Consider the following 86,796-nt stretch of genomic DNA (forward strand, 5'->3'; position numbering starts at 1 on the left):
CGACAGCCGTGAGGCCGCATGTGCCTGGCGCAGCAGATAGGCGAGATAGCCCTGTTCGCCGCGCTTGCCTTCGCCGGGCGGCGGGATGGCGGAGGCGGGCAGGGCGTCTGCTTCCGCCCCGATCGCCACCTTGCCCGGCGCCGCTTTCCCCGCCGGCCGCCGCTCGGCCGTGCCGGATTTCCCTCGCTTCTGCATTGCCGCCATGTTGCCTTCGCGAATGTCTGTGTCTTGCTCAATATCAGAGTTCTGATAATGTATCAGTACACTGATAACATGAGGCCAAGCCAATGTCACATGCCCGCAAGGAATATACCGACTTCGAGAAGCTCGCCCCCGACGTCTTCGCCGTCGTGCGTGACCTCGGCCAGTTCGCGGCGAAGGCCGGTCTCGACAAGCAACTGCTCGAACTGGTCAAGCTGCGCGCCTCGCAGATCAATGGCTGCGCCTTCTGCGTGCAGTATCATATCCTGCAGGGCGAGAACCTCGGCGTGCCAGTCGACAAGCTCAATCTCGTCGTGGTGTGGCGTGAGGTGCCGCAGTTCTCGGCGCGCGAGCGCGCCGCGCTGGCCTGGACCGAGGCGCTGACGACCCTGCCGAACGGCGTCAGCGACGAGGTCTATGCCGAGCTACCGCCGAATTCTCCGAAAAGGAGCTGACCTATCTGACCTCGGCGATCGCTTCGATCAACGTCTGGAACCGGTTCGGCGCCGCCTATCGCTGGACGCCGCCGCCGCGCCGGCAGCGGGTCGCCGCTGCGGCGTCGTGAGACGATTTCAAGTGCAATCGACAGGGGAGAACAACCGATGACCTCGATGGCGATGACACCATCTCTTGCATTCGTGCGGCCGCCGCGGCCGGTCTTGCTGGCCGCAATTGCGGGTCTGGCTTCGGCCTTCGTGATCGGCAAGGCGCTGCCGACCCCGATGGACGCGATTTCCGCGGTGATCGCGCCGCTATGCGCCAGTGCGAATGCCGCGTCCCCGCTCGACAAGGTCGAGGTCATCGCCTCGCATGCGCTGCCCAACGTGGCGGGCAAGCGCGTTACGGTGGTGCGCGTGTTCTACGGTCCCGGCGGCTTCACGCCGCCGCATCGTCATTCCGGCTCGGTGACGGCCTACATCACCAAGGGCGAGATCCGCTCCCAGCTCGGCGGCGGGCCGGTCGAGACCTTCAAGGTCGGCCAGTCCTTCTTCGAGCCGCCGGGTTCGACCCACATGGTCTCGGCCAATGCGAGCACCACGGAGCCGGCGGAGCTGATCGCAGTGTTCGTGGCGGATGAGGGCGCGCAGCTGACCACGATGCTCGAATAACCGCAGCCCACACAATTCCGCGGATCGCGGGATCCGTCGAGCACTGGACCAGTTTGCGGTGAAGTCCGCAGCAAACTGGACCTTGCAAGCGGCATTGCGCGCGGCGATTGATGGCGCTGCGGCAACGGCCGGAATGCGATTTCGCCGTTGGCGCGGCGGTCACTGAACAGGAGCAATCGATGGTCAACCTCAAGGGGCTTTCCGCCTTTCCGATCACGCCCTCGTCTCGTGATGGGCAGGTCGATGCGGGCGCTCTCCGCGCATTGCTGGAGCCCTTGATCGCCGCCAAGGTGGATTCGATCGGGCTGCTCGGAAGCACCGGTTCATATCCGTATTTCAGCCGCGATGAGCGGCGCCGCGCCGTGCAGGCGGCTGCCGCTCTCGCGGACGGCAAGACGCCGATCCTGGTCGGCATCGGCGCGCTGCGGACCGACGATACGGTGAGGCTCGCGCAGGATGCGCGCGATGCCGGCGCGGCGGCCGGCCTGCTGGCGGCGGTTTCCTATACGCCCCTCACGGATGACGAGGTCTTCGAGCATTTCCAAACGGTGGCGCGCGAAAGCAAATTGCCGATCTGCATCTACGACAATCCGGGCACCACGCATTTCCGGTTCACACCGGCCTTGATCAGCCGTTTGAGTCATGTGGAGGGGATTATTGCGGTGAAGAGTCCTGCGCTGGATGCGTCTGCCTTGGCGGGCCATGTCGCTGAATTGCGGGCTGTGGTGCCGGGCGGCTTCTCGCTCGGCTACAGCGCCGACTGGAATTGCACCGAGGCGCTGCTGGCGGGCGGCGAGACCTGGTACAGCGTTCTCGCAGGGGTCTTCCCCAAGGTCTGCCTCGACATCGTCCGCGCCGTGGCAAGTGGAGATGCGGCCAGGGCGCGGCAGCTTGATGCGCGTCTGCAGCCGGTCTGGCAGCTGCTCAAGACCTTCTCGAGCCTGCGCGTCGTCTACGCGATCGCCAATCTCAGGGGGATCTGCGCGGCCGAGCCACCGCGTCCGATCTTGCCGCTGCCTCCGGACGCCCAGAAGAAGGTGGGTGAGGTGCTGGCCGCAATGGACATCGGCTGATCGCTCCAAGGCAGCGCGAGATGGATCCGGCCATCGTGGTTTCCATCGGCGCACAAAATCGGCATAACAATTGCCGGTGTGCGCGCCGACTGGGAGGCGTTCGATGCGATTGCCGGTGGTTCTGTTGACGATTCTGATTCCCGTCGTGGTGTGGGCCGAGGAGCCCGCAACCAATACGCCGGCACTGTGGGGCAGTCCTACCGTCGACAACGGCGCCTGCTGCAAGACGCTTGGCGAGGTGCGCAGCAACATCGACCGGCTCGACCGCGAGATCGTGCGCCTGATGGCCGAGCGCGGCCGCTACGTCCATGAGGCCGCCCGCTTCAAGGCCAACCCTGCGCAGGTCGAGGCGCCTGAGCGCGCCGAGGCCGTCGTGAAGAAGGCGATGGCACTTGCGGAAGCGGACGGGCTGTCGCCCAAGGTTGCGGAAGCCACCTACCGCGCGATGATACGCGCCTTCATCGATTACGAGCAGGGCGTCTTCGCAGCGGCTGCGGCACGCGGCGATGCCCCCTGGAAGAAATAGGCGGACGCGCGGGCCATCGGCTTGCTCACTTCGGCGCATCGACGAGACGTGATCTGGGATTCAGATCGCAACCATCTCGGATAATCATTATCCATCGGCCCAGCTGCGTGCTTTAGTGCAGCGAGTCGGAAGAGAGCGGTCCGGTTCGCCTGATGGGCTGAGCCGAGAGCCGCGATCGCACGTGACATTTCGAAACACTGAAACTGACGCGGATTGGATCAGCTCCACTCCGGTCGGTTCGCTATGCGGGGGCAACTGATCGCCGGCAGTTGCACCGGCGCTTCAGATTCTCGGCAGATCGAGCAAGGAGCCATCAACATGCCGTTTCTGCGGTTTGATTTGATCGAGGGACGAAGCGATGCAGAGATCCTGCGGCTGCTCGATGTCACCCACGAAGTGCTGGTCGAAACCCTCCACGTGCCGCAGCGCGACCGCTATCAGGTCGTGCATGTTCATCCGCGATCCCGCGTCGTCGCTCTCGATACCGGATTGGGCATCGGCCGGACCGATAGGCTGGTGATGCTGCAGTTGACCAGCCGACCGCGCGACAGGGCGTTGAAGCTGGATTTCTATCGCGTGCTCGCCGAGCGGCTGTCGTCGGCCTGCGGGATCGCACCGAGCGACCTCGTCATCAACTTCGTGATCAATGACGATGAGGACTGGTCGTTCGGCATGGGGCGCGCACAGTTCATCACCGGCGAACTGAAGTAAGCCGCGTATCCGGTCTCCTACGGCCGCCGGCAACAATAGCCGTCGCCGCTCTCGCGCTAATTGCCGCCACCTTCCTGGGTGTCGATGCGACGCACGACGTCGTCGGGCAGGGCGTGCGCCACGGCGGCCGCAGGTCCGGGCTCCGGTCCGATCTCGCGGCCGCGGCCGCGGATCAGCCGCTCATAGGCCGACACCAGCGTGGTGTGGGGATTGACCCAGAGCCAGCCGTCGCGCGTGAACACCTGCACGTCGAAGTGCAGATGCCGTGACGTGCCGTTGGGATGGTCGAGATAGTTCGACACCACGCCGATCTTCTCGCCCTCGCTGAGGCGGCGTCCGTTGAGCAGGCCGTCGGCATCCATCACCGACGGGTTCATGTGCATGTAGCGGAAGCGGACGTGCTCGGTGCGGGTGTTGACCTGCAATGTCACGGCCTGCTGCTGCGCCGAGCGGATCACGATGCTGTCGCGCACCGCGACGACCGCCTGCTGCCTGGGGTCGCAACTGTCCTTGCCGTCGGTGGGACACGCGCCCGGCCTGATGTCCTGGCCCTGATGGCCGAAGCCGCTGGCGCATTGGCCGACCTCGAAACTGCGGGCCTCGCAGAAATTGTCCTGCCAGGGATACTCGTCGACCCGCCCGCGCTTCGGGAAGGACTGCGAATGTGCGAAGGCCGGCGCCTTCGCGAGCGGAAAGCGGATTTGCGAATAGACGGTGACGTCGGCGTGGCCGCCTTGCTGCCTGCGGCCGCCGCTGCCCGCGATGATGTCGCCGCTCGGGCGGTAGGTGAAATCGGCCGACTGCGTGATCGGCCGCTCGGAGATGTCGGAGGCGGTGTCGCTGCGCGGCCGGGACGGCTGGCCACCGGCGATGCGCAACGCCTTCAGGAAGCGTTCGGCGACCGGGGAGGCCTCGCGGCACGCCAGCCGCTTCGGCCGCGGTGCACTATCGAGGCACTGGATCGAGACGACATAGGGTATCCCGAAGCGCGTGAAAGCGTAGCGGACATAGCCTTCGCGGATGAAGCGGCGCAGGTCCGGAAACTGTGTGGCCAGCGTCTTGACCGGTTCGCCCTTGCCGCCGAGCCGGTCGGCGAGGTCGTAGACTAGGATCGAGCCCGAGATCTGCACCTCGACCGGTTTTGCAAACGTCCGCGGCGGTATGCCGTCGCCGGCGCCCGGATCGAGCGAGAACACCGCGTCATAGCCGGACGCGCCGGCATGGAAGAGATCGGCCGCGCGGAAGTCGGCCTGGTAGCGTGCGACCGGCAGGCCGTCCGGTGTGCCGACTTGCCGTGCATCGAGATAGCTTGCGGGGTCGAGCGGCAGCAGCACCGGGATCGGGCTTTGCGCAATGCCGGGGAAGAGCGGCGATGTCACCGCGTTCAGCTGCACCAGCGCGGGCATCGCGCGCGGATCGGTGGCCGGGACGCGGCGCTGTCCGGCGAATGTGAAGTTGGTGGTGATGGCCGGGCGGGTGGCGATCTCTTGCCGAAGCTGGTCGAGCACGGCGCGCCATTCGACCCGCATGGCCGAGATCGAAGGCGTTCGGAATTCGTCGGCATGAGCGCCGGGGAGAGGCAAGAGCAGGACTGCCAGCCAGCAAGTGATGAAGCTGACAATCTTCCTGTTCACCGCACCCCCCGGGTCATGCCTGATCGCGAGAGATTAGAGCAAGTTCCGGAAAAGTGTGTAGCAGTTTTCCGGAAAGTTTGAGCTTAAACAACAACCTGATGCGCAGTGATGGTGCATGACGAAGGTCACCGCGCGTTGCCGCTCAGTCCTTCCGCTCAATCCTTGGCGCGTTCGACGTAGGAACCGTCCTCGGTCATGACCACGATGCGGGTGCCGGTGGAAACATGCGGCGGCACGCCGGTGCGGATGCCGTTCGACAGCACGGCCGGCTTGTACGACGACGATGCGGTCTGGCCCTTGGTCACGGGCTCGGTCTCGACGACTTCCAGCGTCACGCGCTGCGGCAGCTGGATCGCGACCGGATTGCCATCGTGCATCGACAGCTTCACGGTCATGTTCTCCTGCAAATACGGCGCGGACGAACCGACGATCTCCTTGGAGACCTGGACCTGGTCGTAGTTGTCGTTGTTCATGAAGTGGAAGCCGTCGCCGTCTTCATAGAGGTAGTTGTAGTTGTGGTCCTCAACGGTGGCCTTCTCGACCTGGTCGGTGGTCTTGTATCGCTCCGAGACCTTCACGCCGTCGCCGATGCGGCGCATTTCGATCTGGCTGACCGGGGTGCCCTTGCCGGGATGAATGTTTTCGGCGGACAGGACCACATAGAGCTTGCCGTCCTGCTCGATGATATTGCCCTTACGGATGGAACTGGCGATGACTTTCAAAGGTGTTTTCCTGAATTTGAGAAGCGGGGGCGCAAACCGGACCGGCAGCCCCTCGGCCGTGGCGGCGATTTCGGGCTGCAACATACTGATTTGTCCCTGAGATGCCAGTCTTTTGCGGCCCAATTCGGCCGTTTGCCAACCGTTCGGCCAGTGCCATCAGGCGCTATTTTCGGGCCGGATCGGGCATTTTCAGTGCGTTCTGGTTGTGCTCGGCGAAGCTCTCGGGGACCGAGAATGTGCCGGTCGTCAGGTCGTAGAGGCAACGCCAGTCCTCGACCCAGGGAAACGGCGTTTCTTCCCCCTGAATGTCGAACGACAGGCCGATCACGAGGTAACGGTTGTCAGGCCAATGCTGGCCGAGCCAGGCATAGTTGTCCTCGAGCCCCTTGATCAGGCCGACCCGCATATGGTCGAGCGAATAGGGATCGTTGGGATCGTGCCGAACGCCGGTGGCGGCCGGCTGGGTGAAGAAATAGTCCCAGGCGGCATCGCCGAGCGGCTTTGCGGTTGCCGGTGCGAACTGGTCGCCGTTCCGTTTGTACAGGTAGAGGGTGTGAGTGCCGGAGCCGATCTTCTGCATTCGCACCAGCCACTGGCTGTCCGGGCTGAAGCGGAAGCCGGCCTGATATCCGGCCTGATCGGTGGTTTCGCCCTTGTTGAGGAGAGCGGCGTGCTTGTGCGAGGGGTCAAAGGTCCAGAACTGAAACAGCAGGCCATCGTCGCCCATATCGCGCGCATATTGCTCGAGCCGAACCTTGCCGTCCGGTGAGGTGAACGTGGGTGCATCGGTGACGCGGTTGAACTGCTTTCCCGGGCCGTCGGCGTTGGCCGGCGCGAGCAGGGCCAGCCCAAGCAGCAATGTGCATCCAGCGGTCCGCAATCGGCGGAACATGGCTTGATCCGTTCCAGTTGAACTGGGTGTGGGACGCCGGACCAGCCGTTCAGGTTCAGCCGAGGCTGCGCATGGACAATGCCGGCATCTTTCGACAAGAAGGGATCAGCTCCGCCGCGTGGCGCGGAGGCCAAGGCCGTGTGGATCATGTATCTGTTTGGAATCAGGCATTTGCAGTCGAATCTTAAGTGGAGGCGGCGGCTTGTTGATGTTGAATCCGCAGCCGCCGGAGCGGCCGGCCGATGACCGCACATGATCAGCCGTCGCCGTGGTGGACGCCGCGGCGCTACGCCGATCGCAGGCCGTTCCTGCAGGCGCGGACCGCGATCACGCGGGCGCTCCGGGCCTGGTTCGAGGAGCAGGGATTTACCGAGGTCGAGACCGCCGTCCTCCAGATCTCCCCCGGCAACGAGACGCATCTGCACGCCCCGCGGACCGAGCTCAGGCAGGCCGATGGTGCGCAGGCGACGCGCTATCTGCGCACCTCGCCGGAGTTCGCCTGCAAGAAGCTGCTCGCCGCCGGCGAGCCGAAGATCTACGAGTTCGCGCGGGTGTTCCGCGATCGCGAGCGCGGCGACCTGCATCTGCCCGAATTCACCATGCTGGAATGGTACCGCGCCAATGCCGGCTATGACGCCATCATGGCCGACACCATCGTCGTGATCGCCCATGCGGCGCAGGCGACCGGGATCGGGCGGTTTTCATTCCGCGGTAAGACTGCCGATCCGTTTGCCGAGCCGGAGCTGCTGACGGTTGCGAGCGGCTTCGAGCGCTTCGCCGGCATCGACCTGCTGGCGACGATCTCGGGCGGCGAGGGCAATCGCGAGGCGCTGGCATCAGCCGCGCGCGAGCGGGTGCGGATCGCCGATGACGACACCTGGTCGGACATTTTCAGCAAGGTGCTGGTCGAGCATGTCGAGCCGAATCTCGGACAAGGCCGCCTGACGGTGCTGTTCGAATACCCGTCGCCGGAGGCCGCGCTGGCGCGCACCAAGGCGGGCGAGCCGCGCATCGCCGAGCGCTTCGAGGTCTATGCATGCGGGGTCGAGCTTGCCAACGGCTTTGGCGAGTTGACCGATGCGGCCGAGCAGCGCCATCGTTTTACCGCAGCGATGGACGAGAAGGCCCGCCGTTACGGCGAGCGTTATCCGCTCGACGACGATTTCATTGCCGCGGTCGGCCAGATGCCGGAAGCCAGCGGCGTCGCGCTCGGCTTCGACCGGCTGGTGATGCTGGCGAGCGGCGCGCCACGAATTGATCAGGTGGTCTGGATGCCGCCTGCAGGAGAGGCATGAACAGGATCGATCCGAAACTGGCGGCGACGCTGCGCCAGCCGCGCGAGCTGATCGATGCCGGCCTCGCGCCGGTCGACGCTCTTGCCGAGCTCGAACAGGTGGCGGCGCGCTACGCGGTCGCGGTGACGCCGGAACTCGCTGCGCTGATCGACCCGGCCGATCCCGCCGACCCGATCGCGCGGCAGTTCGTCCCGAGCGCTGACGAACTCGTCGAGCAGCCCGGCGAGAACGCCGACCCGATCGGCGACGATGCGCATTCGCCGGTCTCAGGCATCGTGCATCGCTATCCCGACCGGGTGTTGTTCAAGCTGGTGCATGTCTGCGCGGTCTATTGCCGGTTCTGCTTCCGGCGCGAAATGGTCGGCCCGGGAAAGGCCTCGGCGTTGTCGGACGACGCCTACCGCGCGGGGCTCGATTACATCAGGAGCCATCCGGAGATCTGGGAGGTCATCCTGACCGGCGGCGATCCGTTGATGCTGTCGCCGCGCAGGCTGACCGAGATCATGGCCGATCTCGCCGCGATCGATCATGTGAAGATCATCCGCCTCCACACCCGTGTTCCGATCGCCGATCCCGGACGCATCAATGCCGAGATGATCGCGGCGCTGCGGGTCGAGGGGGCCGCAACCTGGATTGCCATCCATGGCAACCATCCGCGCGAATTGGGCGCCAATGCCCGCGCGGCGTGCGCTTGCCTTGCCGACGCCGGCATTCCATTGGTGAGCCAGTCGGTCTTGCTGCGCGGCATCAACGACGATGTCGCGACGCTCACGGCGCTGATGCGCGCCTTCGTCGAGTGCCGGATCAAGCCCTACTACCTGCACCACGGCGACCTGGCACCCGGTACCGCGCATTTGCGTACCACAATTGAAGCCGGGCAGGAGTTGATGCGGGCGTTGCGCGGGCATGTCTCCGGGCTGTGCCAGCCGGATTATGTGCTCGACATCCCCGGCGGCTACGGCAAGGCGCCGATCGGCCCGACCTATTTGTCGCAGCCGGTTTCCCGCGATCGTGAAGATTCCGTGGAACGGCGGTACCGTGTCGTCGATTATTGCGGGGATGTTCATACTTATCCGCCGCAATCGTGAGCCGGCGATGGGCGGGGCCGGGGACGGACGGCAGCAGCCGCCCGAGGACGAGGGCAACCGCAGCATCGAAAATGCTGTGATGTTCGGCTTCTTTGTGGTGCTGGTCGCCGCCGGAATCTGGCTCCTTGGCGCCATGGCCGATATACGGAAAGTCCAGGATTGCGCAGCGCAGGGACGACGCAATTGTGCTAGCGTCGAGGTGCCGGAACGGGCGCAATAGGGTTGAGAAGCGGAGAGGCGAGATGCGGAAGACTGTTTTGTTGATGGCTCTGATGATTGTTGCGGTCGGAGCGCCCCAGCTTGGAACGTCCCTGGCCTTGGCGCAGCAACAGGGCGGATCGTCCTCGATGCAGAAGAATACCGGGGTGCCGGAAGCGCCGGTCGGACATCGTCAGCCGCGCCGCGGCGACGTTGGCAACGAAAAGAGCATCAGCGATCCGAACAGCCAGGCCAACAAGGAAGACGCTGCGCTCGACAAGAAGATCAAGAGCATCTGCCGCGGCTGCTAGGCCAGCGGCAGCGCCGGCGCGGTGCCGGACTTACGCATAAGCGGCACGGGGGTCACGCGACAAGGTGGGCGCGCAAAGCTTTGCGTCCACACCTGCGCCGTTCGTAAGCGCTAAATCCTCACTCTAGGTGATCGCTAGCCGTACTTGAGGGTGGTGCTCTGTCCCACTTCGATAAGATAGCCATCGGGATCACGGATGTAGCAGCGCCACTCGCCGTACTTCTCCAACGGCTCCGTGATGAACTCGGCTCCTCGACTTTTCCATAGTTGATAGCAGGCTTGAATGTCCGCAACGCGGATATTCAAGAAACTGTTGATGTGGTTGGGGTCTGGAACGCTGAGCGATACCGTCGGCTTGTCCGGTGTCGGTCCGCCTCCGACGTTCAAAATCATCCAGATATTTGCGAGCTGAAGGTACCCTGGCGCGTTGCCGTCTCCGAGGCTCAGAATGCGTGCGCCGAAAACCCTTTCATAGTAGCGAGCCGATCGCTCGATATCGGCAACGGTGAGAAATTGCGCTATGCTGATCCCCTCCTGCGGGGGCATCTCGTAGCTCTTCTGCTCGATGTTTACGCTCATTGGGAAATCCTTTTCCTACAGAGCCCAGCGGCCATTAAACACCCTAAACCCGTCACATGCACCCATATTGGGGGCCTCGCGCTCGAACGGGTACCAACTCGCCAATGCCTCGGAAAGCTAGCGGAGCGCGATCTGGTGCGCACCGCTAGCAAGCTCAATCCGTTCGGCCGCGTCAGGCCGAACGCTCCTGCAGGCCGTCACGCCGCACGCTGCGCCTTGCGTCGACGGCATCGGCCAGCTGCTTCAAGACGTCAGCCGTCGTCGCGAGATCGATGCAGCCATCCGTAATGCTCTGGCCGTAGGTCAACGGCTTGCCCGGCACGACGTCCTGCCGTCCGGCGACAAGGTTGCTCTCGATCATCACGCCGATGATGCGCTGTTCGCCTCCCGCGACCTGCTTTGCGATGTCAGCGGCAACCGCCGGCTGGTTCTCCGGCTTCTTGCTGCTGTTGGCGTGGCTGGTGTCGATCATCAGCCGCGCTGCGACACCGGCGCGGCCGAGCTCGGCGGCCGCGGCATCGACGCTCGCTGCATCATAGTTCGGCACCCGCCCGCCGCGCAGGATGACGTGGCAGTCCTCGTTGCCGCTGGTCGCAGCGATCGCCGAGCGGCCGCCCTTGGTGACCGCCATGAAATGATGCGGGTGCGACGCCGACTTCACCGCATCCGCCGCGATCCGCACGCCACCATCGGTGCTGTTCTTGAAGCCGACCGGGCAGGACAGGCCGGACGCCAGCTCGCGATGGATCTGGCTCTCGGTGGTGCGGGCGCCGATCGCAGCCCACGAGACCAGATCGGCGATGTATTGCGGCGTCGTCATGTCGAGGAATTCGGTGCCGGCCGGCAGGCCGAGATTGTTCACGGCCGACAGCACGTTGCGGGCAAGCCGCAGGCCCTTGTTGATGTCGAAGCTGTTATCGAGATCGGGATCGTTGATCAGCCCCTTCCAGCCGACGGTGGTGCGCGGCTTCTCGAAATACACCCGCATCACGATCTCGAGGCGGTCGGCGAGCTGTTCGCGCAGACCGGCGAGACGTTCGGCATAATCGACGGCCGCCGCGGGATCGTGGATGGAGCAGGGGCCGACGACGACCAGCAGGCGGTCATCGGTGCCGTTGAGGATCGCGTGGATGGCGTTGCGGGCGCCCATCACGACGCGGGTTGCCGTCAGGGTGCGCGGGACCTCCCGCATCACCTCTTCGGGCGTACTCAGCTCTTTCAGTTCCTTGATGCGAAGATCGTCTGTCGTACTCAACACGGCTGGCTCCTTTGGATTTCGGGACCTGCCGGCAACAAAAAAGCCGCCAGGTCTGGCGGCTTGTTTTGGACGTTTGCTGCAATTCTTCAGATTGAGCGCGATCCTCCTGCCGCCAGCGAGCTGTCGTAGCTAAAGTACCAAAAATAGCTGGTGGCGGATGTGATCATGGGGCAGCTCTATAGCCCAGGGATTTGGGGCTGTCACCCCCCAAATACAAGCCCTCCGCGGTTCGCCGTCAGGTGTTGCGCGCCGCCAACGCCATCCCGATCAGGGTCGCCCCGCCGAACATCAGGTTGAGACCGACAAGGAGGCCGATCGCCCATCCCGCCGATTCCGGCAGGCCCGCGATGATGAAGAAGGCGACGACGATATCCATCAGGCCGGCGATCAGCAGCCAGGACCAGCGTCCCGACAATTCGCGGCGGTGCTCCAGCGCGTACATGATGGTGGCGACGCCCTCGGCGACGAAATAGGCGCCGATGACGATGGTCAGCGTCAGCACGCCCTGCATCGGGCGCGCCAGCAGCACCATGCCGGCGAGCACGGCGAGCGCCGCCGAGATCAGCGACCACCAGAAGCCCGGCATGTTGCGCGCCCAGAACGTCACGATCAGCCCGCCGATGCCCGAGATCAGGAACATCCAGCCGAGGAAGATGGTGACGGCGAGGCTGGCGAATGTCGGCACGATCATCGCCGCAATGCCGAGGATCGCGAGCAGGATGCCTTCGAACAGGAACGCCTTCCAGTGCGCCTTGACGGCAGCCTGCATCTCCGATCGCAGCTTGTCGAGGTCGTGGGGCAGGGTCATCGCGGCTCTCCCGATCTGCGCGCAGTCTATCCTAATCGGTTACAGATGGTCAGCTGGTCCGTTGCGCCAGCAATAGCTGTGCGCTCATCTTTCTGCTTGGCGGTTCCCGATAGCCAGAATCTTCGGCACAAGCTTGGCCGCAAGATATCGCGAGGCGCGCGGCGACAGATGTAGGAAGTCGGCCGATACCAGATCGCTCGCGCCGGTCCCGACCCTCGTCAGACATCCGTCTGTGTTGCAGAGCTCCTCAAACGGCGACAGATATTCGATCCCGAGATCGGCGGCGATCTGCCCAAGCCTGTCTTCAGACTGCTTGCTCGATCGCACATCGCGGCTTCGCTCCGGGATCAACGTATGATGGCGCAGGAAATATTGCACCGTCAGATGGGGTACCGTGTCGGTCCAGACCGGGACAGGGCCGACCAGAATGACGCGGACAGCGCCGGCCCGTCTGAGTGCCGCAATCGTCGGGCGAACATCGTCGGCGGCGGGCTCTTTGCTCCACACCAGGTGCAGGAGCACGACATCGGGATGCGAGCGGGCAACCGCAGCAATGATGTGGCGGTTGGTCTCAACACAAAACGGAATGGCCTCGGCCTGCGCGGTGAAGAGCGGGGGGCAGGAATTGACGGTGAACTGGGCTAACCCGAATTGATCTCCTTGGACTTGCCGCAGTCCGGCAGCAAGCATGCCGGCGGTCGAGTCGCCCCACACGAAAACAAGCGGACGCTTCCCGGCGTCGACGCAACTCGGATCGAACGTGGGGTCGGCGGAAGCTGAGATGTGGCATTCGCCGTACCTCATGAAGTCCCTGGATACGGTCATGGCACCGGCTTCGCGAACGATCACCGGAAGTCGAAAGGCAAAGCCGTCGACGATGGCCAACGCTCCCACCGATGCGACGGCCACCATCGATGCCGCAAGGACCGGTGCGACCCGCCATTGGCGGAATCTGATCGGGCGCTCGACGTAGCGATAGGTTGCCCAGGCCAGAATGAAGCTGGCCCCGACGGCCAGCCCGTTCTCGGCCAAAGTCAGGGGACGACCTTTGAAGCTCGCCGCAAGAACCAGGATCGGCCAATGCCAGAGGTAGAGAGGATAGCTGATCAGCCCGATCGCGACCGCGGTGCGGGTCGAGAGAAATCGATTGCGGCCTGCCACGATAAGGGCAGCGGCGGCGGCGACCGGCGCCACCGCTGCGATCCCGGGATAGGTCATGGAGGGCGAATAGAACGCGGTTACCGCTGCGATCACTGCGAGCGCGGACCATCCGAGAAAGTCGCGCGCCGCGGAGAATCCGTTGGGCAGGCAGACGGCCACCAATGCTCCGGCCGCGAGCTCCCACGCCCGCGTGAACGGCAGGTAGAATGCGGCTTCAGGGTTGGTCAGAACGACCAGGATATTTGCGACAAGCGAGGCGATGAAGATCAGGGCAAGGGGAGCCGCGACAGCGATCCGCCATCGCATCAGCGCCCACAGCAGCAAAGGCCAGACGAGATAGAACTGTTCTTCGATACCGAGCGACCAGAGATGGAGCAGCGGCTTCGTTTGCGCGGCCGCATCAAAATAGCCACCCTCCGAATAGAACAGCAGGTTTGCCGAAAAACCCGCGCCGGCCGCAATTTCCTTTCCAAGCGCCACCAGCTCGCTCGGCATCAGGAGTTGCCATCCGGCGATGAAGGCGACGATCAGGACGACGATCAGGGCGGGAAAAATTCTGCGAATGCGACGCGCATAGAACGTCGCAAGGCTGAAGCTCCCGTCCTGAATATCGCCATATATGATCCCGGTGATCAGGTAGCCGGAAATGACGAAGAAAATGTCGACCCCGACGAAACCCCCGGGAACATATTGCGGGAAAGCGTGGCCGAGCACGACCAACGAGACGGCGACGGCCCGCAGGCCGTCGATATCGGGCCGATAAGTCTTGAAGTTGTGCCCCATCATCGTCTCGCGCCCGATCCGTGTATCTCCCTGAACCTGCCGAGTTTGTTTTGCAAGGGGAGCGGTGCCGGCCAGGGGCGCTAGCTCTGGCCCGGCGCGGACGGAAAGCCCTCCGAGGCGGTCCGCATCCGGTTGCGGCCGAGGAGGTAGACGGCGGTGGTCGCGATCAGGAGCGCCAGTCCGATCAGGATCGAGGTGAAGCCGATCGGGATCAGGATGAAGGAGGCGTTGCGCTCGGGATTGACATACCAATGGTGCAGCGAGGTGAGCAGGAAGGCGACGCCGGCAAAGCCAGTGCCGCCGCCGATCAGCAGCAGCGCCCACATCCGTCGCAGCTGGCTCAGCCGCTCGCGCGCGACGTCGGTGCGCGGGGCATGATGCTTGCCGAGGCGGTGCACCAGGCGGACTGCGAACCCGATCGAGGAGAAGCCGATCAGCACGCTGGCCGAACCCAGCAGCAGGTGCGCGGTCGAGCTGAGATCAGGGATGCGCTGGAGTGCGAGCAGCGGAAAATCAAACGCCGCATGCAGCAGGACCGGTGCGACCAGCACCAGCGCCCAGTTGGAAATCCGTGCCCAGTCGCGATGACCCCGGTAGGCGCCGAGCGCGCCGCCCGAGCGCGCGATCGCAAGATAAGCGCCGGCGATGATGCCGAGCGCGCCATGGAACGGCACGGTGAGCACGCTGCGCAACGCCGCGAGCGCGCGCCACATGTCCTTGTGCTGGACCAGATAGGCGAGGTTCTCATAGGCGGCGAAGCCGAGGCCGGCAGCCGCGCCATACACCACGGTATCCATCGGATCGGCGAATGCACGGCGCCGCGTCGAGATGGCGACGATGACGAGGACCTTGACGATCTCCTCCGGCGCCGCGACGCCAAATAACGCCCGCACCGCCTGCGTCGCCCAGGGATTGTCGGGAATGGCCAGCAGCGCGTTGAAGGGAATGCGGGCCAGGCCCAGCAGCGAGATGCTGGCCGCGCCGAGCACGAAGGCGAGCCATACCTGCACCGGCGGTCCGGGGCGCTCGTCGGCGGCAATCACCAGCCACAGCACCAGCAGTGCAGGTGCGATGGCAGCGGCGCCAATCACAGTCGGAAGCGACTCGAGCAACAACATGAGCCGAACGGGCCCCTTCAATGGCACCACAGCGATGCGTTTTGAAGAAATGGCAGCAAGTTCAGCGGATTGCAAATGGACGATTGGCGGAATCGGTTCGGCTGCCGCCGTTCTCGTGTCCAATATGCCACGGCGCCTGCGAAAGCGCGGCCGAAACCTACCGGTACGGGCCTCAATCAGATCAGGGGAGTATGGGCTGCCGGACGGTTCCTGCGGAAGGGCGCCCCGGCACCGCCGCCTGCGCCATGACGGCATCACCGATCCACAAATTGCGGTGAACTTGCGCGGGCGTGGCTTCTGCCTCTTCGCCGGGCGAATGGAGTGTGCGCTGTCGCGGCGTGCGCAGGGTGCCTCGCAAGGCCCGTCGCAAGTTTCGAGCACCGCGTCCGCTTCGTTGGGTTATAGTACTGTGGGCAGTGACTGATCCGGTAAAAGCCAGAGATGCCTTCGATTGATTCTGCTGTGATCGTTCTTGCCGCGAGCGCTCTGTTTGCGGCCTTTGTAAACGGTGCGTTGGGGTACGGGTTCTCGTCGCTCACCGTGCCGGTCGCACTCGTGTTTTACACCAATCGCGTTCTCAATCCGGCGATTGTCATCGTCGAAGTCTTCGTCAACCTTTACGTTCTCTGCATCAACCTGAGCGGCGTCCCAGCGGTGTGGCGACGCATATTGCCGATCCTCATCGGCATGCTGCCCGGCATCGCGGTCGGAGCCTTTGCCCTGACGTCGCTTCAGCCCGGATGGACCAAATTCGCCACCTACTCGATTATCCTGCCGCTGATCCTGCTGCAGGCGGCCGGTTGGCGGAAGCCGATCCAGTCGAAATGGCTGGTCGGTTTGCCCTTCGGCACGACGCTCGGGATCCTGTACTCGGTCACGACCATTTCGGGACCGCCGCTGGCGATCCTCTTCAACAACCAGGGCCTCGTCAAAGATGAGTTTCGGGCCGGTCTCGCGCTGGTCCGGGTGACGGAGTCCAGTCTGACTGCGATCGCATACTACAAGCTCGGTCTGTTCATCGAGGAGAGCCGCAGCCTCTTGTTCGTGCTCGTTCCTTGCGTCGTCGTCGGCATACCGCTTGGTGCCTGGCTGATCCGGCGGCTGGATGCCGAGACGTTTCGCCGGATCTGCATGAGCTTTGATGCGTGGGTCGTGGGATTTGGCTTGTCACGCGTGTTGATCGAAGTGAAGCTGATGGAAAGCCCGTGGGCCTATGGCGTCATGGCCGCCACGATCCTGATCGACGTCTGCCTGCTGTACGTCTTCTTCACCGCGAGGAGAGGGACGGTACAGAGTTCGCACGCGCTGGCTTCGCTGAGATCGGGCAACCGGGGCGGTCCGACCTGATCGCAGCGTCGCGACGAGGTGACTAGCCGGCCAGCAGCCGCCGGCAGGTTTCGACGAACACCTCAGCGCCCGTGACGATGTCGGCGTCGTCGGTGTTCTCGCTCCAGTGATGGCTGATGCCGCCGATCGACGGCACGAACAGCATCGCAGCCGGCATGAGGTTGGCAAGGACCTGGGCGTCATGGCCGGCGCCGCTCGGCATGCGGATCGATTTGCCTCCGGCACAGGCGGCGCTCGCGGCCTCGATCGCGTCCTGGAACGCGGGCGTCATCATAGCGGGCACGCCGGTGCGGATGCGCTCAACCTTGACGCCGCAGCGGCCGTGTGCGGTGGCCTCGTCGGCCATCCGATGCAACTGCGCCTCGAGCCGTGCGATCACCTCGGGATTGTCGTCGCGGATCTGGAACAGCATCTCGGCGCCGCCTGGGATGATGCTCGGCGCGCCAGGGTCGAGCGTGATGCGGCCGGTGGTCCAGACCGTGCGCGGTCCGCAGAGGGCAGGGAAGCTGTCGTCGACCGCAACGCAGAACCGCGCCAGCGCCAGGCCCGCATCGCGGCGCACCGCCATCCGCGTGGTGCCGGCATGGTTCTGCTCGCCGGTGAAAGTGATGCGATATTGCCAGATGCCGACGATCGAGGTGACGACGCCGATCTTGAGCCCGCTGCTCTCCAGCGTGTCGCCTTGCTCGATATGCGCTTCGAGATAGCCGATATGGCGGCCGGCTTCGGCGTTGAGGCGCGGGCGGCCGGCAAAGCCCGCATCGCGCAATGCCTGTCGCATGGTGCGATCGCTGGAGCGGTCGCGCGCCGCATCGATATCGGCTTCGGTGACGGCGCCGGCAAAGGAGCGGCTGCCGAGGAAACTGCCGAAATGACCTTCCTCGTCGCACCATGCGGCGACTTCGACCGCGCCGTTGACGCCGGGATCGCCGTTGATGACGCGCGCGGCTTCCAGCGCATAGACCACGCCGAGCGGCCCATCGAGCCAGCCTGCATGGTTCTGGCTTTCGAGATGCGAGCCCGCGAGCAGCTTCGGTCCTGCCTTCGCGCTGGTGCCGAACACGTTGCCGATGCCGTCGATCGTCGCGACAAGATCGGCGTCGGGCAGGCGCGCCGCGAGCCAGTCGAGCGAGCGCAGATGCGGTTCCGAGAATGTCGGCTTGTGCACGCCGGTCTTGTAGGCGCCGATCGCGCGCAGCGCATTGAGATCGGCGAGCACGCGCTTGCCGTCGAAGCGACCGTTGATGCCTGACATGATTGGACTCCGGATTAGCGTCTCTGATTTGCGTCTCGATTTGCGGTTTGGCGCCGCAATCCCGTCTTGATGCCGTCGCGGTTGAATGCGACGGAACAATCAGGGCAAACGATTTCTTAGCGGTTCTGCTCTTAGGTCGCGGTACGAATAGCGTGTGAGTGTGATCATGTCTGCATTCCGGAACTGGGCCCGCAAGGCCGCTGTGCTGTTTCTTCCGATCGCGCTCGCGCCTGCGCGCAATATTCTCAGCAATACAGCATGACCACACCGCCGTCCGGAACCGGGCCGCTGGCCTGGGACGGTGCCGGACAGGATCCCAATGCCCCGCAGCCGCGGCGCCATGCGCGGAATGCGTCACCGGCGGTGGCCGAGACGCAATTGTCGGACGAGGAGGCGGACGACCGGCTGGCGCGCAAGCTCGTGATCTGCAGCACCTGCCTCAAGCGGACGCCGGCAGTGGCGGCTGCACAGCCGACCAATCGTCAGGATGTCGCCAGCAATCACTAGCGGCTGACGCGGCGCGCGTCGCTGCCGATCGGCCTGCAGGCCTTAGTTAGGCCACGATGTCGTTCGATGCGCAGACCCATGTCGTTCCGAAGAATGTCGTTCCGAAGACTCCTTGTTCCCGCCGTCGTCGTCGCGCTTGCGACCGCCATCCTGATTCATGCGGGCGGTTCGCGGGCGCATGCGCATGTGCCATCGCATTGCGGCTTCTGGACCTCGATCGAGGCCGGATTGTCCTGCAGGTAACCTCCTGCAGGCGACGGCAATCCGGGAAAAGCGGTTCTGGACGCTTGCCCGTCCGGCCAATCGCCACTATACGTTCGCCCGTCGCGGCCGTTGACGGTTGTGGCCAATCCGGCGCATCTCACGTCTAACGCATTGATTTGCCGGAAGTTTTGCTCCCTTCGTCTATCGGTTAGGACGCCACCCTTTCACGGTGGAGAGAGCGGTTCGATTCCGCTAGGGAGCGCCATTTCAGCGCGCCAAAAACCCCCACAAAATCAGCCAGTTAAGTGCATCCATTGACATCTTTGGAGTCTCGACTCAGTCTAAACGCCGATACACTGCGTAGATACATTGATCGGGGTTTAGTCATGAAGGCAGCACCCGACTACCTGGTGAGGCGGAACGGCTACTGGCAGTATTTCCGGCGTGTTCCGAAGGCCTATGCCGGCCTCGGCGACAAGACCAGCAAGTTCGTCATCCTCTCGACCAGGATCAAGATCGCTGACGACCGCACGGGCGCCAAGGCGGCCAGAGTGGCGGCCCGACTCAACGAGCAGCAAGAGGCGCACTGGCGGGGGCTTGCCGCCGGCACACCGGCCAAGCAGCGATACCAAGATGCCGTCACTCTGGCCCGATCGCACGGGCTCGACTACCTGACCCCCGACGAGGCCGTGAGGCGCGAGATCAGTGAGCTGCTGGCCCGGATCGAGGTCTTGAAGGCTGGCGAGCGCAGGACCGACGTTGTCACCGTGGATGCCGTGCTCGGCGGCGTCGAGAAGCCCCGCGTCAAACTATCCGACCTGTTCGGCGAATACGAGCAGACCCAGAAAACGCCGATGTCAAAGATGTCAGCGGACCAGCTGCGGAAATGGACCAGCGCCAAGAAACGCGCGGTGGAGATCCTGATCGAGCAGCGCGGCGACAAGGTCCTACAGGACCTCACCCGCGCCGACGCCGTCGCCTATGCCGACTACTGGGAGGGCCGCACCATCGCCGAGGGCATCAGCGCCAGCTCGGCAAACAAGAACATCAGCCACATCGGCGGCATGATCCGCGCCGTCGACAAGCGGCTGAAGCTCGGCCTAGACAACGTGTTCGCCGGCACCCGGCTTGATGGCGGCCGTGATGGCAAGCGATCCCCGTTCACGGTCGACCATATCCGCAAGACCATCCTTGCGCCCGGCGCGCTCGACGATCTCAACGAGGAGGCGAGGGACGTGGTGTATGTCGTGATGGAAACCGGATGCAGGCCCAGCGAGGTCGTGAACCTCAGCAAGGCGCGGATCATGTTGGACGGTGAAGTGCCGTACATCAGGATCAAGGGTGAGGGCAGGTTGCTCAAAACCGAACACAGTGAGCGGGATATCCCGCTGGTCGGCATGGCGCTGGAGGCGATGAAGAGGCACCGGGCGGGCTTCCCGCGGTACCACGACAAGGGCTCGACACTAAGCGCGACTCTGATGAAGCATTTCAAGGCGCGCGGCTTGTTGCCGACCGAGAAACACTCGATCTACTCGCTACGGCACAGCTTCAAGGACAGACTCAAGGGCGCAGAGTGCCCGGAGGAGATGATTGACGAGCTGATGGGCCACGCCAATGGCAAGCCAAAGTATGGGGATGGGTACGGCTTGAAGCTTAAGCAGCGCTACCTGACGGCCATAGCCTTCTGATGGCGTTCGGCGAGCCGACGCCGAGCCCGCGCCATGACGTCATCGGTCGAGCGTAGGGCCGCGATCTCGCGCTCCAGCCGCTCGATATAGGGCGCAAACTGCGGCCGGTCGTGCATCACCATCACCTCGGCAACGAGGTCGAGCGCAGCTTCCAGCCGCTCGATGGTGATGATGTCAGGCACACGCGATGTTCCCTGTAGGCGGCGCATCAGGCTCGCCGCAGACAGAGCTTGGCATGGTGCATCAGGGTTCCCGATCACAGCAACGCGAGAATGGTATTTGGCGCGCTTTGCCCCAGTTCCAAACAGAAAGGCCGCCTCAAAGGCGGCCTGTCTCGATCTCTCGATGTGCCCTCTCAGCGCCAGAGCGCGCACAGAAACTTCACCTGATTGTCGAAAACGAATCTGTCCCTGTTGTCGATGCTTTCCCTGAAATGCCGAGCCGTCATCATGGCGTGGTGCGTGTGGCCGTTTCTCAGATAGTGATGTGCAATACGCACTCGGCCGTCGTCGCAAAATCTGATCTGCTCCTCAACATCGCGGAATTTCGGCATCCTCTCATCGTCAGGGCCGGCGCCATCGCGAGCCCGGATCGCTTCTAGATGTGCTGCCATGAGCGGTTTTAAGCGTCTCGCGATGCTGGCCCAGAAATCGAGGGCAGGGACTGAGTACCGGAAAAGCGCCTGCCGCTCAGTCTTGAGCGTCACGCAGACCGTGTCGCCGTCCACAAATGCGTAGCTCTCGCCGATCACTGCGCCGACAATGATGTCAGTGGCGCCGGCCCTGTCGTCCATGGTGGTGATGGTGGTTCGTTTCGCAGGTTTCATGAGACATCCTCAATGTAGACCTGCGCTGTGCGGCCCAGCGCAATGGTCGGAATGCCGGTGGTCTCCACGGGCCTGCGAAACCCGAACGCCTAGACGGCGTCGGAAGAGTTTCACCAAAGCGGAAAACGGTCAACAGAAATGAAAATGCAATTGCTTGCACCACGTTGGTGAAATGCTCGGCTTCGGAAGCGATCGACCACGATAACGCTTGGGCGACAGCTGCGATGAGCGCTGCTGGCCGTCTGTTCGTTATTTCCCGGTGCATGCGGCAAGGTGCTGTCGGCGAGATCGCGCACCAGTGGCCGTCCTAGGCGCCTAGCCGGTGCCCATTTTCGGAGGAACGTCGACCGAACGTATGACCGAGCCGCGCTTGCCACAGACGGTGCAGGTAAACCGCGGCTCGAGATCGGACAGACGCATCTCATCCGGCCATCGCGCCGCGTCCATCTGGACGTTGTGAGAGCACAGATAGTCCTTGCAGAAAACAATGATGCGCGTCGCGCCCGTCTCGCGCATTTCGCCGAACGTGATCTTTGTGGGGTAGTCATCCATTGGTCCGATTACAGCCGCTCGGCCGGCCGGCGGCAATCCACGAAGCCTAGCGAGCAGCCAGGTCCCGACCACCATCAGTCGGTCAAGGCGACCGCTGACACCGAGACGCACCACAAGCCGCGACAGCTCAATTGGAAGCGCACTTGCGCTCGCTCCGGTTGAGTGTCAACCTGAAGGTCTCCCCGGAAGGCAGAAGAGATGACTGATCTGTTTGAACTGATGAAAATCATCGGCTCTGTCTCAGGAATATGCTCGGCAATCTTCTTGGTTGCGGACCGATATTTTAAGCACTACCCGACGGCAATCATGGTGGCCGGGCCGCTCATCGAGGGCAGCAGCAACATCACGCATTTCCTCTGGCTGAAGAACTACAGCGAGCGCCCCATAATTGTCTCGTGGCAGCACGAATCGAACCATCTTCATCTTGCGAAAGACGACTCGGCCAGAAGCATCATGCATAGTGTTTTGCCTGGAGAGTCTGCCGTCTCCTTAGGCCCAAATGCAGAAACCCAATTGCGCGTAATCAAGCCCAGCAATCACGACAGTATTGATCCGGATAATTCGTTAGAATTGCGCCTCCGGTGGCGATTCGCCCAACCAATCATATGGAAGGCTGACCGAACGATCCGAATCTGGATGCGCAAGCGCGACTTCGACGACATGACTGAGAATTACGTCAAGGCACAGGCGGTTTGATCGCAGCACTGAAATCGGCTAGATCATGAACGGTTCCGAATGGGTAACCTGAAGGTTCTTCCGTGCCGCGGGATGAATTTGCTCGATCCACTGTTGAGCGCCTAGCGAAGCGCGTAGGAATGCGTTGCTCCAATCCTGATTGCAGGGCGCCAACATCTGGACCTAGCTCAGAGGACTCGTCCGCCGTCACCAATACAGGCGTCGCAGCCCACATCTGTGCGGCTTCTCCAGGCGGCCCACGCTTCGATGCGGACATGAGTTCAGAGGAACGTTCAGGTATCCTGAACGGAATTTGGCTTTGCCAGAAACACGCCAAACTGATCGATGACGACGAGGTTGAGTATCCTGCAAGCCTGCTGCGTGAATGGAAGGAAACGGCAGAAGGAATTGCTTTTCTCGAAGCGAGTGGCTTTGCCGTCAGAAAGGCACTCCCCTTTGCCGACCTTGAAAAGAAAGCGCCGGATTTGATCAAACTGATGCGCGCGAACCTTCTGGAGCACCCGCTAGTTCGCGAGTTCGTTGTTCTTCCCAACAACAGAGTGATGTATCGCGCAGGTAGCCCGCAGTTTGCATACTTTGTGGAATCTCACCCGCTCCTGCAATCCATCATCATCATTATGATCAACGTCGGGGCTGTCCGCACCATAAGCGAGGGCCGAGCGCCTCGCTATAGCTTCACCGAAGAGTTCGTTAACTTTCTGATTGGAGATCCATAACGCAGCGTTTCCACGCCCTCGGCCGTCTTTGCTGCCTTCATCGGCGGCGCATTGTCTTGATCCTGTCGACCGTCGCTGTCAGGTCCACGAGCCGGGCCGCGACCATTTTTAGTACTCGGTCTGCAGATTCCTTTGTTGGGATGAATCCAACCTTGTCGCACGCCATCCCGAAGCAGTGTGCAAGCTCCTCCGGCGACGCCTTGCGAGTCCTGTCAAGCGTCGCGGTCATCTCGGTAATCATCGCACGGGCTACGGCGCGTTCCTGTTCGCTCATTTGGCCAACCCTCTTTGTCAGGTATCCGAATATTGGTGATCGCCGGAGAAGTGACGACTGCTGCCATCCGATGTCGCCGCCTGCGTCGGGAAAGTCGTCATCTCGCAGATCTTGTCGATCATCGCCTGCGCCAGGGTTTGTCCGTCGACGTTGAGCGAGAAGGCGAACTGCTCGTTCTTCTGCCTGGTGTTCGGATTGAAGGTGGCCGGAATGAACGAGCCGCGCTGACGGTCAGGCGTCTCGAACATCATCGGATGCTTCATCGGATCATGCTTGGACGAATGATCGTCGATCCCCGGCATCTTGTTGTTGCCGAAGCCGAACATCCAGCCGATCTTGCCAAGGATATTGGAGATGCCATCGATGAACGAGGTGATCGCGTTCTTGATGCCATCGAACATCGCGGTGATCTTCTCCCATGCTGTCGCGGCCAGTCCGTTGATCGCCTGACGGAAGTTCTCGAGCCCGGTGTTGACCATGTCGAATCCACTCCGGATTGCCTCCCAATTCATAACCACAAGCGCCGACAGGGCGCCGACGACGGCGCCGACGAGTAGCGGGATCGCGCCAATGGTGCCAATGGCGATACCTGCAGCAACGATCAGCAGGCCACCAACCGCGCCAGCAATGGCGCCTAAGACCTGAGTCACCATCTTCAAGCGCTCAGGGTCCTGCAGAGAGCCATTGATCGCATTGACTGCGTCAGTGATGCCCTTCAGCACGGCGACGGCTGGCGTGACGCCGGGGCCGCCTAGGGTGGTCATCAGGTTGCTGAAAGCCACATTCAGATTGCTGAGGTTCGCCGAGAGGCTGGAGTCCATGTTCGCCAACACGCCGTTGACGCCAGCACCGAGCGGCATCCGCGCAACCTCGGCGTTGATCTGGTTGCGATTAGCCAGGAAGTCCATCACATATCTTTTTTCGGTGTTTGTGCCGAGGATGCGATGCAGTTCGCGCATCTGGTCCTCTAGCTTTTTGATGCCGGCGGCTTCCATCTTGGAAACCAGCATATCCATGAAGGTCCTGGGATCACGCTGGAGCATCTCGCCGAGTCGCTTGGTCGCCGAGGCGTTGACCACCACCTGGCCGTGGTCAGTGAAGTATTCGCCGGGCTGAAGAATGCCGTTATCGGCGAGCGCGGCCGCAGTCTGGGCCGTCATTTTCCCGCCGGCGAACTGGCGGTTCAACGCCATCAGGCTGGTACCGACGCGTTGACCGCCGAGAACCTGGGCCATGGCGGCAATGCCGTAGATGCCCTCATCGTTGAGATGTTTGAGCACGCCGGCACCGGCCTGCTGCGAGATGCCGAACAGCGTCGAGCCCGTCACCGTGCCATGCGTGGCGGTGGTGATGCGCATGAGCATGTCATTCCAACGCTCAATCGCCGCGGCGCTGGCCTTGCCATCCCGCCCGGTGAGATGTCCGAACTCATCACCGGCCCTGATCGCGGTGTTCACGTCGTGCTCAACTTCGTCAACGCTCTTGCCGGTCTGGAACGCCAAGCGCGGGCCAGCTTCGCATTCGGCTCCAGCACGAGCTGGGCCTCTTCTGCACCGAGCATGCTGCTCGGCAAGCCATAGAGTCGCGCAACCGTCGCCGCCGGCAGGCCGTATGTCTGGCCGATGCGCATCGTCTCGGCCTTGAAGCCTGGAGTGTCGACCACACGGGCGACGGCGTCGCCCATGTTCCGCAACCGGATTAGCTCATCATTGAACTTGCCGGCCTTGTTGATCGCGGAGTCGAGGGCCGTTGCCAGACCGACGCCGATTGCCGCCGTTGCGAGCGTGATCGCGCCGGGCCATCTGCGAAAGGCTCCTTCGACTTCCCCAATCCGCCCATGGAGTCCGAGCAAGTCGCGGCTGATCACGCCAAGGACGGATGAGACGCCGTTGGCGAGGACGATGCTGATTCCTATGCGATATGCATCCATCTCGGACTCCTACTATTTGCCCGCGCAATGCCGCCGTACATCCGGGCTGACATCGCGGGGCTGGCCGGTCTGCCGGCGACCGGCCGAAGGAAAAAGATGGGCGACGGTGCAGCGTCGTGGGGGACGACACGAGCGCACACGCCGCCCAAGTCTGCGCGCGGAAGCGAAGAGCATCCTCCGCCGCGTCGCGCTGTGGAAAGCAGCGCGAGGCTCGATCACTTGGCGAACAGCTTGGCGGCCTCGGCAGGCATACCCAAAGACAGGGCTTCTGCCTCGCTCTCTGGCACATCCCGGCGAATCGCGATTGTCCACCCGTTATTGAGAAAGTATTTGTCTGCGTCGGCTCGATCGAGCAGCAGCTCAATGCTTTCCGGATGGTCCGTACTGATGTCGTGAATGTTGATACCAGAGCAGCTGAGGGTAAGTCCGCCCCGCGTGCCGTCTGGACGATTGGGTATTGAAGCGAGCGCGGACTCGGTAAGCCGCAGTGAGACTATTTCCTTCATCTGATGTTCCTTTCGCTGTTCAGTGATTCCAACTTTCGGCGTCGCCATTCTGGTTGCCGACCGAGAGCGATTGCGCATAGTTATTGAGGGCCGACTGCACGGCGCTGCGCCACGTTGGGGTGAGATCCATAATCGTGCCGATCGCAGCCGACACGTTGTCGCCGCCGAATGCGGCGTGTTGCCCGCCTGCGGTCATGGTGCTGGCGGCGCCACTGATGGCGTTTTGCCATGCGGTCTGCAGCGCTGGCGACAGTGTCGAGATTGTGAGCGACTGGCCCAACACTGACAGTGTGCCGGCTACGGAGTCATAGGTCGCGCCGGTGTTGCGGCCACCGAGTAGCCTGCAGGTAAAAACAGTCACAGTCATATTGCTCTCCTATTTTTCGCGCGCCTTGATTTCGCGGACCTTGTCGGAGAGTCGCGCATCCCGGCGCATCGCCTCGGTCACCAGCAACCCGACAATCCGGCTTTGATTGACCTGTTCTTGCTGCGTCTCGGCGCGATTGAAGGCCGCCGCGGTCGAGTAGATCGCATCGCGCAAATCCCGACCGAGCTCGGACATGCGGACCTGATGCCCGTGAATATCGAGTGATCCGCCATCGGCATCATGCTGGTGCTGCACGAACAGAATGCCGTGGGTGATGCTGCCAACTGCGCCGAACACCGTCTTGAGCCGATCGGCGCCACTAAGTGAATCCTGTTTCTCGAGCCCGCGCATCTGATCGCGAACCGTGTGACTGACAGCGCCGTCCATACTGCCGATCGCACCAGCGCGGGCGGCCGCTGCATGAGCCGCCGCCTTCACCAACGCGGGATCGTGCTGTTGGAATTGACGGAGCTCCCTCGAGCCGTCGCGCTTGATCATCGTAAAGGTGGCGGACGGCACGCAAGGCGAGTCAACGAGAGAGATTTCGGAGGGTTGAGCGGTGTAGCGCTTCAGATTGCTGTCATCGGTCCATGTGCGCACATATGCGCCGCCGATGGAAAAACCGGTATAGACGCCGGACTCGACCTTCTGCCACTCGGCGTCATCGACAATCTTGGCGGTGACCTCGATAGCGCGGTCGCGGTCGTTGAAGTCGATACTAGTCAGCTTGCCGGCGGCAACGTGCTTATGCATGCCGCGAACGTTGCCTAGTGATTTCCCTCCGCTGGCCTTATGCGCCTCGTTGCTCCAGGTCTGGAACAGCGGTTTCGATGTCGCGTAGTCGAAGATCTCGCCCGAGCGGTCGGCGACCTCGGACACGGCGATGCCGCTGACGGTGCGTTGCTTTGCATCAGCCTTCTGCAACGGCAAAAACAAAACACTGTTCATGAGTCCATCTCCTCCAATCGTTCCAACTCGACCTGCAGCTCGCTGCGCTTAGCCTCGTAGAAGGCGACGGCCCTCAGATTGCTGTCTTCCTCTCGAATCCAGCGATTGAGGCGATGGAATGGAAAACCTGACGGTCACGGTATGTGAGAAGCGCCATCGGCATCACCACGACAAAGCGGGCGCCGTCGGCGTCTCAGCAATCGGCGGCTGCTCTCTTTTCGGCAAGCGGTCGACGAGGTGCGGATTTGCCGCAAGCCAGGCCGCGCCGGTGGCGCCGGCGGTCTTTCCTCGAGTCGAGAACGCGAGCTTATGGAAGGTTTCCCAAGGGAGCATGATCACCATGCGGCCGTGCCGTTCCTCTGGGTAGAAATACTTGCGACGATCCAAACTCCAGATACAGGTCGCGCCGACATCCGGCGGGATGTTGACCTCAAACAATGCTGGCGACGGTGGCGGTGCCTCGCGCGACTGTTTGGCGTCGATCGCGAGAAGTTCAAGTCGGCGGCGCATCATGGCGGCGCGAGCCAGTAAATCGCGATCTGTCTCGGGTGATGCCGGCAGACGCTGTAGTTCGGCGTCGACCTCGTTCAGCGTCATGCGGGAGGCCTCGCGCTCGAGGTCGCGCTCAAAGTCGCCGATGTCCTGCAAGTAATCGCGTTCGATACGATCGAGTGTTGAGCTAATGCTGGTCATTGCGCGTCGTCTCCTCTGACATCTTGCGCTGGCGATCTCTGTCTCTCCTGATTTTGGCGCGGCGCCCGTGCATTTCTGCGAGCCGCGCCTGATAGAAGGCGCAAGCCCGCTCGTCTCCGGCGGAATCGCGAAGGTGCTGATCGAGCCGCGCGATCTCGAGTCCTAGTCGATGAAACAGGTTTTTCATCACCTGCCTCCGGTGGTTGGGAATGACCAGCCGAAGTCCGGCTCGCCGGGGTGTAGGGGAACGCGAACGTTGTCGTAGTCAGTGTCGAGCCTACGCGGCGTGACACCCATGCGGGCAAGCTCGCGGGTCACGAAGCCGTCCCAGCCATGACATCCGCCCTCGGGGGCCGACAGCTTCCACAGCAAGCCGCAGATGGCCGCCGCGAGATCGTCATGGGAGTTGGCCGGATGCGTCACCGCCTCGCGGCCCGCCTGACCGACTTTGCGACGCAGTTTGCAGAGCTGATCAATGCTGCGCTGGTGATCGAGCAACCGAACACGCTTCGACGTGAAGAGCGGGATTACGTTGGCGTAGATGTCCGAGGTCGAGATCGGATTGTGTGTCACCTCGATTCCGTAGCGCCTAAAGGCGCCGGGCACCCAGTCGGCCGCGTAGTGATCCGAGGTGATCGAGTACACGCCCCAATGCATCAGGATTTGAGAGCAGCGGGCGACGCTCTCGTCCGTATCGAACGGAGGGAAGATCTCCAGCAAGGCGTCAACGATGGCGATCGTGCGGCCGCTGGGATCGATCAGTTTGTGACCGATGCACAGTCCTAGACTGTCCCGACCGATGCCACCGGCAGGGTCTACGTGCGCCTCGTACCTGGTCCCAGATGAGACACAGCGGCCACCGATACCCTTGTCGACCGCGGCTTCCACAACTGCTCTCGGCAGGAAGGCCGTGCTCAGCTTGCGGAACTGGCCGCCGAACTCGGCCTCGGCGGCGATCGGGTCATCGGCGAAGGCGCGATTGATGGTCTCGTCGCTGATTTTCGCGTTCAGGGCCTTGGTCGACGCCTGCACCACTAGGATGCGATGGTCACCCTGCGGTCCCGCATGCCGCTTGTGAATCTCGTAAGTGACGCCTTCCATGGTGCTGGGTGACGACGTGATCAGCAGGGGGCCGCCGGTGGTCGCGAGCGAGGGCTTCAACGCGATCAGCAATTCCCGGTCTGAATTGGCGCTGTCATCGGCAGAGTGAAGGAACGCCGCCTCGTCGACACAGATTGCAACGCATGTAGAACCGCGGGCACGGCGCCAATTCGCGCTCTGCACCTCAATGTCGACGCGGCGGCCGAGCGTCAGACACTCTTGCGTCTCGTTCTCCAGCAAGCCGGCCAGCAAGGGCGAGGTTTCAATAAGCGCGAGGGCATAGCGCAGAATGTTGGCCGATTGCCTTTCCGATGGGCTGACGATCAAGGCGAGGCCGCGTTCGCCGACGCCCAACTCATCACTCCAATCGACTAACGTCGAGAGAAACACGCAAAGCGTCGCCATGGCCTTCGACTTGCCGGAACGCCTGCCTGCTACAGTCAACCATGTGTCGACCATGACTCCGGGCTCGGCGTCACGGCCGGTCAGCTCGCGCCACACGGTGCGCTCAGCCTCCGTCAGGGGCTCGCCTATGGCGCCGATCAGAAGCGTGCGCCAGTTGAACCAGGAGTCGCCCGGAAGCGCGTGGCCGAGGAAACCGGGATCAGAGAGCGCCTGACGAATGGTGACGATCTTGCGCATCACACCCTCTCGGCGGCTGCACGCTGACGAGCAGCGTGTTCCTCGATTGCTTTGAGCGGGTCAGGCTTCTGCGGTCCGGCCGGTGCAGGCCGCAGGCCGAGGCCGCGCTGCAGCTGCACGATTAGGCGCCGCTCTTCGATATCGCTGCGGCCGGTCGACCGCAGGCGATCGGCGCGCACGACTGTTGCGGCCAGCGTCGAGATCGAAACGCGATCGAGCGCGGTCGGCGTCCGGCCTAGATCGGCCAGGAGCTCGGCCGCTAACGCCTCGCGCTTGGCCTTATCCTCGGCGGCGATCTCGCGCATCCGCACCAAGCCATGCGCGCGGCCGGCGGCCTTGCGCTGCTCGGACGTCAAGGCGGTGTGATCGTCGGCCATAAGCAAAGCCTCCGTTAAAATGATCAGGTATTGCGTGAGCCGCTAAGCGGCGTTCTGGAACATCTGCTCGGCGAGTGGTGCGACCGCCTGCCTGATCTCGGCCAGCACGTCGGGATGCAGCCCGAGACGATCGGCGGTGTGGTTCAAGTCGATCCTGGTCAGCGCGTAGTCGATCCGGATCGTGAGGTATGGATCAACACGGCCGGCTCGGTGCAGGGCGCGGCTGATCACCTGCCACACAACATGAACCTCGCCCATCGTCGGATCACCCTTGCCGGCCAGCCAACGGCGCAGCTGCAGTATCTCGGTCTTAGCGGTGCCGCCGGTGGCGATCGTCAAGGCCACGCGCAACGCGCGGTCGCGACCCTTGCCGGCCCGCTCATGCGCACGAGCGGTTTCTGATCTCGGGTGACGTGAGGACATAGCGAAGACTCACTGAGCGATCACTGAGCGGCGGCTATAGCTTCGCCCGCCGTCCGGACGCCCATTCAGGCCGGATTGATCAAGGGCGCATCAAGCTCGTTCAAAGGCTAATTTATGCGAGCCAGCACCAAACCCAAATTACATTTTCGTATTAACCGAATTGGTGAAGACGTGATGGCCGCGAGCCGCGGCAGATCGAGTGGCGGGAACCAGAACGGGCCTGCGCGGGTTATGTCGCCACCACGCGAGTGAGGGAGGAGGAACGGCGATGTCGATGATGGATCACAACCGGATTGACGGCGTCGAGATCGCCTTCGTCAGCGCTACGGCGGTTTCGTTCATTGCGCTTCTCGCCAGCTTCGCATGGCTTTTGTTCGGCTGATCGATCGAATTGGCCGCCGCGAATGGCGGCCCTGATCAACGTCGAGGAGTAGGCCGAGCGGCGGGCCTGCGCACCGGCGAGGCCAGGGAGCGGCAGGGCGAGGCAGGGTACGCAGATTGCACAGGCCCGTGCGGACTAAGCGCGGCCCGTGGGGATGTCTCCGTGGTGATCAGCGGGAGTGGTTTAGAATAGAACGGAAAGGCCTCGATCTCTACGCCATTCACGATATTCATCGATATCTTTCGCGTGTTTCTCTTGATTGCACGGCATACAGGCGAGGGCAAAGTTCTTCATGCTATGACTGCCGCCCCGGGCGACGGGCAGCTTGTGATCAATATGATAGCCGGAGTCGAGTTCGGCCTTGCAGTAGAAGCAGATCCAACCGCCATCGCGAACCGCCAACGCGATACCGTAGTCCCGTTTCTCCGCCATAGTGAAGATGGTCCCCCTGCGCAGCTCGGTTCGCTCGATAGCTCTTGGGTTACCGCGGTAGTTGTGGTTGCTGACGTATCTCCTCACGCATTCTCGACACTTCCACCGAAACCCTCCTTGCGGGTTATGGCCAAAGTAGGTCTTGTTGAGCGGATAGGTCTTATCGCAATGCCTGCAGGTGCGAGTGGCGCGCGGCAATGATTTGCCCTTCTCTGGCACGGTGTGTGTAAATAGCGTGGTCTCTGCTAATCGCGTCCGACCGTAATCAACTCTTCCGCAACGACGTCCCACGGCTCGCCTCTGTGCACGCCCCCGGCACTGTCCTCGGCGAATGGAATGATACGCGTCTTCGTGACTCTTCCCGACTTTATGAGGGCCGTTCCAATCTCCAGGTAGGTAAAGTGCAGTGCGGCTGTTTGACCATCAGTAAGCGTGACTGGCAACTTCGTGTCTTCTATTCCAAAAGCCCTACGCTCGGCCATCGAGGCGAACCGTGCGCCGCCTTCTAGCATCAATCCCATTTCGTTGAGTGTGACCGACCTTTGACCAAGGTTGGTCGCTTCAATGTGAGCCCAAACGTCGCCGAACTGATCGCCGACAACTGGGATCTTGCTGCCGCATGTCACGCGAACCGAGCGCTTGTCCTTCTGGATCGCCTTTAGGAGGTTGAAGGTCGAAAGGCCCGCGCCATAAAGCGCCAGCGCGAACAGCGCAGCATCCTTTCCGTCAGCCCACGTCATCTAGTCCTCCTCATGAATCGCCGAAGCGGCATGAGAGAGGATACCGTGTCCACTCGTAGAGTTGTGCAATTGCCGCGCCTCATCCACAGCGCGTCCCCAGTTTACTTTCCCGGCCGTCAGCGGGCCGAGCGTCGTTTACAGATTGCCAAGCGACTGGATCAAAGGTCGGACGCGGCGACAGCACTGGCTGATGTGGATCAGGATTTCGGGCGTCGACCGGCGGCCTTGTCGTCGGCCGGCCCTTCCTTCGCCGCCATCGCCTCAACGATCTCGACGACGCGGCGGCGTATGGCAGGATCGAGCGATCGAAAGAGCCGCAGCAGCCTGAAGGCGTCGGCGGCATCTTTGGAGTGGCGCGCCTTGGTCATCAGACGGCCTTGGGCGCGCGCTTGGCGATCTTCGCGATGGTTGCGCGACTGCAGCCGGTAGCCTCTTGTATCGCGCTGTAGGATGTGCCGGCGGCCAGCATAGTGGCAATGCGCGTGTTGCGGCGCTTGTTCTCAGGACGGCCAACATACTTGCCCTCTGCCTTCGCCTTGGCTTGGCCCTGCATCTGGCGACGGCGGCGATCTTCGTAATCCTTCCTCGCGATGGCGGCGAGCATGTCCAGCAGCATGCCGTTGATGGCATCGAACATCCGCTGGGTGAAGTCGTCGACCTTGCCGGTCGCCATGGTCCAGCTTGTCGGGAGATCCAACGCGACGACTCGGACCTTGCGGGTCGCCAATTCGGCTTTGAGGCGTTCCCAGTCCGCAGCGCCGAGGCGCGACAAGCGGTCGACCTGTTCGATCAGAAGCACGTCACCCGGATGTGCATCAGCCAGTAGCCGAAACAGCTCCGGCCTTGCCAGCTTGGCGCCGGACTCGTTCTCGACGTACCAAGCCGCGATCTGCATGCCGCGCTCGGCGGCGAATGCCTCGACCTGGGCGCGGGCACGGCTGGCGTCCTGCTCGTCAGTGGAAGCGCGGAGGTAGGCTCGAATGAAGCACATTGGAAACCTCGTTGGTTCACTAAGCTGGTTTCCATATTATCAGTTCACTTAAGACCGTCAATGGAATTTATGAACTAGCGTTGGGGATAGTTTCGATAGGGCATGCCCTATTTGAACCAGTCAGCCGCCGGGCGCGGCCAGCACGTAGACCAGCACAACAGCCTCGATCGCCAGCCAGACCAGCGAGATTCGGAAGTACAGCAGGTCTCTATCCATGCCTGTAGAACTGAAGGGGGACGCCCGACCTCTACGGCGGTTTTTGCAGGGGGCGGGTCGGGGCCGACGGTTGGGAAACACCGCGCCAATATCGGAACCCGCGGCCCCAATCTCGGCAAGGTTCGAAAAGGACATGGTGGGGTGAGTTTCGGACGGACGGTGACGCGCCGGCACACTTCGATAGCCATCGAAAAATAAATGCAGGGACGGATGCGTGTGGTGGGGCGATCACGATGCATCTCATTGTGTTGACGTGGTCCCATGCCATACCGGGACTTTTCGGCCGGCGGCCCCGGGAGACTGAAACCATTGCGTCCTGAGAAAGCGACCAAACCGGAAGTCAAGGTCAACGGGGCGGTAACCACCACACCATACGTTTGGCAGAGGAGGACTCTCCGATGTCAGATCGAGCCTATTACGCCATCTTTGCGTCCGGGATCGTTACTGCAGTGGTGCTCGGCCTAATTCCACGAGCCCGCAAATTCGACGTTGGGCTTACGATATTCGGCGTGCTGTGGATGATGTCGATGGTATTTCAGCGTTGGTGAGATTTCACGCCCTCAGAACGGCACATCCCCGTCATCGTCCGGTATGTCACCATCGGTAGCCTCGATGATCTGTCCGAGGCGCCTGTGAGCCTGCCCGTAGGCGAAGATCCGGTCACGCACATCATCCAGCTTTTCGCGGAACCTCACGCACTGCTCAAGCACGGTGTGGATGGGCGGCGGCCTGCCATACGTCTCCCCGTAGTTGCGCCATAGCCAGTCAATGGCGGCGGCGATGGCGGGTGCAGGGATGTATTCGACGGCGCGCTCCTCCCCTTGGCCGGGAGCAACGTTCTCCAACGTCCAGGCCAGCGCCTCGGCATATGCAGCTGTGCCTTCTTCGGGTTTGATGCCGAGGCCGTCGAGCATCAGGCCCGCGAGCAGCTTGCGCTCGCGGTATGTCGGCAACGTCTCGATTGCGCGGTCAACGGCTTTGTGAGCGGCGACGATCTCGGCCATCGGCGGCATCGCCTCCTGCAGGTTGTAGGCTTCGCAGTTCATCTCCCAGCGCTTGGCCTTGTCGGTGGTGCGCAGCGCGATCAGCTCGCCGTCATCATCAATTCGGGTCAGCCGCCTCTCAACTGTTTCGTTGAGCAAGTCGATGCGGCGCCAGTTCTGCATCAGCTTGAACGGCGCCAAGGCGGTGGTCATGACCTTGGCGACACTCAGCTGGTGTTCCGGCTCGGTGGTGCGGGTGACGATCTCAGTCATCGTCGCCTCCCATCATTGCACGCTGCATGTTCGAGGGACGGCGCCATGTAGGCGGCGGCCGATTGGGTGGTGCTGTTACGGGATTGCCGGCCTGGTCAATGACGGCGCCGTTGTGCTGGGTGCGCTCGCGGTCGAACTCGGCGCCTTTGAGGCACCATGTCCGCCATGCCGCCGTCCAGTCTCGGTACCTGCGGCCCTTGGCGCGATGGTTGGCCTCAAACTTCTGGAACTCATGGGCGGCGCGTGCGGGGTGCCAGTTCGCATTCCTAGCAGCGATCTCGATCATGGAGTCATCGAGCGTGAGATCGTCGGGGAAGGGAGTCTCTGACTGCAAACGAGACGCCGCCTTCTTCCGATTCCTTCCAGCTGCAGGGGGGCATTCCCCCTCAGATGGTTCTATCAGATGGTTCTCTTCAGATGGTTTGTGCGAACTGGGGTTCGCCTCTTGCGTGCTTCCCAGTTCGCCCCTTGATGCTTCCCAGTTCGCCCCTTGATGGTCGGAAGAGGCGAACGTAGGTTCGCCCCTCAGTGGCATATGAGGCGAACTGGTGTTCGCCTCTTTGATCACCATGCGGTAGGCATTGGTCGCGGTCTTGGCGTTCTGTAACCGCTCGCCGCCACCGATCTCAACTGCAAGGTGACCGCGCTCGACCAGCTTGTCGATGATCTTCTGCAGGCCGCGCCGGGTGACGCGTGCCAGCTTGTACAGCGTCTCCTGACTAGGCCACGCCTTGCCGGACTCGCGGTTGATGTGCTGACTGATGATGTAGACGGTGACGAACCCTGCGGCGCTGATCGCGTGATCGGCCTGCACTTGGTTCAACCAGGAGAAGAGATCGCGGGTGAATTTGTCGCCTGTGGCCTTGCGGGCGGCTTGCTTGGCGGCGGCCGGCTGACTATCTGTAACCATGTTCACAGCCTCACCTGTGAGCGGTGCCGAGTGACGGGGTGGTAGCCGTCTCTCAATTGATCAGTGAAAGCCTCGTCGCCTCATCCAAAGCGACGAGGCTTTTGCATTTCCTGATCTGCGGATTGGCCGACCTTCTCCGTTGTCCCGTCCCCGGGTGCCGCTACGGTCGCCTGAATCCTTAGATAGTCACAGGGTGTCACCTGTTCAACGCCGATACACGGCGCAGATACACGGCTCAGAGCCGGAAAACTAAATGATTGGAATCTAATCGATAATGGAGATGGAATGTTTGGTTTCATTCCGCTAGGGAGCGCCAGCGCGCAAATATCATCGGATTAACTTCAGTCTTATCAATCGGTTAGATCGCTGGCGGATTTCTTGTCGGACGTTTTGTTGCACGGAGCGCTTGGCTAGTTCCTAGTAGATTCACGCCGCGCGGCCCGAGAGCGACCGGTAGTGGTTCGTTCACCAATCGGTTCGCAGTTGATACCGATGCTTTAACCTAAACTCCGTGGCTCCCGTAGCGTGCTGGATTCGGTCGAGATCGGCGCCGTCCCTGACCGTTGCATGAAGTTTCCAATCCGGGTTCGCCTGAACGACTTCCACATGGCAAACATACTCGCCGCCGGGAAAGCTGCGAATCTCGCGTAAAGCGACCAACTCCAGGTCCCTTGCCGATATTGGCGTTCTCATGGCCTGAGCCTCGCCATCTATGTTTCCGTCGGACTTATAACCGATCAGGCCGCTTGCGCTGGCCGAGCGAGATCGGAAAGCAGCCGTTCCACGTTGCGCTTCTCCTCGTCGATCCTTTTCGTGAACTCCTTCCGCTCCTGCTCTGTTTTTGCCGTGTCGAGCAAAAACCGATAGTGACCGATTATCTTCTGGCTTCCCTGTATCAGAAATTGCGTCGTGCTCATGGTGAAGCACCTGCTGGTCCGATGTCGGCATCGAGCAGCAGCTGTTCCCGAGCGAGAAGGGGAATGTCGGCAACCAGAGTTTCCATCGCCGAGGTTTCCTCGGAAAGACGTCGTTCGATGAAGTTGCGCTCAAGGTCGCTCAGCTTTGTGTTGAGTAGCCATCGATATCGCCTGATGTTGTTGCGACGTGCCCGAGCCTGTTCGAGTTGGCGATCGACGATCTCGCGCTTTTCTTTTGTCGAGAGTCGCCGAGCACACCAGCGGGACTCGATTCGGTCCACGATGTGTTTAGGAAGGTTGATGTCGTCCATATCACCCTCCTAGGCCGCCAGCGGACGCAATGTCGATCGAAGACGATAAGGCTTGCCCCCCGGCGGATGGTGAGGACCGTCGTCAACACGGCAAAGGGCGTCTAGAATGACGTCGATCTTTACGGGTGACCTTAAATCCGCGGGCGCCCGTAAGCCCGGACAGGATGGGACCGCAGCAGCGTCGGATGCCCAGGACGCCAAGAGCGCGCGTTTTTCTTCTTTGGTCAGCGACAAGTCCGCCAAGACGTCCAAGGGATGATTGAATCGCGCCTCCTTGCGGTGAGATACATTCAAGGAAATGACATTCGCGGTCGTCGGCCGCATGTTTGCCTCCGTTCCAAGACGAGATGCTATGGTTGAAGCCGCGAGCGGCAAATCCGGACGCGGCTTCGCGCGTATCAGGCCGCAGCGGATTCGAGTTGGTGTGGCCGGCTCGGCTGCGTTGAGTTGATTGCGATCCGACGCGGCTTCATCGCTTCCGGAATTTCGCGCGCCAGCTCAATCTTGAGCAGGCCGTTGTCGAACGCGGCGTTCTTCACCAGAACATGGTCAGCCAAGCTGAACTGCCGCCGGAATCGACGGGTCGAGATCCCTTGATAGAGGTAGTCACGGTCAGCTTTTTCGACCTTGTTGCCTTCGACCGTCAGGACGTTCTGCTCGGCCGTCACCGAGATCTCGTCAGGCGAGAAGCCCGCGACCGCGAGCGCAATCTGGTAACGGTCTTCGGAAAGTCGTTCGATATTGTAGGGCGGGTAGTTGTCTTCGGTGGCCCGCTGGGCCGTTTCGGCCAGGTCGAACAGGCGATCGAAGCCGATCGTCGACCGGAACAGTGGGGAGAAGTCGTATGTGCGCATAGCCAAATCCTCCAGAGAGCAAGATGGGTATGAGTAGCACCGGACACGACCGGTGCCCGTTACACCTGGACCCGATTGGCATCCAGGCATCGGACCCGCAGGGGACCGACGACCAACGAATTAGATTAGGATTCGAGAGCGTCAAGAGGGATCGCCAAAAAATCGAATCGATTGTCTGGCCTGAGCGCACCAGTCAGTCTCATATCGCGAAGCGCTCGCGCGGTCGACGTGACAGCATCGGGCATACCGATCCCTCCGGCGGAGCCAAGGCAAGTCCACCCCAGCGTTGTGACGAGATGCTCGATTTCCCCGGCCCGGTTGGCGCCTTTCTCGGCTCCGTCAATTTGCCCTGGATGTCGTGTTCGTAATTTGTTCTCATGGACACTCAGGTGCTGGCCTGTTTGCGATCTCTTAGCCCAGTTCGAAATTAGCAGTGCCCTGAATTGGTAGGGCGACGTTTTCACCGTCCCTGGGCGAAGTGCCTCGCGGTGCCTGCCAGCAGGTGTGTGAACAACCCCACAATCGCTGCAATCAGAGGCGGTTTCGCAACCCTTTGGTAAACCAGCGGCGATAGGCGTGATCGCGGGGATGATGTGATGGCTCTAGGGTCCAAGAAACGCGAAACGCGCAAATCGCTGCGTCAGTCCGGCTGGATCACGCTCGATGGCGGATTCGCCGCGCGGCCTTGCGTGGTCGAGGACATGTCCTCGACGGGCGCAAAAATCACGGTCCAGGACAACAACACGCTGCCTGCCAAGCTGCGGCTGGCGTTTTCGCGCGACGCCCGCACCGGGCGCGCCTGCGAGGTGGTCTGGCGCGAGGGCAGGACGTTCGGCGTCAAATTCGTGCGCTGAAGCGTGATCCGGAAAAGTGGACGCCGGTTTTCCGGAAAGATCACGCAATAAAAGGAGAAGCTAGGTCATGATGCGATCCCTTCGCATCATGACCTAGCCTCGTCCGGCCGCGCGCGATAAAAGGCCGGATGCGCAAGACCTGTTTCGCCGTCATCGCCGTCCTGCTTCCTGCCGCAGCGTTCGCGCAAGCCGGCGATCGCCGCAATTTCCAGACGCCACCCGATGCCGGCAGGACGTTGCCGTCAAAATCCTCGACGCGCAGCAATCCCTGCGCGTCGTACGGACCGGGCTTCGTCAAGGTCGAAGGAACCGACACCTGCGTGAAACTCGGTGGCGCCGTCAGTGTCGGTGCGGGGATGTCCAGCGGACGTTGAAGCATGATCCGGAAAAGTGCGAAGCGGCTTTCCGAAAGGATTATGCTCTAACCGCCTTGCCGCTCACGACATCGGCGGTGCGACGAAGCGCACAAAGGCGGGACGCTGTGCGATCTCGCCGAACCAGCGTTCGAGATTGGGCAGCTTCGGCTTGGTGAGGCCCTCGACGCCGAACCAGCGCCGCGCAAAGGCGCCAAGCGCGATGTCGGCAATGGTGAACTGATCGCCCTCGATGAAGCGGTGCGTTGAAAGCTGCGCTTCGGCGACGCGCCAGACCACGGCCTCGGCATCGGCGTCCTTCTGGATCTTGACCATGTCGCGCTGCTCTGGCGGCGTGCGGACGATCCCCCAGAACACGGGGCGGTCGACCGGCTGCAGCGTCGACAGCGTCCAGTCGAGCCAGCGGTCGACGCCGGCGCGCGCCTTCGGCGCCTGCGGATAGATCGGCGAGCTCTGGCCGTACGCCATGCAGAGATAGCGCATCACCGAATTGGATTCCCACAGCACATAGTCGCCGTCGACCAGCGTCGGGACGCGGCCATTCGGATTCATTCCGAGATAGTCGGGCTGATCGTTCTTGCCGAACTGCATGCCGGCATCGATGCGCTGATAGGGGAGGTCGAGCTCGGCGAGACACCAGAGCACCTTCTGCACGTTGACCGAATTGGCCCGGCCCCAGATCGTCAGTTGCGGCTTGCTGTCCATCACGCGATTCTTCCCGGTGTTGTACTTTGCGCGCGTTCTTAGCCGAAACGCCGGGGAAATGCGCGCGGTGAATTGTATCGAGAGCAAAAAAAGAGGCTCCACCGCATCGCGGCAGAGCCTCGCTCATGCGCAGCATCAAAACGCAGTCAGTGGCCGAACAACAACCACAGCACGATGATCACCGGGATCGGCACACCCAACAGCCAAAGCAAAATTCCTTTTCCCATCTCGTTGCCTCCTCGCATTCGATGTATGAGGAGGCAACTTCAACGGTTGCGACACGTTCCTGGAGATTGTCCCGCCTGGCGATAGTCCCGCCCGTCAGCGATGGAGACGTGCAGACAGGAACGTGCGCTCCGGTGCGGCGTTTACTTTCGCGTTTTACCAATGACCGGTGTTGGGCATCGAGGCCCACGGTTCGGCCGGCGCCTTCGGATCGCCCTTCTGCAGGATCTCGATCGAGTGCAGGTCGGGCGAACGCACGAACGCCATGTTGCCGTCGCGCGGCGGACGATTGATGGTGACGCCCATCTTCATCAGCTTCTCGCAGGTCGCGTAGATATCGTCGACCTCGTAGGCGAGATGGCCGAAATGGCGGTCTTCGCCGTACTTCTCCTCGTCCCAATTGTAGGTCAATTCGACCAGCGGCGCGCCGCGGGTCTGCGGCAGCGACTTGAGCAGATGGAGGTCTTCCTCCGCGCAGAGAAATACCAGCGTGAAGCGGCCCTTGTCATTGTCGATGCGGCGCACTTCCTTCAGCCCCAGTGCGTCCTGATAGAATTTCATCGCGACGTCGAGATTGCGGACGCGCAGCATGGTGTGCAGATAGCGCATTGTTGTCCTCCTGGCAGATTCAGATTCTTGCAAAGATGCTTGTTTGGGCGGGATGGTCGGGGATGAAAACTAGCAGCAAATCGCATCAAGGGGCAGCGCTAACGTACGGGTCTGCCCCGCAGCCGTTCGCGCTTTGCCGCCGTTCATGATCGCGTTCGCGTGAAGGCTCGATCCCTTAAAGGAATCTCGTCAGGCCGGTGGGCCGTGCCGCGCCTCCCTGCGCTGAGCGATGTTCCGGATCGCGCAGGCCATGAACCAGACGACGAGAGCGAACAGCAGTCCGGCGTAGAGGCCGAAAAAGGGGCGCCAGGTGTTGCCGCTCAGGTATCGCTCGATCTCGGCGAACTGGAAAAATCCGATGCTGCCGAACCAGATCAGCCGCACCAACCATTTCCACATGATCGGCGCGAGATCGGCTGACGATTGGTCTTCTGACATGTGCTGACCCTGATGCCACACCTTGCTAACACTCAGGGGATTGCCGCCCAATTGGCGCAGTATTTAAAGCTTTACGCGCCGCTGCATCGCCGCAAGCATGCGCCGCACGCGATACGAGAAAGCCCCGACCAGGAAAATTCCGGGACAGGGCTTTCGTGGTCGAGCCTTGGAGGCAGATGCCTCTATCCCATCGAATGCCCATCACTGCCAATCAAGGACGCGCGAGGTTGGACATCCTCTAAAAAGCAAAACCCCGCGAGCGGGCTCGCGAGGTCTGATGCCGACCGGCCTTGGGGAGATCGCGCCGGCAACCAGACACCTAACGGTGCTCGCTGCGGAAGGTTCCGCCACCGCAAAAACAGAAAGCCCCGCAGGCTGGATGCGGGGCTTTCCCAGCTGACGGACTGGGGATCTCTCAGGGCGTGAGCCGTCAACTGTTGGGGTCAAACTTAAGGTTGAATTTATAAAATGCAACAGCGCCGCGTAGACGGAATATGCTCGCCCCACAGCGCTGCGCCAGACGCTGGGCCCTGAAATCCACAGCGCATTTATGTCTTCGTGCGGCGCGAAAGGTTCAACGGCAAGACCCGGCGCACGGCATTTGTGCGGGCGTCGAAGGCCGCGAGGGGGGCGCTTCGCGGATCACGCGCGAATGCGCAGGTACGCGCCGCGATGTCTGCACGCGTCTTCTTGCCGATTGCGATCTCACACCTTGATGTCGAGCATGGTCTCGACGGCATCACGGTCGGCCTTGTTCTTGGCGGCGAAGACGTCAAGAACATCGGCGCTGATGATGCGCGGCTGCTCCTTCGCCGTCTGATCGACGACGAGTTGCACCCTGGCTTGCGTCACTTCGACAGGTACGGGGTAAATGAGCATGGCTCTCTCCCTCCGGCGGACCGAACCTTGTCAGGGCTTTCTTAACGATTTGTTAGCGCCCGGATCCGCGCGTTCGGCCCGGATCAGCGGCCGGACGGTATCGGCGTGCTCGCGCGCCGCCCGGCTTGGCGTCATACTGCGGCCCTTCAGGACCGGACGGCGCGATCGATGCGGAACGGGCTCTATTCGATCCATATCCATATGACCGACGGCGTGCGCGGCCGCGACAGCGGCGTCCTGATCCTGCGGGACGGTCTCCTGATCGGCGGCGGGCCATATTTCTGGTCGATCGGCGCATACACGGCCGGCGAGGGCACCTGGAAGGGGCACCTCAGGACCAACCAGCATTCGCCGTTTTCCGATCCGTTCGCCCGGCCGCTGTTCGCCGGGCAGGAGGTGACGAGCGGCTTCTCCGGCACCTTCAACGGCGACCAGGCCGAGGTGTTCGGGACCGTGCTGGTCGGAACCCGCAGCCTGAGCTTCCAGGCGACCCTGAAACGCCTGGCGGACGCCTGATCGGGCGTGGCTGTGGACGAGTGCGCAGCAAGCGCCGAAGTCTGTTGAGGAAATGGGCTTGCGGCCCCTGTGAATTTGCTGCGGACAAGCGCGGGATATGTTGTGGATTCCACAGCAGCCGGCGATCAGGACATCCCCGCCCGCGCCATACCAGGCCACCGCTAACCCTACTGAGTTAGGTTAAGAGTGGCATTGCGTTGCCACCACCTGCGATTGCGTTAGGGATGGTTGCAGGTGACAGCCATGATGCCGTCGTTCCATAGCGCTGACAGACCGACCCACCGGCGTGTGATGGTTGTGGGCTTGCTGTTCTGTTCCGCCTTTGTGGTGATCAGCTTCTGGCTTCGGCCGCAGCCAGAGAGCGGCAAGGTGCTTGTGAAGGCGGACCGGCTGGTCCGCACGGCGGGAGAGGCGCGCAAGGCAAACTGAGGCACGGTAAATCCCGGGGGACGCCGGCGCTCAGTCCGGCAGCTTCCCGTTCGGATGCTTGTGATACATCGCGATGCCAATAAAGCCAGCAAAGCCCATCACGTTCAGCAGCAGTTCCATCCACGCCGGCATCGATGCAACCTCGCTCACATCACAGCTAATCACTGAGGTTGTGTTTTTGTTCCGGCGCTAACCGATGGTAGCTTTGCGCTATCGCATGGCTGGGGAACCGGAACAGGCGCTTTGCTGCAACCATCCCAATCCGCTCGCGTTGGTGCACATAACAACGTGAGGAGGTTGCGCATGAAAAGGACATTGGCAGTTTTGGCGACGGTTGCGACGGTTGGCGCAACGATGGTCAGCGCGCCGGCGCAGGCGCGTCATATCGGACCTGGCCTGGCGTTCGGTCTGGCTGCCGGCGCGCTCGCTGCGGGCGCGGCCGGCGCGTATTACGGCCCACGCTATTACGGGCCCGACTACGGTTATTACGGCCCGCGCTACGGCTATTATGACGACGGTTACGCCTACTATCGCGGTCCGTACTATCGGCACCACTACTATCGCCACTATTGGTAACGGCGACGAGCCCGGAGCACACCGCTCCGGGCTTTCTCATTTGTGCGTCATGATGCGATAGCGCGGCAATGCGCATGTGGACGACATCAGGCGCTCTTGCGCTGAAATCCACTCCAGACATTGCCGAGCGTGTTGTCGTAATACTCCTGACGATCGCGCTCGAATTTCCGCTGCGTCGCCCTGAAGCTGGCGATGCGCGCGACGATCTCCTCGCGCTCGCGCGCAACGCGCTCTTCCAGATCCGTCATTGCCCATCCTCGTCATGGTGGTCCTATCCCGGCGCGCATTGGCATCAGTGAATTGGGCGTCAATGCGGAGCAGGCCGTGCAGGAATGTGATGATGCTGAGGCGGCAGGCGGCCTGATCGCTCGCGTCACGGTCGAGCTCGCAATCGGTCCGGCCGTGCTATAGTCGCGGCGGCCAACCGGATCTTCTTCTGTGATCGCAAAAGACCTGCGCAGCGGCGTCGAGCGGCTCGGCAACATGATCGCCGAGGCATCGTCGATCGTGCCCTTCACAGGGGCGGGCATCTCGACCGAGTGCGGCATTCCCGACTTCCGCTCGCCCGGCGGGCTGTGGACCCGCAACCGGCCGATCCCGTTCGACGAGTTCGTCGCCAGCCAGGAGGCGCGCGACGAGTCATGGCGGCGCCGCTTCGCGATGGAACCGACGTTTGCCGCCGCTAAGCCTGGTCGCGGGCATCGTGCGCTCGCGTCGCTGTACCGGGCAGGCAAGATTCCCGGCGTCATCACCCAGAACATCGACAATCTGCATCAGGCGTCGGGCTTCAAGGCCGATGACGTCATCGAGCTGCACGGCAACACCACCTACGCCCGCTGCATCGGTTGCGGCAAGGCCTACGACCTGTCGTGGGTGAAGCTGCAGTTCGACAAGACCGGTAGTGCGCCCGACTGCGCCGAGTGCGGTGATCCGGTGAAGACCGCGACGATCTCGTTCGGGCAATCGATGCCCGAGGATGCGATGCGCCGCGCGACGGAACTCGCAAGGCATTGCGACCTGTTGCTGGCGATCGGCTCTTCGCTGGTGGTGTGGCCCGCCGCAGGCTTTCCGATGATGGCCAAGGAGAACGGCGCGCGGCTCGTGATCATCAACAACGAGCCGACCGATCAGGACGACATCGCCGATCTGGTGATCCGTCACGACATCGGCGACACGCTTGGTCCTTTCGTAGGCAATTGACGCCTGATTGATTCGCGGCTGTGCAAGCCTGTTCATAGTTCCCGCAAGAATCGTTTTTTAGCTATGCCCGGGAAGTGGGAGTGTTATCTTTTGGTTGAGAGATTCGCGCAGCGTCCAAATGAGTTGGTCATGGAAAGCAGCGTGTACAGGGTGCGCCGCAACGTCGGCGCTCTGCATTTGATGTGTGGGGTCCGGGGTCATGGGGTCGGACGGATTTGAGTCCAAGAAGCTCGGCGGACCGCCGATAGGCGGAGTTGGGCAAAGCAGGATTGGACAGGGCGAGTACGGCAGCGTGCCGCGCGATCCGGCGATGGATGCCTTCTCAGGTCTCGGCGACGCCGCGGCCAACCTCGTCGAAGTCTCCGGCGTCATCAAATGGTTCGACGCCTCCAAGGGATACGGCTTCATCGTCCCCGACAATGGCTGGCCCGACATCCTGCTGCATGTGACGGTGCTGCGGCGCGACGGCTATCAAACTGCCTATGAAGGTGCACGCCTCGTCGTCGAGTGCGTGCAGCGCGCGAAGGGTTACCAGGCCTTCCGCATCGTCTCGATGGACGAGTCGACCGCGATCCATCCGGCGCAGATGCTGCCGCCGCGAACCCATGTCACGGTGACCGCGACCAGCGGGCTCGAGCGTGCACAGGTCAAGTGGTTCAACCGGCTGCGCGGTTTCGGCTTCGTGACCTGCGGCGAGGGTACGCCCGACATCTTCGTGCACATGGAAACGCTGCGCCGCTTCGGCATGACCGAGCTGCGCCCCGGCCAGTATGTGCTGGTGCGGTTCGGGCCCGGCTCCAAAGGCATGATGGCCGCCGAGATCCACCCGGAGACCGGTCCGTCGGCGCTGTCGTCGCACTAAGCATGATCCGGAAAAGTGCCGAGCGGTTTTCCGAAAAGATCATGCCCAATGCAACGGTCATCCGCCCTGACGGAAACGTGAGCCGCCGGCGAGCCTCCAGGGCTCTGGCATTTGCCGCAATCATCGGGTTAGGGTCCGCCGGAAAATCTTCCCCGGTGTGAGTATTTGTCGATGAATTTCGATCGCATGGTTGGGCGGCTTCGCCCGTGGCTGGTGGCCTCCCTCGTCATGATGTTCGGCGCGCTGCTGGCCCCGGCCGCGCAGGCCGCCAGCGTCCAGCCGCTCGAGATCGTCACCAAATCCGGCGTGCACGTCTTCTCGGTCGAAATGGCGACCACCGAGCAGGAGAAGGAGACCGGCCTGATGTACCGGAAGGAGCTCGCGGACGGCAAAGGCATGCTGTTCGACTTCACGCCGGAACAGGAAGTGTCGATGTGGATGAAGAATACCTACATCTCGCTCGACATGATCTTCATCCGCGCCGACGGGCGCATCCTGCGGATCGCCGAGAATACCGAGCCGCTGTCAACCAAGATCATTCCGTCGCGGGGGCTCGCCAAGGGCGTCCTCGAGGTGATTGCCGGGACCGCACAGAAATACGGCATCCAGCCCGGCGATCGGGTCGGCCATCCGCTGTTCGGCGGCCACTAGGATTTTTTACGCGATTTCTGGAGAGAAACCGCCGCCGATTTTGCGGCCCGAAGCCCCGCACCGGTGCCTTGCTGGCGCTGGCTGAAGCGTGTATCCACGGGGCTTCTCGGAAATGACGGGGTATAGCGCAGCCTGGTAGCGCGGCAGTTTTGGGTACTGCAGGTCGTTGGTTCGAATCCAGCTGCCCCGACCATCCTATCTTGAATCTGCTGGACTTTTCGTCAGCATTCCGTCGCTGCCGCGACTAGGCGCCAGCGACCTTCTGAAGCGATCAATTGACGCTCTATCGGGTAATTCAGTTGGATAAGCGCTCCAAGCCATGTGCAACCGCTACGCCCGATATACTGCGACGGCGAGGCTGGACTAGACAAAGTCGCCGGATACTTTGGATGTTGGATCAGCAAGCTCGTTCAGGAAGGCTTGCCGGATTCGCTCGATCGTGATGGACGCATCTGCTTCGTATTCTTTGGCGAGTGCGTTGGCGATGTGCCGGGTTGCGTCCGCTAGAATTGTTCCCCAAGCCTTTTCTTCGGAAACGTTCATCGTTTCTCGGTACATCCCGACCTTGATCGAGCACCAAAGACTCTTCTCGGCGATCCAGACCCGAAGCACCTCGACCGACTCTGGGTCTCGTAGCGCTGCTGCCGGAACTGTCATTTCGTGCATTGTGGTCCCCCAAGGACATTGACACCCAATCGCGGGCAAACCCGAGGCCAGCCGGATCAAGGAAACCCTATACCGTTTTGCTTCGGCAGCGATCGGGATCAAAGGGTCGACGGTGCCGGCGTCACGAAGCCAGAGATCGTCTTGCCTGATGCAACAACGCCGCCCGGACGGAATATCTTCGTCCAGACGGCGCCGTCGAATACTGGGCCCTGAAATCCCCAGTGCCCATGGGTCGCCCCGGCGGGAAATAGGTTCAACGTTGCGCTGCCTTGCCGCAGTCCAGCCTCGAGATCATGTGCTGCGATCCCGAGCGGATGTGACTTGCCGATGCCGCGTACGCGCTGGCAGGGTAACGCACCTCACACAAGAACAATCCGCGAGGAGGCACCATGGCGCGCAGACTGATCGATATCTCCGTTCCCCTGCAAAACGACGTTCCGGCCGATCCGCCCGGCAACCACCCGACCATCCAGTACATCGACCATCAGCAGGGGCTGCCGCGCATGCTGCAATTCTTCGATGGGTTGAAGGCTGCGGATCTGCCTGACGGGCAGGGCTGGGCCGTCGAGCAGGTCTCGCTCTCGACCCACAACGGCACGCATCTCGACGCGCCCTGGCATTTCCATCCGACCATGAACCGCGGCGAACGATCATGGACCATCGACGAGGTACCGCTGGAATGGTGCTTCCAGCCGGGCGTGAAGCTCGATTTCCGGCATCTGCCCGACGGCTACGTTGCGACTGCCGGCGATGTCGAAGCCGAATTGAAGCGTATCGGGCATACGCTGTCGCCGCTCGAGATCGTCGTCGTCAACACCAGTGCCGGCGCGAAATACGGCCAGCTCGACTACGTCAATTCGGGCTGCGGCATGGGCTATGAGGCGACGATGTATCTGCTCGAGCGCGGCGTGCGGCTGACCGGCATCGACGGCTGGAGCTGGGATGCGCCGTTCGTCTTCACCGCGAAGAAATATGCCGAGACCAGGGACGCCAGCCTGATCTGGGAAGGCCACAAGGCCGGGCGGCACATCGGTTATTGCCACATCGAGAAGCTGCACAATCTCGAGCTGCTGCCGTCGACCGGATTCATGGTGTCGTGCTTTCCAGTGAAGATCGAGCGTGCGTCGGCGGGGTGGACGAGGGCGGTTGCCATCCTCGACGGTTAGAGCATCGTTCAGGCGGTTTTCGGCGGGCGAGGGAACCGGTGGACAGGCTGTTCATTACTGCAGGTTGTTGCGGCACGGCTACAGCCTGAGGGGGCCGAATCTGCTCTCATGCACGTAGTAGATGCATTGGGTGATCGGGCTGCCGGCTCCTCCTCGCGTCCCGATTTCCGAAGCGTTCTCTCCCGTGACTAGAGCCCCGGCGTCTCCCGGGGCTCTTTCTTGCGCGCCACAGATTTGTTGCGCGCGTCCGGCGAGCCAAGCCCCAAAAATAAATCCCAAAAGATAAGTCCCAAAGATACCGCCCCAAAAGAAAATCAGGTGCGCCGAAATCGACGCACCTGATTTATGTCTTCAATATCGCTTGTGTCGGCCGGGTGGTTGTTACCACCGGCAAACGCGAACACCACGCGGGGTCCACCAGCAACGGGGACCGGCATAACCGCCGTAGTAGCCATAGCCGCGGCCATAGCCCCAACCGCGGCCGCGACCCCAGCCGCCGCGATAGCCATAGCCGCGTCCGCGCCATTGCGCTTGCGCGGAAGACGTGGTGGCGCCGACCAGGATGGCAGAGGTACTTGCGACATAGACGAACAACAAAGCGACTGCTGCTAAGCAACGAGTCAGGATATTGTAGCGTTTAGTCATTCTGAAGATCTCCAGTCACTTCCAAACATCTGAACTGATGCTGGCTGCCTCGCTTAGACGCGCGAGACCGGCGTCCGGTTCGAGCATGCTAAGACAATATTTTACTAAGGTTCTTGCGAGCTTTAACGACTCTATTGAGACCAACAGGTAAGGTCAAGTTACGTTCCTATTTGCAAAGGACGATGTGTTTGCTGCGCTCATCTTGTCGTTCATCCGCCGTTCATTCTGTTCATCTTGCATTGCATCGACTTGCGCCGATCTGATTTGTGCATCGCAGAAGCAGAGATTCGCGATGCGCGGAAAGTGCCGTCGCGAACTTGAAGTCGACACGATCATGTTCTCTGAGCGTTGAGAATCCTCCCTGAAGAGTGCCCATGCCGAAACAACACACCTACGTCCTTGGTCTCAACGTCTACGACCATGACGTGAGCGCCTGCCTGCTGCGTGACGGTGCGATCGCCTACGCGATCTCCAAGGAGCGCATCACCCGCGAGAAACACGCCTCCGGCTTCTACAAGGAAGTCATCGACTACTGCCTGTCGGCCGAGGGCATCACGCTCGACGACGTCGATCTCGTGGTGCGCAACAGCTACATCCTGCCGGTGCCCGAGATGGAGGAGCGGATGCTCCACCAGGACATGCCGGGCTTCCTGCCGATCGCCGAACGCAACGAGGCAATCAAGCATCCGCTGTTTCGTTCCAAATCCGACAAGGTGGTGTCGATCTCGCATCACCTCGCGCATGCCTACAGCGCGTTCGCGGTGTCGCCGTTCAAGGATGGCGTCGTGATGATCGTCGACGGCGTCGGCAACTACCAGGCCGACGCGATGGAGTCCTATCCGCAGGATGGGGCCTCGCCGCTCGCCCGCGAGTCGGAGAGCTACTACAGGTTCGACGACACCAGGCTCGAATGCCTGAAGAAGGTCTTCATGGAGCCGGCGCGCGGTCTGTTGTCGGACGAATTCTACAACATGCCCGGTCTCGGCGCGCTGTACAGCCGGGTCTCGACCTATGTGTTCGGCGACTGGAACAAGTGCGGCGAGCTGATGGGGCTTGCGCCCTATGGCCGCCGCGAGCAGGTCGGCCACCTGCTCGAGATGAAGGACGGCAGGCTGCACGTGCCGTTCTGGGGCGCCGAGAACCAGCAGCCCTTCGTGCTCGACAGCGGCAGCTGGGACAAGAGCCCGACGATGCGGCACTGGGAGGACATCGCCTGGCGGGTGCAGGACGACACCGAGAACGTGCTGTTGGCGCGGGCGCGCTGGCTGCGCGAGAGCACCGGCGCGAAGAACCTCTGCATCGCCGGCGGCGTCGCGCTGAACTGCGTGGCCAACGGGCGGATCGCGCGCGAGGCCGGCTTCGAGAACGTCTGGATCCAGCCCGCCGCCGGCGACGACGGCATCGCGATCGGCTGCGCCTATTACGGCTGGCTGGAAATTTTGCAACAGCGCCGCTCGTTCGTGATGGACCACGCCTATGTCGGCCGGCGCTACAGCGACGCCGAGGTGGCGGCCGCGCTGCAAAGCTTCCTGGTGCGCATCCAGGTCGATGCGAAGCGCAGCGACAACATCTGCCGCGACACCGCCAGGCTGCTCGCCGACCAGCGCGTGATCGGCTGGTTTCAGGGACCGTCCGAATTCGGGCCGCGCGCGCTCGGTAACCGCAGCCTGATCGCCGATCCGCGCAAGGCCGAGATGAAGGACATCCTCAACAGCCGCGTCAAGCACCGCCAGGCATTCCGCCCGTTCGCGCCGATCGTGCTGGCCGAGCGCATGAAGGAGATCTTCGAGGGCGAGGAGGACTCGCCCTACATGCTGATCGCGAAGCCGGTACGGCCGGAATGGCGCGACAGGATCCCGGCGATCGTGCATGTCGACGGCTCGGCGCGGGTGCAGAGCGTGCACGAGGAAACCAACCCGATGCTCTATCGCCTGCTGAAGGAGTTCGAGGCGCTGACCGGCGTGCCGGTGTTGATCAACACCTCGTTCAACGTCAAGGGCGAGCCGATCATCGAGACGCCGCAGGATGCCGTGAGCTGCTTCCTCACCACGGGCATCGACAACCTCGTGCTGCACGACACGCTGGTGTCGAAGACCGCCATGCACAAGGTCGTGACGCCCGTGATGACGACGTTCGGCGACGTCGCCACCATTGTCTCCTCGACCACGCAGGACCCCAGCCGCGGCGGAAGCTAGAGCATGGCCCGGAAAGTGTGAAGCGGTTTTCCGAACAGGCCATGCTCAAATAATAAGGGTCACGCCGCTTTCGCCGGTGCCGCGGGTTTCTGCGCCGGCGGCTTGACCGGCTTGTCCTGCCGCTTCGACCACGAGATGTAATAGGCCACGATCGTCATGATCGCGATGCCGGAGATGCTGACGAAGATCTGCGCGAACAGCGAGCCCGAGCTCATCGAGAGCTCGAAATGTCCGACAAAGGACAGGAAAACGCCGACGCAGAACACCGCGAGCGACTGCTGGCCGCAGACGATCAGGGGGTCGAACACCTTCCACTCCAGTGCCGACCAGTCCTTCGGGACAAATCGGATCACCAGCACCGTGAGCACCACGAAGTGCAGGAAGCGGTAGGGCGCGAGGTTGGTCTTGTCGTTCGGGTTGAAGGTCGAATACAGCCAGTCCGGGAACATCGCGCCGAGGTCCGGGAAGCGGCCGGCCATCGTCATGATCAGCGCGAAGATCATGTAGGCGACGCAGAACCACAACGTGTAGCGCGAGTTGATGATGTGCATGTTGGCGCGCGCGCCGCCCATCGCGCACCACGAGCCGAACACGAACAGGACCTGCCAGGCGAACGGATTGAAGTACCAGGTCCCGGCCGGGTAGGCCGGCAGGTTCCAGCCGAAATGGCGCGAGACCAGCCACAGCGCGATCGAGGCCAGCATGGTCCAGTTCGGCTGCCGCAGCATGAACCACAGCACCGGCGGGAACAGGCCCATCAGCACGATGTAGAGCGGCAGCACGTCGAGATTGACCGGCTTGAACTTCAGGAACAGGCCCTGGCGCAGCGTCTCGGTGGCGTTGTCGACGAGGCCGGCGACGTTGAACTCGTTGATGATCTCGGAATCACCGAAGCGCAGCGCCAGATAGCTGATCGAGGCGATGTAGATCACGAACAGGATGATATGGGCGACGTAGAGCTGCCAGACCCGCTTGGTCAGCCTCGTAGCGCCAACGATGAAGCCGCGCTCAAGCATCATGCGGGCATAGACGAAGGACGCAGTGTAGCCGGAGATGAAGACGAACAGGTCCGCGGCGTCGCTGAAGCCGTAATTGCGCGTCGTGATCCAGTTCACGATATTGTCGGGGATGTGATCGAGGTAGATCGCCCAGTTCGCGATCCCGCGGAACAGGTCGAGCCGGAGGTCACGTCCTTTTTCGGGCAAATGAGCGTGGATTTCCATGGGCGCCGCTTCCTCGAGGTGATGCTGTCGAGAAGACCGCGCTATGACAATCTGGCCCAACGGGCCCGAAAGAGAGCCTCTGGAGCGCCCCCAAGGCCAGATTGTCACAGCGCGGTAGAATGACTATACCGGTCCGGCGAAGGCGACCTCCGAGATCGAGGAATCACCGATCAGTTCGTTGAACGGTGTCTCTATACTATCCCGACGGTTTCCTTCAAATCGCTTCCATGTTGCACATCCCACGGGGCCGACCATCCATGACCGCACGCATTTTTAAGCCCGCCAAAAACGCGATGCAATCGGGACGTGCCAAGACCAAAGCGTGGCAGCTGGATTACGAGCCGGAGCAGCCGCGCACCGTGGAGCCCTTGATGGGCTGGACCTCGTCGACCGACATGAAGCAGCAGCTCACGCTGCACTTCGATACCAAGGAGGAGGCGGTGGCCTATTGCGAGCGCAAGGGCATCGCCTACCAGGTGATCGAGCCGAAGGATTCGGTGCACCGCCAGATCGCCTATGCGGACAATTTTGCGTTCCGCCGCTGGGAGCCGTGGACCCACTAGTCGGGCCCCACTGATCGAACCCTCTGGTTCGACCAACCCGGGCCGGCGATCAGATCAGCCCGCCCGGTTTGGCGCGGCAAGGGTGCCCGGGATCGGCAGCGGCGCATCCTTGGAAACGCCGAGCACCGGAAAGCTTCTAATTTTACGCACGTTGGGCAGGCCGGCGAACTGCAGCAGCTGCTGACGCATGTCGTCGACGCTGGGCGCGACGCATCTCAGCATGAAATCGGCATTGCCCGAGATCCGCCAGCATTGCAGGAAGCGCGGCACCGCCGCCACCGCGGCCTCGAACGCCTCGATCGCAACCAGGTTCTGGCTGTCGAGCTGGATCAGCACGAAGGTCGTCACCTCATAGCCGAGCAGCCGTTCGTCGAGCGTGGCGCGGATCGCCTGCACCACGCCGCGGCTGCGCAGGGCGCGGATCCTCCGCAGGCAGGGCGGGGCCGTGATGCCGACCCGCTCGGCGAGCTCATTGATCCTGATCCGGCCGTCGCGTTGCAACTCGGACAGGATCCGCAGATCGATGTCATCGAGCTGTGGGCGCTCTGTCACAGTCACGAAGCTGCCACCGCGGTCCGCGGACCCTTGCTGCCGTGGCTTGCCTGGCCGGCCGCGGCCTGCGGCGCAACGCCCGACAGCACCAGCTTCTCGTGCGCTGCGATGATGGCGTCGCGGGTCAGCCGGCCGCCGGGGCGGTACCAGGTGCACAGCCCGGTCAGCAGCGCCAGGATCGCGAAGGTCGCGACCTGGATGTCGACGACCTCGAACACGCCCTCCGACACGCCGTCGGTGAGGATCTGCGCCAGCCGCGCCTCATAGGCGCCGCGCAACGCCACCACGGCGTCATAGTTCTTGGCATCGAGGCTGCGCAGCTCGGAATTGGCGATGAAGACCTCGCGCTTGCGGGTCATGTGATAGGTGACGTGGAAGGCCACGAAGGCGCGCAGCCTCTCGACCGGATCGGCCTTGCCTTCAAGCGCCTGATCAAGCTCGCGCAGCAAATCGTTGATATGGTCCTGCACCAGATCGAACAGCAGGTCCTGCTTGGTTGAGATATGATTGTAGAGTGAGCCGGCCTGGATGCCGACCTCGGCGGCAAGCTGGCGCAGGCTCATCGCCTCGTAGCCGTGCTCGAAGATCAGGCGCACGCCGGCCTTGCGGATCGCCTCCAGCGTCGTGGGGCCATGTGAGCCGATCGTGCGTGCCATCGGGGCCTCGGAGGGATGTTGGCTTGTCAGGGAGTGCCGGAAACAAGCGAACGACCGTATGTTTATCGCATGAAACCCCAGTGAATTCAATGAACTGCGGATTTCATGCAGCAACCTTAGCAACAGTCGCTTGCGAGGCCAAGAAAAAAACGTATGATCGTTTAATTGCAGAATGAATCTCATGGGAGGGATCATGGCCTCGAACCAGGCGGCAATCTTCAATTTCGACCTTGGCGAGACCGCGGACGCGATCCGCGAGACGGTGCACGACTTCTCGACCAACGAGATCGCGCCACGCGCCGCCGAGATCGATCGCTCCAACAGCTTTCCGCGCGACCTCTGGCCGAAGATCGGCGCGCTTGGCCTGCACGGCATCACGGTCGAGGAGGAGTATGGCGGCTCGGGCCTCGGCTATCTCGAGCACTGCGTCGCGGTCGAAGAGATCTCGCGGGCGTCCGCTTCGGTCGGACTGGCTTACGGCGCGCATTCCAATCTCTGCGTCAACCAGATCCGCCGCAACGGCAATGAGGCGCAGAAGCGCAAATATCTGCCGAAGCTGATCTCCGGCGAACATGTCGGGTCGCTGGCGATGTCGGAGCCCGGTGCCGGCTCGGATGTGGTCTCGATGAAGACCCGGGCTGACAAGAAGGGCGACCGCTACGTCCTCAACGGCAACAAGATGTGGATCACAAACGGTCCGCACGCCGAGACGCTGGTGGTCTACGCCAAGACCGACGCGAACGCCGGCCCGCGCGGCATGACCGCCTTCATCATCGAAAAGGGTATGAAGGGATTTTCCACCGCGCAGAAGCTCGACAAGCTCGGCATGCGCGGCTCCGACACCTGCGAACTGGTGTTCGAGGATTGCGAGGTGCCGGAGGAGAACGTGCTTTCCGAGGTCGGCCGCGGCGTCAACGTGCTGATGAGTGGCCTCGACTATGAGCGCGCGGTGCTGGCAGCGGGGCCGATCGGCATCATGCAGGCCTGCATGGACGTCGTGCTGCCCTACGTTCACGAGCGCAAGCAGTTTGGTGAGCCAATCGGCTCGTTCCAGCTGGTGCAGGGCAAGATCGCCGACATGTACACCACGATGAACGCCTCGCGTGCCTATGTCTACGCGGTGGCGAAAGCCTGCGACCGTGGCGAGACCACGCGCGAGGATGCCGCCGGCGCCATCCTCTATGCCGCGGAGAAGGCCACCCAGTGCGCGCTGGATGCGATCCAGCTGCTCGGCGGCAACGGCTATATCAACGACTACCCGACCGGCCGGCTGCTGCGCGACGCAAAGCTCTACGAGATCGGCGCCGGCACCAGCGAGATCCGCCGCATGCTGATCGGCCGCGAGCTGTTTGCCAAGACGGCCTGAGCCTCGCACCGGCCGTTGCGCCCCCCGGCGCGGCGGCCCGCTTCCCCAAATCCTGTCGGCTCCTCCAACGAAACGTGCAACACCGATGCCGCTTCATTCGACGATCGATCCCACATCTTCTGAATTCGCCCGCAACGCCGAGGTGATGCGAGGCCTGGTTGCGGAGCTCCGCGACAAGCTCAAGCATGTCGCCGGCGGCGGCGGCGAGACCTCGCGCAAGCGCCACACCTCGCGCGGCAAGATGCTGGCGCGCGACCGCGTCGATCTGCTGGTCGATCCCGGCACCGCGTTCCTCGAGCTGTCGCCGCTCGCCGCCAATGGCCTGTACGGCGGCGACGTGCATTCGGCGAGCGTCATCACCGGCGTCGGGCGCATCGCGGGCCGTGAATGCATCATCGTCGCCAACGACGCCACCATCAAGGGCGGCACCTATTACCCGATGACGGTCAAGAAGCATCTGCGCGCCCAGGACATCGCGCGGCAGAACAATCTGCCCTGCGTCTACATGGTGGACTCCGGCGGCGCCTTCCTGCCGTTGCAGGACGAGATCTTTCCCGACGAGCGGCATTTCGGCCGCATCTTCTACAACCAGGCGCAGATGTCCTCGCAGGGCATCCCGCAGATCGCGATCGTGATGGGCTCGTGCACCGCGGGCGGCGCCTACGTGCCGGCGATGTCGGACGAGAGCATCATCGTGCGCAACCAGGGCACGATCTTCCTCGGTGGCCCGCCGCTAGTGAAGGCGGCGACTGGTGAGGTCGTCACCGCCGAAGAGCTCGGCGGCGCCGATGTCCATTCCCGGCAGTCGGGGGTGACCGATCACTACGCGCAGAACGACGCCCATGCGATCGGCATCGCGCGCCGCATCGTCGGCACGCTGAAGCAGCCGGCGAAGGCACAGCTCAACATGCGCCCGCCGCAGGAGCCGTTGTTCCCCGCCGAGGAGATCTACGGCGTGGTCTCCGCCGACGGCCGCAAGCCGTTCGACGTGCACGACATCATCGCGCGGATCGTCGATGGCTCCGAGTTCGACGAGTTCAAGAAACTCTACGGCACCACACTGATCTGCGGCTTCGCCCATATCTGGGGCTATCCGGTCGGCATCATCGCCAACAACGGCATCCTGTTCAGCGAGAGCTCGCTGAAGGGCGCGCATTTCATCGAGCTGTGCTGTCAGCGCGGCATTCCCCTGGTGTTCCTGCAGAACATCACCGGCTTCATGGTCGGCAAGAAATACGAGGCCGGCGGCATCGCGCGCGACGGCGCCAAGCTGGTGACGGCGGTTGCGACCGCCGGCGTGCCGAAATTCACTGTCGTGATCGGCGGCTCCTATGGCGCCGGCAATTACGGCATGTGCGGCCGGGCCTACAGCCCGCGCTTCCTCTGGCTGTGGCCGAACGCCCGCATCTCGGTGATGGGCGGCGAGCAGGCCTCGATGGTGCTGAGCCAGGTGCGGCGCGACGGCATCGAGGCCAAGGGCGAGAGCTGGTCGGCTGAGGAGGAAGACAAATTCCGCGAGCCGATCCGTGCCCAGTACGAGAAGCAGGGCAATCCGTATTACGCAACCGCGCGGCTCTGGGATGACGGCGTGATCGATCCCGCCGACACGCGTCTGGTGCTCGGGCTCGGCCTGTCGGCCGCGGCCAACGCGCCGATCGAGCCCACCAAGTTTGGCCTGTTCAGGATGTGATCATGGACCGCTCAAAACTCTACCGGCGTTTCCGTACGCTTCTGATCGCCAACCGCGGCGAGATCGCCTGCCGCGTCATCCGTTCCGCGCGCGCCATGGGGCTGCGCACGGTCGCGGTCTATTCCGAAGCCGACCGCGACGCGATGCATGTCGCGCTCGCCGATGAGGCCGTGTTGCTCGGGCCTGCCCGGGCCCGCGACAGCTATCTCAACATCGAGCGCGTGATCGCGGCGGCCAAGGAGACTGGCGCGGAGGCGGTGCATCCCGGCTACGGCTTCCTGTCCGAGAATGCCGAGTTCGCGCAGGCCTGCCTCGACGCTGATCTCGTGTTCGTCGGCCCGACCGCCGAGATGATGACCGCGATGGGCTCGAAGTCCGGCTCCAAGGCGTTGATGGAGAAGGCCGGCGTGCCGCTGGTGCCCGGCTATCACGGCGAGGCCCAGGACGAGGCGATTTTGGCGGAGGCCGCCAACCGGATCGGCTTCCCGGTGCTCGTGAAAGCGTCGGCCGGCGGCGGCGGCCGCGGCATGCGCGTGGTCAACTCGGCGGCTGAACTCGCGGCCGCGATCACCAGCGCCAAGCGCGAGGCCAAGGCGGCGTTCGGCGACGACCGCATGCTGATCGAGAAATACGTCCAGAACCCGCGCCACATCGAGGTGCAGATCATCGGCGACAGCCATGGCAATCTGCTCTCGCTGTGGGAGCGCGAATGCACGCTGCAACGGCGACACCAGAAGGTGATCGAGGAGGCGCCGTCGCCGACCCTCAATGCCGCGCAGCGCGAGACGGTGTGCGAGGCTGCCCGCAAGGCGGCCGGTGCTGTGAACTATGTCGGCGCCGGCACCATCGAGTTCGTCTCCGACGGCAAGGATGTGTTCTTCATCGAGATGAACACCCGTTTGCAGGTCGAGCATCCCGTCACCGAGCTCATCACCGGCGTCGATCTCGTGGAATGGCAGCTGCGCGTCGCGTTCGGCGAGGCGCTGCCGCTGAAGCAGAATGAGATCAAGCTGAACGGCCATGCCATCGAGGCGCGCGTCTACGCGGAAAATCCGCAGAAGAACTTCATGCCTTCAGTGGGCCGCATCAAGACCTGGCGGACGCCGCCGGACGGCGACGGACTGCGCATCGATGCCGGCTATCGGAGCGGCGATAACGTCTCGCCATACTACGACGCGATGCTCGCCAAGGTGATCGCCTGGGCGCCGACGCGCGAAGGCGCGATCGAGAAGCTCAATCGCGGGCTGGAGCAGACCGACGTCCGCGGCATCGTCACCAACCTCCCATTCCTGTCGGCCCTGGTGACGCATCCGGCGACCCGCACCAATGCGATCGATACTGGCTTCATCGAGCGCGAGCTGAAGAACCTGACGGCCGGCGCCGGCGCGGCCGGCGAGTTCGAGCTCTGCGCGGCGGTGGCTGCGATCGTCAATGACGAGCAGAAGGCGGCGAGGGGCGAGGCGAATTCGCCATGGCAGGCGTTCGGCTGGATGCCGGTCGGCCGCCGCCAGCGGGTGTTCTCGTTGCGGCAGGGCCATGAGCCGCCGCAAACCATCACGCTGCACTATGGCAACGGCCCGTCGACGCTATCGGTCGGCGGGCGCGAGCTCGCCTTTGCGATCTCGTCGGCCGGCGATGATGGCTTCGACCTGACGCTCAACGGCCTCAAGTCGCGCGTTGCATCGGTCATCGAGGGCCACGAGCTTTACCTGCGCACCCGCAACGGTCGCTTCGACCTGCACTGGGTCGATCCGTTCGGCGGCGAGAGCGAGGAGCAGGTCGGCGAGGACAAGATCGTCGCGCCCTTGCCGGGCACCGTGGTCGCACTGCTGGCCGAGGAGGGCGCGACCTTGGAGAAGGGCGCGCCGATCCTGACGCTCGAGGTGATGAAGATGGAGCAGACCCTGCGCGCGCCCTACGCTGGTGTGCTGAAGAAGCTCAAATGCAAGGTCGGCGACATCGTCGGCGAGGGCGTCGAGCTTGCCGAGGTCGAACCGCAGGCCGCGTCATGAGCGATCAGATCCGCATCGTCGAGATGGGGCCGCGCGACGGCCTGCAAAACGAGAAGACACCGGTCAGCGTCGAGGCGCGCATCGCGTTCGTCGAGGCGCTGGTGGCCGCAGGGCTTAGCACCGTCGAGGTCGGCGCCTTCGTGTCGCCGAAGGCGATTCCGCAGATGGCAAGCTCCGATGAGGTGCTGCGCGGCGTCGGCCATATCAAGGACGCCGAATTCCACGTGCTGGTGCCGAACGAGAAGGGCTATGACGCCGCGTGTGCGGCCGGCGCCAAAGTGGTCTCGGTATTCGCAGCGGCTTCCGAAGGCTTCTCGCGCGCCAACATCAATTGCTCGATCGCGGAGTCGATCGAGCGCTTCAAGCCGGTGCTGGCGCGCGCCAAGGCCGATGGCGTCAAGGTGCGCGGCTATATCTCCTGTGTGCTCGGCTGTCCGTTCGACGGCGAGATCAAGCCGAAGGCGGTCGCCGATCTCGCGGTGACGCTGTGGGATCTCGGCTGCTACGAAATCTCGCTCGGCGACACCATCGGCGTCGGCACGCCGCTCAAGGCCAGGGAGATGGTGCGTGCGGTCGGCGCCGAGCTTCCGGTGGCTAACCTTGCGATGCACTTCCACGACACCTACGGCCAGGCGCTGGCCAACCTCTATGCCGGCATGGAAGAGGGCGTCCGCGTCATCGATGCCGCCGCCGGCGGCCTCGGCGGCTGCCCCTATGCGCCCGGCGCCACCGGCAATGTCGCGACCGAGGATGTCGTCTACATGCTCGAGGGCATGGGCGTGAAAACCGGCGTGGACATGGACAGGCTGTTGGCGACGACGAACGAGGTCGCCACCTTGCTCGGCCGGCCGCCGGTGAGCCGCGTCGCCTCGGCGCTGAACGCAAAGCGGAAGCGGTTTTCGTAGATTGTAGGGTGGGTCTCGCTGCGTGCTACCCGCGAAGTGCTCGTTGTCTCCAGCGGTCGCATTCAGAGCTATGCGCTGGGAAGCCTAGATTCAAGGCGCACAAGTCGCGCCCCTGGCTTGCGTAGTCCGGGCTCCCGAAGCCGAACTCTCACCCCATATGGGTAGGGTGCGGTAGCGCCTCGCGCTATCGCCGCCCTCCTTGAGGGCGTTTCCTCCCTAGACTTGGGCCGCTTGTTGTTTCGAGCGGCCCTTTTTCTTACGCCGCCGCTGCGTCGATGGTCGCGATCATGGTCCTCATGTCCGTCGCCAGCTCGCGATAATGCCCGCCCAGCCGCTGGTATAGTTCGCGGTTGCTCCCATCCAGCGTCCTGCGCGCGATCAGCTCGCATTCGTTGGCGAGGGTCTCAAAACGTTCCAGCTTCGCTTGGAGAGCAGACATGGCGGGCGTTTCCCTGACTGTTACTGAGGGAGTTGCGACGCTACTACTCCGACTGCGTCTAGCGCCACCATAATTATAGGGTCGAACCAAATTCTTCCCGACAGCGACCTTGACCGATATCGCTGCGTGGGGCCGCCGAATGGAATTCGTTTTGCAGTGCAGCGCACGCAGTCCTCTTCGGCGGTTCCCGATTCAAAATCCCCCGAAAGCGTTCATGGCTTGGTGACTCAAACGTGCTGTGGTGACGGGGCTCGCAATTGCTCCAGGCGGTCTTGCCATGTCCGGACAGGTGTCAGCTTCTCGCGGCCGAACATTCCTGGCCGGGAAGATCGTCTTCAATTTCGGGCGGTCCGCATTCGACTGCACGGTCCGGCAGCTCACCGATGCGGGCGCGACGGTGGAACTCGAAGCCACGATCGGCATTCCCGACCAGGTCCAGCTGCTGCTCGTCGGCACCAACCAGGTGAGGCCGTGCAAACGGCTGTGGCAATCGGACCGGCAGCTCGGCCTTGCCTTTGAGGAGCAGCGGACAAGTGCTGCGGCGTCCGCGCCTGCGGTTCCTGCCGCTCCCGCGCCGGCCGCAACTCCCGAGCGGCGCAGCGGCGATATCCTGCGCGGGCACATGCTGGCGCTGCGGGCGGCACTCGACCAGATCCCGGTCGGCATCCTGCTGCTGGACGCGGAGCTGAAAGCCCAGTTCATCAACCGCGCGTTTCGGGCCATGTGGGCGCTTCCGGATACGGTTGCCGACCGCAACCCCAGCTTCACCGATCTGATGCATCACGGATGCAAGATCATGGCCTACGAGCTGCCGGCCGAGCAGCTCCAAGCCTATGTTGCCGAGCGCGTTCGCCTCGTCAGCGTCGGGGACGCAAACCCGATCGATCTCAGGCGCAGCAACGGCGATGTGGTTCGGTGTCAGTGCACGCCGCTGCCCGACGGCGGACGGATGGTGAGCTACACGCCCGTGACCGACATCGTGCGCGCGTCTGACAAGCTGAAGGTGCTGACCGGTGCGCTCGAGAATGTCGAGGACGGCGTCGTGCTGCTCGATCGAGATCTCAATGCGGTCTTCCTCAACCGGAGAATGCGGGAATTCTGGGAGGTGAGCGAGGAGGAAGTCGCGCGGCATCCGGCCTATGTCACGCTCATCACGCGCAACCGCCGCGCAGTCCCGACCGGCGCGACGGCGGAGCAGATCAAGGCCTTTCCGGCGAAGCGGATCGCGGAGATCAAGGCCGGCGATCACAAGCGCGACGTGCAGACGCCGGACGGCCGCAGCATCAGGGTTCATTGCTCGACGATGGCAAACGGCGGTCGGATGCTGACCTTTGTCGACGTCACCGATCTCGTGCGCAACGCGCAACAGCTTGAGGTGCTCGCGACCACCGACCCGCTCACCGGCCTGTTCAACCGCAGGCACTTCCTGACGACGCTGGATGCAGAGTGGAGCCGGTTTCAGCGCTACTATCGTTCCGTATCCGTCCTGATGGTCGATATCGATCATTTCAAGAGCATCAATGACCGGTTCGGCCATGCGGTCGGCGACGAGGCGATCAAGGCCGTTGCCGAGATTTGCATTCGCGGCAAGCGCAAGTCTGACGTTGTCGGCCGCGTCGGAGGCGAGGAGTTCGCCGTCCTGTTGCCGGAAACGACGTTGTCGCGCGCCCGCGCCGTCGCCGAGCGTATTCGCAAGCGGGCGGAAGCGTTGACCTTGGGCGCGGATGATCGTCCGGTGTCGCTCACGGTGAGCATCGGCGTTGCCGAGGCCTTCACCAGCATGCCCGGGATAGACGCCTGATGAAGGCCGCCGATGCGGCGCTGTACCAGGCCAAGGAGCGCGGCCGAAATCGTGTCGAGTGCTGGGCGCCCCCGGCGCCGCCGAAGCTGGCAGCGGAGTAGACGAAGCGCCCCGCGCCCCGTTCTCATCGATCGGCTCACAACTAGAGCGAAATTAGTTCAGACGCCGCAACTTTAGGCCTGCTTCGTCAGGCGCGTGTCAGGTTCCCATAAGGACTGGTAATACATGGTTGCGCGGCGGCCACGATTGTTGCGTTGTTGCAACGATACCTGAACATTTAACCCTAAAAGCACCCCATCCGTAGTCGCGCCGCTTTTTAGCCACACCCTCACATGAAAGGATATTCACCTAGCTGAATAGCCAGCGCTCCGACGACGGGACATTTTTTCGGGTTCCGGCGTTGATGGAGGAAAGAGCGCAGGAAAAGAGCGTCGGAACAGGGTCGCGATGGACGTCAAGACGAACATCAAGAGCAGGCTGCCGAGCCGTCACGTGACGGAGGGCCCCCAGCGCGCGCCGCATCGTTCCTATCTCTACGCGATGGGGCTGACGACAGCCCAGATTCATCAACCCTTTGTCGGCGTTGCTTCATGTTGGAACGAAGCGGCGCCTTGCAACATTTCGCTGATGCGCCAGGCGCAGGCAGTAAAGAAGGGCGTGGCTTCCGCCGGCGGCACGCCGCGCGAATTCTGCACCATCACCGTGACCGACGGCATCGCGATGGGCCATGACGGCATGCGCTCGTCGCTGCCGTCGCGTGAATGCATCGCCGATTCGGTCGAGCTCACGGTCCGCGGCCACGCCTACGACGCGCTGGTCGGGCTCGCCGGCTGCGACAAGTCGCTGCCGGGCATGATGATGGCGATGGTCCGCCTCAACGTGCCCTCGATCTTCATCTATGGCGGCTCGATCCTGCCCGGCAACTTCCGCGGGCAGCCGGTTACCGTGCAGGACATGTTCGAGGCGGTCGGCAAGCACTCGGTCGGCGCCATGTCGGACGAGGACCTCGACGAGATCGAGCGGGTGGCGTGCCCGTCGGCCGGCGCCTGCGGCGCCCAGTTCACCGCCAACACCATGGCGACCGTGTCCGAGGCCATTGGCCTCGCGCTGCCGTATTCGGCCGGGGCCCCGGCGCCCTACGAGATCCGCGACTCCTTCTGCGCCGCCGCCGGCGAGAAGGTGATGGAGCTAATCGAGAAAAACATCCGGCCCCGCGACATCGTTACCCGCGAAGCCCTTGAGAATGCTGCGGCTGTGGTTGCAGCCTCGGGCGGCTCGACCAATGCTGCGCTGCACCTGCCGGCGATCGCCCATGAGTGCGGCATTAAATTCAATTTGTTCGACGTTGCCGAAATCTTCAAAAAGACTCCTTACGTCGCGGATTTGAAGCCGGGCGGCCGTTATGTTGCCAAAGACATGTTTGAAGTAGGTGGCATTCCGCTGCTGATGAAGACGCTGCTCGACAATGGCCACCTGCACGGGAATTGCCTGACCGTCACTGGCCGAACGATCGCCGAAAACCTCAAAAGCGTGAAATGGAATCCGCACCAGGACGTGGTGCGGTCCGCTGACAATCCGATCACCGTGACAGGTGGCGTTGTCGGGTTGAAGGGTAATCTCGCTCCGGAGGGTGCGATCGTGAAGGTCGCGGGCATGTCGAACCTGAAGTTCACCGGTCCGGCCCGGTGCTTCGACCGCGAGGAAGACGCCTTCGAGGCGGTGCAGAAGCGCACCTACAAGGAAGGCGAAGTGATTGTAATCCGCTACGAGGGGCCGAAGGGCGGTCCCGGGATGCGGGAGATGCTGGCGACCACGGCGGCGCTGACCGGGCAGGGGATGGGCGGCAAGGTTGCCCTGATCACCGATGGCCGGTTCTCCGGCGCCACCCGTGGCTTCTGCATCGGACATATTGGACCCGAAGCGGCCGTCGGCGGGCCGATCGGGTTATTGCAGGACGGCGACATCATCGAGATCGATGCGGTCGCCGGCACACTTGACGTAAAATTGAGCGACGCCGAGCTCGCAAATCGTAAGACCAAATGGGCCCCTCGCGCGACTAACCACACATCTGGTGCGCTGTGGAAGTACGCCGAGCAAGTGGGGCCGGCGGTGGATGGCGCAGTCACCCATCCGGGTGGCGCGCACGAGAAACAGTGTTATGCGGACGTTTAAGCGTACGATTTTTGCGTTTGCGTTAGGGGCCATTCCGGTGGCGGGCCCCGGATTCGGATTCGACGGCGCCCCGGTCAGCCCCCAGGATACCGTTCTTCCGGTGGTTTCCCCGCAGCCGGGGACGGCCGCCGCGCTGAAGCGGGCCGCGAGCCCGGTCGCACCGACCGCGACCGCGCCGACCTCCTCGTTCAGCACGCTGCAATATCAGGCCGAGGGCGGCCATCCCGTGGCGCAGTGGAAGCTCGGCAAGATGTACGCCGAGGGCGACGGCGTCATCCAGGACGACATGCGCGCCTTCGAGTATTTCAGCCGGATCGCCAACGCGCATGCCGAGGATTCGCCGTCGGCGCCGCAGGCCTCGATCGTGGCCAACGCCTTCGTGGCGCTCGGCCGCTACTACCTGAGCGGCATTCCCAATTCCAAGGTGAAGGCGGACACCGAGCGGGCGCGGGAGATGTTCTCCTATGCGGCGTCCTATTTCGGCAACGCCGACGCCCAGTACGACCTTGCCCGGCTGTACCTGAAGACGCCGGACGCCTCGCGGGACGATTTCCGCTATGGCGCGCGCTGGCTGGGCCTTGCCGCCCAGAAGGGCCAGCATCAGGCGCAGGCGCTGCTTGGCCAGATGCTGTTCAACGGCGACCGGCTGCCGCCGCAGCGAGCCCGCGGCCTGATGTGGCTGACCCTGGCGCGTGACAGCGCGACGCCCGACGAGGCCTGGATCAAGGAAAGCTACAACCGGGCGATCGCCAAGCGTCGGAAGACGACCGCGCGATGGCGCTGCAGATGCTCGAGCACTGGGTGCAAGGTCGTCGCGATTAGAGACCGCCGCGACTGATATCGCCGGCGGCCTTCGCAGCCTGCTTGAGGCTCAGGCCGTCTCGAAATCGAGATCCGCCCACACCGGCACATGGTCGGACGGTTTTTCCCAAGCGCGCACATAGCTGTCGATGCCGACATCGATCAGCCGGTCACTGGCTTGCGGCGACATCAGGAGATGGTCGATCCGCAGGCCCCAGTTCTTCTGCCAGGCGCCGGCCTGATAGTCCCAGAAAGTGTACTGACCGGGCTCGTCATTGACCGCCCGCAGCGCATCGGTCAGGCCGAGGCCGAGCAGCGACTGGAAGGCTTCACGGGTCTGGGGCCGGAACAGGGCGTCGTCGGCCCAGGCGGCCGGATTATAGACGTCGCGAGCCGCCGGGATGACATTGTAGTCGCCGGCCAGGATCAGCGGCTCCTCGGCCTTAAGCCGTTCCTTCGCGTACTCAAGAAGCCGCGACATCCATTTGAGCTTGTAGGGATATTTGTCGGTGTTCGCGGGGTTGCCGTTGGGCAGATAGAGGCACGCGACCCGCACCACGCCCTGCTTCAGCGTGACGACGCCTTCGAGGAAGCGGGCATGGGCGTCCTCGTCGTCGCCGGCAAGGCCCGACTTGGTCTCGTCGAACGGCAGCTTGGAGAGCAGCGCGACGCCGTTGAAGGTCTTCTGCCCGTGGGTGACGACATTATACCCGAGCGCCTCGACCTCGAGCCGGGGAAACGCGTCGTCGACGCATTTGATCTCCTGCAGGCAGACGATGTCGGGGGAGCACTCCTTCAGCCAGCTGACCAGCAGTTCGATCCGTTGCCGGACCGAGTTGACGTTCCAGGTGGCGATGCGAACAGTCATCGGAAGTCCTCTATTTGACGCGGCGCGTTGGCAAGCGCTCCGCCTGGTCCAAGCGTTTCCGCATCTCGATGTGTGGGATGCCGGCTTCCTCGAACTCGTCGCCGCACCGTTCGAACCCGGCGCGCGCATAGAACGGCTCCGCGTGCGTCTGCGCGTTGAGGATCAGTTCGGGATAGCCGAGTTCGGCCGCCTTGGCCATCAGCGCCTCCAGCACCCGGGCGCCAACGCCCATGCCGCGTGCCATTTTGAGCACGGCCATGCGGCCGATATGGCCGTCGGGGAGCAGCCGGCCCGTCGCCACGGCGGTGCCGTCCTCGACAAATGCCAGCGCATGGCAGCTCGACGCGTCCATGTCGTCCCACTCCAGTTCGACCGGCACGCCCTGTTCTTCGACAAAGACATTGTAGCGGATGGCGCCGGCGCGTTCGCGGGCGTCTTCCCAGGTGCAGATCAGGACGGAGGTGGACATAAGGCAGCGATTCGCAGCGCTCGACGCGGCGCACTATTTCACTTTGGTGGCATACCATGCGCAGCCCTGCTGTGGTAACCCTCTCCAGAAACAAGGCGTAACAATTGCCGACGGGGGAGTTGCGAAGCGTCCCGGCCCTCAAGGGAAGCGGGCGGCGCACGTGCAAAGCTTATGAAAAAACGCAATTTGGTTCTGACTGTCGCTGTTCTCGGCATTGCGGCCGGGGCGGCTTACATGACCCGCGCTTCATGGATGAGTGGCGGAGCCGCAACCGCGCAGGGGACCCCGCGGCCGCGCGTCGTCTCGGTGGACCTCGCCAAGGCGGAACGCAAATCGGTTCCGGTCGACGTCGATGCGATCGGACAGGTCACGCCGATCTCCAGCGTGGCGCTGAAGTCGCGGCTGGAGACCACCATCGTCTCGGTCCATTTCGAGGACGGCGCCAGGGTCAATGAAGGCGACCTGCTGTTCATGCTCGATGCGCGGCAGATCGACGCCCAGATCGAGCAGGCAGAGGGCGTGCTGGCCCGCGACCAGGCCCAGCTCGAGGGCGCACAGCGCGACCTCCGCCGCTACACCGAACTGGTCGGCAAGGGCGCGACCACCCAGGTCAATCTCGACAATGCCAAGACCCAGTCCGACGTCCTGATCGGGACCATCAAGGCCGACCAGTTCGCGCTGGAAAATCTCCGTGTCCAGAAAAGCTACACCGTGATCCGCGCCCCGTTCGCGGGCCGGATCAGCGCGGCCAACGTCAAGGTCGGGAACTTCGTCCGTCCCGCCGACACCCAGCCGCTCGCGGTCATCAACCAGATGGCGCCGGTCTATGTCACCTTCGCTATCCCGCAGCGTGCGCTGGTCGACCTGCGCGACGCCATGGCGAAGGGCGATTCAAAGGTGATCGCGACCATTCCAGGCCATCAGCGCTCCGAGAGCGGAAAGGTCGCGATGGTCGAGAACGCCGTCGATGCGACCACCGGCATGGTGACTGTGCGCGGCATCATGAACAATGCCAGCGAGACGCTGTGGCCCGGCACGATCGTGCAGACCAAGCTGATCATCCGCAGCGAGGACGCCGTGGTGGTGCCGACGGTTGCAGTCCAGCGCAGCCAGAACGGCAATTTCGTCTTCGTCGTCAGGGACGGCGTCGCCAAGGTCCAGCCGGTCAAGGTCGATCGCACCTTCCAGGGCTCATCGGTGATCTCGGACGGTCTGGCGGGCGATGAAAGCGTCGTCGTCGACGGACAGCTGCTGCTGTCGGAGGGATCGCGGGTTGAGTTGCGGGCGCGCAAGGCCGGAGCCTGACCGATGACGCTCTCCGAGCTCTGCATCCGCCGTCCGGTCATGACGACGCTGATCACGGCGTCGATCATCGCATTCGGCGTGTTCGGCTTCCGCCTGCTACCGGTCTCGGCGCTGCCCAAGGTCGACTTCCCGACCATCGCGGTCACCGCGACCCTGCCGGGCGCCAGCGCCGACACCATGGCGGCCTCGGTCGCAGGGATCATCGAGCGCCAGCTCTCGACCATTGCCGGCATCTCGTCGATGAACTCGAACTCCTCGCAAGGGACGAGCGTCATCACCATCCAGTTCGACCTCAACCGCAGCATCGATGCCGCCGCGCTCGACGTGCAGACGGCATTGACCATCGCGCAGCGCCGGCTGCCGATCGAGATGACGATCCCGCCGAGCTTCCGGAAGGTGAATCCGGCGGATTTCCCGGTGCTGTTCGTCTCGCTGGGGTCGGCGACGCTGCCGCTGTCGGCGGTCAACGAATACGGCGACATCACGATCGGGCAGGCGCTGTCGCAGTTGCCGGGCGTGGCGCAGGTCCTGATCTACGGCGCGCAGAAATTCGCGATCCGCGTCCAGGCCGATCCGGAAGCCGCGGCCGCCCGCGGCGTCTCGATGGAGGATATCCGCGCCGCGGTATCGCGCGCCAATTCCTCGACGCCGGTCGGCACGCTGAATGGTCCGAAGCAGGACGTCGCGCTGCAGGCCTCCGGCCAGATGGACAAGGCGGCCGACTACCGCCAGATCTACGTCGCCTGGCGCAACGGCTCGCCGGTCCGCCTCGACGAGATCGCCAAGGTCTATGACAGTGTCGAGAACGACAAGATCGCAACCTGGATGAACGACGAGCGCGCGATCGTGCTCGCGATCCAGAAGCAGCCCGACGCCAACACCGTGGCCGTCGTCGACGCCGTGCTGGCCAAGCTGCCGTCGCTGCGTGCGGCGATTCCGCCGTCGGTGACCATGCAGGTGATGATGGACCGTTCGGTCTCGATCCGGCAGGCGGTCAGCGACGTCGAGGAGACGCTGCTGATCGCGATCGCGCTGGTGATCCTCGTGATCTTCCTGTTCCTGCGCTCGGCATCTGCCACCTTCATCCCGGCGCTGGCGGTGCCGATCTCGCTGTTCGGCACCTGCGCTGTGATGTACGCGCTGGATTATTCGATCAATAACATGACGCTGCTGGCCCTGACGCTCTCGGTCGGCTTCGTGGTCGACGACGCCATCGTCATGCTGGAGAACATCGTCCGCCACATCGAGCACGGCATGAAGCCGTTCGAGGCGGCGCTGAAGGGCGCCCGCGAGATCGGCTTCACCATCATCTCGATCACCTTCTCGCTGATCGCCGTGTTCATCCCGGTGCTCTTGATGGGCGGCATCGTCGGCCGCGTGTTTCGCGAATTCGCGGTCACGATCTCGGTCGCGATCATCGTCTCCGGCTTCGTGTCGCTGACCCTGACGCCGATGCTGTGCGCCCGCGTGCTGCGCGCGCATGATGCGACCAAGCGGCCGAATATCGTGCTGCGGGCGTTCGAGGCGATGTTCGAGGCCTGGCTGCGCGCCTATGAATGGGCGCTGGACTGGGTGCTGGCCAAGAAGGCGCTGATGCTGGTGGTGACGCTGGCAACGCTCGGCGGCACCATCTATCTCTACATGATCGTGCCGAAGGGCTTCTTTCCGCAGGAGGACACCGGCTTCCTGATCGGTGTGACGGAGGCCGCGACCGACACCTCGTTCGAGGCGATGAAGGTGCGGCAGCAGGCGCTGGTCGAGGTGCTGCGGACCGATCCGGCGATCGAGTACATCAACTCCACGGTCGGCTCCGGCGGTCCGAATCCGACCGCGAATTACGGCCGCCTGTTCATCGCCCTGAAGCCGCAGAAGATGCGCGACAACGCCGCTGTCGTGGTTGGCCGTCTCCGGCAGAAGGCCCGCGAGATCCCGGGCATGCAGGCGTTCTTCCAGAGCGTCCAGAACCTCAACATCGGCGGCCGCATCTCCAAAAGCCAGTACCAGTATGTGATGCAGAGCGGCGATACCGAGGCGCTGTACCGGCTGGCGCCTGAGATGCGCGACAAGATCGAGAAGATCGCAGGGCTGCTCGACGTCACCACCGACCTCTACATCAAGAACCCGCAGATGACGGTCGACATCGACCGCGAGAAGGCGGCGGTCTACGGCGTCACCGTCGATCAGGTCCGCAACCAGCTCTACAACGCCTATGGCGCACGGCAGGTCGGCACCATCTACATGCCCTCCAACGACTACCAGATCATCCTGGAGGTGCAGCCGCAGTTCCGGGTCGATCCGTCCGATCTGTCAAAACTCTACATGAAGACCGCGAACGGCCAGACCATTCCGCTGGATGCGGTGGCGAAGCTGGTGCCGACGGTCGGGCCGCTGCAGATCAACCATCAGGGCCAGCAGCCGGCGGTGACGATCTCGTTCAATCTCGCGCCTGGCAATTCGCTCGGTTACGCGGTCGACAAGATCACCGAGCTCGAGCAGAGCGCGAATTTGCCGCCGACGATCGCGACCGGATTCTCCGGCACCGCGCAGGTGTTCCAGGATTCGCTGCGCGGGCAGGGCGTCCTGATCCTCGCCGCGGTGTTCGCAGCCTTCGTGATCCTCGGCATTCTCTACGAGAGCTTCATCCACCCGATCACGATCATCTCGGGCCTGCCGTCGGCCGGCGTCGGCGCGATCCTGACGCTGATGTTGTTCGGGATGGAGCTGTCCGTCATCGCGATGATCGGCATCGTGATGCTGGTCGGCATCGTCAAGAAGAACGCGATCATGATGGTCGACTTCGCGCTGGAGCGGCGCCGCGTCGGCCTCAGCGCCGAGCACGCGATCCGCGAGGCGGCGCTGCTGCGCTTCCGTCCGATCATGATGACGACGTTCGCCGCAATCTTCGGCACGCTGCCGATCGCGCTCGGCGCGGGCGCCGGCGCCGAGCTGCGTCAGCCGCTCGGCGTCGCGGTGGTCGGCGGCCTCTGCGTGTCGCAGCTGCTGACGCTGTTCATCACGCCTGTCATCTACATCTATCTCGACCGCATCGACCGCAGGCTGCGGCGCAAGCTCGATCCGCAGGCCGAGCCGGATGGCGACGTGGAGCGGCCGCAGGTGGTCGCGGCGGAATAGTCAGCCGCGCTGCGCAAGCCGCAAAACGGCTCGCGGAAGAAACCACTCTGGCTACGGAAGCGTTAGATCGAGAAGCTAGTGCCGCAGCCGCAGGAGGCGGTGGCGTTCGGATTGACGACGCGGAACGAGGCGCCGATCAGGTCGTCGACGAAGTCTACTTCCGAGCCCGCGAGGAACGGGACCGAGGCGGGATCAATCAGCACCACGGCGCTGTCGCGCTCGATCACGAGGTCGTCATCGGCCTGGGTGCGCTCGACGTCGAACTTGTACTGGAAACCGGAGCAGCCGCCGCCCTCGACGGAAATGCGCAGCTTGGCGCCGTCGCCTTCCTTGCTGAGGATCTGCCCGATCCGGCGGGCGGCCCGTTCGCTGACGGTGATGGCTGCAGTCATGGTCGATCTCCGGTAGGCCGCGTCATACCCAATTCACTTGGTATTGCGCACACCGCATAGTTAAGTGCGTCGGACCATGGAATCAAATGGATAAGGACTAAAATACTGTGTCGGTCGGAATGGCTGCCCCCCGCGCGCCTTATGCCTGCGACCCCGATCGCAGCCGCGGCCGGCTTGTCACGGAGCCGCCGAGCCGGACCCGAAGCCCGTTCCGGCGCGACTGTGACCGGGTGATCCATTCCACGGCGTTCCGCCGCCTCAAGCACAAGACCCAGGTGTTCGTCTTCCATGAGGGCGATCACTACCGCACCCGGCTGACCCATTCGCTGGAGGTGGCGCAGATCGCCCGCGCGCTGGCGCGCCAGCTCGGTGTCGACGAGGATCTGACCGAGACGCTGGCGCTGGCGCACGACCTCGGCCATCCACCGTTCGGGCATGCCGGGGAGCGGGCGCTCGACGACTGCCTCAGGGATGACGGCGGCTTCGACCATAATGCGCAGGCTCTACGGGTCGTCACCTCGCTGGAGCATCGCTACCCTGAATTTGGCGGCCTGAACCTGACCTGGGAATCGCTCGAGGGGATCGTCAAGCACAACGGCCCGCTGACCGAACGCAACGGCGCGTCGGCCGGCCGCTATCTGCAAGGCGGCCTTCCGGTCGGGATCGCCGACTACAACAAGACCTACGACCTCGAACTCTGGAGCTACGCCTCGCTCGAGGCGCAGATCGCGGCCTTCGCGGACGACATCGCCTATGACGCGCACGATATCGACGACGGCCTGCGCGCCGGCCTGTTCGCGGTCGACGACCTCAAGGAAATGCCGCTGACATCAGAGATCATCGCCGAGATCGACCGCCATTATCCTGGACTCGACGAGGTCCGGCGCGGCGCCGAGCTGGTGCGTGAGCTGATCTCACATTTCATCAGCGCGGTGTTCAACGAAGCGACCCGGCGCCTCGCGGTAGCCCAGCCGCAATCGGCCCAGGACGTGCGCCGCCACAATGCGCCGCTGATCGCGTTTCCGCCTGAGGTCGCCGAGCAGGAGGCGGCAATCAAGGCGTTCCTGTTCCGGCGGATGTACCGCCACCGGCGGGTGATGATCGTCATGCGGGAGGCCGAGCAGGTGGTGCGCAACCTGTTTGAGCGCTACCGGCAATCGCCAGGCGACCTGCCGGCGGAATGGATCGAGGGCAGCGTGCAGGAGACCACGAGCGCGCGGAACAGGCGGATCGGCAATTTCATTGCCGGGATGACCGACCGCTTCGCCCTGATCGAACACCAAAGGCTTTTTGACTCGACCCCGGATTTGCGTTAGCGCCCTGCCATGGCCGACACCACTGCTTCACCACACCTTTTTGCCGACATGCTGACGCGCGTGCACGCGATCTGTGCCGCGGTCGGAGCCGAGGACAACTGGCCCGCGGGCATCGATCTCACACGCGTCGTGGTCGAGCCGCCGCGTGATGCCAGCCATGGCGATATGGCGACCAATGCCGCGATGGTGCTCGCCAAGGACGCCAAGGCCAAGCCGCGCGAGCTCGCCGACAAGATCGCCGAGCGGCTGCGCGCCGATGCGCTGGTCGCCTCGGTCGATGTCGCGGGGCCCGGCTTCATCAACCTGACCTTGAAGCCGCAGGTCTGGGCGGACGCGCTGCGCGCCGTGCTGGCCGCCGGCTCAGCCTATGGGCGCAGCGACATCGGCAAGGCCGAGAAGGTCAATGTCGAGTACGTCTCGGCCAACCCGACCGGGCCGATGCATGTCGGCCATTGCCGCGGCGCGGTGTTCGGTGACGCGCTGTGCAGCCTGCTGCAGTTCGCGGGCTTCGACGTCTGCCGTGAATACTACATCAACGATGCCGGCGCCCAGGTCGACGTGCTCGCGCGCTCGGCGTTCCTGCGGTACCGCGAGGCGCTGGGGCAGGACATCGGCGCGATCCCGGAAGGGCTCTATCCCGGCGACTATCTCGTGCCGGTCGGCGAAGCGCTCGCCAAGGAATATGGCGAGAAGCTGCTCGACATGACGGAAGGCGCGTGGCTGCCGATCGTGCGCGACAAGGCGATCGCCATGATGATGGAGATGATCAAGTCCGATCTCGCCGCGCTCAACATCCATCACGACGTGTTCTTCTCCGAGCGCTCGCTGATCACCTCAGGCAATAACAAGGTCGCCGAGACCATCGACTTCCTGCGCGCCAAGGGCGACATCTACGAGGGCCGCCTGCCGCCGCCGAAGGGCAAGCCGGTCGAGGATTACGAGGATCGCGAGCAGTCGCTGTTCCGCGCCACCGCCTACGGCGATGACGTCGATCGGCCGCTGATCAAGTCGGATGGCTCGTACACGTATTTCGCGTCCGACATCGCCAACCACCGCAACAAGTTCGAGCGCGGCTTCACCAATCTGATCGACGTGTTCGGCGCCGATCACGGCGGCTACATCAAGCGCATGCAGGCGGCGGTGAAGGCGGTGACCGCGGGCAAGGCCGTGCTCGACGTCAAGATCGTGCAGCTTGTTAAGCTGCTGCGCGATGGCGAGCCGGTGAAGATGTCGAAACGCTCGGGCGAGTTTGTCACGCTGCGCGAAGTCGTCGACGAGGTCGGCTCCGACGCCGTGCGGTTCATGATGCTGTTCCGCAAGAACGACGCGGTGCTCGATTTCGACCTCGCCAAGGTGATCGAGCAGTCAAAGGACAACGCCGTCTTCTACGTCCAGTACGGCCACGCCCGTGGCCATTCGATCTTCCGCAACGCGCGGGAGGAGGCGGTTCCGGATCTGCCCGAGTCGGATGAAGCCCGGCTGGCCTATCTCCGTAGTGCTACGGTGGAGCGGCTGACCGACCCGGCCGAGCTCGACCTGCTCAAGCGCCTCGCGCTTTATCCCCGGATGATTGAGGCCGCGGCGGTGGCACATGAGCCGCACCGAATCGCTTTTTATCTCTATGATTTGGCCAGTGAATTTCACGCGCTCTGGACCAAGGGGCGCGATTTGCCCTATTTACGCTTCATTATCAATAATGATGCAGAGATCACGAGGGCGCGACTGGCAATGGTTCAGGGCGTCGTCTCGGTTCTGGCATCGGGCTTAGCTGTTCTAGGCGTCCACGCTCCAACCGAGATGCGGTAGGCAGGGGCATTAGGCCCTCACGAGTGGGGATTTGTGAGGGCATCTGGCAGGGGCCAAGTCGTTCGGACCGGCTGTGCCGGCGATCTTGGCGCTGTCCCGAAGGGGATGCATCATCACAATGGCTGATCGATATCAGGACCGAAATTTTTCCGCCGACACGGCCTCCAAGGCCGAGAGCGATCCGCTTGCTGAACTGGCCCGGCTGATCGGCCAGACGGATCCATTCGGCACCGCCAACAAGCCGCCGCCGCGTCCGCTGCAGTCGCGCGCCAATGTACGGCCGCAACAGTATGAGCCGCAGGCGGAAGAGGATGAGGCGCCGCCCGCGGGCCCGCCGCCCTGGATGCAGCGCGCGCGGCAGGAAGCGGCCCCGCCGCCACCCGTGCAGCACACCGAATACGAAGAGCCGGAGCAGGACTATCAGCCGAAGCCGGTGCATCCGTTGCACCGCTATGCGGCCCAGCAGGCGCAGCCGCCTGCGCCCGCGCCGGTCGCAGCCTATCGGCCGGTCGAGCCCCCCCGGCAGCCTGAGGCGTTCGATGAGGAGCCGCACTATCAGGGCGGTGATCAAGAGCCGGATCCATCGCGCTATGACGACGCGCTCTACGGCCAGCTGGAAGCCGGCGAGCAGGACCTGCAGCGCGATCCGTCCTATCCGGACGATCCCTACGCCTATGAGGCCTACGAGGAAGAACCCGAACCGCGCAAGCGCAGCAGTGGCCTGATGACGGTTGCCGCGGTCGTGGCGCTTGCGGTGGTCGGCACCGGTGGTGCGCTCGCCTATCGCAACTATGTCGGGTCGCCGCGAACCGGTGAGCCCCCGATCATCAAGGCGGACAACACGCCGACCAAGGTGATTCCAGCCCAGGCCGATGCACCGGCCAAGACACCGGACCGCATGGCGACGGGTGACGGCGCCGAAAAGATCGTGTCGCGTGAAGAGACCCCGGTCGACGTCAATTCGAAGACCGCCGGACCGCGCGTCGTCTTTCCGCCGCTGAACGCCAATGCGAACCCGCCGCCGGCTGCCAGCGTGCAGATCGCGCAGCCCGCGCCGGCGCCGCTCACCGCCAACGGGACCCTGCCGAACAACGAGCCGCGCAAGATCCGTACCCTCTCGGTCAAGGGCGGCGACACACCTGATGGCGCCCAGGCCACCGCGGCCGTGCCGCCCAAGCCCGCCGCGGCGAAGCTCCGGTATCGCGCGGCAATCCGTCGGCAGCCAATGCCAGCGTGAATTCGCCAATGTCGCTGGTTCCCGGGCAGGCTGACGGGGCGGCAGCTCCGGCTGCGCCCCCGACCCGGGTGGCGTCGACGTCGACCGCTTCGGTTGGCGGCGGTGGATACCTGGTCCAGGTGTCGTCGCAGAAGAACGAGGCGGACGCGCAGGCGTCGTATCGGACGCTGCAGGGCAAGTATCGCAACGTGCTCGGTTCGCAGCCCTTGGTGGTGAAACGCGTCGATCTCGGCGAGAAGGGCGTCTACTACCGCGCCTTTGCCGGCCCGTTCGCGTCGTCGGAAGAGGCGAACCAGCTGTGCCGGAGCCTGATGTCGGCCGGTGGGCCGCAGTGCCTCATCCAAAGAAATTAAAGGCCGTTTCCTTGACCCGTGAGCTGCATACGGCCTAATCGGCCGAATGACGAACCGCGCATTCATCACGGGCATATCCGGGCTGACCCTCAACGACGCTGAACGCGAATTCATTCGCGCCGAGCGGCCATGGGGCTTCATCCTGTTCAAGCGCAACATCGAGAGTCCGGCCCAAGTCGCGGCTCTTGTTGGGGAACTCAAGTTGGTGGCCGGCATGGCCGACGCTCCGGTCCTGATCGACCAGGAGGGCGGCCGGGTGCAGCGGCTCGGCCCGCCGCATTGGCCGGTCTATCCGCCCGGCGCGAGCTTTGGCGCGCTCTACGACATCGACCTGAAGCTCGGCCTTGCCGCGGCTAGGCTGAGCTCACGGCTGATTGCGGCCGACCTGACCGACCTTGGAATATCAGTCGATTGCCTGCCCTTGGCCGACGTTCCCGTGGCCGGAGCGGATGCCGTGATCGGCAACCGGGCCTATGGAACCGGGCCGGACAAGGTCGCGGCGATCGCCCGTGCGGTCACAGAGGGCTTGGAACAGGGCGGCGTGCTGCCGGTTCTCAAGCACATTCCCGGCCATGGCCGGGCGACGGCGGACAGTCATTTCCGCCTGCCGACGGTCGATACCGCGAAAGCCGAGCTGGAACGGACCGATTTTGCCGCGTTCCAGCCGCTGGCGGACCTGCCGATGGCGATGACTGCACATGTTGTGTTTAGCGCGCTGGACCCCGTCCATCCGGCAACGACTTCTGCGACAATCATCGAACAGGTGATTCGCGGCCTGATCGGGTTTCAGGGTTTGTTGATGAGTGATGACGTGTCGATGAATGCGCTGGCCGGATCAATTGCCGAGCGGACCCGCGCCATCGTCAGCGCCGGTTGCGACATGATTCTGCACTGCAACGGCAATATCGACGAAATGCGCGAGGTCGCGCGGGAGACGCCGGAACTGACCGGCAAGGCGCTTGAGCGCGCCAAGGCTGCGCTCGCCGCACGGAAGCAGCCTGAGCCGCTCGACCGGCAGGCGGCACGGGCTGAACTGGATGCGTTGTTGGATCGGGTAGGGACGGCATGACCGCTGAAATTCTATCGTTTGATACCGGGCGGCCGGCCGACCTCGCCGAGGGCGAACCGGCGCTGGTGGTCGACGTCGAGGGCTATGAAGGCCCGCTCGACCTGCTGTTGACGCTGGCGCGGCAGCAGAAGGTCGACCTGTCGAAGATTTCGATCCTTGCGCTCGCCGACCAATATCTCTCGTTCATCGAGGCGGCACGCAAGATCCGTCTCGAACTCGCCGCCGACTATCTGGTGATGGCAGCCTGGCTCGCCTTCCTGAAGTCGCGGCTGTTGCTGCCCGAACCGCCGAGCGCAGAGGGGCCGAGCGCCGAGGAAATGGCGACCGCGCTTGCCAACCGGCTGCGCCGTCTGGAGGCGATCCGCGAGGCGGCCAACCGGCTGATGAACCGGCCCCAGTTCCAGCGCGATATCTTTCCGCGCGGCAATCCGGAATCGATCGCCGAGATCAAGCATCCGAAATTCACCGCGACTTTGTACGACCTGCTGTCGGCCTATGCCACGCAGCGCCAGTCGCGCGTGCTGACCACGGTTCATCTGCAGAAGCGTACCGTGTGGTCGCTCGCCGAAGCACGCGCCTCGCTGGAGCGGCTGGTCGGCATCGCCGAGGACTGGAGCTGCCTCGACGAGTACCTGATGAACTACGTCGCCGATCCCACCCAGAAGGCGACGGTGTTCGCATCGAGCTTCGCGGCGGCCCTTGAGCTGGTTCGCGAAGGCGAGATGGAAATCAACCAGAAGCAGGCGTTCGCGCCGATCTATTTCCGAAAGCGTCAGGCACAGGCCGCAATGGCCGCGCCGGACCTGTCGGTTGAGTAAGTGGAAGAAGGAGAGCAAGCCCATGGCAAGCTTGGCGGAAGTGCGCAGAGACGAGCCCGAGGAGGAGGTTTCTCCTATGGATCATCCGGTAGCGCGTCCTGAGGAATTGCGGCTCCTGGAAGCCCTGTTGTTTGCATCGGCCGAGCCGATCGATCAGGCGACGCTGGCCAAGCGGATGCCCGACGGCGTCGATATCAAGCAGGCGCTCGCCCAGTTGCAGGCGGAATATGCGCCGCGTGGCGTCAACCTGGTGAAGGTCGCGAACAAGTGGACGTTCCGCACCGCGGGCGACCTGTCGTGGCTGATGACGCGCGAGAGCACCGAGACCCGGAAGCTGTCGCGTGCGGCAATCGAGGTGCTGGCGATCGTCGCCTATCACCAGCCGGTGACCCGCGCCGAGATCGAAGAGATTCGCGGCGTGGTGACGTCCAAGGGAACGATCGACGTGCTGCTGGAGACCGGCTGGATCCGCCCGCGCGGCCGCCGCAAGACGCCGGGCCGTCCGTTGACCTTCGGAACCACCGACGGTTTCCTCTCGCAGTTCAGCCTGGAAGCGCTCGGCGACCTGCCGGGGCTCGAGGAGCTGAAGGGCACGGGTCTGCTCGACTCGCGTCTGCCCACCGGCTTCTCCGTTCCGTCGCCGTCTGACGATGCGACGCTGCGCGAGGACGAGGAGCCGCTCGAGCCCGGCGATACGCTGGAACTGTTGCTCGCGCCGGCCGTCGAGCCGGAGGCCGAGGAACCGAAGGCTGAGACCGAGACCGAGGCCGCTGCCGAGGTGGTCGGTGAGGTGGAGGCAGGCGAGCCTGACGCGGCCGAGCCCGACGCCCACGAACCCGACGCTGGTGAGCCGGACGAGCGCGCCGACGACGCGGGCGATCACGACGGCGCCGAGAAGGGCGAATAGGGCGGAATATTCCCGGTTAAGCCTAGCAATATTACGTAGCCGCGACAGCGATTTGCCGCGGCAGAGGTCCTTGTTTTTGACACCCCGCGGGCCTAACTTCCGGCCATGTTCAGGCCGGTCCGCCGGCCATTTCTGGAGGGTTGCAGGATGGGTTCGCTTAGCATTTGGCACTGGATCGTCGTGATCGCAGTGGTCCTCCTGCTGTTCGGTCGCGGCAAGATTTCGGACCTGATGGGTGACGTCGCTCAGGGCATCAAGGCCTTCAAGAAGGGCATGCAGGACGACGATAAGGTCGCGGACAAGACCGAGCCCACCAAGTCGATCGATCACAATTCGACGCCATCGTCCGCGCGCCAGGACGTTGGCAGCAAGGCCGTCTAACGCGCTTGTACTGACGTATATTTCGACGTTTTTCTTCGCGCGAAACGGTGACGCCGTCGCACAGACGCGCTATGGACGCCGATTGAGAAAAGGCGCCGGCAGCCCCACATCCTGTTGGGAGCGATGGGGCCGCTGGCGGCGCGCTTAGGCGGAACAATTCATGTTCGATATCGGGTGGAGTGAACTGGTCGTCATCGCGGTCGTCGCGCTGATCGCCATCGGCCCGAAAGAACTTCCGGGCGTGCTGCGCATGGTCGGGCAATGGATGGGCAAGGCCCGCAAGATGGCCGCTGAATTCCAGGGCCAGTTCCAGGAAGCCATGCGCGAGGCCGAGATGGCCGACCTCAAGAAGAGTTTTGACGAGGTCAGGGAAGCCGCAACCGGCATCACCAGCGGCAATATCATGACCTCGCTGCAGAAGGACGTCAGCGACGCCCTGCAGATCGACAAGCCGGTCGATGCGCAGGTTGCCTCCGCGATCGATGCGCCGGTGACGTCAAGCGACGCACCGGTGACGCCGACGACACCGGCCGAGCCGACGCCGGAAACCTTCGTCGAGGCCGAGACGCACGTGGCCGCCGGCGAGCCGCTCGCGATCACCAATGAGGTGAAGCCCGAGCCTGCGCCGCAGGACGTCACGCCGGCACAGCCCGACGTGCTCAAGGACGCGAGGGCGTCATGAGCGCCGAAGACATCGAGGCCTCCAAGGCCCCCTTGATGGATCACCTGATCGAGCTGCGCTCGCGGCTGATCAAGGCGCTGCTCGGCTTCGCCGTGGCCTTCATCATCTGCTTCTTCTTCGCCAAGCAGATTTTCAATGTCCTGGTCTGGCCGTTCATCTGGGTGGCGGGACCGGAGAATTCGAAATTCATCTACACGGCGCTGCTCGAGTATTTTCTCACCCAGCTCAAGCTCGCAATGTTCGGGGCCGCCTTCATCTCGTTCCCGATCGTCGCCGGACAGGTCTACATGTTCGTGGCGCCTGGGCTCTACAAGCACGAGCGCAATGCCTTCCTGCCGTATCTGATCGCCACGCCGATTTTCTTCGTGATGGGCGCGATGCTGGTCTACTTCGTGGTTTTCCCGATGTTGACCCGTTTTTCGCTCGGCATGCAGCAGACCGCCGGCGCGGAGACCGCGCAGATCCAGCTGCTGCCCAAGGTCGGCGAGTATCTCTCGCTGATGATGTCGCTGATCTTCGCGTTCGGGATCGCCTTCCAGCTGCCGGTGATCCTGACCTTGCTCGGCCGCATCGGCATCGTCACCTCGAAGATGCTGAAGGAGAAGCGGCGCTACTTCATCGTGATCGCCTTCATCATCGCCGCGGTGCTGACGCCGCCCGACGTGCTGAGCCAGGCCTCGCTCGCGATCCCGCTGCTCGCGCTCTATGAGGGCGCCATCATCGCGGTCCGGATCGTGGAGAAGAAGGCCGCGACCGCCTCGTCCACGGCGCCGTCGGCGACCAATCCGGCCGAGTAGGGTGATTTGGTCACATACCCCGCCGTCATACCCCGCGAAAGCGGGGTATCCAGTACGCCGCGGCCCCTCCGTCACACGCTGACGCCTCTGGAATACTGGATCAGCCGCTTTCGCTGACGATGACGGCCGTGGTAGTGGAAACATGCAACGCAAGCGTTGACGTAAGACGTTATCTGCAAGCCCGCCATCAGGACTGCCATGCACGACATCAAAGCGATCCGCGACAATCCGACCGCCTTCGACGCCGGCCTGAAGCGCCGCGGACTTGAGGCGCTGTCGCCGTCGCTGCTGGCGATCGACGAGAAGCGGCGCGCGGCGATCCTGGCTTCAGAGCAGGCCCAGGCGCGGCGCAATGCAGCCTCCAAGGAGATCGGTGACGCCAAGAAGGCCAAGGACGAGGCGCGCGCGGCCAGGCTGATGGCCGAGGTCGCCGAGCTCAAGACCACGATGCCCGAGCTCGAGCTTGCTGCGAAGTCGGCCGATGAAGAGCTGACGAAGCAGCTGTCGTCGATTCCCAATCTGCCGCTCGACGAAGTGCCCGACGGTGTCGACGAGCACGGCAATGTCCAGCACCATGTGTTCGGCAAGGCGCGCGACTACGGCTTTGCTCCCAAGCTGCACGACGACCTCGGCACTGCGCTCGGCTATATGGATTTCGAGGCGGCGGCGAAACTGTCCGGCGCGCGCTTCGTCGTGCTGAAGAAGGGGCTGGCGCGGCTCGAGCGTGCGATCGGGCAGTTCATGCTCGACCTGCACACCGGCGAGCACGGCTACACCGAGATCAACCCGCCGCTGCTGGTGCGCGACGCCGTGATGTTCGGCACCGGCCAGTTGCCGAAATTCGAGGACGACCAGTTCTGGGCGATCAAGGGCGAATTGCTCTCTGCCCCGAATGCCGATCTGCGCAGCGAACGCCTTGGCCTCATTCCGACTGCGGAAGTCTCGCTGACCAACCTCGCGCGCGAATCCATCCTCGACGAGAAGGAGCTGCCGATGCGGCTCACCGCGCTGACGCCGTGCTTCCGCGCCGAGGCGGGCGCCGCGGGACGCGACACGCGCGGCATGATCCGCCAGCACCAATTTACAAAAGTCGAGCTGGTGTCGATCACGACGCCCGAAGCCAGCAAGGATGAGCTCGAGCGCATGCTGTCCTGCGCCGAGCAGGTGCTGCAGAAGCTCGATCTGCATTATCGGGTCATGACGCTGTGCGCCGGCGACATGGGCTTCTCCGCGCAGAAGACCTACGACATCGAGGTGTGGATGCCGGGGCAGGGCGATGGCGGCGCCTATCGCGAGATCTCGAGCTGCTCGGTGTGCGGCGACTTCCAGGCCCGCCGCATGGATGCACGCTACCGCGGCCCCGACGGCAAGCCGCGCTTCGTGCATACGCTGAACGGCTCCGGCACGGCGGTCGGCCGCGCCTTGATCGCTGTGATGGAGACTTATCAGCAGCAGGATGGCTCGATCGCGGTGCCCGATGTCCTGCAGCCCTATATGGGCGGGCTCAAGGTCATCGAGCACGGCATGTAAGGCGAGGGTCAGTGCGATGCCGCTCCACCGTGACATCCACTGGCTTGGCAAGCAATGGGCCGTCACCGGCCACGGGCTGCAGCTGATCAACCAGAAGCAGATGGGCTATTACGACATCGAGGCCGCGCGCCTGTGGGAAGCCCGCGTGAGCGAGGTGCAGTCGAAGGCGTGGATCGACCGGCCCGACTTCGACAAGGCGCTGGAGATCGCGCGCGGCAAGTTCGCCCAATTGGCGCCGGACGATCTGCCGCCGCCGGCGGGGGTCGTGGCACCGCCACCTCCGGTCCGAGTGACGCCACCGGCCGCGCCGCGCGCGCCGCTTGACGCAGCATCGGTGCCCTCGATCGAGGAACTGCTGGCGAGGCTGAAATCGAAATCGATTGCGCCGCCGGCGGCGGAGGTGCCCGCAGCGCGGCCGCCCGGACCCGAATTGCCCAAGCCTGAGACGCCGAAGCCTGAGCCGCGCAATGTCGAACCTATCAGGCCAGAGCTGCCTAAGTCGAAGCCTCCGAAGGCCGCACAGCCCGAGCTTCGCGAAACAGCGCCGGTCGCTCCCGAGCTGCCGCGGCCCGAATCCCGGAAGGTCGAACTCCCGAAGGCAGAGCCCGCCAGGCCTGTATCGCTCAAGCCCGAGCCTCTCGCATCTGCACCCGGCAAAAGCGAAGCTGCTGCGGCCGAGTTGCACAAATCGGAGCTTCCGAAGCCGCCGAGGCCCGAGCTTCGCCAATCCGCAGCGGTCACGCCCGAGCCGCCCAGGCCTGAGGCGCGCAGGGTTGAATCTCCCAAAGCTGAACGTGCCAAGGTTGAACCTGCCAAGGCTGAGCCTGCACAACGGGAGGCTTCCAAGCCTGAATCCCGGAAGCCTGAGCCCGTCAGATCAGAAGCTCTCAAGTCCCAAGCTCTCGACGATGGACGTCAGGCGGCGCCTGCAAAACGGCTCGAAGTGCCGCCGCTGGTGCCCGTCGTCAAAGTTGTGCGGAGGCCGGCCTGGCCGGTCTTCGTCCGCAAGATCGCCGGCAGCGGCAAATTCCTGCAGCCGTGGCGCGTGACGTCGGCGCGTTGGCGCGGGCCTTCGCCGGGTTTGCCTCCGCGGCCCTAGCCGGTTAAGACGGCAATCAACTGAAGAAATCGCGGCTCAAGAAAACCCGCGTCGAATCGGAACAAAGGCGCTTTGACGGATGCGAATTCTCTGCACCAATGATGACGGCGTCCACGCTCCCGGCCTGCAGGTCGTCGAGCAGATCGCACGCGCCCTGTCCGACGACGTCTGGATCGTTGCTCCCGAGCTCGACCAGTCCGGTGTCTCGCATTCGCTGTCGCTCAACGATCCGCTGCGTCTGCGCGAAGTCAGCCCGCGCCATTTCGCGGTGCGCGGCACGCCGACCGATTGCGTCATCATGGGCGCGCGCCACATTCTCGGCGACAAGCTGCCGGATCTCGTGCTGAGTGGCGTCAATAAGGGCCGCAACGTCGCCGAGGACGTGGTTTATTCCGGCACCATCGCCGGCGCGCTGGAAGGCACCATCCTGGGCTTTCCGTCATTTGCGTTGTCGCAGGAATTCTCGATCGAGACGCGCAACGCACCGCTGTGGGACACCGCGCTGAAGTTCGGCCCCGACATCATCCGCAAGGTGATCGACGCGGGCGTGCCGAGAAATACCGTTATCAACGTCAACTTCCCGTCATGCATGCCCGATGACGTCAAGGGCATCCGCATCACGCGGCAGGGCAAGCGCAATCAGGGCTTTCTGAAGATCGATCGCCGTCACGACGGGCGCGGCAATCCGTATTTCTGGATCGGCTTCGAGCGCGCGGCGATGATGGATACCCCGGCCGAGGGCACCGATCTTGCCGCGCTTGCCGCGCGCTACGTTTCGGTCACGCCGCTGCGGCTCGATCGCACCGATGAAGTGTTTTCGGAGACGCTGGTCGAAACGCTGAAGTGATCTCTTGTAGCCCGGATGGAGCGAAGCGAAATCCGGGACGGCGTTTGCACGGTCGTGAGCCCCGGATTACGCTGCGCTCCATCCGGGCTACGGACACCCGATATCTAAACCGGCGCGCTCCGCATCGCGCTGGCGATCACCTGGGCGAGGGTTTCCAGCTGGAAGGGCTTTTGCAGGGCCGGACGGTCGCGATATTCCGGCGGCAGGCCGGACGAGCCATAGCCGGTCGCGAAGATGAAGGGGCGATTGCGGGCGTTGATCAGCTCGGCGACCGGGGTGATCACCTTGCCATTGACGTTAACGTCGAGGATCGCGAGGTCGAATTCGGTCGATTGCGCGAGCTTGACCGCTTCGCCGATTTCGCCGGCCTCGGCCGCGACACTATGGCCGAGCTCTTCCAGCATGTCGGCGACCATCATCCGGATCATGACCTCGTCCTCCACGAGGAAAACTGAACAGCCCGCCGGCCGTATCGCTGTCATGATGGAATCCTTGCCCGTCCCTGAAATAGGCTCGCAAATAACACTACAAGGCGCAATGCAAACGTTTGGGAATTAGTCGGTTTCCGGCGCGCGCCGCTGCGTCGCCGCATCGTCCTGACTGACTCGTTGCGCGAGATTCGTCCAGGCTCTGACCGGGTGCAACGGCCCAACCGCCGCCCGCGCATCTCCGGCGTTATCAGCGCATCGCTGTCGATTATATGGGAAGCTTGCGGATTGGTGCCAAGACGAAATCGGCGTGTCGGTTCCTGAGCGGGAACAAAAGGTGACGGGAAATTTTTCCTTAACGCGGTATTTCGGATTTCAATGGCATCTAGCAGGAGCAAGATTCCGCGCTGCTGCCCAGAGACGCTGATGAACATGGCCCTGAAGCCCGATCCAACCGAGAAGATGATGTTTCAGCTCACCCTGCGGCGGCGAGGGGTCAGCGATCAGGCGGTGCTGCGCACGATGGAGGAGGTGCCGCGCGAGATGTTCGTCGATCCGCGCGATCGCAACGAGGCCTATCGCGACAGCGCGCTTGCGATCGCCTGCGGGCAGACCATCAGCCAGCCCTTCGTCGTGGCCTACATGACCGAGCAGCTGCACCTTCAGAAGGACCACCGCGTGCTCGAGATCGGCACCGGATCGGGCTATCAGGCGGCCGTGCTGTCCCGGCTGTGCAAGCACGTTCTGACCATCGAGCGCTACCGGACACTGGCCGACGGCGCGCGCAAACGGCTTGAAAAGCTCGGCTATTACAACATCGAGGTGCTGCTCGGCGACGGCTTCGACGTTCCCGCGGGGGCGGGCGATTTCGACCGCATCATCGTCACCGCGGCGATGGAGCAGATTCCGGAGAAGCTGCTGGAGCGGCTCGATCCGGGTGGCATCCTGATCGCCCCGGTCGGGCCGCACCAGGGCACCCAGACCCTGGTCCGCGTGGTGCGGACCGCGAACGGCTTCGACCGCAAGGAACTGGTCGACGTCCGCTTTGTGCCGGCGTTGCCCGGAATCGCGCGCGAATTGTAAATTTGGCGATTTGCTGCTTGGCACCAACGCCTTATTCCCAGGGTTAAGCGGTTATTTACTCGCGACGTGTTTACTCAAAACAGTCTTTTGTTGCGTACGAGTGAGTAACCATGTCTGGGGTTGTTGAGTTGCTTCGCTCGCGTCGCGTGCCGCAGGTTGCGGTGCTGACGCTGATGTCCATGGCTTTTGCCGGTTGCAGCGCCGACATGTCGTCGCGCTTCTCGCAAAATTCCTATTCGCAAAATCCGTTTGCGTTCGATCCGCAGCCGACCGGCACCGTGCAGGCGCCGCCGCCGCGTGAGCTGCCGCAATACGCGCGGCCGCGAACCCAACCGCAGTATTCGCAGTATCAGTCGCAGCCATTGCCGCCGCCGGTTGCCGCGCCGCAGTCCTATCCGGTCGCCAATGCCGGCGTCTCCGGAGGCGGGCGCGGGATGTCGTCCTACACCCCGCCGCCGGCGCGCCCGCAGATCGAAGCCACCGGCAGCGTGCCGCATTCGGTCGCCGCCGCGCATGCTTCGCATAGCGGCACCACCATCATCGTCGGCACCAGCGACACGCTGGAAGTGCTGGCGCGCCGCTACAACGTCTCGACGGCCGAGATCCTGCACGCCAATGGCTACAAGGGACCGCGCGCTCTGTCGCCCGGCCAGCAGCTGATCATTCCGCGTCCGGGGGCAGGAGCAGTGGCCGCGGCACCTGCAATGGCCGCACCGGCCACGCGGCCCGTTGCCGTGGCAGCCGCGCCTTCCGGCGTCCACTATGTCAATCGCGGCGACACGCTGCACAGCATCGCGCGCCAGCACCACATCCCGGTGGCCGATCTCGCGCGTGCCAACAATCTCGACCAGTCGGCCCGGCTGAGCCTCGGCATGAAGCTCGTGGTGCCTGGCGCCAAGACGGCGATGGCAGCTCCCGCGCCGGTTGCGCAGCCTGTTGCCGCCGCACCGGTCGCTGTCGCTCCGGCACCGGCGATGGCGGCCCCGAAGGTCGTTGCCACGGCGCTGCCGCAGCAGAGCGCGCGGCTGGTTCAGCCGACCGCAACTGTCGAACAGCCGGCCGCCGCCGCAGAAACGCCCGTCGTCACCAAATCGAGCGAAGCCACCGGCGCATTGCCGACGTTCCGCTGGCCGGTGCGCGGCAAGGTCATCACCGCCTACGGCTCGAAGACCAACGGCAAGGTCAATGACGGCATCAACGTCGCGGTGCCCGAAGGCACGCCGGTGAAGGCCGCCGAAGACGGCGTCGTCGCCTATTCGGGCAATGAGCTGAAGGGGTACGGCAATCTCGTGCTGGTGCGCCATTCCAACGGCTACGTCACGGCCTATGCCCATGCGAGCGAAATCCTGGTGAAGCGCGGTGATACCATCAAGCGCGGCCAGGTGATCGCCAAGTCGGGCCAGACCGGCGAGGCAGGCTCGCCGCAGCTCCACTTCGAAATTCGCAAGGGATCGTCTCCGGTCGATCCGCTCCAGTTCCTCAACGGCGCATAAGTTAGGCGCCGGGACTTCAAGGGACTTCCAAGTCTCACAACAAAGACAACGGGGAGGCGCAAGCCCCCCGTTTTGTTTGATCTAAAG

Annotated in this window: 94 protein-coding genes, 2 tRNA genes and 3 pseudogenes (1 of these 99 cut by a window edge); 51 read left to right on the top strand and 48 right to left on the bottom strand. The window is 63.3% G+C overall.

What is annotated here, in order from left to right; all coding sequences use genetic code 11:
- On the bottom strand, nucleotides 1-195 hold the 5' portion of the coding sequence (locus AKN84_RS08420) for a MarR family winged helix-turn-helix transcriptional regulator (protein ID WP_050420368.1). 363 nt of this gene lie to the left of the window's left edge; the window shows 195 of its 558 coding nt (coding positions 1-195); its start codon is at nucleotides 193-195; its stop codon lies beyond the left edge, outside the window.
- Nucleotides 196-287: 92 nt separating this feature from the next.
- Here AKN84_RS08420 and AKN84_RS08425 point away from each other — a divergent pair.
- The 5 genes and pseudogenes from AKN84_RS08425 (at nucleotide 288) to AKN84_RS08445 (ending at nucleotide 3,620) form a co-directional block, all read left to right on the top strand.
- Nucleotides 288-766 (top strand): annotated as a pseudogene (locus tag AKN84_RS08425) (carboxymuconolactone decarboxylase family protein).
- Between the two features lie 37 nt (nucleotides 767-803).
- A complete protein-coding gene (locus AKN84_RS08430; protein ID WP_050420281.1) occupies nucleotides 804-1,310 on the top strand; it encodes a cupin domain-containing protein in 507 nt (168 codons plus the stop codon).
- A gap of 179 nt (nucleotides 1,311-1,489) precedes the next feature.
- Complete coding sequence (locus AKN84_RS08435) at nucleotides 1,490-2,383, top strand: dihydrodipicolinate synthase family protein (protein WP_050420369.1); 894 nt, start codon at nucleotides 1,490-1,492, stop codon at nucleotides 2,381-2,383.
- A 103-nt stretch (nucleotides 2,384-2,486) separates the two neighbouring features.
- A complete protein-coding gene (locus AKN84_RS08440; RefSeq protein ID WP_128970546.1) occupies nucleotides 2,487-2,909 on the top strand; it encodes a chorismate mutase in 423 nt (140 codons plus the stop codon).
- A 318-nt stretch (nucleotides 2,910-3,227) separates the two neighbouring features.
- Nucleotides 3,228-3,620, top strand: coding sequence for a tautomerase family protein (locus AKN84_RS08445; protein WP_050420371.1), 393 nt, complete (start codon nucleotides 3,228-3,230; stop codon nucleotides 3,618-3,620).
- Between the two features lie 56 nt (nucleotides 3,621-3,676).
- Here AKN84_RS08445 and AKN84_RS08450 read toward each other — a convergent pair whose 3' ends face one another.
- The 3 genes from AKN84_RS08450 to AKN84_RS08460 all read right to left on the bottom strand — a co-directional run bounded on the left by AKN84_RS08450 (nucleotide 3,677) and on the right by AKN84_RS08460 (nucleotide 6,835).
- On the bottom strand, nucleotides 3,677-5,254 hold the full coding sequence (locus AKN84_RS08450; RefSeq protein WP_128970547.1) for a M23 family peptidase: 1,578 nt from the start codon (nucleotides 5,252-5,254) through the stop codon (nucleotides 3,677-3,679).
- A 155-nt stretch (nucleotides 5,255-5,409) separates the two neighbouring features.
- Nucleotides 5,410-5,976 (bottom strand): elongation factor P, encoded by a 567-nt coding sequence (gene efp, locus AKN84_RS08455; RefSeq protein WP_050420372.1) that lies wholly within the window; start codon nucleotides 5,974-5,976, stop codon nucleotides 5,410-5,412.
- A gap of 163 nt (nucleotides 5,977-6,139) precedes the next feature.
- Nucleotides 6,140-6,835 carry a TolB-like translocation protein gene (locus tag AKN84_RS08460; RefSeq protein ID WP_050420283.1) on the bottom strand — a complete coding sequence of 232 codons (696 nt, stop codon included), beginning with the start codon at nucleotides 6,833-6,835 and terminating at the stop codon, nucleotides 6,140-6,142.
- A gap of 275 nt (nucleotides 6,836-7,110) precedes the next feature.
- Between AKN84_RS08460 and epmA the strand changes: the two genes are divergently transcribed.
- Genes epmA through AKN84_RS08480 form a run of 4 tightly spaced genes read left to right on the top strand, consistent with a single transcriptional unit; the run spans nucleotide 7,111 to nucleotide 9,760 of the window.
- Nucleotides 7,111-8,163 carry an EF-P lysine aminoacylase EpmA gene (gene epmA, locus AKN84_RS08465; protein WP_050420284.1) on the top strand — a complete coding sequence of 351 codons (1,053 nt, stop codon included), beginning with the start codon at nucleotides 7,111-7,113 and terminating at the stop codon, nucleotides 8,161-8,163.
- Entirely contained in the window at nucleotides 8,160-9,251 is a 1,092-nt protein-coding gene (locus tag AKN84_RS08470) for a lysine-2,3-aminomutase-like protein (protein WP_050420285.1), read from the top strand. Before epmA ends, AKN84_RS08470 begins: the two co-directional genes overlap by 4 nt.
- A gap of 7 nt (nucleotides 9,252-9,258) precedes the next feature.
- Nucleotides 9,259-9,471, top strand: coding sequence for a hypothetical protein (locus AKN84_RS08475; RefSeq protein WP_050420286.1), 213 nt, complete (start codon nucleotides 9,259-9,261; stop codon nucleotides 9,469-9,471).
- Nucleotides 9,472-9,493: 22 nt separating this feature from the next.
- Nucleotides 9,494-9,760, top strand: a complete 267-nt coding sequence (locus AKN84_RS08480; protein ID WP_050420287.1) for a hypothetical protein — start codon at nucleotides 9,494-9,496, stop codon at nucleotides 9,758-9,760.
- 134 nt (nucleotides 9,761-9,894) lie between these two features.
- Here the strand turns inward: AKN84_RS08480 and AKN84_RS08485 are convergent, their stop codons facing one another.
- The 5 genes from AKN84_RS08485 to AKN84_RS08505 all read right to left on the bottom strand — a co-directional run bounded on the left by AKN84_RS08485 (nucleotide 9,895) and on the right by AKN84_RS08505 (nucleotide 15,466).
- Nucleotides 9,895-10,338, bottom strand: coding sequence for a VOC family protein (locus AKN84_RS08485; protein ID WP_050420288.1), 444 nt, complete (start codon nucleotides 10,336-10,338; stop codon nucleotides 9,895-9,897).
- Between the two features lie 172 nt (nucleotides 10,339-10,510).
- On the bottom strand, nucleotides 10,511-11,596 hold the full coding sequence (locus AKN84_RS08490) for a 3-deoxy-7-phosphoheptulonate synthase (RefSeq protein ID WP_050420289.1): 1,086 nt from the start codon (nucleotides 11,594-11,596) through the stop codon (nucleotides 10,511-10,513).
- Nucleotides 11,597-11,831: 235 nt separating this feature from the next.
- Complete coding sequence (locus AKN84_RS08495; RefSeq protein WP_050420290.1) at nucleotides 11,832-12,404, bottom strand: HdeD family acid-resistance protein; 573 nt, start codon at nucleotides 12,402-12,404, stop codon at nucleotides 11,832-11,834.
- An 84-nt stretch (nucleotides 12,405-12,488) separates the two neighbouring features.
- Nucleotides 12,489-14,351 carry an acyltransferase family protein gene (locus tag AKN84_RS08500; RefSeq protein WP_347337312.1) on the bottom strand — a complete coding sequence of 621 codons (1,863 nt, stop codon included), beginning with the start codon at nucleotides 14,349-14,351 and terminating at the stop codon, nucleotides 12,489-12,491.
- 77 nt (nucleotides 14,352-14,428) lie between these two features.
- Nucleotides 14,429-15,466 (bottom strand): PrsW family glutamic-type intramembrane protease, encoded by a 1,038-nt coding sequence (locus AKN84_RS08505; protein WP_050420293.1) that lies wholly within the window; start codon nucleotides 15,464-15,466, stop codon nucleotides 14,429-14,431.
- Between the two features lie 441 nt (nucleotides 15,467-15,907).
- Here AKN84_RS08505 and AKN84_RS08510 point away from each other — a divergent pair, with 441 nt between their 5' ends.
- Nucleotides 15,908-16,813, top strand: coding sequence for a sulfite exporter TauE/SafE family protein (locus tag AKN84_RS08510; protein WP_050420294.1), 906 nt, complete (start codon nucleotides 15,908-15,910; stop codon nucleotides 16,811-16,813).
- A gap of 22 nt (nucleotides 16,814-16,835) precedes the next feature.
- Here AKN84_RS08510 and AKN84_RS08515 read toward each other — a convergent pair whose 3' ends face one another.
- Entirely contained in the window at nucleotides 16,836-18,068 is a 1,233-nt protein-coding gene (locus tag AKN84_RS08515; RefSeq protein WP_050420295.1) for a Zn-dependent hydrolase, read from the bottom strand.
- A 258-nt stretch (nucleotides 18,069-18,326) separates the two neighbouring features.
- Between AKN84_RS08515 and AKN84_RS08520 the strand changes: the two genes are divergently transcribed.
- The 3 genes from AKN84_RS08520 (at nucleotide 18,327) to AKN84_RS08530 (ending at nucleotide 20,467) form a co-directional block, all read left to right on the top strand.
- A complete protein-coding gene (locus tag AKN84_RS08520; protein WP_050420296.1) occupies nucleotides 18,327-18,575 on the top strand; it encodes a hypothetical protein in 249 nt (82 codons plus the stop codon).
- 394 nt (nucleotides 18,576-18,969) lie between these two features.
- Nucleotides 18,970-19,044, top strand: a tRNA-Glu gene (locus tag AKN84_RS08525).
- Nucleotides 19,045-19,165: 121 nt separating this feature from the next.
- Nucleotides 19,166-20,467: a tyrosine-type recombinase/integrase gene (locus AKN84_RS08530; protein WP_050420297.1), complete on the top strand. Its 1,302-nt coding sequence runs from the start codon at nucleotides 19,166-19,168 to the stop codon at nucleotides 20,465-20,467.
- Here the strand turns inward: AKN84_RS08530 and AKN84_RS08535 are convergent.
- The 3 genes from AKN84_RS08535 to AKN84_RS08545 form a co-directional block, all read right to left on the bottom strand.
- Nucleotides 20,443-20,649 carry a hypothetical protein gene (locus AKN84_RS08535; protein ID WP_050420298.1) on the bottom strand — a complete coding sequence of 69 codons (207 nt, stop codon included), beginning with the start codon at nucleotides 20,647-20,649 and terminating at the stop codon, nucleotides 20,443-20,445. The two genes, AKN84_RS08530 and AKN84_RS08535, sit on opposite strands and share 25 nt — an antisense overlap.
- Before the next feature lie 173 nt (nucleotides 20,650-20,822).
- On the bottom strand, nucleotides 20,823-21,293 hold the full coding sequence (locus AKN84_RS08540; protein WP_050420299.1) for a hypothetical protein: 471 nt from the start codon (nucleotides 21,291-21,293) through the stop codon (nucleotides 20,823-20,825).
- Between the two features lie 315 nt (nucleotides 21,294-21,608).
- The gene (locus AKN84_RS08545) at nucleotides 21,609-21,920 is read right to left on the bottom strand and encodes a hypothetical protein (RefSeq protein WP_244484988.1); all 312 of its coding nucleotides are present in this window, start codon (nucleotides 21,918-21,920) and stop codon (nucleotides 21,609-21,611) included.
- Nucleotides 21,921-22,043: 123 nt separating this feature from the next.
- Here AKN84_RS08545 and AKN84_RS08550 point away from each other — a divergent pair, with 123 nt between their 5' ends.
- Together AKN84_RS08550 and AKN84_RS08555 are read left to right on the top strand one after the other, a co-directional pair.
- A complete protein-coding gene (locus AKN84_RS08550; protein WP_050420301.1) occupies nucleotides 22,044-22,541 on the top strand; it encodes a hypothetical protein in 498 nt (165 codons plus the stop codon).
- A 254-nt stretch (nucleotides 22,542-22,795) separates the two neighbouring features.
- Entirely contained in the window at nucleotides 22,796-23,257 is a 462-nt protein-coding gene (locus tag AKN84_RS08555) for a hypothetical protein (RefSeq protein WP_050420302.1), read from the top strand.
- A 37-nt stretch (nucleotides 23,258-23,294) separates the two neighbouring features.
- Here AKN84_RS08555 and AKN84_RS08560 read toward each other — a convergent pair whose 3' ends face one another.
- The 20 genes from AKN84_RS08560 to AKN84_RS08650 form a co-directional block, all read right to left on the bottom strand.
- On the bottom strand, nucleotides 23,295-23,531 hold the full coding sequence (locus tag AKN84_RS08560) for a hypothetical protein (protein ID WP_050420303.1): 237 nt from the start codon (nucleotides 23,529-23,531) through the stop codon (nucleotides 23,295-23,297).
- A gap of 17 nt (nucleotides 23,532-23,548) precedes the next feature.
- Entirely contained in the window at nucleotides 23,549-25,033 is a 1,485-nt protein-coding gene (locus AKN84_RS08565) for a phage tail tape measure protein (protein WP_050420304.1), read from the bottom strand.
- Nucleotides 24,985-25,398 carry a hypothetical protein gene (locus AKN84_RS08570; protein WP_128970550.1) on the bottom strand — a complete coding sequence of 138 codons (414 nt, stop codon included), beginning with the start codon at nucleotides 25,396-25,398 and terminating at the stop codon, nucleotides 24,985-24,987. Before AKN84_RS08570 ends, AKN84_RS08565 begins: the two co-directional genes overlap by 49 nt.
- A 278-nt stretch (nucleotides 25,399-25,676) precedes the next feature.
- The gene (locus AKN84_RS08575; RefSeq protein WP_050420306.1) at nucleotides 25,677-25,967 is read right to left on the bottom strand and encodes a hypothetical protein; all 291 of its coding nucleotides are present in this window, start codon (nucleotides 25,965-25,967) and stop codon (nucleotides 25,677-25,679) included.
- Nucleotides 25,968-25,986: 19 nt separating this feature from the next.
- Complete coding sequence (locus AKN84_RS08580; RefSeq protein WP_128970551.1) at nucleotides 25,987-26,334, bottom strand: hypothetical protein; 348 nt, start codon at nucleotides 26,332-26,334, stop codon at nucleotides 25,987-25,989.
- Between the two features lie 9 nt (nucleotides 26,335-26,343).
- Nucleotides 26,344-27,282 (bottom strand): hypothetical protein, encoded by a 939-nt coding sequence (locus AKN84_RS08585; protein ID WP_050420308.1) that lies wholly within the window; start codon nucleotides 27,280-27,282, stop codon nucleotides 26,344-26,346.
- A gap of 162 nt (nucleotides 27,283-27,444) precedes the next feature.
- Nucleotides 27,445-27,975, bottom strand: a complete 531-nt coding sequence (locus tag AKN84_RS08590; protein ID WP_050420310.1) for a hypothetical protein — start codon at nucleotides 27,973-27,975, stop codon at nucleotides 27,445-27,447.
- Nucleotides 27,962-28,162, bottom strand: a complete 201-nt coding sequence (locus tag AKN84_RS44740) for a hypothetical protein (RefSeq protein WP_128970552.1) — start codon at nucleotides 28,160-28,162, stop codon at nucleotides 27,962-27,964. The genes AKN84_RS08590 and AKN84_RS44740 overlap by 14 nt, the downstream gene beginning before the upstream one ends.
- Nucleotides 28,162-29,718, bottom strand: a complete 1,557-nt coding sequence (locus AKN84_RS08595) for a hypothetical protein (RefSeq protein ID WP_128970553.1) — start codon at nucleotides 29,716-29,718, stop codon at nucleotides 28,162-28,164. Before AKN84_RS08595 ends, AKN84_RS44740 begins: the two co-directional genes overlap by 1 nt.
- The gene (locus AKN84_RS08600; protein WP_050420312.1) at nucleotides 29,718-30,095 is read right to left on the bottom strand and encodes a hypothetical protein; all 378 of its coding nucleotides are present in this window, start codon (nucleotides 30,093-30,095) and stop codon (nucleotides 29,718-29,720) included. The genes AKN84_RS08595 and AKN84_RS08600 overlap by 1 nt, the downstream gene beginning before the upstream one ends.
- Nucleotides 30,096-30,137: 42 nt before the next feature.
- Complete coding sequence (locus AKN84_RS08605; protein ID WP_050420313.1) at nucleotides 30,138-30,440, bottom strand: hypothetical protein; 303 nt, start codon at nucleotides 30,438-30,440, stop codon at nucleotides 30,138-30,140.
- Between the two features lie 643 nt (nucleotides 30,441-31,083).
- Entirely contained in the window at nucleotides 31,084-31,419 is a 336-nt protein-coding gene (locus tag AKN84_RS08610) for an HNH endonuclease (RefSeq protein WP_050420314.1), read from the bottom strand.
- Between the two features lie 158 nt (nucleotides 31,420-31,577).
- The gene (locus AKN84_RS08615) at nucleotides 31,578-32,072 is read right to left on the bottom strand and encodes a hypothetical protein (protein ID WP_050420315.1); all 495 of its coding nucleotides are present in this window, start codon (nucleotides 32,070-32,072) and stop codon (nucleotides 31,578-31,580) included.
- Nucleotides 32,073-32,269: 197 nt separating this feature from the next.
- On the bottom strand, nucleotides 32,270-32,440 hold the full coding sequence (locus AKN84_RS47220) for a hypothetical protein (protein WP_157863263.1): 171 nt from the start codon (nucleotides 32,438-32,440) through the stop codon (nucleotides 32,270-32,272).
- The gene (locus tag AKN84_RS08620) at nucleotides 32,440-33,063 is read right to left on the bottom strand and encodes a recombinase family protein (RefSeq protein ID WP_050420316.1); all 624 of its coding nucleotides are present in this window, start codon (nucleotides 33,061-33,063) and stop codon (nucleotides 32,440-32,442) included. The genes AKN84_RS47220 and AKN84_RS08620 overlap by 1 nt, the downstream gene beginning before the upstream one ends.
- A 776-nt stretch (nucleotides 33,064-33,839) precedes the next feature.
- Nucleotides 33,840-34,535 carry a hypothetical protein gene (locus tag AKN84_RS08625; RefSeq protein WP_050420317.1) on the bottom strand — a complete coding sequence of 232 codons (696 nt, stop codon included), beginning with the start codon at nucleotides 34,533-34,535 and terminating at the stop codon, nucleotides 33,840-33,842.
- Nucleotides 34,528-35,445, bottom strand: a complete 918-nt coding sequence (locus tag AKN84_RS08630; protein WP_128970554.1) for a helix-turn-helix domain-containing protein — start codon at nucleotides 35,443-35,445, stop codon at nucleotides 34,528-34,530. The genes AKN84_RS08625 and AKN84_RS08630 overlap by 8 nt, the downstream gene beginning before the upstream one ends.
- A gap of 737 nt (nucleotides 35,446-36,182) precedes the next feature.
- On the bottom strand, nucleotides 36,183-36,362 hold the full coding sequence (locus tag AKN84_RS08640; RefSeq protein ID WP_050420320.1) for a hypothetical protein: 180 nt from the start codon (nucleotides 36,360-36,362) through the stop codon (nucleotides 36,183-36,185).
- Complete coding sequence (locus AKN84_RS08645; RefSeq protein ID WP_244484989.1) at nucleotides 36,359-36,673, bottom strand: hypothetical protein; 315 nt, start codon at nucleotides 36,671-36,673, stop codon at nucleotides 36,359-36,361. Before AKN84_RS08645 ends, AKN84_RS08640 begins: the two co-directional genes overlap by 4 nt.
- Before the next feature lie 398 nt (nucleotides 36,674-37,071).
- On the bottom strand, nucleotides 37,072-37,527 hold the full coding sequence (locus tag AKN84_RS08650; protein WP_050420321.1) for an Hsp20 family protein: 456 nt from the start codon (nucleotides 37,525-37,527) through the stop codon (nucleotides 37,072-37,074).
- A 596-nt stretch (nucleotides 37,528-38,123) separates the two neighbouring features.
- On the opposite strand from AKN84_RS08650, the gene AKN84_RS08655 reads away from it, so the two are divergent.
- Both AKN84_RS08655 and AKN84_RS08660 read left to right on the top strand, forming a co-directional pair.
- The gene (locus AKN84_RS08655; RefSeq protein WP_050420322.1) at nucleotides 38,124-38,381 is read left to right on the top strand and encodes a PilZ domain-containing protein; all 258 of its coding nucleotides are present in this window, start codon (nucleotides 38,124-38,126) and stop codon (nucleotides 38,379-38,381) included.
- A 128-nt stretch (nucleotides 38,382-38,509) separates the two neighbouring features.
- Nucleotides 38,510-38,755 (top strand): hypothetical protein, encoded by a 246-nt coding sequence (locus tag AKN84_RS08660; protein ID WP_050420324.1) that lies wholly within the window; start codon nucleotides 38,510-38,512, stop codon nucleotides 38,753-38,755.
- Between the two features lie 63 nt (nucleotides 38,756-38,818).
- Here the strand turns inward: AKN84_RS08660 and AKN84_RS08665 are convergent, their stop codons facing one another.
- The 4 genes from AKN84_RS08665 to AKN84_RS47225 form a co-directional block, all read right to left on the bottom strand.
- Nucleotides 38,819-39,460: a glutathione S-transferase family protein gene (locus AKN84_RS08665; RefSeq protein ID WP_050420325.1), complete on the bottom strand. Its 642-nt coding sequence runs from the start codon at nucleotides 39,458-39,460 to the stop codon at nucleotides 38,819-38,821.
- A 381-nt stretch (nucleotides 39,461-39,841) separates the two neighbouring features.
- Nucleotides 39,842-40,294 carry a VOC family protein gene (locus AKN84_RS08670; protein WP_050420326.1) on the bottom strand — a complete coding sequence of 151 codons (453 nt, stop codon included), beginning with the start codon at nucleotides 40,292-40,294 and terminating at the stop codon, nucleotides 39,842-39,844.
- Between the two features lie 189 nt (nucleotides 40,295-40,483).
- Nucleotides 40,484-40,732, bottom strand: a complete 249-nt coding sequence (locus tag AKN84_RS08675) for a hypothetical protein (protein ID WP_050420327.1) — start codon at nucleotides 40,730-40,732, stop codon at nucleotides 40,484-40,486.
- Between the two features lie 705 nt (nucleotides 40,733-41,437).
- Complete coding sequence (locus AKN84_RS47225) at nucleotides 41,438-41,611, bottom strand: hypothetical protein (RefSeq protein WP_157863264.1); 174 nt, start codon at nucleotides 41,609-41,611, stop codon at nucleotides 41,438-41,440.
- A gap of 168 nt (nucleotides 41,612-41,779) precedes the next feature.
- Between AKN84_RS47225 and AKN84_RS08680 the strand changes: the two genes are divergently transcribed.
- From AKN84_RS08680 to AKN84_RS08690, 3 genes are all read left to right on the top strand, one after another.
- The gene (locus AKN84_RS08680; protein ID WP_050420328.1) at nucleotides 41,780-42,127 is read left to right on the top strand and encodes a GrlR family regulatory protein; all 348 of its coding nucleotides are present in this window, start codon (nucleotides 41,780-41,782) and stop codon (nucleotides 42,125-42,127) included.
- 243 nt (nucleotides 42,128-42,370) lie between these two features.
- Nucleotides 42,371-42,556 (top strand): hypothetical protein, encoded by a 186-nt coding sequence (locus AKN84_RS08685; protein WP_050420329.1) that lies wholly within the window; start codon nucleotides 42,371-42,373, stop codon nucleotides 42,554-42,556.
- Between the two features lie 303 nt (nucleotides 42,557-42,859).
- On the top strand, nucleotides 42,860-43,132 hold the full coding sequence (locus tag AKN84_RS08690) for a hypothetical protein (protein WP_050420330.1): 273 nt from the start codon (nucleotides 42,860-42,862) through the stop codon (nucleotides 43,130-43,132).
- A gap of 86 nt (nucleotides 43,133-43,218) precedes the next feature.
- Here the strand turns inward: AKN84_RS08690 and AKN84_RS47990 are convergent, their stop codons facing one another.
- Nucleotides 43,219-43,380, bottom strand: coding sequence for a hypothetical protein (locus AKN84_RS47990; RefSeq protein ID WP_167351841.1), 162 nt, complete (start codon nucleotides 43,378-43,380; stop codon nucleotides 43,219-43,221).
- Between the two features lie 190 nt (nucleotides 43,381-43,570).
- Here AKN84_RS47990 and AKN84_RS08695 point away from each other — a divergent pair, with 190 nt between their 5' ends.
- The 4 genes from AKN84_RS08695 to AKN84_RS08710 all read left to right on the top strand — a co-directional run bounded on the left by AKN84_RS08695 (nucleotide 43,571) and on the right by AKN84_RS08710 (nucleotide 46,038).
- Complete coding sequence (locus tag AKN84_RS08695) at nucleotides 43,571-44,332, top strand: SIR2 family NAD-dependent protein deacylase (RefSeq protein WP_050420331.1); 762 nt, start codon at nucleotides 43,571-43,573, stop codon at nucleotides 44,330-44,332.
- A 199-nt stretch (nucleotides 44,333-44,531) separates the two neighbouring features.
- The gene (locus AKN84_RS08700) at nucleotides 44,532-45,194 is read left to right on the top strand and encodes a cold-shock protein (protein WP_050420332.1); all 663 of its coding nucleotides are present in this window, start codon (nucleotides 44,532-44,534) and stop codon (nucleotides 45,192-45,194) included.
- Between the two features lie 171 nt (nucleotides 45,195-45,365).
- Nucleotides 45,366-45,845, top strand: a complete 480-nt coding sequence (locus AKN84_RS08705) for a DUF192 domain-containing protein (RefSeq protein ID WP_050420333.1) — start codon at nucleotides 45,366-45,368, stop codon at nucleotides 45,843-45,845.
- A gap of 116 nt (nucleotides 45,846-45,961) precedes the next feature.
- Nucleotides 45,962-46,038 (top strand) — tRNA-Pro (locus tag AKN84_RS08710).
- Between the two features lie 170 nt (nucleotides 46,039-46,208).
- On the opposite strand, the gene AKN84_RS08715 is transcribed toward AKN84_RS08710, so the two are convergent.
- Nucleotides 46,209-46,511, bottom strand: a complete 303-nt coding sequence (locus AKN84_RS08715) for a DUF5076 domain-containing protein (protein ID WP_050420334.1) — start codon at nucleotides 46,509-46,511, stop codon at nucleotides 46,209-46,211.
- Nucleotides 46,512-46,900: 389 nt separating this feature from the next.
- Between AKN84_RS08715 and AKN84_RS08720 the strand changes: the two genes are divergently transcribed.
- A complete protein-coding gene (locus tag AKN84_RS08720) occupies nucleotides 46,901-47,677 on the top strand; it encodes a cyclase family protein (RefSeq protein WP_050420335.1) in 777 nt (258 codons plus the stop codon).
- 381 nt (nucleotides 47,678-48,058) lie between these two features.
- Here the strand turns inward: AKN84_RS08720 and AKN84_RS44750 are convergent, their stop codons facing one another.
- Nucleotides 48,059-48,322, bottom strand: a complete 264-nt coding sequence (locus AKN84_RS44750; protein ID WP_128970556.1) for a hypothetical protein — start codon at nucleotides 48,320-48,322, stop codon at nucleotides 48,059-48,061.
- A gap of 374 nt (nucleotides 48,323-48,696) precedes the next feature.
- On the opposite strand from AKN84_RS44750, the gene AKN84_RS08725 reads away from it, so the two are divergent.
- On the top strand, nucleotides 48,697-50,517 hold the full coding sequence (locus AKN84_RS08725) for a carbamoyltransferase family protein (RefSeq protein WP_050420336.1): 1,821 nt from the start codon (nucleotides 48,697-48,699) through the stop codon (nucleotides 50,515-50,517).
- Nucleotides 50,518-50,576: 59 nt separating this feature from the next.
- Here AKN84_RS08725 and AKN84_RS08730 read toward each other — a convergent pair whose 3' ends face one another.
- On the bottom strand, nucleotides 50,577-51,740 hold the full coding sequence (locus tag AKN84_RS08730) for an OpgC domain-containing protein (protein WP_050420337.1): 1,164 nt from the start codon (nucleotides 51,738-51,740) through the stop codon (nucleotides 50,577-50,579).
- 257 nt (nucleotides 51,741-51,997) lie between these two features.
- Between AKN84_RS08730 and AKN84_RS08735 the strand changes: the two genes are divergently transcribed.
- Nucleotides 51,998-52,303 carry an ETC complex I subunit gene (locus AKN84_RS08735; RefSeq protein WP_050420338.1) on the top strand — a complete coding sequence of 102 codons (306 nt, stop codon included), beginning with the start codon at nucleotides 51,998-52,000 and terminating at the stop codon, nucleotides 52,301-52,303.
- 54 nt (nucleotides 52,304-52,357) lie between these two features.
- Here the strand turns inward: AKN84_RS08735 and AKN84_RS08740 are convergent, their stop codons facing one another.
- Together AKN84_RS08740 and AKN84_RS08745 are read right to left on the bottom strand one after the other, a co-directional pair.
- Nucleotides 52,358-52,855, bottom strand: a complete 498-nt coding sequence (locus AKN84_RS08740; protein WP_050420339.1) for an Lrp/AsnC family transcriptional regulator — start codon at nucleotides 52,853-52,855, stop codon at nucleotides 52,358-52,360.
- Nucleotides 52,856-52,857: 2 nt separating this feature from the next.
- On the bottom strand, nucleotides 52,858-53,511 hold the full coding sequence (locus AKN84_RS08745) for a TetR/AcrR family transcriptional regulator (RefSeq protein ID WP_050420340.1): 654 nt from the start codon (nucleotides 53,509-53,511) through the stop codon (nucleotides 52,858-52,860).
- A gap of 193 nt (nucleotides 53,512-53,704) precedes the next feature.
- Between AKN84_RS08745 and AKN84_RS08750 the strand changes: the two genes are divergently transcribed.
- From AKN84_RS08750 to AKN84_RS08765, 4 genes are all read left to right on the top strand, one after another.
- The gene (locus AKN84_RS08750; RefSeq protein WP_050420342.1) at nucleotides 53,705-54,877 is read left to right on the top strand and encodes an isovaleryl-CoA dehydrogenase; all 1,173 of its coding nucleotides are present in this window, start codon (nucleotides 53,705-53,707) and stop codon (nucleotides 54,875-54,877) included.
- A gap of 85 nt (nucleotides 54,878-54,962) precedes the next feature.
- Nucleotides 54,963-56,567 (top strand): carboxyl transferase domain-containing protein, encoded by a 1,605-nt coding sequence (locus AKN84_RS08755; protein ID WP_050420343.1) that lies wholly within the window; start codon nucleotides 54,963-54,965, stop codon nucleotides 56,565-56,567.
- Nucleotides 56,568-56,569: 2 nt separating this feature from the next.
- The gene (locus AKN84_RS08760; RefSeq protein ID WP_050420344.1) at nucleotides 56,570-58,579 is read left to right on the top strand and encodes an acetyl/propionyl/methylcrotonyl-CoA carboxylase subunit alpha; all 2,010 of its coding nucleotides are present in this window, start codon (nucleotides 56,570-56,572) and stop codon (nucleotides 58,577-58,579) included.
- On the top strand, nucleotides 58,576-59,484 hold the full coding sequence (locus AKN84_RS08765; protein ID WP_050420345.1) for a hydroxymethylglutaryl-CoA lyase: 909 nt from the start codon (nucleotides 58,576-58,578) through the stop codon (nucleotides 59,482-59,484). The genes AKN84_RS08760 and AKN84_RS08765 overlap by 4 nt, the downstream gene beginning before the upstream one ends.
- A gap of 256 nt (nucleotides 59,485-59,740) precedes the next feature.
- Here AKN84_RS08765 and AKN84_RS08770 read toward each other — a convergent pair whose 3' ends face one another.
- On the bottom strand, nucleotides 59,741-59,923 hold the full coding sequence (locus AKN84_RS08770) for a hypothetical protein (RefSeq protein ID WP_050420346.1): 183 nt from the start codon (nucleotides 59,921-59,923) through the stop codon (nucleotides 59,741-59,743).
- A gap of 277 nt (nucleotides 59,924-60,200) precedes the next feature.
- On the opposite strand from AKN84_RS08770, the gene AKN84_RS08775 reads away from it, so the two are divergent.
- From AKN84_RS08775 to AKN84_RS08785, 3 genes and pseudogenes are all read left to right on the top strand, one after another.
- Nucleotides 60,201-61,724, top strand: a complete 1,524-nt coding sequence (locus AKN84_RS08775; RefSeq protein WP_244484990.1) for a sensor domain-containing diguanylate cyclase — start codon at nucleotides 60,201-60,203, stop codon at nucleotides 61,722-61,724.
- 447 nt (nucleotides 61,725-62,171) lie between these two features.
- Entirely contained in the window at nucleotides 62,172-63,896 is a 1,725-nt protein-coding gene (ilvD, locus tag AKN84_RS08780) for a dihydroxy-acid dehydratase (protein WP_050420347.1), read from the top strand.
- A pseudogene (locus AKN84_RS08785) lies at nucleotides 63,883-64,718 on the top strand (tetratricopeptide repeat protein). The gene ilvD and the pseudogene AKN84_RS08785 overlap by 14 nt, the downstream one beginning before the upstream one ends.
- A gap of 49 nt (nucleotides 64,719-64,767) precedes the next feature.
- Here the strand turns inward: AKN84_RS08785 and xth are convergent.
- Together xth and AKN84_RS08795 are read right to left on the bottom strand one after the other, a co-directional pair.
- Nucleotides 64,768-65,565 (bottom strand): exodeoxyribonuclease III, encoded by a 798-nt coding sequence (xth, locus tag AKN84_RS08790; RefSeq protein WP_050420348.1) that lies wholly within the window; start codon nucleotides 65,563-65,565, stop codon nucleotides 64,768-64,770.
- Between the two features lie 10 nt (nucleotides 65,566-65,575).
- Nucleotides 65,576-66,034: a GNAT family N-acetyltransferase gene (locus tag AKN84_RS08795; RefSeq protein WP_050420349.1), complete on the bottom strand. Its 459-nt coding sequence runs from the start codon at nucleotides 66,032-66,034 to the stop codon at nucleotides 65,576-65,578.
- Between the two features lie 171 nt (nucleotides 66,035-66,205).
- Between AKN84_RS08795 and AKN84_RS08800 the strand changes: the two genes are divergently transcribed.
- Nucleotides 66,206-67,339 (top strand): efflux RND transporter periplasmic adaptor subunit, encoded by a 1,134-nt coding sequence (locus AKN84_RS08800; protein WP_050420350.1) that lies wholly within the window; start codon nucleotides 66,206-66,208, stop codon nucleotides 67,337-67,339.
- A 3-nt stretch (nucleotides 67,340-67,342) separates the two neighbouring features.
- Nucleotides 67,343-70,471 (top strand): efflux RND transporter permease subunit, encoded by a 3,129-nt coding sequence (locus tag AKN84_RS08805; RefSeq protein ID WP_050420351.1) that lies wholly within the window; start codon nucleotides 67,343-67,345, stop codon nucleotides 70,469-70,471.
- 62 nt (nucleotides 70,472-70,533) lie between these two features.
- On the opposite strand, the gene erpA is transcribed toward AKN84_RS08805, so the two are convergent.
- Nucleotides 70,534-70,863 (bottom strand): iron-sulfur cluster insertion protein ErpA, encoded by a 330-nt coding sequence (gene erpA, locus AKN84_RS08810; protein ID WP_021081206.1) that lies wholly within the window; start codon nucleotides 70,861-70,863, stop codon nucleotides 70,534-70,536.
- Between the two features lie 107 nt (nucleotides 70,864-70,970).
- Here erpA and AKN84_RS08815 point away from each other — a divergent pair, with 107 nt between their 5' ends.
- The 13 genes and pseudogenes from AKN84_RS08815 (at nucleotide 70,971) to surE (ending at nucleotide 83,705) form a co-directional block, all read left to right on the top strand.
- Complete coding sequence (locus AKN84_RS08815; RefSeq protein WP_128970557.1) at nucleotides 70,971-72,179, top strand: deoxyguanosinetriphosphate triphosphohydrolase; 1,209 nt, start codon at nucleotides 70,971-70,973, stop codon at nucleotides 72,177-72,179.
- Between the two features lie 9 nt (nucleotides 72,180-72,188).
- Nucleotides 72,189-73,985 carry an arginine--tRNA ligase gene (gene argS, locus AKN84_RS08820; protein ID WP_050420353.1) on the top strand — a complete coding sequence of 599 codons (1,797 nt, stop codon included), beginning with the start codon at nucleotides 72,189-72,191 and terminating at the stop codon, nucleotides 73,983-73,985.
- Between the two features lie 118 nt (nucleotides 73,986-74,103).
- A complete protein-coding gene (locus AKN84_RS08825; protein WP_347337309.1) occupies nucleotides 74,104-75,222 on the top strand; it encodes an SPOR domain-containing protein in 1,119 nt (372 codons plus the stop codon).
- An 8-nt stretch (nucleotides 75,223-75,230) separates the two neighbouring features.
- Nucleotides 75,231-75,575, top strand: coding sequence for an SPOR domain-containing protein (locus tag AKN84_RS50310; protein ID WP_347337310.1), 345 nt, complete (start codon nucleotides 75,231-75,233; stop codon nucleotides 75,573-75,575).
- Nucleotides 75,576-75,621: 46 nt separating this feature from the next.
- The gene (gene nagZ / locus AKN84_RS08830) at nucleotides 75,622-76,644 is read left to right on the top strand and encodes a beta-N-acetylhexosaminidase (RefSeq protein WP_050420354.1); all 1,023 of its coding nucleotides are present in this window, start codon (nucleotides 75,622-75,624) and stop codon (nucleotides 76,642-76,644) included.
- Nucleotides 76,641-77,462 (top strand): segregation and condensation protein A, encoded by an 822-nt coding sequence (locus AKN84_RS08835; RefSeq protein ID WP_050420355.1) that lies wholly within the window; start codon nucleotides 76,641-76,643, stop codon nucleotides 77,460-77,462. The genes nagZ and AKN84_RS08835 overlap by 4 nt, the downstream gene beginning before the upstream one ends.
- Before the next feature lie 22 nt (nucleotides 77,463-77,484).
- Nucleotides 77,485-78,336: pseudogene (scpB, locus tag AKN84_RS08840) on the top strand (SMC-Scp complex subunit ScpB); the annotation flags it as partial.
- A gap of 180 nt (nucleotides 78,337-78,516) precedes the next feature.
- Entirely contained in the window at nucleotides 78,517-78,750 is a 234-nt protein-coding gene (locus tag AKN84_RS08845; protein WP_050420357.1) for a twin-arginine translocase TatA/TatE family subunit, read from the top strand.
- Between the two features lie 160 nt (nucleotides 78,751-78,910).
- On the top strand, nucleotides 78,911-79,432 hold the full coding sequence (tatB, locus tag AKN84_RS08850; protein WP_050420358.1) for a Sec-independent protein translocase protein TatB: 522 nt from the start codon (nucleotides 78,911-78,913) through the stop codon (nucleotides 79,430-79,432).
- Nucleotides 79,429-80,229 carry a twin-arginine translocase subunit TatC gene (gene tatC, locus AKN84_RS08855; protein WP_050420359.1) on the top strand — a complete coding sequence of 267 codons (801 nt, stop codon included), beginning with the start codon at nucleotides 79,429-79,431 and terminating at the stop codon, nucleotides 80,227-80,229. The genes tatB and tatC overlap by 4 nt, the downstream gene beginning before the upstream one ends.
- A 198-nt stretch (nucleotides 80,230-80,427) precedes the next feature.
- Entirely contained in the window at nucleotides 80,428-81,759 is a 1,332-nt protein-coding gene (serS, locus tag AKN84_RS08860) for a serine--tRNA ligase (protein ID WP_050420360.1), read from the top strand.
- Nucleotides 81,760-81,775: 16 nt separating this feature from the next.
- Entirely contained in the window at nucleotides 81,776-82,858 is a 1,083-nt protein-coding gene (locus AKN84_RS08865; protein ID WP_050420361.1) for a hypothetical protein, read from the top strand.
- 79 nt (nucleotides 82,859-82,937) lie between these two features.
- Nucleotides 82,938-83,705: a 5'/3'-nucleotidase SurE gene (surE, locus tag AKN84_RS08870; protein ID WP_050420362.1), complete on the top strand. Its 768-nt coding sequence runs from the start codon at nucleotides 82,938-82,940 to the stop codon at nucleotides 83,703-83,705.
- A 104-nt stretch (nucleotides 83,706-83,809) separates the two neighbouring features.
- On the opposite strand, the gene AKN84_RS08875 is transcribed toward surE, so the two are convergent.
- Nucleotides 83,810-84,187 (bottom strand): response regulator, encoded by a 378-nt coding sequence (locus AKN84_RS08875; RefSeq protein WP_128970559.1) that lies wholly within the window; start codon nucleotides 84,185-84,187, stop codon nucleotides 83,810-83,812.
- A 372-nt stretch (nucleotides 84,188-84,559) separates the two neighbouring features.
- Between AKN84_RS08875 and AKN84_RS08880 the strand changes: the two genes are divergently transcribed.
- Nucleotides 84,560-85,216 (top strand): protein-L-isoaspartate(D-aspartate) O-methyltransferase, encoded by a 657-nt coding sequence (locus tag AKN84_RS08880; protein WP_050420363.1) that lies wholly within the window; start codon nucleotides 84,560-84,562, stop codon nucleotides 85,214-85,216.
- A 110-nt stretch (nucleotides 85,217-85,326) separates the two neighbouring features.
- A complete protein-coding gene (locus tag AKN84_RS08885) occupies nucleotides 85,327-86,709 on the top strand; it encodes a peptidoglycan DD-metalloendopeptidase family protein (RefSeq protein ID WP_050420364.1) in 1,383 nt (460 codons plus the stop codon).
- Nucleotides 86,710-86,796: the final 87 nt, after the last annotated feature.

Origin of the sequence: Bradyrhizobium tropiciagri, from assembly GCF_001189845.1 — a bacterium.
GTDB classification, from domain to species: domain Bacteria; phylum Pseudomonadota; class Alphaproteobacteria; order Rhizobiales; family Xanthobacteraceae; genus Bradyrhizobium; species Bradyrhizobium tropiciagri.

Bases quoted from the DNA above. Each gene is read 5' to 3' on its own strand.
- AKN84_RS08640 (WP_050420320.1), bottom strand. From the start codon at position 36,362: ATGAGCACGACGCAATTTCTGATACAGGGAAGCCAGAAGATAATCGGT.
- AKN84_RS08600 (WP_050420312.1), bottom strand. From the start codon at position 30,095: ATGGCCGACGATCACACCGCCTTGACGTCCGAGCAGCGCAAGGCCGCC.
- AKN84_RS50310 (WP_347337310.1), top strand. From the start codon at position 75,231: ATGTCGCTGGTTCCCGGGCAGGCTGACGGGGCGGCAGCTCCGGCTGCG.
- AKN84_RS08730 (WP_050420337.1), bottom strand. From the start codon at position 51,740: ATGGAAATCCACGCTCATTTGCCCGAAAAAGGACGTGACCTCCGGCTC.
- AKN84_RS08705 (WP_050420333.1), top strand. From the start codon at position 45,366: ATGAATTTCGATCGCATGGTTGGGCGGCTTCGCCCGTGGCTGGTGGCC.
- AKN84_RS08545 (WP_244484988.1), bottom strand. From the start codon at position 21,920: ATGGTGGTCGGGACCTGGCTGCTCGCTAGGCTTCGTGGATTGCCGCCG.
- AKN84_RS44740 (WP_128970552.1), bottom strand. From the start codon at position 28,162: ATGAAAAACCTGTTTCATCGACTAGGACTCGAGATCGCGCGGCTCGAT.
- AKN84_RS08680 (WP_050420328.1), top strand. From the start codon at position 41,780: ATGCGGAACGGGCTCTATTCGATCCATATCCATATGACCGACGGCGTG.
- AKN84_RS08440 (WP_128970546.1), top strand. From the start codon at position 2,487: ATGCGATTGCCGGTGGTTCTGTTGACGATTCTGATTCCCGTCGTGGTG.
- AKN84_RS08665 (WP_050420325.1), bottom strand. From the start codon at position 39,460: ATGGACAGCAAGCCGCAACTGACGATCTGGGGCCGGGCCAATTCGGTC.
- AKN84_RS08725 (WP_050420336.1), top strand. From the start codon at position 48,697: ATGCCGAAACAACACACCTACGTCCTTGGTCTCAACGTCTACGACCAT.
- AKN84_RS08655 (WP_050420322.1), top strand. From the start codon at position 38,124: ATGGCTCTAGGGTCCAAGAAACGCGAAACGCGCAAATCGCTGCGTCAG.
- AKN84_RS08865 (WP_050420361.1), top strand. From the start codon at position 81,776: ATGCCGCTCCACCGTGACATCCACTGGCTTGGCAAGCAATGGGCCGTC.
- AKN84_RS08765 (WP_050420345.1), top strand. From the start codon at position 58,576: ATGAGCGATCAGATCCGCATCGTCGAGATGGGGCCGCGCGACGGCCTG.
- AKN84_RS08625 (WP_050420317.1), bottom strand. From the start codon at position 34,535: ATGACTGAGATCGTCACCCGCACCACCGAGCCGGAACACCAGCTGAGT.
- AKN84_RS08750 (WP_050420342.1), top strand. From the start codon at position 53,705: ATGGCCTCGAACCAGGCGGCAATCTTCAATTTCGACCTTGGCGAGACC.
- AKN84_RS08580 (WP_128970551.1), bottom strand. From the start codon at position 26,334: ATGACTGTGACTGTTTTTACCTGCAGGCTACTCGGTGGCCGCAACACC.
- tatC (WP_050420359.1), top strand. From the start codon at position 79,429: ATGAGCGCCGAAGACATCGAGGCCTCCAAGGCCCCCTTGATGGATCAC.
- AKN84_RS08670 (WP_050420326.1), bottom strand. From the start codon at position 40,294: ATGCGCTATCTGCACACCATGCTGCGCGTCCGCAATCTCGACGTCGCG.
- xth (WP_050420348.1), bottom strand. From the start codon at position 65,565: ATGACTGTTCGCATCGCCACCTGGAACGTCAACTCGGTCCGGCAACGG.
- AKN84_RS08630 (WP_128970554.1), bottom strand. From the start codon at position 35,445: ATGGTTACAGATAGTCAGCCGGCCGCCGCCAAGCAAGCCGCCCGCAAG.
- AKN84_RS08775 (WP_244484990.1), top strand. From the start codon at position 60,201: ATGTCCGGACAGGTGTCAGCTTCTCGCGGCCGAACATTCCTGGCCGGG.
- AKN84_RS08795 (WP_050420349.1), bottom strand. From the start codon at position 66,034: ATGTCCACCTCCGTCCTGATCTGCACCTGGGAAGACGCCCGCGAACGC.
- AKN84_RS08885 (WP_050420364.1), top strand. From the start codon at position 85,327: ATGTCTGGGGTTGTTGAGTTGCTTCGCTCGCGTCGCGTGCCGCAGGTT.
- AKN84_RS44750 (WP_128970556.1), bottom strand. From the start codon at position 48,322: ATGACTAAACGCTACAATATCCTGACTCGTTGCTTAGCAGCAGTCGCT.
- AKN84_RS08755 (WP_050420343.1), top strand. From the start codon at position 54,963: ATGCCGCTTCATTCGACGATCGATCCCACATCTTCTGAATTCGCCCGC.
- AKN84_RS08715 (WP_050420334.1), bottom strand. From the start codon at position 46,511: ATGCACGAAATGACAGTTCCGGCAGCAGCGCTACGAGACCCAGAGTCG.
- AKN84_RS08505 (WP_050420293.1), bottom strand. From the start codon at position 15,466: ATGTTGTTGCTCGAGTCGCTTCCGACTGTGATTGGCGCCGCTGCCATC.
- AKN84_RS08540 (WP_050420299.1), bottom strand. From the start codon at position 21,293: ATGAAACCTGCGAAACGAACCACCATCACCACCATGGACGACAGGGCC.
- AKN84_RS08650 (WP_050420321.1), bottom strand. From the start codon at position 37,527: ATGCGCACATACGACTTCTCCCCACTGTTCCGGTCGACGATCGGCTTC.
- AKN84_RS08700 (WP_050420332.1), top strand. From the start codon at position 44,532: ATGGGGTCGGACGGATTTGAGTCCAAGAAGCTCGGCGGACCGCCGATA.
- surE (WP_050420362.1), top strand. From the start codon at position 82,938: ATGCGAATTCTCTGCACCAATGATGACGGCGTCCACGCTCCCGGCCTG.
- AKN84_RS47990 (WP_167351841.1), bottom strand. From the start codon at position 43,380: ATGACGGATCTGGAAGAGCGCGTTGCGCGCGAGCGCGAGGAGATCGTC.
- AKN84_RS08760 (WP_050420344.1), top strand. From the start codon at position 56,570: ATGGACCGCTCAAAACTCTACCGGCGTTTCCGTACGCTTCTGATCGCC.
- erpA (WP_021081206.1), bottom strand. From the start codon at position 70,863: ATGACTGCAGCCATCACCGTCAGCGAACGGGCCGCCCGCCGGATCGGG.
- AKN84_RS08520 (WP_050420296.1), top strand. From the start codon at position 18,327: ATGACCACACCGCCGTCCGGAACCGGGCCGCTGGCCTGGGACGGTGCC.
- AKN84_RS08515 (WP_050420295.1), bottom strand. From the start codon at position 18,068: ATGTCAGGCATCAACGGTCGCTTCGACGGCAAGCGCGTGCTCGCCGAT.
- AKN84_RS08585 (WP_050420308.1), bottom strand. From the start codon at position 27,282: ATGAACAGTGTTTTGTTTTTGCCGTTGCAGAAGGCTGATGCAAAGCAA.
- AKN84_RS08500 (WP_347337312.1), bottom strand. From the start codon at position 14,351: ATGATGGGGCACAACTTCAAGACTTATCGGCCCGATATCGACGGCCTG.
- AKN84_RS08445 (WP_050420371.1), top strand. From the start codon at position 3,228: ATGCCGTTTCTGCGGTTTGATTTGATCGAGGGACGAAGCGATGCAGAG.
- AKN84_RS08485 (WP_050420288.1), bottom strand. From the start codon at position 10,338: ATGAGCGTAAACATCGAGCAGAAGAGCTACGAGATGCCCCCGCAGGAG.
- AKN84_RS08495 (WP_050420290.1), bottom strand. From the start codon at position 12,404: ATGACCCTGCCCCACGACCTCGACAAGCTGCGATCGGAGATGCAGGCT.
- epmA (WP_050420284.1), top strand. From the start codon at position 7,111: ATGACCGCACATGATCAGCCGTCGCCGTGGTGGACGCCGCGGCGCTAC.
- AKN84_RS08435 (WP_050420369.1), top strand. From the start codon at position 1,490: ATGGTCAACCTCAAGGGGCTTTCCGCCTTTCCGATCACGCCCTCGTCT.
- AKN84_RS08690 (WP_050420330.1), top strand. From the start codon at position 42,860: ATGAAAAGGACATTGGCAGTTTTGGCGACGGTTGCGACGGTTGGCGCA.
- AKN84_RS08475 (WP_050420286.1), top strand. From the start codon at position 9,259: ATGGGCGGGGCCGGGGACGGACGGCAGCAGCCGCCCGAGGACGAGGGC.
- nagZ (WP_050420354.1), top strand. From the start codon at position 75,622: ATGACGAACCGCGCATTCATCACGGGCATATCCGGGCTGACCCTCAAC.
- AKN84_RS47220 (WP_157863263.1), bottom strand. From the start codon at position 32,440: ATGACCAAGGCGCGCCACTCCAAAGATGCCGCCGACGCCTTCAGGCTG.
- AKN84_RS08550 (WP_050420301.1), top strand. From the start codon at position 22,044: ATGACTGATCTGTTTGAACTGATGAAAATCATCGGCTCTGTCTCAGGA.
- AKN84_RS08660 (WP_050420324.1), top strand. From the start codon at position 38,510: ATGCGCAAGACCTGTTTCGCCGTCATCGCCGTCCTGCTTCCTGCCGCA.
- AKN84_RS08770 (WP_050420346.1), bottom strand. From the start codon at position 59,923: ATGTCTGCTCTCCAAGCGAAGCTGGAACGTTTTGAGACCCTCGCCAAC.
- AKN84_RS08470 (WP_050420285.1), top strand. From the start codon at position 8,160: ATGAACAGGATCGATCCGAAACTGGCGGCGACGCTGCGCCAGCCGCGC.
- AKN84_RS08555 (WP_050420302.1), top strand. From the start codon at position 22,796: ATGAGTTCAGAGGAACGTTCAGGTATCCTGAACGGAATTTGGCTTTGC.
- AKN84_RS08615 (WP_050420315.1), bottom strand. From the start codon at position 32,072: ATGACGTGGGCTGACGGAAAGGATGCTGCGCTGTTCGCGCTGGCGCTT.
- AKN84_RS08560 (WP_050420303.1), bottom strand. From the start codon at position 23,531: ATGAGCGAACAGGAACGCGCCGTAGCCCGTGCGATGATTACCGAGATG.
- AKN84_RS08825 (WP_347337309.1), top strand. From the start codon at position 74,104: ATGGCTGATCGATATCAGGACCGAAATTTTTCCGCCGACACGGCCTCC.
- tatB (WP_050420358.1), top strand. From the start codon at position 78,911: ATGTTCGATATCGGGTGGAGTGAACTGGTCGTCATCGCGGTCGTCGCG.
- AKN84_RS08645 (WP_244484989.1), bottom strand. From the start codon at position 36,673: ATGGACGACATCAACCTTCCTAAACACATCGTGGACCGAATCGAGTCC.
- AKN84_RS08595 (WP_128970553.1), bottom strand. From the start codon at position 29,718: ATGCGCAAGATCGTCACCATTCGTCAGGCGCTCTCTGATCCCGGTTTC.
- AKN84_RS08875 (WP_128970559.1), bottom strand. From the start codon at position 84,187: ATGACAGCGATACGGCCGGCGGGCTGTTCAGTTTTCCTCGTGGAGGAC.
- AKN84_RS08720 (WP_050420335.1), top strand. From the start codon at position 46,901: ATGGCGCGCAGACTGATCGATATCTCCGTTCCCCTGCAAAACGACGTT.
- AKN84_RS08480 (WP_050420287.1), top strand. From the start codon at position 9,494: ATGCGGAAGACTGTTTTGTTGATGGCTCTGATGATTGTTGCGGTCGGA.
- AKN84_RS47225 (WP_157863264.1), bottom strand. From the start codon at position 41,611: ATGCTCATTTACCCCGTACCTGTCGAAGTGACGCAAGCCAGGGTGCAA.
- AKN84_RS08590 (WP_050420310.1), bottom strand. From the start codon at position 27,975: ATGACCAGCATTAGCTCAACACTCGATCGTATCGAACGCGATTACTTG.
- AKN84_RS08530 (WP_050420297.1), top strand. From the start codon at position 19,166: ATGAAGGCAGCACCCGACTACCTGGTGAGGCGGAACGGCTACTGGCAG.
- serS (WP_050420360.1), top strand. From the start codon at position 80,428: ATGCACGACATCAAAGCGATCCGCGACAATCCGACCGCCTTCGACGCC.
- ilvD (WP_050420347.1), top strand. From the start codon at position 62,172: ATGGACGTCAAGACGAACATCAAGAGCAGGCTGCCGAGCCGTCACGTG.
- AKN84_RS08430 (WP_050420281.1), top strand. From the start codon at position 804: ATGACCTCGATGGCGATGACACCATCTCTTGCATTCGTGCGGCCGCCG.
- AKN84_RS08800 (WP_050420350.1), top strand. From the start codon at position 66,206: ATGAAAAAACGCAATTTGGTTCTGACTGTCGCTGTTCTCGGCATTGCG.
- AKN84_RS08620 (WP_050420316.1), bottom strand. From the start codon at position 33,063: ATGTGCTTCATTCGAGCCTACCTCCGCGCTTCCACTGACGAGCAGGAC.
- AKN84_RS08675 (WP_050420327.1), bottom strand. From the start codon at position 40,732: ATGTCAGAAGACCAATCGTCAGCCGATCTCGCGCCGATCATGTGGAAA.
- AKN84_RS08735 (WP_050420338.1), top strand. From the start codon at position 51,998: ATGACCGCACGCATTTTTAAGCCCGCCAAAAACGCGATGCAATCGGGA.
- AKN84_RS08745 (WP_050420340.1), bottom strand. From the start codon at position 53,511: ATGGCACGCACGATCGGCTCACATGGCCCCACGACGCTGGAGGCGATC.
- AKN84_RS08805 (WP_050420351.1), top strand. From the start codon at position 67,343: ATGACGCTCTCCGAGCTCTGCATCCGCCGTCCGGTCATGACGACGCTG.
- AKN84_RS08880 (WP_050420363.1), top strand. From the start codon at position 84,560: ATGAACATGGCCCTGAAGCCCGATCCAACCGAGAAGATGATGTTTCAG.
- AKN84_RS08575 (WP_050420306.1), bottom strand. From the start codon at position 25,967: ATGAAGGAAATAGTCTCACTGCGGCTTACCGAGTCCGCGCTCGCTTCA.
- AKN84_RS08845 (WP_050420357.1), top strand. From the start codon at position 78,517: ATGGGTTCGCTTAGCATTTGGCACTGGATCGTCGTGATCGCAGTGGTC.
- AKN84_RS08685 (WP_050420329.1), top strand. From the start codon at position 42,371: ATGATGCCGTCGTTCCATAGCGCTGACAGACCGACCCACCGGCGTGTG.
- argS (WP_050420353.1), top strand. From the start codon at position 72,189: ATGGCCGACACCACTGCTTCACCACACCTTTTTGCCGACATGCTGACG.
- AKN84_RS08835 (WP_050420355.1), top strand. From the start codon at position 76,641: ATGACCGCTGAAATTCTATCGTTTGATACCGGGCGGCCGGCCGACCTC.
- AKN84_RS08510 (WP_050420294.1), top strand. From the start codon at position 15,908: ATGCCTTCGATTGATTCTGCTGTGATCGTTCTTGCCGCGAGCGCTCTG.